The organism is Bradyrhizobium sp. SRL28 (genome assembly GCF_018596315.1).
Classification (GTDB): domain Bacteria; phylum Pseudomonadota; class Alphaproteobacteria; order Rhizobiales; family Xanthobacteraceae; genus Bradyrhizobium.
Window position 1 is genome coordinate 1 of sequence record NZ_JAHEAG010000010.1, and the last position, 115,343, is coordinate 115,343.

The following is a 115,343-nucleotide window of genomic DNA, read 5'->3' on the forward strand; positions in this document are numbered from 1 at the left end:
CGCCGCCAGAAACACCACCTGCGGGCGCCTGGCGGCGAACCAGCGGTTGACCGCGGCCTGATCGCGCAGATCGGCTTCGTCCCTTGTCGCCGTCAGCAGCTCAACGTCTTCTCGCGCCAGCCGGCGCACCAGCGCAGACCCGACCATGCCGCGATGCCCGGCGACGTAGACGGTCTTGCCCTTCAGCTCAAACGGAAGGCATGCCATTGGCGACCTCCCGCCTTGCGTCACCGAGGTCGCTCGCGACCATTTCCTTGACCAGTTGGGCGAACGACGTTTTGGGCTTCCAGCCGAGCTTCTCGCGCGCCTTGCTGGCATCGCCGATCAGAAGATCGACTTCGGTCGGCCGGAAGTAGACCGGATCGATCCGGACCATGGTCTTGCCGGATTGTTTGTCGACGCCGGTTTCATCAACGCCCTTGCCGCGCCACTCGATGGTGCGGCCGACTTCGGCGAATGCCAGTTCGACGAATTCGCGCACCGAACGGGTCTCACCGGTCGCCAGCACGAAGTCGTCGGGCGCATCCGCCTGCAATATCCTGTGCATGCCCTCGACATAATCCCGCGCATGGCCCCAGTCGCGCTTGGCTTCGAGGTTGCCGAGATAGAGCACCTGTTCCAGGCCGGTCTCGATCCGCGCGACGCTGCGCGTGATCTTGCGCGTCACAAAGGTCTCGCCGCGGATCGGGCTCTCGTGGTTGAACAGGATACCGTTCGAGGCATAGATGCCGTAGGCCTCGCGGTAATTGACCGTGATCCAGTAGCCGTAGAGCTTGGCGACGCCGTAGGGCGAGCGCGGGTAGAACGGCGTGGATTCCTTCTGCGGCACCTCCTGGACCAGGCCGTAGAGTTCCGAGGTCGAGGCCTGATAGAACCGCGTCTCCTTCTCCATGCCGAGAATGCGGATCGCCTCCAGCAGCCGCAGCACGCCGATGGCGTCGGCATTGGCGGTATATTCCGGGCTCTCAAAACTGACGCCGACATGGCTCTGGGCGGCGAGGTTGTAGATCTCGCTCGGCCTGATCTGCTGCATCAGCCGGATCAAATTGGTCGAATCCGTCATGTCGCCGTAATGCAGCAGGAACGGCACATTGCCGGTGTGCCGGTCTTCATAGAGATGATCGATGCGCGCGGTGTTGAACGAGGACGAGCGCCGCTTGATGCCGTGGACCTCATAGCCGAGGCCGAGCAGGTATTCGGCGAGATAGGCGCCGTCCTGGCCTGTAACTCCGGTGATCAGCGCCACGCGCCGCTGTGAATGTTCATTCGTCATGGCAGCTTCAACCCTTCTTTCAACGTGTCATCGCTAATCCCGTGATTTGCCTCAATGTGCGGGCGATCAATCGGCAGAGCCAAAGAGGGGCGACTAGAGCTGCAAATGGGCAGGTAAGAAGGCCGCAATTTCCGAGGCCGGTACAAAGTATTTGGCGATATCACGCGTTTCTGTCTTTCTGCTACCAGGGCGAGAATACGTTTGCGATATTTTTCGGCTCATTATTCCGAGCAGGCATTTGCGCTTGACGTCAAACACCCCTGATCCGGAATTGCCGGTACGCGCCACGTCGGCGATGACCGTGCTGAACCTGCTGCGGGTTCCGACCGGCAGCCGATCGGGTGCCAGGATGTGTGAGCGCACGGCAGATCCCGGCACGATGGTCACAACCTCTTGTCCGGGGCTGGGCGGGTCGGTGCAGATCGAGTTTCGCCGAAGTCGCAAGCGTGCCGGAAGAAGCTCTTCCTCGACCGATAGCAGCGTGAGATCTGTTCCCTCGAGACTGCCTTCCTTGATAACGCGGGTAGGATATTCCAACCCGGCGATTGCTATCTTGGGCCGCGTGCGCCAGGTTCGGCCTGCAACATGCGCGGCCGTGATGAACAGGCCTTTTCCAAGATAGATGCCGGATCCTGGTCCCCAGCTCTGCATCGGCGTCTGGTGAATGTGCACCGCGTACGGCAGCAGCGTTTCGTCGGCGCCTTGCGCGCGTGCTGGCTGCCACAGGACCACCAGAAGAAGTGCGCCCTGGAGAAATGGTGCGCACAGCGACTTCGCGGTAGGTCGATCGAACGCCAAAATTACCTGCCAGGTGCACGTCGTTTGTTAGCGGCGATCTTCAGCTCGCGCCGGTAAAGAACTTGAGTTCCTGAGGCGGAATTGCGGCAAGCAGATCGCGGATAAATTGGTCCTGCAGCTTGAATGATACATCCTTCGGCAGACCGATCGTGGAGACCCTGATCAGAGCGCCATCGGGAATGATGCCGCGCAGGCCATACTTCAATCGGCTGAGCTGATGACCGACGACGCCATTGGCGATGTCATTGCCGATCCGCAGCCAGTAGGTGACCGGCTCGAAGCGCGACTCCCTTGCCGCAATCAACCGGGCCATCTTGATGGGTTGCGCGCCGTCGCGATAGCTGATCACGGCGTCCGCTTTTTCCGAGATCCGGAAGCCATTGGCGGTATAGCAAATCTCCGGGCGATGGGACTTCAGCCGATAGTTCTGCACCGGACCATATGCGACCATCAGCATGACGATATTGCCATGCCCGTCGGTATAGCCTCGACCGACTTCCTGGCTGTAGATCTTTCCTGCGAGCGGGTCCGGCTGAACGAATGCGTCCGGATCCGCCGGGCGGACCGGGCTGATTTCCGGAACCAGCGTCCAGGTTCCGAACTGACGGGGGATGACGGTTTCAAGGCTGGGGGAGGCCGATGTACGGGCCATCAGTTGGCGGGGCGCCAGCACGGTCGCAAGCACGGCGCAGCCGACGATTGCGATACATGCCAATATGATCTGAATTCGAGGGTATTTCATTGAGGCCACGCAAAATCTTCAAGAGTTAATTGGATCAGCCGTTCTGGACGAGGATATACTCCAACAGGCTTATTTGCAGTCAAAAGAAAGAGATAATCGGCCCCCTTAACGAAATTAACATAAATAACCGAAACCGCAGTGAAAAGGCGTTATTGGCTCGACCCGGGACAGCGCGCTGTTTAGTCATACCGAGATTAGGGCACGGCCAGCCTATTGTATATGCTTCTCGGCCTATTTGGATACACGGAGTTCTGGATGAAGGGTATGTCCATCAAGATCGCGCGGCTTGCCGTCTTGCTTGCCTGTAGCGCGGTCGCCTTGGCCGGGTGCGGCAAGAAAAGCGATCAGCCCGCGGCTAGCAAAGGACAGGTCGTTGCGCGTGTCGGCGAGGAAGTCGTAACCGTTCAGGATCTCGAGAATGAGTTCCGCTGGGCGAACATAACTCCGGACAAGCAGAAGGAGCCCGAGATCGTCAAGCGCGTCCTGGGTGAACTGGTCGTGCGCAAATATTTGCTCCGCCAGGCCATGGCGGCAAAACTCGATCGCGAGCCGGGCGTGCTGCTGGACCTGCTGAGATCACGCGAGCAGATCCTCGAGAATGCGTATCTGCAGCGCACGGCGGCAGCCAAGGCGCCGGGCAAGGTAGATGTCGACAGGTACATCGCCAACAACCCGGCGAAATTTGCCGGCAGAAAATTGCTCAGCGTTGAACAGATCGCATTTCCAATAACGCCGACCACCCAGTCCTTCGTCGAAGCGAACAAGGGTGCCAAATCGCTCGACGAAATCGACCAGAAGCTTACCGCAGCCGGAATCCCCCACGGCCGGCAAATGGGCGCGCTGAACAGCGGCGATCTCCCACCGGAGTTTTACGGCTTGATCGAGGCCAAGAAGGCGGATGACGTGTTCTTTGTTCGCGCCGGCCAGAACGGAATGTTCTTCAAAGTCAAGGGCGAGGAGCCACGCCCGCTCGAAGGAGAGCCTGCGGCCAATCTGGCGCGGCAATTGATGCGCGCGGACGCGGTCAAGGCCGAGATGGGGATCGCGACCTACTCGGCGAACCTCGAAGCAAAATATGAAGGTGATTACGCGAAGATCATGCAGCCAGGCGATGGCAAGAAGAACTGAGCGCAGGATGTGAGCGCGCCGCCGTAAAAAAGTTCCTCAAGGCATATCGACGACATGACAACGTTTTTTGATGTATTGACCGTTACATGCTTCGTGGCGCTGGTGATCGCGTTTTTCCGATTCACCGAGCGCGACAATCGAACGTTGCTGCACTTCATGCTGGCCGGCATCGTATTCGCCGTCGCCAACCAGGTCGGAAATGCTGGTTCGTTCTACCTTGCGCTGGTCCTGATTCTTGCTGGCGCTGGTTACGCGGTTTTGATAGTGCGGCGATAAGCGGCTTGTTCCTTTTAATGCTATCAGTAAACTAGGTTTTGGAACCTGTTGGTATTTGAATGACATATTCGCAAGTAATGCCATCGGCTAAGGCAGGTTTTCTCGGCCCTTTTTTGTGGCCGGCGCTGCTTGGCGTCTCTGTGATCGCTGCCTATGCCCAGACCGTTCTCAGTTTGATTGATGGGCCTTGGCAAACGGAGCAGGAGGGACACGGTCCGCTTATCATTGCAGCCACGCTCTGGCTGATCTGGCAATCGCGCGAGAAGTTGAGGACCGTTGAAATTTCTCCGGCTCCCGTCACGGGGTGGATTGCGCTCCTCGGCGGCCTTGTCATCCTCTATCTGGCCCGAATCCAGCAGGGGTTGGTCACCTTCGAGACTTTTTCCTTGATTCCTGTCATCGTCGGCTGTGTCCTGATTTCGGCTGGATGGCCGGTAATGCGAGTACTCGCGTTTCCGATCGGCTTCCTGATCTTTGCAGTGCCGATGCCCGACTGGCTGGTCGATGCCGCCACGGTTCCGCTGAAGGTCTTTATTTCGAACGTCGTAACCAACGTGCTCTATGCGACGGGTTTTCCGGTTGCTCAGAACGGCGTCATGATCATGATCGGAACCTATCAGCTCCTGGTAAAGGACGCCTGTTCCGGAATGAATTCGATTTTTGCATTGTCCGCGATCGGCGTTTTTTACGCCTATGCGTTTCGCTGGCAGCAGAAAATTCGCAGCCTGTTCCTTCTCGCGGCGATCATACCCATTACCATCATCGCAAATTTCTTTCGCGTTTTCGCTCTTGTCCTGATCGCTTATTACCTGGGACCTGACATGCTCGAGGGAATTCTGCACGATCTCACCGGCATCGGCCTTTTCGTCGTCGCGGTTGTTCTGCTGTTCCTGTTCGATGCCTTTCTGGGCCTTTGTTATGCGATTGTGCGCCGGGTTCGCAACCGTGCCGAAACAGCGACACCCGCTTAGCTTCGAACATCTTCATTGCGCCTTGTGAAATCACTCGTTGAGGCGCTTTGCTCGTGCATGCGCTTTCTGCGGGGTGGCTCGTTCGCGGCGAGCTATGCTAAGCTCGTTCCACTTCAAGACCGGTCCTTGACGAAGGTTGCCGTGAGCCGAACGTACGCCATACCCGACCTTCATGGCCGGCTGGATCTCCTGGATCGCGCGATTGACGCGGTTGCCCGGCACGCTGCAGGGATGGCCTCCACGATCATAACCTTGGGCGACTATGTCGACCGCGGGCCGCAGAGCAGACAGGTCATCGAGCGTCTCATGAACTGGAGACCGGATGAATCGAAGGTCGTCAATCTGAAGGGCAACCACGAGGCCATGATGTGCGCGGTCTGTGAGAATAGGGCCGAACTCGACTGGTGGATTAGGAATGGGGGAGGTGAGACGCTGGGATCATATGACCAAAGTCCAACGCTCCCCGATTTGCGCGCAATCCCGACCGGCCATCTGAACTGGATCGCCAATCTTCCGCTGATGCATGTCGATCGGCACAGAATATTCGTTCACGCCGCGGTAGATCCAAAGGCTCCGCTCGATCAGCAGAACGAGGAAACGTTGCTCTGGAAGCGCTATTCCGGCGGCGCCGATGTCGGGCATGGGCATCGGCATGTCGTACACGGTCACCACGCCGATCCGCGCGCGCCACTTGCAGGCAGACACAAGACGAATCTCGACGGATTGGCCTGGAAGACGGGGCGGTTGGTCATCGGGGTATTTGACGACGACCGGCCCGGCGGTGCCTCCGAGTACCTGGAAGTATTCGGCCGCGAAATGTAGGACTGGCCCATCGTCGGCGTAGAGATGCTCTCCAGGCTGTCCCATCAGCGACAAGTCGCATAATTCCCGGCTCACCTTGCGGGCGACCGAGTAGAGCATTGAATTTTGAATAAAGTCCGTGCCGCGTTGGTCACGCCAATCCCGAATTAAAGTTTAATTCCTTTTCGGTGACGGCTTGTTTCCGCTAATATCTAGCCACGAATCAGTGCCGCGTTCGTTTTCACACAAAATTCAGGAACCTTGATGTTCATGAAGATGAACCCGGCTGCCTTTGGGGCGGCGCTGATGTTGTTTGCAGGCACGGTCAACGCAGACGCCGGCTTGGTCACCTACGGCGACTTTGCTTCGTGGAGCGCGGCCGTACCTGGCTACACCTCTCTTGCAATTCCCGATCCGACAGGTTCTGAGGGATATGACAATTTTGGAAGCGGCACGGCCTCCGTCAGCTATGGCGGTGTACTGTTTGCGACGAATGCCGCCTTGGGCAACGGAAGTTTTTACAACATTGGATCGACGTTCAGCGGGTCCAACGGTTTTTTTCCGGTTTTGTCCTCGCAGCAACAAAGTGATGGCGTCGCAAATATCCTGATCACGCTTGCCGCTCCCGTAAAGGCATTCGCGTTGAACTTCGATACGTTCTTCGGATCTGACGTTACGTTCACATTTTCCAATGGCGAAACGCGGACGCGGCCCAGCGCGGGATATGCTTACAATCTCAAGAGCTTTTTCGGCGTAACCGACGACAATCCGTTCAATACGATTTTGCTCACCTCGTCAGACCCCGTGTTAAATCTCAATGCGCTGAAATTTGACGCGGCGGTATCCGCCATTCCGGAGCCGGCTACCTGGGTCATGCTGCTGCTTGGCTTCGTCGGGATCGGTCTTTTTGGTGCCCGACTGCCCGCGCGCCAGAGCAGCTGATCAACAAGGCGCAGGCATAGCGCGAGCTGCACTGCGACGAAAATCGCGGATTGTGACCCAGTGAGGTTAGCGCAGGTCTAGTCTAGTATCGATCAGTTTGCTTGATGTGAATTTTCCGCCCGAGCGAAATTAGGTCCGGGCGCGGAACGGTGAAATGGGGATTTAAATGCTTTCGTTAAGAGTGAACACGCTCGCGGCTTGGATGCTTGCAGTCGGATTGTTGATTGGCCTCAGCCCGTTGAACCCGGCAAAGGCGGTTGTTGTTTCGGGTGCTGATTTTGCAGTCATCGAGACCGCCGGCCCAGGCAATACCGGCCATTACACCGTCATCAACAATTCGGTTTCCGAATATATCTACGGATTTTCGGTCACGAATCCGCTCGCCTCGAGCGTCAGCAGCTGGACGACGGAGCCGGGCTGGATCGCGGGCAAGACGCCCGTGCTTGGTTATCCCAAGACTGGCTTCGGCTATCTGACTGCCCCGGGGTTTTGGACATTTTCGAAGGGACGTCCGGTTTTCCACGTCAGTTCGCTGACCATCGGTCCGGACGAGAGCTCGAGCAATTTCTTTTTCGGAACGGCGGAACTGGCGAGCCTCGTGACGCTGCTTCTGGTCGACGCGAAGGGAAATTTCTCGACGGTCAGCTTCGATGCCACCCCGGCTGTACCTGAGGCTTCGAGTTGGGCGATGATGATTTTGGGCTTTGCCGGCATCGGCCTGCTGGCCTCTCGTCGGCGCCGGAATGGCTTTGCGGCGGCCTGAAACGGATCTAAGAAATTCGCTGACGCCAGGACCGCCTACGGCCGGTCTTTTGCTGTCTGCCAAACGCGATGAATGCACAGGGGGGCAGCACATTGTTCTAATAACAGCGCCGTCCCTGGCGGTCATGGAGCACATAATCCGTTCCGGGCGAGGGATAGTAAAGCTGCCCGCACGCGCCGGAATTGACCGGATAGCCAAAAATATCGAGCTTTCTGTCCAGCGCGTTTGGTGAGGCGGTCTGGTCGCTGCTCCCCCGCCCATAATACTGCCCGCTGTATTGTCCGCTAAATTGCCCGCCATACTGGCCGCTGTACTGTCCGCCATATCGGCCGCTGTACTGCATGTTGACCTGACCGATGGCCGGCTGCATCGAGCCGATCATCATTAAAACCGCCAATAGAGAAAGCTGTGTCCTCATCTCATTTCCCGGAAGCATGAGGAATAAGATAACCGGCGCCGCCGACAATTGTCGGCCCCAACAGCCGTCTAGGCTTCAATCAGCTTGATGAGCTTAGCCGCTTCCTTGTCGATATCGTGGCGTTGCAGGACCCGTTGACGGGCACTTTCTCCCATTCGCGTGATCGCTTCCGGCGCGGTGCCGAGACATTCCTCCATTGCTGCGGCTAAACTCTCAAGATCGCCGGCAGGAACCAGCCAGCCGTGCTCGCCATGCCTTATCAGTTCGGGGATGCCGGCGACGAACGTCGTGATGACCGGTCTGCGCAACGCCATGGCTTCCATGATGACGACCGGCAGGCCTTCGGCGAAGCTCGGCAACACCAGCGCCCGGGCTGCGAGAATTTCGGCCCGAACCTCGTCGCTGCTGATCCAGCCTGTTATCCGCACGGTATCCGTCAGCCTGTATTTTGCGGTGAGCGCCTCGATTTCGCCGCGCATTTCGCCATCGCCGGCGAGCACCAGTTCGAACTTGGTCCCGCGCTCCGCCAGCAGCCGCGCCGCCTCGATCAGGAGCAGCTGCCCCTTCTGTTCACACAGGCGGCCCACGCAAACCAATCGCCGTTGGCCGCCGGGCGGCGTGGCGGCATCGGCTTGATAGAAGGCCGGTTCAAGCCCGCAATGGACCACCTTGATCTTGGGCCAATAGGAGTGGGGGACATTGCGAAAGAGCTGGCTTCGCCCGAATGAACTGACCGCGACGACAAAGCGGGCCCGCCGGATTTTCTCAGGCAGCGCGATGAACTTCGGCTTGTCGAATTCTTCGGGGCCGTGGGCGGTAAAGCTCCAGGGCGGCCCTCCCAGCTCGCCGACCAGCATCGCGACTTCGGCAGAATTGGTTCCGAAATGAACGTGCAGGTGCTGCGCCTTTTCGCTGCGCAGCCACAGGGCCACCTGACACGCTTCGAGCAGATAAATCAGATGAACGGGCAGGGGGCGCTCCGCCCGCAGACCGACCTTCAATGTCAAACTGATCGCGCGAAACAGGCCGGCGGGATTGGTTGCCAGGATGCGCAGGAATGAAGCCAGCAGCGGCACGGCACCGCCGCGCAGGACGTAGCGCGTGCGAGCCTGCTCAAGCTGATCTTCGGCGCCGCGCTGCGCATCGGCCCAGCCCCGGATCGATATTCGCAGGACCTCGTGGCCCAGGCGTTCGAGCGCCAATATTTCGCGTCGAATGAAACTGTGGCTGATCGCCGGATAATGGTTAACCAGATAGGCGATCTTCATAAAGCGTGCTCTGCCCGACTTATCCGAAAGTAGGCCCGATAAAATACGGGTCCCGCGTCCCATTTATCTATTTGGGAAATATAGTAGTAATCGAGAAAGAAACAGGATATTTATACCCGGCTTCCATACTCACTTTTTTGCCTGACAAGACGTTAAGTCAAACGTTTCGAGATCGGTATTTATGAAATGTTGATCTTGGCCGCACTGGCTGGATTGCTCAGCGTTCCCGTGGCTGTCCTGCTGGTTGAAGTAATTGCAGCTCTCAAGGCGCCAAAGCTGGAGCCTTTCGAGGTCCAGGAATTAAATATCGAGAAGCGCGTTGCGGTCGTTGTTCCTGCGCACAATGAGAGCTTGGGACTTATTCCAACGCTGCAGGATATCAAGGCGCAGCTAGGCGTTGGAGATCGCCTTGTCGTCGTCGCCGATAATTGCACCGACGACACCGCGGCGGTTGCGGCCGCAGCGGGTGCCGAGGTCATTGTCCGCAACGACCCCGAAAGAATTGGCAAGGGTTTCGCGATGGGGTGGGGCATAACCCATCTTAGCCAGAACCCGCCCCATTTTGTTCTCTTTGTCGATGCCGATTGCCGGCTTGAGGCCGACCTGATCGAAGGGCTAAAGCGGACCTGTCACGGGGTTCAGCGGCCGGTACAAGCGCTGTTCATGATGCGAAGCGCAGAAAACTCACCCATCAATCACAGCTTCGCGGAGTTCGCCTGGATTCTCCGGAACTGGGTTCGTCCTCTTGGACTAAGAAACCTTCATGGCCCCGTTCAACTGATGGGGACAGGAATGATGTTTCCGTGGAGTGCGATCAGCTCCGTCCCACTGGCCAGCGGTCACCTGGTGGAGGATTTGAAGCTGGGGCTCGATCTGGCGGAAACAGGCAAAGCTTCGTACTTCTTTCCGTTCGTGAGGGTTACCAGCACGTTCCCCACAAGCGCCAAGGGGACCGAGAGTCAGCGTCAGCGCTGGGTACAGGGTCATCTCGCCACAATCGGGAAATTCGTTCCGCGACTTCTCGCTGTGGGTTTAATGCGCGGCGACTTGAACGTCCTTGCACTGGCGCTCGATCTTCTGGTGCCGCCGCTCTCTCTCCTTGCGCTATTGGTCGTCGGGACGACGGTCCTGACCTCGTCAGTTGCACTGCTTGGAGGGCCGTGGCTGCCCGCCCTGATCGCAGGCGGCAACCTCGTCGGATTTTTCTTATGTGTTGCTCTGGCTTGGTTTAAATTTGGGCGTCAGGTTTTTCCTGCGCATGAGGCATTATCGCTCGGCACTTTTGCATTGAAAAAAATCCGGCTCTACGGCCGGATGTTGATAGGCGGCACCGCGTCCCAATGGATACGGACCGACCGTTCAACGCCAAATTAGCCGAAGGCCCGCGGGTTTTTTCCGCGACTTCCCCCAAACGGGTCACGCAAGCGTTATCGAACTCCAATAAGAACGCGCCAGACAAAGATTAGTCCGGGGTTCTGGTCGCATCACCTAAATTTCACTGGCACATTGTTTGCTTGAGTTTTCAGGCAGGAGCAGGGGGTTACCCATGAAAGCGCACAGCCGCATGACCGTGGATGTTCTGCCGAAATCAAAGAAGCCGAAGAAGGCTTTGAAAAAGCCCACGGCTGTAAGCATTGCGGAGCGGTACCTGGAATTGCGACGCCTTCGCGAGCGCTTGTCCCAGGCGGAAGCATTGCGAAGTTCGCAATGAAAAAGTTCCGTCAGGGGTTGGCTCCGCCGCTGTATCTTGCATCGATCGGGATCGCCATGGTTGGCTGGCTGTGGGCCATATTTGCCAGCGTGGAATGGCTCTTGGGGGCTTAGCTGGCGCTCCTGGTATTTGTCATCGGCGTAGTGGATCGCCCCCCAAACTATGTCCTGGCTCTTTCACGGACAATCGTGGCAAGGCGATTTCTGGGCTATTCCGGCATAGATGCCCCTCCGCCACTTGGCTGGAAAAAGGGACGACAAGCCGGCTGGTTGGCTTGCGAATCACTGCGCTGTCGGGTTCCCCTCATGGATAGCGTCGGAGTGATGCACGCCTTGGGGTAGGTTGCATCGCCGTTCTTCTTCGGGCTTGTGGCCTCCGGGGTGGCTGCCGGATAGCGCAAGAGGATGGGACCCATGTCGGATAAGCTGACAAGCGCGCTGCTGGCCGCGCTGAATGAATCGACCGAGATCAAAGACAGCGATTGGCTGCAGCTCGAAAGAGCATTGCGCGGTCAATTGGATGGGGGTGATCGCGGGCCAGACATCGAACCGAAAGCGGGCCCGGAAAACAGGTTCGCCGCTACGGTATGTTCGGGGATGGCCAAGGTCCGAATGAATTCCTGAACCTTCCGCCCCATTGTGGCGATGCCGGGACCTACGTGATAGCTTTGCAGAACGTAGACCGTCGGGCCTTACGATGCTGTGACCGCAAGTCGGGAGCGGTGCTGCTGCAAGCTTGACCGAACATTTGGCCGCACGACGTGTGCCCGTTCAGGCGGCTGTGGAGATGGCCATCCGTTTCTCCGTGTCGGAAGCTATGTGGAAACCCTTCGTCGTCCCGGCCGCTTTACTGTTGAGCACAGCGGTGTCTGCGCAGGAGAGCGGCCGCATCAAGCGGCCGCCGCCCTCTGCCGCCGAGGCTGCGCGGATCGCTTCGGACATGGCCATGAACGATAGCCTGCTTCAGAAAGGCGACATCGTGGTCACGGACAGGGGCTTCTTCGTTTTTCTCGGGCCGGCTCCGGATGGCGTGACCAACGAGTTTGCAAGGGTGCCCAATCCTGGCCCTGTCGGCAAAACAGCCCGGTAGTCTCGCGGCAGGACACCGCCCCGGGCGGTCGGCGGCAGAACTAATCCGATCGTGCAAGGGGGGTTACTCGGGCGAAAGGCTCCCGAAAGTCAATTAAATGAAGGTTAATTAAATGGGAGAAGTCCGGATTGCCGAATCAGATCATGCAGATCGCCGGCTCGGAATCGCGTGCCGAAGGGGCAGGACCTCCATCGGCGGCTGGATAGTCCAGCGGGGCTCCAGCCGGCCATCGCAACGATATCGAGTACAGCCCGATGGCTCATGTGAGAGCGAAGCGCTCGGACTCATTTCGAGAGCCGTTGGAATCACCACTCGGCTTCGATTAAAGGGCCAGCCAGTGTTAACCAAAGCAGTTATCACGGCCTTGTGAGCATTGAATTCCCCGCCCGCCAAACCGAATAGAGCCGCGTTCAGACAAATGGAGGGGTAATCCAAGCGAAGCGCGCCTCCGGGGTGATCTTTTGCAACAACCTGCGCGTTCAGGCTGTTAACGATAAACGTTGCGGCGGAAGATGCGCCTTGCATCGGGTAAAGCCCGTGGTAATAGTTTGGTAACAATAAACGATGGTGTTCGATTTAATTGTTCACCTCTTGAGGAATTTAATATGTCGCTGCGGTCTGGTTTGCTCATTGCTCTATCGACTACCTTGCTGGGCTCTACGGCGGCATCGGCCGGCCCGGTCACCGTCACCAGTTACGAGATGAACAACGGCAATGGAACGGTTTCGCTGGGCACCTACAACTACTTGGACGGGGCGTACGTCGGAACTACGCCAGCCGTGAACTCGATTACGGAGGCGGCGCCCTTAAAGGGGGGCACTGGCATCCTCACCAATGGCATCGCTCCAACGACCGATTATACGCTCGGTCCTCAGCAATATGTCGGCTGGAAATACACCGACCCGGTTCTGAATTTTTTTCTGAAGCCCGGATCCCAGATCAGTCAGATATCGCTCTATTTCGCCAATCCGTTGCAAGCGGTGAACAGCCTTCAAGGCGGTCTCGTTGGCCTGCCCGGCCAGATTAACTTCAGCATTGATGGCGTCACGCAGGCACTGACACCCACCTTCTCAGCTCTTTCGTCAGTCGTCGAGAAAGCGACGTTCACCTTCGATACACCAATCAGTTATGATCAAGACACTGATTTTCAGTTCCAGCTTTTCCGTGGCGGTCTGTTGGCGGATTCGATTTTTTACCACAGCTTGTATCCTGGTGATGAGTTGTTCAACGCCAACTCTTTCAACGTAAACAAGCAGGCATGGATAATGCTCAGCGAGGTGGAATTCACTGCTGCCGTGCCTGAACCGTCCACCTGGATCATGATGCTTCTTGGATTTGCGGGGCTAGGTTTTGTGATGTATCGACGCAACGTCAGACCCGCGCCAGCCGTTGCATGATCTGACCTTTGCGCAACCGAAAAAGATGAAAGCCACCGAAAGGTGGCTTTTATTTTGGATAGCAGGGCTGATTGAATTGTTCGGTCTGATTCGAGCGCTTCACATCCACTAAGGAATAAGGACGCTCGGCCACCGCCATTTTTGATTGGCCGAAGCGGTAGCAATCAAGCGAGTGCAGATGTGCACCCGTTCAATAGTTTATCGACGTCTGCGCGAAGATGCCCTGGGCTCTCTGATCGCCCGCGAGGCGCCAGCGATACTGCAGCGTCAGCTCCCAGTACGAGGGTGGCGCCATGTATTTTGTCTCGCCGAACCAGTAGCGTAACGAACCACCTGCGCCGGCCGAATAGGCGGAACGGTTCGCGAATGAATCGTCGTAGTTTGCAGCCAGCACGGCGTGCGGGAAGAATACCAGTTTGCTGCTGATGGGATCGAGCCGGAAGCTTCGTCCGAAGCGGCCTTCCATGATCGCGACCAGCTGTCGCTTCTCGAGGAAGCGATCCACTTCCGCGTAGACGTACCAGGTCGGCCAGCTCGCATCCAAAACACGCAGATCTGTACCGACCGTGTAGGAGTAGAGCGCGCGCAACAGCGTGTCATCGCGTGCCGCATCGCCAAGCGCAAACAGCTTGTCGACTTCAAAAACCAGGTTGGCGTTCGAGAACGGTTTCCAGCGCGCGCCCACCATGCCCTGTGTCGTGCGTCCGCCCGTTGGCCCGCCGGACTGGTCGTAGAGGGTTTCGAAAAGGCGACCGAACAGCTCGAATATCGCGCCGTTCCTGTATCCAAACCCTTCCGGACGATAATAGAACTCGGTTCCCAATTGCGACGTATAACTGCTGGGCGCCGTTGTTATCAGGAACGGATTGGGCGCCGAACCGACTTTGCCGTATGAAACCGAAGTGTTGATTCCCCAAACGCGGGCCAGGTCTGAAACCGTCCGACGCGTCTCGAACAGCTTTTGATTGTCAAGATAGATCCGCCCGTCGGCCCTGGCGTCGATCCCTTCCATGAGATACGCGATCGCTTTTGGATTTTCGAACCGCCGCATGGCGGTGTATCCCGCATCGATTGCAGCCCGAGCCGGCAATTGTCCATGGGCGTGTGCGCGATCGAAGCGCGCCAACGCAATTTCGTCATTGCCGACCGCGGCGGCCAGGTAGCCAACATCAGCGTCCCGGATCGAAGTCAATTTGCCATGGGCTATCGCCTGATCGAACAGGACGCGGGGTTCTCGTTTGCGATCTAGCTCGACCAAGGTGTTGATCTGCGCCCGCAGCGCGCCGTCCCTCTGGACAGCCGTGGTTGCCAACCGTTCAGCTGTCCTGAACTCAGGGAGCGATTCTTCCTTCCGCCCAAGCGCCTGCAGTGCATAGGCCTTGCGGATCGCCGTGTCGTAGCTGACGGGCAATTTCTGCAACGCGCGCAACGCCCGCAGGGGTTCTTTTGAAGTCAAGGCGGCATCGGCGAGCGAAAGTCTGACGTTGCGGGCTTGACCGGAAGGAAGGCCTTGCTTCAGGGCGGTTTCCCAGTCCGACATCGCACCATTGAAATTCTTGAGCTTGCTCCTCGCATATCCGCGTTGCGCGTAGATTTCAGCGCTCGCACGCCCCGCATTGATTGCCTTGGTAGCCTCCGTCTCGGCCTCCGCGGAGCGGCCGGCAGACATGAGGATATTGACAAGCAGAAGCCGGCTCGCAACGGCATCGGGTTCAAGCTCCACGGCCTTGCGCGCCTCGGCGACGGCCAATTTGTAGTCCTTGTCTCGTTCGGCCCGATAAGCGCGCTCTTTCGCCTCATAGATTTCTGTTGCGGCTTTCTCTTCAGCAGATGCAACGGGAGTGAGAATACTCGAAACCAGAGGGGCCTCGAGTTCGCAGCGAACGCCACTGGCATTGGTTAAACAGGTCTGGATCGGCGCCAGCATACCATTGCCGTGGCTCTGGAGAACCCCAACGCGTTGGCGTGCGCCTTCGGCGTCGGTCAGTCGGGTGATGACCTTGGGATCGGTTCGCGAATAGCTGCCCAGCAACTCTATCGCGGCGTTGAAGTCTCCGGATGCAAGAGCTGCATCCGCGGCGATCAGGCGGATATTCTTTTGCTGTGGCTCGGTCAGGCCCGGTATCGCGAGAGCAGCGCGAAAGTCAGAAACGGCGTCGGCACGCTTTCCCAGACGCTGGTTGAGATAGCCACGCCATACCAGGGGGACATAGTCTGCCCGATCGAGCGCAACGGCTTCCGAGGCGGTCGTCAACGCGCCGGGCAGATCATTGTCGGCAAGCTGCGCGCTCAGCAACAACAGGCGGTATGGCGTCGAGGCCGGCGCATATTCGACCGCGCTGCGTGCCGCCCGCACCGCCGCCTTGGCATCGCCCTTTTCTAGCGCCTTGTAGCCTTCTCCGGCCGGCCGCTGGGCGAGGCGCTGCCGAATATCGGCTTGCCGCCCTTCGAGCTCCTGGTTGCCGGCAAACGCCGCCGATGCGGTCTTTGTTGCCTGCTCGGCCTGGGGCAGGTCACCCGCGGCGACCAGCGAATCAATCAGGAGAAGGTGCAGGCGCAGGAGATCAGGGCGGAGCGCCACAGCCTCTGCGGCGCTTGTTGCGGAAGCCTTGTAGTCGCCCTGGCCGAACGCCTTGTAAGCGGTTTCCGCCGCCGTATAGGCGTCCCCCTCCAGCGGAGGACCGCTATCAGCGACCTGGGCGCTGGCGCCGGCGCACAGAACCACGGCGAGCAAAAGCGCCCCCAGCGCCGCCCGAAATGCCGTCTGGTTCAGGTATTTTCCGCCCCAACCGCCCATGCAACCAGCGCTACGCCAATCCCGTTAAATTTTGACGCTGAACTTGTAACCGAGGGGGCGATTCAGCGGAACGGAGATTTGGCTCTTTAATGACTCGATAGGCCTTGATGTCATTCATTTTTCTCACTTTTTTGGAAGCTGTGATGTTTTTGCTGCGTAGTATCAGGCAAAGCCATCACGCAGCGCGCTTTAACCATTTTCTAGTGGCGCAGGGACTCCTGTACACGTGAGTTCCATTCGGCAGGACCGAGCGGCCCATTCCCCGACAGCGCCAGGCCCCATTTTGATGCTGGGGCTCATTAAATCGCCAGACCACGAAGTTGGGTGGATTGCCGGTGGATCCGTCAACTTAAGGCAAGGTTGCTCGGCGGGCGATCGCAACGAGTAGCGGCAGAAAATCGAAGCGCCCCTCCAATTCGCAGCATGCCTCGCAGCCCGGCATGAGATTGAAGAACGGCTAGGCTTTCAGATCGCTGGCATTGCCGTCCTGGCCTCATCGCATGGGTGGCCCATTAGGGTTAAATGCGCTCAGCCATTGCAGGACGCACCAGGAACCGGCTTTTGATCCGTGAGCGGCGCACGGGCCGGCTCTTGACAGGTTTTTAACTGGGCATTTTTCAACCGTGCAATCATGGCAGATTGCTGCAGTCCGAATGGATAAATTCGACATGGGTGTTGAAGCGACCGTCGCCCTGATGGGTGGCAAAGCATTCAAGCTGGTTTGCGAACAATGCGGCAGCCTGACGGTTGCGTTGCCGGTCGAGGCCCAGCCGGATCCATGTTCCATTCTGAAATGTGGGCGGTGCGGCTCTCCGCGAGGAACGCTTCAGTCGCTGCGTGAAACGTCAGTTCAGGCGGGCATCCGACATCCGGTGTAGCAGATGTGGCCGGCGACGGGTTCGACTTGCTTTCTGTTTTCAGCCGAGGGACCGGACTTGCCGGAAGCTTGATACCTCGAGGTGAATGTCGGCTGTTGGCGGCATCGCCGCTGAACTCGCGAATTCAAATTGCCGCGCAAACCCCGGATAATCGTGGAAAAAATACGCGTGGAAGGCCCTAGTCAGCATCCGGTCAAGCGGGGTAGGCTCGACCAGGCAGGCTCCGGTTTGGCCGGCGGTCAGCCGTCAGTCTTGTATTTTCGAGTCTCTGTATTTTCGAAGCAGCTAGTAATCGCGCGAGGAGAGAAAGAAACATGCGAACGATCTGTGCGTCCGTGCTGGGGGCCGGGCTCTTGATTGCTACCAATGCCAATGCGGCGCCGCTTCTAAGTCATAGTCAGCCTACCCCGGATTCGTTGATCACGGCCGCGAAGGTCATCTGCGACGAGGCGGGAAACTGCTATCGACCGAATGTGCGACGGCCCGTGGCGCGCTGGGTTTACGGCGACAAGAATTTCTATGGACCGTACGCCGGACCTGGCAACTACGGTAATCCGCGGTATCGTTACAGCTGGTGGCCCTGGGATTGATCTTGTCTGCCGGACGTCATCGCTGCATGGTGCCGTTAGCCTGCTGAAAGCCAATGAAAGAATGTGGCGCAGCCGCAAATGAGTTGCGATGCCAGCAGCAAAACGGCCCATGAAACGAACAGGATTCGCATAACCATCCGCGCGCTCTCGACCGGCTGCTGATCGCTGACTGGTCGGGCATAACGCACCAGATTCGAAATTGTTCATCACCGTGAAGGGTGAGGCGCGCGCAAATATCAAGCGACCACTCGAAGACAGCCTCGGTATTAAGAATAATAGCGGCTTAAATCATTATCGCGGGCCAAGTAGGCAGACCCCATCGGATCAGGGGCGAGTGCGGAGCCGGCCGGATTTCTACTAGAGGGTGCGGCTATTATCTCCACAGGCGGATTCATGTGGAACCCAAATTAAGCCTGCTTCGGCCTATAAACGGTATCAAATCGCTGTTATAGCATTTGCAGAAATGCCGCCGATACTGGTCCGCCACTAACTGCCGATGTTCGCCAAGGCGCAGGTTGGTTTTAAAGATAATCACGTTGTTCAATTATCATGGCTATTAAAATGAATTTCGATGGCATCGATTGGTCAGCAGCTGCACCAAGCTGGCGTTCGATGTTTACAGGGCTCTTTTTGCCGTTGCTTGCCCTCGCCTTGCTGGTTGTTTCCATCGATCTTGCTTTGGGCTGGTTCTTTGAAAGATGGGTCGGCCCTTCGAGCATGTCGCCTTTGCTGCTTGCCGCGATCATGCTTCCGCCGGCGCTATTAAGCGCGTTTGGTTGCTGCAAGCTTTTCCTGCATTTGAAAGACAGGCTGCGGTGAGGACGGCTGCTCGATCCCGCAACCGGGAGCGTTGTCCGAGTGGATTGATGGCCTGCTGCATCGTCTGACGGATTCGCAGCCGGCGCGAACGCGGGGTGGCTGTCAGGCGTGAACCGCAACCTTCAATGCCTCGCCACGGATCTCTTCGACGAGCCGTTCCTTCAGCCTGACGAATTCGGGCGCGGTCTTGATCTTGTAGGATCGCGGATGGGGCAGATCGACCACGATCTCGGCCTTGATGCGGCCCGGACGTGCGCTCATCACGACGACGCGGCTGCCGAGGAAGATAGCCTCTTCGATATCGTGCGTGACGAACAGTACGGTCTTCTGGTCGCGTTCCCAGATCCCGAGCAGCATTTCCTGCATCAGCGCGCGGGTTTGATTGTCCAGCGCCCCGAACGGCTCGTCGAGCAACAGGATCTTGGGATCGTTGGCGAGGGCACGTGCGATGGCCGTGCGCTGCTGCATGCCTCCGGACAGTTGCTTCGGCCAGTGATTTTCAAATCCCGATAAACCGACCCGCTGGATGAACCCATCGGCGATCTTGCCGCGCTCCGCCTCGGAAATTCCGCGCTCGCGCGGGCCGAATGCGATGTTTTCGCGCACGGTCAGCCATGGAAACAGCGTGTACGACTGAAACACCATGCCGCGATCCGCGCCAGGTCCGGTTACCTCGAGCCCGTCCAGGATGACGCGGCCGCTTGTCGGCCGGTCAAGGCCTGCGATGATGCGCAGCAGCGTGGATTTTCCGCAGCCCGACGGGCCGAGGATGGTGACGAAGTCATTGTTGCCGACGCTGAGGTCGGTCGGTTCCAGAGCCCGCGTGGGCGCGTTGCCCTGGCGCGCAGGGAAGATGCGAGTGACCTGATCGATCTTCAGCTTGGTCATGCCAGTTTCCACGGAAACAGCCAGGCGTTGAAAGCCTTGAACAGGAAGTCCGACACGAGGCCGATCAGCCCGATGACGATGATACCGAAGATGATCTGACCGGTATTGAGTAGAGCCTGGCTGTCAGTGATCATGTGGCCGATGCCCGACGATGAACCGATAAGCTCGGCGACGATGACGTAGGTCCAGGCCCAGCCCAGCACGAGCCGAAGGATTTCCGCGATCTCCGGGGCGGACGAGGGCAGCAGCACGCGGCCGATGATGCCGCGGTCGTTGGCGCCTAGCGTGTAGGCTGCTTCAACGAGGTCGCGCCGTGTGTTGCCGACGTTCACGGCGATCATCAAGATGATCTGGAACACCGAGCCGATAAAGATAACCAGCAGCTTCTGCAACTCGCCGATGCCCGCCCACAGGATCAACAGCGGGATAAAGGCTGACGCGGGCAGATAACGGGCAAACGAGACAAACGGCTCCAGGAACGCCTCGATCGGCTTGTAAGCGCCCATCAAAACGCCTGTAGGCACCGCGATGATGGCCGCCAGCACGAAGCCGCCGACAACCCGCCAGACCGTCATGCCGATGTCGAACAGGAAGCCGTGCTTGGTCAGGAGCTCCCAACCTTCCTGCAGCATGGTCAGCGGGTTGGCGAGAAACGTTTTCGAGACGTAGCCGCCAAATGTTGCCCATGCCCACAGGGCCACGAACAGAACAAAGAACGCAAAGCCATAGACCGCGCGCTGCTTCGATGTCACGGGATCAAGAGGACGTATCACAAGGCAAATTCCTCAAAGCGGTACGCTGATCATGAGAGGTCGCGCTTCCTCACCTGTGGGAAGCGGGACCGGAGTTGCGCCGACCGGACCTACTTGATGTAGCTCGTGTCAACGAGGTCATCGATTTTCGGAATCGATTTGATGATGCCGATCTCGAGCAACAGGTCTGCGGCTTCCTTGGTGAAGGCCTGGAACTCGCCCGCGAAGAATTTCTGGTTCGCGGCCTTGTCCTGCCAGCGAAGATATTTCGCCGAATTGCCGAACTGTTCACCGGACTGCTTCACGTCGGAACCCATGATCTCGTAGGACTTGGCCTGGTCCTTTTCGATCAGGGCGACGGCCTCGAAATAGCTGTCGGCCAGCGCCTTCGCGGCTTTCGGGTTGTCGGTCAGGAATTTCGGCGTGCAGCCGAACGTGTCCATGATCATCGGATAGTCGAGCGTGGTGGCGATGATCTTGCCTTTGTCCGGCGCAGCGCGCACCGTCGAGAGATAAGGCTCATACGTCATGGCTGCATCGTTCTGCCCGGCCACGAATGCCTGCGCGGCGGCGGCGGGCTCCAGGTTCACCACTGTCACGTCCTTGACCGAGAGGCCGTTCTTCTTGAGCATCCAGGCCAGTGTGAAATAGGGAGCGGTGCCGGGCGCGGATGCAGCGACCGTCTTGCCCTTTAGGTCCTTGATCGACGCGACATCGTTTCGCGTTGCCATGCCGTCGGCGCCGTAGCTCTTGTCGAGCTGGAAGATCTGCTTGGTTGCGACGCCATTGGCATTCCAGGAAATCCAGGTTTCGACCGTGGTCGCCGCGCACTGGATGTCGCCTGAGGCGATGGCCAGATGCCGGTCCTTCTGCGGGATCTTCTTGATCGTCACATCGAGGCCGTTCTTCTTGAAGATGCCTGCCTGGTTGGCGAGCGTGAGCGGCGCAAACCCGGTCCATCCGGAAATGCCGATGCCGACCTTCACGTCTTGCGCGATGGCCGGCGCGGACACCAGAAGAGCGGCGGTTGCGGCGAATATTCTAAAACTAAGCATGATTGTCTTCCTTTTGCCTGACGTATGGATTTGGTCCTGTTCGTCCTACTGCTGCATAAATTGTGCCGTACTTCACACGCATGGCTCTGCCTCTCAGCCGCCCTTGAAGCGGGCAATCAGTTTGTGAGTCTCGCCTGGATAGAGCAGGCGCACGGCAGTCAGAGGCCGCGCGCTTCGCCAGGTGTGCCGGTCGATCACGAGGCACGGTGCGCCGATCGCTATGTCCAGGGCCGCCGCGGCCTGTTGGTCGGCCACAATGGCGCAGATCGAATGTTCGGCTTCCGTCCAGGGGACATGGTGAAGCAGCCACGAGCCGGGCGGTTCGGTCGCAAAATCCGCCGCAGCCGCCTCGGGCACGGCGTCGAGATCGATCAGCCTGTCCTCGATGGCGAAGGGTACATCATCCGCGCTGTGCCGGCACGCGATCGCGATCACCTTGCCGGTCTGCCGTGCCCCGAGACGGGCGCGGTCGGCCGCGGTCGCGGCACGGCGCGAGCACTGGATCAATTCATAGCCATAGCTGCGGCCGAGCGCGGTGATCTCCGCGCGGATGTCGGCGATCTTGAGCACCGCTGACAGGAATGTGGGACGACGTACAAAGGTTCCGGCCTTGCGCCGTCGCTCGATCAGATCGGCTTGCGCCAGTTCCGACAGCGCCTTGCTGACAGTCATGCGCGAGCAGCCATAGCGCGCCATCAGCTCGTGCTCGAACGGGATGCGGTGACCCGGGGGCCATTCGCCGGTCAGGATCCTCCGTTCGATGTCGAGCCGAATCTGCTTGTACAGCGTCGGCTTGCCGACCGCCGGGAGTTTCTCGCGGTCCGTGGCGAGGCTCATGCCACCAGCCTCCGTACGGCCGCGTTGAATGCGTCGCGCGCCGGCTGGCGGAGGCGGTGACGTCCGTTCTCGACGAGCTTGTTTCCGCCCGCCCAGACACAGGCGACGGCAGGCGTGCCCGATGCAAAAATCCAACCGTCGAGGACGGCATCCCCGCGACGCCCGGCGAGCGAGGGATGCATGGTGTCGAGGGTCACGATGTCGGCGCGTGCACCGGCCTGGAGGCCGACGACCGGTTGCGCCAGCGCCTGGGCGCCGCCGGCGAGCGCTGCGTCGAATAGCGCGCGACCGGTTGAGACGCCGGGACCGCCGGACAACACATTGCGCTGGCGGTGTTTTAGCCGCTGGCCATATTCGAGCTGACGCAATTCGTCGGTGACGCCGACCAGCACGTTGGAATCGGTGCCGACACCGAACCGGCCGGCTGCGTCGCGGAATTCGCGGGCTGGAAAAATGCCGTCGCCGAGGCTCGCTTCAGTCACCGGGCAGAGGCCTGCAACCGCGCCGCTGCCAGCAAGTGCGGCGGTTTCCGCTGATGTCATGTGGGTTGCGTGAATGAGACACCAGCGCTGATCGACGGGCGCATGTTCGAGCAGCCACTCAACCGGCCGCCGCCCCGACCAGGCGATGCATTCATCGACTTCTTTTGTCTGTTCAGCGGCGTGAATATGCACCGGTCCACCTTCGGCCAGCGGTGCAATGGCCGCCAGTTCATCAGGCGTCACGGCCCGCAGGCTGTGCGGCGCGACGCCGACATTGGCACCCGGCAGCGTGCGGATGGCCGTGCGCGTGGCGGCCAAAAGCCTGGCAAACTGGTCGACCGAGCAGATGAAGCGGCGCTGGCCGGCATGCGGTGGCGCTCCACCGAACGATCCATGCGCGTAGAAACACGGCAGCAATGTGAGCCCGATGCCGGAGATTTCGGCGGCCCGTGCAATTCGCGTCGCCATCTCCGCAGGGGCGGCATAGGGCGCGCCATCGCGGTCGTGATGCAGATAATGGAATTCCCCGACACGGGTGTACCCCTGCTCGAGCATCTCGACATAGAGCAGCGTTGCGACGGCCTCAGTGTCTTCCGGCGTCATCTCCAGCGCGAAGCGATACATCGTCTCGCGCCATGTCCAGAACGTATCCGCGGAATTGCCGCGTGTTTCCGCGAGCCCTGCCATGCCGCGCTGGAACGCGTGACTATGCAGGCTGGCTATTCCCGGGATTGCCAACGGGTGGCGTTCGTCGTGCGGTCCCGGCGCCACGCCGCTCGTAACCTGCGTGATGGTTCCATCCGTCACCACCACCTGCACGTCATCAGCCCACCCCGAGGGGAGCAGCGCTGATCCGAAATGCAGAGTGGACATGTTTCCAAACCGGCTGGACAGAATACCAGCATGATTTTATGTATAGACATATAGATACGTCAAGCTCCTGCCGCTGAGGAGAGCTGCATGGCCGAGCGCTTCGATCGAATCTGGCTCAACGCCCGGCTGGCCACGGTCCGGGAGGATATGCCCGGGCTCGGTGTGATCGAGGACGGCCTGATCGCCGCGCGCGAGGGCCGCATTGCCTTCGCAGGCAGCCGTTCCGATTTTCCATCTGATGCCGATGCGGTCCAACGGATCGATTGCGACGGGCGGTGGATCACGCCCGGACTGGTAGATTGTCATACCCATCTGGTATTCGGCGGAAACCGCGCGCACGAATTCGAGCTGCGGCTGCAGGGCGCAAGCTACGAAGAGATCGCGCGGGCGGGCGGCGGCATTGTCTCGACGGTCGCCGCGACGCGAGCATCCAGCGAGGCTGAACTTGTCGCCGGGGCGCTGCCGAGGCTCGACGCCCTGATCGGCGAGGGCGTGACGATCCTGGAGATCAAATCCGGCTATGGGCTCAATACGGACACGGAGATGCGTCAGCTGTCGGCCGCACGTGCGCTGGGAGACAACCGGCCGGTCACCATCCGGACATCGTTCCTTGGCGCGCACGCGCTGCCGCCGGAAGCCGACGGCGACAAGGATCGATACATCGATCTTGTTTGCCGGGAGATGTTGCCGGCGGTGGCGAGTGCCGGGCTCGCCGACGCGGTTGATGGCTTCATGGAAGGCATCGCGTTTTCAGGCGAGCAAACGGCGCGCGTGTTCCGCGCGGCCAAGGTGCTGGGATTGCCGGTCAAGCTGCATGCGGATCAGTTGTCGAACCTCGGCGGCGCCGCGCTCGCCGCGGAATTCTCCGCTCTGTCCGCCGATCATCTGGAGCATACGGATGAGGCCGGCGTCGCGGCGATGGCGCGGGCAGGCACGGTAGCGGTGCTTTTGCCAGGTGCGTTCTACTTCATTCGCGAGACGAGGAAGCCGCCGATCGAACTGTTCCGCGCCCATGGCGTGAACATGGCGCTCGCGACCGATTGCAACCCCGGCAGCTCGCCGCTGACGTCGCTTCTGCTCGCCATGAATATGGGCGCGACGCTGTTCCGGATGACTGTTGCCGAATGCCTTGCCGGCGTGACGCGGGAAGGTGCGCGCGCGCTGGGTATTCTCGGTGAGACAGGCACGCTCGAGGCCGGCAAATACTGCGATCTCGCGATCTGGGATATCGACCGCCCCGCCGAGCTGATTTACCGGATGGGCTTCAACCCGCTGCACCGCCGGGTGTGGAGGGGACAATGAGCGAGCGGGCTGCAACCATTGTCGTCTCGCCCGGACGGGTCAGCCTCGACGATCTGGCGCAGGTGCTTGCCGGCGCTGCCGTCGTGCTCGATCCATCGTTCTGGCCACGCGTCGAGGCGGCATCGGCCATCGTTGCGAAGGCCGCGGGTGCGGAAGCGCCGGTTTACGGCATCAATACCGGGTTCGGAAAACTGGCGTCGAAGCGAATTCCTCCGGAACAGACCGCGCTGCTGCAGCGTAATCTCATCGTGTCGCATTGCTGCGGGGTAGGGGCCCCTACGCCCGAACCGATCGTGCGGTTGATGATGGCGCTGAAGATCATCTCGTTGGGACGAGGCGCCTCGGGCGTACGCCGCGAAATCATCGAGCAGCTCCAGGCCATGCTGGCGCATGGCGTTTATCCGCTGGTGCCGCAGCAGGGATCGGTGGGAGCGTCCGGCGATCTGGCGCCGCTCGCGCATATGACCGCCGTCATGATCGGCGAGGGGCAGGCGCTTGTCGATGGCAAGGTTTTGCCGGGCCTCGATGCGCTAGCCGTCGCCGATCTCACGCCGGTGACGCTGGGGCCGAAAGAAGGTCTTGCCCTGATCAACGGTACGCAGTTTTCAACGGCCTATGCCATTTCCGGTTTGTTGCGCGCCCATGGCCTCGCCTGCGCGGCGCTGGTGACGGGCGCGTTGTCGGTCGACGCCGCCATGGCGTCGACGGCCCCGTTCCGTCCGGAGATTCAGCAACTGCGGGGGCATGCCGGGCAGATTGCCGCCGGCGCAACGCTGACGGCGCTGCTTGAGGGCAGCGACATTCGCATGTCGCATCTGGAGGGCGACGAGCGCGTGCAGGATCCCTATTGCCTGCGCTGCCAGCCGCAGGTGGCGGGCGCCGCGCTTGATCTGCTGATGCAAGCCGCCCGCACGCTGACGATCGAGGCCAACGCCGTCACGGACAACCCGCTGGTATTGGTTGAGACCGGCGAAATCGTCTCCGGCGGCAATTTTCACGCCGAGCCGGTCGCATTCGCTGCCGACCAGATCGCATTGGCGTTGTCCGAGATCGGAGCGATCAGCGAGCGGCGCATCGCGACGCTCGTCGACCCCGCGCTGAACTTCGGCTTGCCGCCGTTCCTGACCCCCGATCCCGGTCTCAACTCCGGCTTCATGATCGCCGAAGTCACGGCGGCTGCGCTCTACGCCGAGAACAAGCAACGCGCCACAGCCTGTTCGATCGATTCGACGCCGACCAGCGCCAATCAGGAAGATCACGTGTCGATGGCCGCGCACGCGGCCCGCCGGCTGTCCGATATGGCTGATAATCTTGCCGCCATTCTCGGCATCGAACTGCTGGTTGCGGCGCAGGGCATCGGGCTGCGCGCTCCGCATACGACCAGCCCTGCGCTTGCGGCAGTTATCGCGGTATTGCGCGAGCAGGTGCCGGCGCTGGGTGGCGATCGCTACATGGCCGCCGATCTCGCGAACGCAACAGCGCTGGTTGAAGCCAGCAACTTGCCGGCCGCCGCGATTTCGGTGCTTGAGAGCAACCCGTTTCCAAACCTTGCCGAGAGAGGTCATTTGTCATGAACCGCCGACTGGACAACGACCGCGTGATCCGGGCGCCCCACGGGCCTGAGATCAGCGCCAAGAGCTGGCTGACGGAAGCGCCGCTCCGAATGCTGATGAACAATCTCGATCCCGATGTTGCCGAACGGCCGAGCGAACTCGTCGTCTACGGCGGAATCGGCCGTGCCGCCCGCGATTGGGAAAGTTTCGACCGCATCGTTACCTCGCTGCGCAAGCTCGAGAGCGACCAGACGTTGGTGGTCCAGTCAGGCAAGCCGGTCGGAATTTTCCGCACCCACGCCGATGCGCCGCGCGTCCTGATCGCCAACTCGAACCTGGTGCCGCATTGGGCGACGCTCGATCACTTCAACGCCCTCGACAAGCAGGGGCTGATGATGTTCGGGCAGATGACGGCCGGATCGTGGATCTATATCGGCAGCCAGGGCATCGTGCAGGGAACGTACGAAACATTTGTCGAGGTGGGGCGGCGTCATTACGGCGGCAGCCTCGCGGGCAAGTGGATCCTGACCGCGGGTCTCGGCGGTATGGGCGGCGCCCAGCCACTTGCCGCGACGATGGCCGGGGCATCGATGCTCGCGATCGAATGCCAGCCGAGCCGCATCGAGATGCGGTTGCGCACGGGCTACCTTGACCGGCAGGCAAGCACGCTCGATGAGGCGCTCGCGATCATGGCAGAGGCGGCGCAGAGCAAGAAGCCAGTCTCCGTCGGCCTGCTTGGCAACGCCGCCGATATTTTTCCCGAGCTGGTCCGCCGTGGCGTGAGGCCGGACATCGTCACCGACCAGACCAGCGCGCACGACCCGATCAATGGCTACTTGCCGAAGGGGTGGACGCTCGCTGAATGGGAATCGAAACGCCAGGGCGATCCGAAAGCGGTTGAAGCGGCCGCCAAGACCTCGATGGTCGGCCACGTCCAGGCCATGCTGGATTTCCACGCGCAGGGCATTCCCACGCTCGACTATGGCAACAACATCCGCCAGATGGCGAAGGACATGGGATTGAAGAACGCATTCGATTTTCCCGGCTTCGTGCCGGCCTACATCCGTCCGCTTTTCTGCCGCGGCGTCGGGCCGTTCCGATGGGCAGCGCTATCGGGCGATCCCGAAGATATTTTCCGGACCGATGCCAAGGTGAAGGAGCTGATGCCGCACGATAAACATCTTCACAACTGGCTCGACATGGCGAAGGCACGGATCAAGTTTCAGGGGCTGCCGGCGCGGATCTGCTGGGTCGGCCTCGGCGACCGCCACCGGCTGGGCCTGGCGTTCAATGAAATGGTAGCGAGCGGCGAACTGAAGGCACCGATCGTCATCGGCCGCGATCATCTCGACAGCGGCTCGGTTGCGAGCCCGAACCGCGAAACCGAAGCGATGCGCGATGGTTCGGACGCGGTGTCCGACTGGCCGCTTCTCAATGCGCTGCTCAACTGTGCCAGTGGGGCCACGTGGGTCTCGCTGCATCACGGTGGCGGTGTCGGCATCGGCTATTCGCAGCATGCCGGCATGGTGATTGTCGCCGACGGAACCCCGGAGGCTGCGCGCCGCATCGAGCGCGTGCTTTGGAACGATCCTGCGACGGGTGTCATGCGTCATGCCGACGCGGGCTATGAAAGCGCGATTGCATGTGCCCGTGCCAACGGGCTCGATCTGCCCAGTCTGGCGGTGTAGCGCACCGGGGAGTTTATGCCGCACGATGGTGCGTGCCAGGCTCGATGTTCCCTCAAGACAGCGAGAGAAGCCATGGTGAAACCATTTCCGTCGAAGACCCACATCGGCAACCACGTGCTGCATCCCGAAACGCTGATGCTGAACTACGGCTACGATCCGCAACTGTCGGAAGGAGCCGTCAAACCACCGGTCTTCCTGACCTCGACCTTCGTCTTCAAGACCGCCGAAGACGGACAGGACTTCTTCGATTATGTCTCGGGCCGGCGCGAGCCTCCGGCCGGGATGGGCGCAGGCCTGGTCTATTCGCGGTTCAATCATCCCAACAGCGAGATCGTCGAAGACAGGCTCGCCGTCTACGAGCGAGCAGAGTCCTGTGCGCTATTCTCGTCCGGGATGTCGGCGATTGCGACCACGATTCTCGCGTTCGCACGGCCGGGCGACGTGATCCTGCATTCGCAGCCGCTCTATGGCGGCACCGAAACGCTGCTTGCGAAAACGCTTGCCGGCTTCTCGATCAGCGCGGTGGGCTTTGCCGACGGAATCGACGAAGCCGCTGTCGAGCTGGCGGGGGACGACGCCATGCAAAAGGGGCGGGTCGCGATAATTCTCATTGAAACCCCGGCAAATCCCACCAACGGCCTCGTCGATATCGCGATGGTCCGCCGCATCGCCGACAACATCGGCGAGGCGCAGGACTACATGCCGATCGTCGCGTGTGACAATACGTTGCTCGGGCCGGTGTTCCAGCGGCCGATCGAACATGGCGCGGATCTGTCGTTGTACTCGCTGACCAAATATGTCGGCGGACATTCCGACCTGATCGCCGGCGCTGCGCTCGGCTCAAAGGCCCTCATGAAAGACATCAAGGCGTTGCGAGGCGCGATCGGCACCCAACTGGATCCTCATTCCTGCTGGATGCTCGGCCGCTCGCTCGAAACGCTGAGCCTGCGGATGGAAAGGGCCAACCAGAATGCGCGGCTCGTGGCGGATTATTTGCGCGACCACGACAAGGTAGAGAGGGTTCACTACCTCGCTCATCACGACGAAGCCTCCCCCGCCGGCCGTGTGTTCGCGAGGCAATGCCTTGGCGCGGGATCGACGTTTTCGTTCGATATTGTCGGAGGCCAGGCCGCCGCATTCAAATTTTTGAACGCGCTGCAGATCTTCAAGCTGGCGGTGAGTCTGGGCGGCACGGAGTCGCTTGCCAGCCTGCCGGCAAGCATGACCCACTCCGGCGTTCCGGTTGAAATCCGTCAAAAGATCGGCGTTCTCGACTCCACGATCCGACTGTCGATCGGCATCGAGCACCCGTCTGATCTGATCGCAGACATTACGCAGGCTTTGAGAGAGGCATAGCTGCATGGACGCGCCGTAGTTTCCGGCCTGGTCGACCTGCAGCACGCCGCTGTCATGCTTCATGGCGTCCTGCATACAACCGCACAGCGGGCCCACGCTCGGGCAGTTGCAAAAGTTCTGTGCGGCAAAAGCCCCCTATCGTGAGGGCAGTGTCCATCCACAACGTTGTGTGTCCTGAGGCGGATATCATGCGCCAGGACACAGAGGTTCATGCCCGCGGCGCTGCCGGTCCCATGACCAATGTATCTAACTTTATCGGCGCTGGGTTTCGCCGCTGGAGGAGAGGCAGTCCACGAGCTATTGGCGGAAGTATTGGCGACCAAATTGACCCGGGTGCAAGCTCGCTGCCCAATACCTGGCGTAATGCTGCGTAAACATTGCCGTGCAATAGCATTGGTCGCATTGTCTCGGGCCCGATCTCTTGCTTTGGCCTTTATATTTGAAGAATGCCTTCCGGCGCAGGCATTTTCATCCCCCCGTCGCTCGGCCCTGCGGTTGAATTCACTGGCAGTGAGTTCGACGCAAAAGTCGGTCGCGAATGCAGACGCAATCCCGTGGCTGACAGCGGGCGCGCAAAGCGCAACAACAGCGAGCGCGAGCGATCCAACTTTCATGGCTTTCCGCGAGATTGGCCGGCAATGAACCGACAGACGGCTCATCTGGTCGGCGGCGATGCCGCTTCTTTAGACGGCTGGGCACGAACGCGCCGACTGCCATAGTGCGGATGCCTTCCACCGCTATGACGCCAGTAGCGATGCTTGCGCGGGGTCATATTCGTATTCGGTGTTGCACTTTTTTGCGCAGAGGCCTTTTGGTCACTCGATTGGGCCACCGACAGATTTTGCGGCGGCGTGACTGCCGTCAATGCGCCTATAATCAGGGCGCTGCATACAAGTCGGATATTCATGCTCGCCTCCGTGTGTTGCGGCGATCTGCCAAAGTGGCGATAGCCTCTATTGTCAAAACGACCCGAACACCGTGCCCAGGACCAGGACAGCGCCAAGTGCGATGATGCAGGTGACGATCACGGTCATCACCATATCGAAATAGCTCTCGCGATGAGTAAGCCCACTGATCTGAAGCAGTAACAAGACTGTGCCGTTGTGTGGAAGAGCATCGAGCGTGCCAGCGCCAATCGTGGTAACGCGATGCATCAGCGCGGGATCGATTCCGTGCTCAGCGGCGAGCCCCAGGAAGGTGTCGCCAAGTATATTGAGCACGATCGCCATCCCTCCGGAGGCTGTACCGGTAAGCGCAGCGAGCGCGTTCACGGCGATCGTGAGAGAGATAAGGGGGCCTCCGCCAACCGCGAGTAGCGCGTCACGTACTTCCGCGAACGCGGGCAGCGCCGCAACGACAGCGCCAAAACCGACGAGACTACCGATCATCAGGATTGGCATGACGGAGGAAGCGGCGCCAGCATCCAGGCTTTCTCGCAACGCCGGGAAACGCCGATAGTTGAAGATGACGACACTAAGGGTCGCAGCCGCGAGCGCAATGAGAACCGACCAGACGCCCGCCACTGCTCCGATCGTGGTTCCGCCCCACACCTCTTTGGCCAAGAACGAAAAATCCAGCCGTGGGAGGACGACCAGCGACAGTAGGAAGTTCGTACAGATGACTACAACCAGCGGCAATGCAGCAATCGCAATGGGGGGTAGGCTGGCACTGTGCTTGCCATGCTGAAATTCAGCTGGATCAAAATCGCCGGCAGCTGTCGCCTGCATACGAACGGTCTCGTTGATACCGGAAGACACCTCCGAATTGCGATCATAGCCCTCGCCGGCCCTGCGCGCGGCCGCTTCTGCGCGGCGGAGCCACCACATGCCCATAACAAAAATGATGATCGAAGCGATGATGCCCAGACCGGGCGCCGCGAAGGTTGTCGTGCCGAAGTACGGCATCGGAATGGCATTGTTGACAGACGGCGTTCCTGGCATTGCGGACATCGTGAACGTAAACGCCCCAAGACCGATGGTAGCCGGCATCAAGCGGCGTGGGATGTTCGCAGCCTGGAACATCTCTTTCGCCATGGGGACCAACACGAAAAAGGCAACAAAGACGCTGACGCCGCCGTAGGTGACGGCGGCTGAAGCCAGTACCACTGAGAGTATCGTGCGGCGTGTTCCCAATCGCTCGGTCAGAAAACGCGCGATAGAGGTGATCGAACCGCTGTCGTCCATCAGCTTGCCGAACAACCCGCCAAGCAGAAACATCGGAAACCACTGCGTAACAAATCGACCAGCACCGGGCATAAAGGTCTGCGTCCAATGAGCGAGAAGCGGCTCACCCGAAATCGCGGCGGCAAGGAGCGCAGCCACCGGGGCCACCATGAGTACGCTCCACCCTCGATAAGCAAGCCACATCAGCAGAGCGAGTCCGAGTAGTATCCCGACGAGTCCCATGGTTCAGGCCTCCAGCAGCAACAACTTGAAATTTACGATTTGGTGACGTCCAAGCTCGTCCAGGAGCACTGCGCAACTCAGGCGGGACATGCGAGTCTCCCAAAATGGAAACCTATCTTGCGCGCGCCGTTGCGGCATCGTCTGTGGCGGCTGGCTCGAAGCATTGGCGCGGAAGAAGGAAGATCCATGTGACGAGCACAAAAGGCGCGGTAAGCGCAGGGATGGCGAGGGGCGTCAAGGCGACGTTCAGTGCTGCTTGTGCGATGACCGTAAACAGCGTGCCCAGCATGGCGTAGATCGCGACCCGCCAACTCGGTCGGTAGAACACGGCACCCAGCGCGATCGCCGTCAGAACCGGGCTGAAACCGAGAAGACCGCCAGTGATCAGCTCGCTTTCGGCACCGAAAAGATGGGCCGTCAAAACCGCAAGTATCGCACCAGCGAGAGCGAATACGGCGGCAGCCCATGAGTTCACAGCCAGGCCAACGAGAAACAGAAGGGCGGCCACACCGTTCGCCTTCAGGAACACCTGCGAGATGCTTTGAAGCACACCCTGGAGGAGGTCGATCAGCTTGAGTGGGCTGGCTTCGTAGCGTTGAAACGCAACGACAACGTCGCCAGCCGGTAGTGCAGCCCCTGTGAGGCCGGAAAATCCATACGTGGCCAGCAGAAGGAGCCACGTCGTGAGCACGAACGGAAACGTGAGGCTGGAGACACCCCAGGGCTTAAGGGCGTTGACAGTCCCAAGCATCGTGATGACCGAAACTGACGCCCCCAACACCACATAAACCCACATGAGTGCGTTCGGAGCCAGGAATGTCGCCAACGCAAGTCCGACAAGGACGCCGTTGTATCCATAGAGCCCGGCATGAAGCGACTCGTTATCAGCGTTAAGCCATTGGGCCGTCAAGTTCGCCACGACGACAGCGAGGACGCCGGCAATTGCCACTCGGGGGACGCCAGCCGCGTATGAAGCCCAGGCGATCGCGGCCAGAAAGAGAAGCCCGGTTATTGGATTGTTCTGAAACATAACTTGCCCGATGCTGCGCAAATTGATGTCCAGGAACCGCACTATACCCGACGACGCGGAGAGGCTTTCCCACTTTGCCAATATCTTTTCCACTGCTGCCTCCTCGAACGTGCCGACGTCAGCCGTTGGAGATCAATTGTTGGCACCGCTGATCCGCTAGCGCCATAGATAGGGTGGAGGTAGCGCGGCGCCGATGATCTCCTGACGTACCACGCTCCAGAACTCGCGCACCTTGGCTTTCACTTGCGCGGTTTCGCGGCCCAACACCTTGAAGATCAGGCCGGCATCATTGGGCAAACGACAAGCGCCGAACGCAATACCGTCCGCAAGGTTGATAGCGGCCCCCGCACGTTCGTGGATACGATCCGCCTTGTCCTTGGGGGCGCACAGGATCACATTGGCGAGCACATCAAAGGAATCCATCACGCCGGTCTGCCGCATCGCATATCGCCGCGGCTCGATGACCAGCTTCTCTGCGAACAAGGAGCGACCATCGGGCCGCACCGCTGCCGTTGATATCGACAACACGGTTGATCCGAAGCACTCGTCGGGATGATGGTGCTTTCGACCCGGTTGAATAATTTCCGAGAGCAGCAATGTGGCTGACGGAGCGACGGAGATTTGCGTGTCGCTGATAAACCGTGAGTGCCGGTGCGGGATCACGGGTTCGGGAAGAAACTCCAGGTATGCGTCATCGGCAAGCGCAATAGTTTGGCTTTGCGCCGCATAATTGGCGTCCATCGCATGGATCTTGGTTGCCGATTGGGAGGTGAGGTGAGCTTGCGCGCGTGGACGAAGGGTGATGTCCAGAGCGAGCCTGTCACCCTGCAGCAGGCAGCCCGTGGTGGTGATCAAGAACACGTAGGCCAAACCCGGCATTTGTTCGTCGCAATGCAACGCGCGCTGCACCATGTAGGGAACGCGGCGTTCCAGGTCTGCCAGGATCGTTTTGCCAGAGCGGCGCTCGAAACCCAGACGGAGGAAACCCGTCTTTCCCACAGTGCCGCTGCTCATCTGCGGCGGCTCATCCTGGAACGAGGCGAATTCCGGCATCGATGCGCCGAGGGCTTCGGCGCGAGCCCAAGGAGGGAAGGGCGCCGGTATCATGCTGAACGCCGTGCGCGCGGATTGATGTCGAACAGAAACTCCCGCTCGATCAGCGCGACCAACTCCGGAATACCTTCCCCCGTCTTGCAGTTCGTGAACAGGAACGGCTTGATACCGCGCATCATCTGTGAGTCCTGCTTCATCACGTCAAGGCTGGCCCCGACATGGGGAGCAAGATCTGTTTTGTTGATCACCAGGATGTCGGAATACGTGATCCCGGGTCCGTTCTTGCGAGGGATCTTATCGCCCGCGGCGACGTCGATTACATAAATGAAATAGTCCACCAGCGCCGGCGAGAAAGTTAGCGTCAGATTATCGCCCCCGCTTTCGATCAGCACGACGTCGGTGTCCGGAAAGCGCCGTTCCATATCCTCGACCGCAGCGAGGTTCATGCTTGGGTCTTCGCGCACCGCGGTATGAGGGCAGGCACCTGTCTCCACTCCGAGAATGCGTTCCTGGAGCAGAACACCCTTGAGGGTGCGCTGAACGTGCTTGGCGTCTTCGGTCGTCACCACGTCGTTGGTGATGATGAGCACCTTGATGCCGAGGTCGAGAAAGCGCGGCGTAATGGCTTCCACGATTGCGGTCTTGCCTGACCCGACCGGGCCGCCGATGCCGATGCGCGTGATATTCTTCGACATCCGAAGCTCCCTTCAATATCAGCTCATGAACAGGCGCACATGGGCCCTGGTGTGGATAGCCGCCAGAATTTCCGTCAACGGCGCAAAACCCGCCATGTCCGACAGCCGCGCCGCCGCGGCGGCCTCGTACGCCCCTGCGGCTTGCCCGTTCAGCTCGTAGAGAATCTTCTGCGTCTCGATGTGACTGACCTTCATCAGCCGTAAGGCCGCACCAAGGATCGTTGTCGCAACGCCGTACTGATGCACGACAAATGCCTGGCTGGCGGGCAGATCCTGTACGGCAAAATTGATGGCCAGGGCTATCGGATAGCAGCCGGGGGTAACAGACTTTTCAATGCATTCGCGCCAGGTACGAAGCAGCGGCGCGCCCACCACCTCCACACCCATCTCCGTGAACTTCTTGCCCATGCGAACCGACATCGTCCGCGCTTCGTCTGAAAGCTTGCGCGCGTATACCTGCGCATCGATTCGGGCCAGGGTATCGACGTCGCCGGCAGTTGCCGCGCGATGCGCTGTTATCAGCGCGATGCAGTCACCGCGCGCCGCCTGCTCCAACGCGGTGCGCGCGAACGCCCGAAGCGTTGCCGCGTCGGTGACGACGCCTTCCTGAATGGCGGATTCCAGGCCAGAGGAAAACGCGAACGCGCCAATGGGAAACATCGAGTCACCAAACTGCAGCATCCGCGAGAGAAATGCGGTGCTGCTCGTCCCCCCGACGCCATCATTCTCGATGATCATGCGCAGAACCGGCCGCTGCCGGCGATGTTTGTCCCTGACTGGCGGCTGCCGGATGGGCGTGGACGTGCGTCGGTGGATGTCCGTACATGCGTCCCGTCTCGGCCTCGACGCCGGCATAGCTTTCATGCGTGTGTGAATGTACCGGCCCCTCCGCGCCACCGAAAAGCCGACGTGATTCATGCGGAGCGAGGTAGGGAACGACCTCTCGGCCGGATACGAATTCGTAGCGGATTCCTTCAAAACGGTGCGTATTCATGACGGACGCCATCACCTTGCGATCGACGGTGAGCGGGACATAGACGTGGTTGTCCTTGACCAATGCCGGCCAGTGCTGATTACCCATCGCGTGGCCCAGCTCGACGCATGTGCGCATTGCCACTTCGGGCACGAGGCTCGTTAGCTCGTCCAGATGCACGATCATGACGTCACGCAGCTCGATCCTCGCGATCAGTGCCGAGCGGACCTGAGCATCCCAGAGCAGCACGTCACCATCACGGATGTGGGTACCGCGGTCGATTGAGACCGCGATCTCCGCACCCTTTGCAGTCGTCTTGCGGAAGCGGCTCTTCTGCGCTTCCCACTGGTCGATCTCCAGCAAGTCGATGCTCGCGGCAGACAAGCGCTGGGCCCATTCACGATCGCCGATGTTGCCCAGAACGGTCTTGATGAGCATCATGGCGGGCTCCTCAACTGAAGAAATACTTCTGGTTTAACGAGATTGTCGTCAAGGGCTTCACGGTCGCGTGCTTGCCGTCAACCGTCACGGCGAAAGTTTCGGGACTTACTTCGATTTTTGGCGTCCCGGTATTTCGGAGCATATCGCGCTTGCCGATGTTGCGTACGTTTCGGACCGGCATCACCTGCCGGCGAAGCCCCAGCCGCTCCTTGATCCCGGCAGCATGAGCGACGCCGGAGACGAATGTGATGCAGTTGGCCGCCAACGCATCACCGTAGGCACCGAACATGGGCCGATAATAGGTGGGCTGCGGCGTCGGCAGCGAGGCGTTTGGATCGCCCATCACCGCCCAGCTTATAAAACCGTTCTTGATGATGAGCTTGGGCTTGGCGCCGAAGAACGCCGGTTCCCACAGCACGAGGTCGGCGATCTTGCCGACCTCGACCGAGCCCAGCACGTCGGCAATACCATGCGAGATCGCCGGGTTGATCGTGATCTTCGCCACGTAGCGCAGCACCCGGAAATTGTCGTTGCCGGGCGCGTCCTCCGGCAGCTTGCCGCGCCCGGTCTTCATCGCATCGGCGGTCTGGATGCAACGCAGCCAGCATTCCCCGATACGTCCCATGGCCTGCGAATCGCTTGAGAACATCGAGATCACGCCGAGATCCTGAAGGACGTTTTCCGCGGCGATGGTTTCAGCGCGAATGCGGCTCTCGGTGAATGCAACATCCGACGGGATGTCGGGGCTGAGGTGGTGACACACCATGATCATGTCATAGAGCTCCGCCTGCGAATTGATGCCGTAGGGGAGGGTGGGGTTTGTCGAAGATGGCAAGACGTTGGGAAGGCCTGCGATCTTGATGATGTCAGGCGCGTGGCCGCCGCCGGACCCTTCGGTATGAAACGAATGGACCGTGCGGCCTTCAAACGCCTCGATCGAATCGTCGACGAAGCCGGATTCGTTCAGCGTGTCGGTATGGATGCATACTTGGGTGTCCGTCTCGTCGGCGACGGTTAACGCGGACCGAAGCACCGCCGGCGTGGTGCCCCAGTCTTCGTGACATTTCACGCCAACTGCGCCCGCCTCGATCTGTTCAACCAGAGCCGCTTTGCCATGCCCGTGCCCCTTGCCGAGAATGCCGACGTTGAGCGGCCAGTTTTCGAACGCGCGTAACATCATGCTGATGTTTCCGGGACCTGACGTCACCGTCGTGGCGTAGGAGCCGTCCGAAGGACCGGTGCCGCCGCCGATCAATGTCGTGGTGCCGTTTGAGAGCGCCGCCTGCGCCTGCTGCGGAGAAATGAAGTGAATGTGTGTGTCGATCCCGGCAGCCGTCAGGATCAGATGTGAGCCCGAGATGGCATCGGTCGCCAGGCCAATCTCCAGGCCAGGCGTAACGCGATCCATCGTCTGCGGATTGCCGGCCTTGCCGATCGCACTGATGCGGCCGTCCCTGATCCCCACATCCGCTTTCACTACGCCCAGCACCGCGTCGATCACGGTCACGTTGGTGATCACGAGGTCAGGAGCACCGCCCGCCCGCGTCACCTGATTGTCCATGCCCATGCCTTCACGCATGCTCTTGCCGCCACCGAAGACGAGCTCGTCGCCGTAGCCGCCGCGCAAATCGCGCTCAATCTCGACGAACAGGCCCGTATCGCCCAATCGGATGCGATCACCCGTCGTCGGTCCGAAGAGGCCGACATATTCTTTCCGAGACATGGTAGGCATACTGGCCCTCGTTCAAGATTTGCCGTTCGACGCGACCTCACGTCCTATATCGAGCGGAAGCCTCGCTTCGCCGCCTGTGCCACTGCCCTGGATTTGACCGTGGCGGCGTCCTGGCCCGCGGTCGGACCGTCGACGAGATTGTTGAAACCATAGACCGCGCGTTTGCCGCCGTAGGGAACGAGTTGAACATCGCGTTCGTCACCGGGCTCGAACCGCGTTGCCGTCGATGACGGAATGTTCAGGCGCAGCCCGAAGGCGGCTGCGCGATCGAATTCCAGCGCACGATTGACTTCGAAAAAATGGAAGTGCGATCCGACCTGTACCGGGCGGTCACCCGCATTGCGCACCTTAAGCGTCGTCACCGGACGATCGGCATCGAATGCGATCGCCGTTGAACTGCACACATAACCGCCGACCGGCACGTCCTCTGTCGCTGGGTCGACATTTGCGGCAACAGCGGGGCCCACTTTTGGTCCAGCCATGTTAGCCTCCTGTCATGCACTCACTGGACGGGCGTGTGCACCGTCACCAGGCGGCTGCCGTCGGTGAACACCGCCTCGATCTGCACCATTGGAATAAGATCGGCGACGCCATCCATCACATCAGCCTTGGTTAGGACGGTGCGCGCCTCCTTGGTTACGTCTTCGATTGTTTTCCCGGCACGTGCGCCATCAAGGGCGACCGCTGAGATGACAGCGACGGCTTCGGGATAATTGAGCTTGAGGCCCTTGGCCCTTCGCTTTAACGCGACATCTGCCATCATGTAGACGAGCAGCTTGTCGAACTCTCTCGGAGTGAGCTGCATGCAATCCTCCGGACCCTTGCTTTGCTTAGGAAAAGCAGGAGCACGATTGAGCTGATTGGCTGTTGGTTCCATTGCACGGTCGTCTGAATCTCCGTGCAATGACAGCCACTCGACATTAGGTGGATCACAACTGGGACGTGTCAATCAGGGTTCTCCCCCGGTCTTCTATCGGAAAAGCCCTGATGGACCAGCTGGCGGGGGGTCGTATCGTCCTGGGTTATCGGCGCGAAAGTGCCTTGGCTTCGATGCCATTTTGAAACCTGCGCAATGACCGAAGCCGCCCTGAACGTCGTGTCCTTCCTGTTTCTCGGCTTCTTCCTCGGGATGCGGCATGCCACCGACGCCGACCACGTGGTCGCCATTGCGACGATCGTCAGTCGCGAGCGCAGTTTGGCGGGTTCGGCGCTGATCGGCGCCGCATGGGGCGTCGGGCACACCGTGACGGTCATGGCGGTCGGCGCGGCAATCATCGTGTTCGGGGTCGCCATCCCGCCGCGGCTCGGCATGTCGATGGAATTTGCCGTCGGCATCATGCTCGTCCTGCTCGGTGTTCTCACCTTGACAGGCATGGGCCGCACGGGCGGCGTGGGCCACGCGCATGCGGGCGCTTCCGGCACACATGAACTCGACGGCCACGATCATCTCCATTCGCACGGCGACTACTTGCACCGCCACCCGCATGGTCACGGCCCAGGCGCGCACGGGCACGCCGACGAGCACACGCCGCTGGCGCGGCTCGACCGCAGCGGGCTCGGTCGGATCGCGTTCTATGGCTGGCTGCGACCCTTCGTGGTCGGCCTCGTGCACGGCCTGGCAGGATCTGCCGCCGTCGCCCTGATGATCCTGTCTATCATCCGCGAACCGATGGCCGCGCTCGGGTATCTGCTGCTGTTCGGGCTCGGGACTATCGTCGGAATGATGCTGATCACGCTGATCCTGTCGGCGCCGTTTGCGTTCACGGCTGTCAATCTGCCCAAATTCAACTGGCGGCTCCGCGTGGCATCGGGCTTGGTCAGCTTCTGCTTCGGGGCGGTCCTGATCTACGGCATCGGTTTTGCCGAGGGCGGCCTGTTCACCGATGCGCCGATCTGGGAACCCCACTGACCGGGCGCGCAGCTGCAAGCCATGAGTGCGTAGGTCTACTTCGTTGCCCACACCGGCCGACCGGGAAACGGACGTCGGCAGCACTTTTCTTTCGGGGTATTCCCGGTCTTCACTAAGGTGATCATCCGATGTCGCGCGATGCGGCAGTGGCGCAGTCTCGCGGAAACATCGTCGGTGCGGCGTGGAGACACGCGTGCAGGTCTACGACAGCGATAAATCTCTCGTTGGCAAGAACGCCGACGCCATCGCGCGCCAGCTGAGTGAATAACTAATCTCAGTTGCATCTCCGGCGCAAATCGGCGGAGCTGGAACATGTTGAAGGGCGGGATAGCCGCAGACAGGCAGATACCGCAATTGCATTGCTCATGACTGAACTTGATGCGTCGTCAGGTCATAATACTGAGGATCATAGCGCCAGTAAGATCAGCCTGGTTCGCCGACAGCTGCCTTTCCTCGCCATACTCGCGCTGGCCATCGGGGGCGTGGCTTACACCAACATTTCGCAGCGGCCTCTGGTCGGTTATTGGGAGTTTTTGGCCATCGCGATGGGCCTCGTATGCGTCGTTACCCAATGGTCGGGGCTCGAGGACAAGCAGGCTCGCTTTCGACTGATGTGGACTCAGGCGCTGCATTGGCTGGCTGTTCTCGTGACAATGAACATCATGCTGTTTTCGGGCGTGCAGCAGGTGCTACCTACGCTGGCCACCGGTCTCGTCCTTCTCATACTGCTGGCGTTAGGTACGTTCCTCGCCGGTGTCCACCTGCTGTCGCTTCAGATCGGCTTTCTCGGCGTTGCATTGGCGCTGGCGGTTCCGGCGATTTCGTGGGTCAAGCAATCCGCACTGTTTTTGATTCTGGCTGTAGTGTTCCTTGTCGGGCTCGCCATGGCGTTCTGGTCCTATTGGGGCGATACGCATCCAGCGAAGCCCGAGCGCCGGACGGCCGCATTTCCCGATCAGGCCAAGGCTATGACGGGAAGGGAGCCGAATGATTAATCGGTAGATCAAGCTTATGGGCTTCGGCGAAGAGGTGCCTCGGCGGGTCGTCGGGGATCAGGGAGGAACAAGACCATGTCGGATTACGATCGAAATGCCGGCGCGCCCGGGCTTCCCGCCGACGGTGCCGTCGCGATAGACGCCGGCCTGCGCGCTTACATGCTGCGCGTGTACAACTACATGGCCGCAGGCGTTGGCCTCACCGGCGTTGTCGCGTTTTTGACCTATCAGTTCACCGGCCCTGAATTACTTCAGAGCCCGCTGATGTGGGTGTTCATCCTGGCGCCGCTGGGGCTGGTGTTTTTTATCAGCGCCCGGATCAACAAATTGTCAGCGGAAGCTGCGCGAGGATTGTTCTTCCTCTATGCGGCCCTGGTCGGGGTTTCATTGTCGACCATTTTTCACATCTACACGCAATCCTCGATCACGCGGGTATTCTTTATCTCGGCGGCGACCTTCGGCGCGCTCAGTATCTGGGGTTACACCACCCAACGAAACCTGTCGGGATTCGGGACGTTCCTGTTCATGGGTCTGATCGGCATCATTATCGCGAGCCTGGTCAATCTGTTCCTGAGATCGAGCGGGCTGGACTGGATCATTTCCATCATCGGCGTCGGCGTCTTTGCGGGCCTCACGGCCTACGATACCCAGCGGATCAAGGGGATGTACGACCGCGGCGATGACGCCACTTCGGCGGGCCGCAAGGCCGTGATGGGTGCGCTTTCGCTCTACCTCAACTTCATCAACCTTTTCATGATGCTGCTGCGGCTGATGGGCGGGCGACGCTAAAGAATGACCATTCAGAAGCGCGGAGCGAATGGAGACGGGAGAGCAATGGGGATCAATGAAAACAGGGAAGGAGAACTCTTATGTGCGATTCTTGTTCGCAAGCAGATCCCAGCCGTCGGTCGCTGTTGCTAGGGGGCGCTGCACTCGCAACTATTTCTCTCGTCGGGCGTGTCGCTCAAGCTCAGCCCGTGTCGGCCGCCGACACGCCGGATGCAGCGTTGAAACTGATGACCGAAGGCAATGAGCGTTACGTGGCGAACCAGCCGCGCGAACGGGATTTCTCTGCTGGACGCGCGAACCGCGCACTTGGTCAAGCTCCCTTTGCGGCGATTTTAAGCTGCGCAGATTCTCGGGTCGCACCCGAGCTGGCTTTCGATCAAGGGCCAGGAGATTTGTTTGTGGTTCGCGTTGCAGGCAATTTCGTAACGACCGAGGGTCTTGCGAGTTTGGAGTTTGGCGCTGCAGTGCTCGGCACCAAGTTGATCATGGTGCTCGGCCACAGCAGTTGTGGCGCGGTCAATGCTACCGTAGCGGCACTTCAGAAAGGCAACGATTTGCCCGGGCACATCGCGGATCTGGTGCGGGCCATGAAACCGGGTATTGAAGGGGAGCTGAAGCAAGCCGGGCCGGATCTTGAGCAGCGCGCGGTTGTTGCGAATGTACGCCATAATGTGAAGCGACTGGAACAGGCAACTCCGATTCTGGCGGAGATGGTGGCCAACAAGAAGCTCCGCGTGGTCGGTGCGGTATATGATCTTCCCACAGGGAAGGTTGCCTTGGTCTAGTTTCGGATATGGAACGAGTTGAATGAAGTGCCCGCACTCGTTGCTAGGCATCGAACTCGAAAAAAGCGGGAGTTTTTCAACTGACATAGATACATTTGATTCTTACCTACTTGTCACTGGACACCCGCGCCGTCTGAATTATTGCAAGGCGATGCGATACTTCTTCCATATCTTTCACGGTGCGAAAGTGTTCCCCGATGAGGCCGGGAACAGGCTTTCGAGCCCTGAACTTGCGATACGTCAGGCCAAGGTCCTTGCTGTCGAATTGAGCAAGGCTGGCGAGTTCTGTCGGTCGAATCTGGTGCTCGTGTTGGATGAGAATGGCAAAGACATTTTCGGATGCCGGGCCGCATGACAAGAGGGCCGGAAGGCGCAGATACCTTACGCACGTGATCCACGGTCATGATTAGCTGGCGAGAGCTAAGGGTAAAACCCGATGGCGATGAGGGTTTATTCCGCTAGGTTCTAGCACCCGAGCAATCCACGAGGGTGTAATGGCAACAGCTCCTTCCAATCCTTCGGCGAGTTCTGGCCGTGAGACCGTTCTGGTCGATCTCGCGCTGCAGGGCGGCGGCTCGCACGGCGCCTTTACGTGGGGCGTGCTCGATCGGCTCCTCGAGGAATCATGGCTGCGGATCGATGGCATCTCGGGCACGTCAGCTGGTGCGATGAATGCCGTGGTGTTGGTCGATGGCTATGAAAAGGGCGGGCCTGAGGGAGCGCGGGCTGCGCTTGAAGAGTTCTGGCGGCGCGTCTCGCATTCCGCCCGGTTCAGCCCGATCCGGCGGAGCCCAATGGATGTTCTCCTGGGCCGGTGGACGTTGGACAACTCGCCGTTCTTCGTTGCCTTCGACCTGGCAGCGCGTTTGTTCTCGCCTTACGATCTGAACCCGCGAGGCGCCAATCCGTTACGCGATATACTTGCCGACTGCGTCGACTTTGAGCGGGCGGCGAAATCTTCAATCCGTTTGTTTGTGACTGCCACCAACGTTCGCACTGGCCGCGGGCGCGTATTCCGCAACAATGAGCTCACGCCGGATGTGCTGCTGGCGTCCGCCTGCCTGCCGACGCTGTTTCAAGCCATCGAGATCGACGGCGAGGCCTATTGGGATGGCGGCTACTCGGGCAATCCGACGATCACCCCATTGGTACGCGAATGCACATCGCGCGATACATTGCTCGTTGCGGTCAATCCTGTCGAACGTCAGGGCACGCCGCGTTCGGCGCGCGAGATCCTCGATCGTTTGAACGAGGTTTCCTTCAACGCCACGCTGCTGAAGGAGTTACGCATGATTGCACTGTTGCGCCAGGTCGCTGATGCCGGCACCGGCGAGGGGGCCCTATGGGCAGGCATGCGCATTCATCTCGTCTCCAGTTCCACCATCGACGAGCTTGGAGCTTCGTCCAAGTTCAATGCGGAGTGGGACTTTCTAACCATGCTGAAGGTCGAGGGCCGTAGCTGCGCGGAATCCTTCCTGACGAAGCATGCTGCGAATATTGGTAAACAGTCCACTCTCAACCTGGACGTTCTTCTGGAACAGGTTTGATGCCATGGACCTTCCGGGCATTCATCGAAGAATGAGATTCGCTACGCCCAACGCCAGATTAAGTCCGATCTGACCTTCGACCGACAACGGCTGCAACGTTATCGTGCGGCGGGATCCGCCGATCAGTACCTTGGCGCCTAGACCCAGGCCTAAGGCCACGTTGCCGCTGGCACCTACGTAATTTCCTCTTAGCGTGCCTCGGCCGATCTGGCTGTTTCGTGCAAAAACAGCCCAGAATAGCGTTCCCCCTCTTGTCACGCCAATGTCGACGCCAAGGCGCCTGATCGTGCCTGTGTAGACGTATTGTTGTCCCGTTGCGCTCGCAACGAAAATGCATCGCATATCCTGCCGCGAGCCAAGGACCAGTCCGACCCTCGGACCGGTGCTGCATGTCAAGCCGCCGACTCGAAATGGCGGCCGAGCTTGCGCGGTTGCCGCGCCGAAAAGGACGGTCAGGAATACGCATACAATCGTCCGCACGCGAATGCTGGACATTGCCGCCCCCGCCAAGAAAATCAGACGCGTGATTATAGAGATGAACTGGAAAGTGAAACCGCGCGCGGTGTGCCGTCGTCTTGCGCAATCAATCCGCATGATCTGTACTCACGGGAACGAAATCGGGAACTGCCGAAGGCGGCCTGCCGTATAATGCAGAGGTCTTGCGCGCGAGTTGATAGGAAAAAACCCTGACCTCTCCGGATGAATACCCCGATTGATCGACATGGCGATTTGAATTCAGATGAGTGTAGGTTTGACGCGCCTCGAGACAAAAGGTGTTGGATAACTTGAAGCGTTGCAAAGAGCGAAGCGACTTCACCTGACAAATGTTGTGGCTTCTGCAGCGCTCGAAAAAAAGCATTCGGACAAGGGAGAAAACTCATGAATGCAATGAGTCGCCGCGCGATGCTCACGAATGTTTTGCCTGGTGCCGTCGTTGCTATTGCCGGCGTCGGGACGATCGGTTGGGCTGTCGCGCCGGAAGTCGCGGATGCAATGCCATTAGCCCTCGCCAAGGGAAATCACGTCAAGGTCGATGATCTGGTGGTGAAGGCTCAAGTCGTTGTTGTTAATCCGGGCCGTCGTCGCCGTCGCCGGCGTTGGGTTTGCTGGTGGCACAGGGGACGTCGCCGCTGCGGCTGGCGGTGGGTGTAGTCGCCGTCTTCTTCGCGGTAGTTTCCGTCGCGTCGGGTATCTCAGATCACCGGCAGGGTGGCGAAGCGGCGCGTCTGCTCGTTGCCGATAGCCGGGATGAGGTCCGTGTCCGGCGATGCTGCGTGCCATTTACCGCGCGAATACCGCTGCACCCAGCGCGATGGTCACCATTAGCAACGACACGCCGGCTGCCGGCCACTGACGAAGAAATCTGTCCATTTGTCCCAGCGCCTTGCCCCACGTGACAGCGATCTGCATTCCGCCATCCAGTGCCACAATGATGTCTCCCTTGGGAATGCGTGGCAACGAACGCCACCAGCGCCACAGCGCAATCGCCAGGACGGCACCTAGCAGAACGGGCCAAAGCGCTTTCCATAGCACTGCGGGAGAAAGCGGGTCAGGCAGCGTTCCGCTCGGGACCGTCAGATACAGCGTCCACGGCACGACGAGCGAAACCACAGCGGTCGCGAGCCATGGCCAGACAAGTCCTGCGGCTGCCGTCGCTTGCGGATCCTGCGATGCCGACTTCGCGAGGCTGCGCAAGAACTGCAACATCAGCAGCGTCGTACCAACCGAAGACAGCGTTGCGATCGTGCTCGCGGGGCCGTCTCCCAGCAGCTCGTCGGCAACGAATTTCGCCAGTGCGCCGCCTGTGAGCGGGAGTCCGCCGAGGCCCACTGCAATGATTGCCGCGGGCAGCAGCATCGGCCATAGGCGTCGGCTGCCGGTCGCGGCGATCACGCCCACGGACAGGAACAGCGCGCCTTTCACCAGGACGTGGTGCGCGGCGTAGAAGGCCGCGGCCAGTGCAGCGCGGCCATCGCCTGCGAGCATTCCCATGCCAATGACCGCGACGATGAATCCCATCTGGCTCACGCTTGAATACGCCAACACGACCCTGGGATTGCGTTGCGTGATTCCAATCACGACGCCGTAGAGCGCGGCAAAAAGTCCAGCGGCTGCGAGTGCCGTGCCCCAATCGGGCAGAGCGGTTTCGAGCGGCAAAAACCGGATCATTCCAAGAATGCTTGCCTTGACGACTGCACCGCTCAGCACAGCGGAAGCCGGCGTCGGCGCGGCCGAATATGCCAGTGGCATCCAGAAGTGAAATGGTACGAGGCCCGCCTTCATGCCGAAGCCAGCCATCAGCAGGGCGAGTATCAGATCGCGCTGAGGCGAGGTCGGCAGCGCCGCCGCGGCATCGCGGATCAACAGGCTATCACCCGGGATTTGCGCGGCCAGCAGCACGAAGGCCATTAGCAGGAGGCTTTCGGCCAGCAAAGCGAGCCCGATATAGACCGCGCCGGCGCGCCATGCGCTGGGCGTTTCGTGGTAGATGACGAGGCCGCAGGCTCCGAGCGTGAGCAGCGCGAGAAGAAAATAGAAGCCGACCATGTCGGCGGCCAGAAATACGCCGAGGCAACCAGTCAGCGTCATCAGCCAGCACACCACGAATCGCCCGCGGTTGGGCCGACCCTGCAGATACTGCGAAGCGTAAGCACCTGATGCGATCCATAACAGCGCCGCAACGCCCAGCAGCATGGCTCCAGGGCGGTCCAGGGCGAAAGTCAAACGGAAGCGTGCCGAACCGATTGCGAGCGAGGAATCGGAGGCGACAAGCAACACCGCGAGCAGCGCCGGGATCGGGGCGAACGCCAGCAGCGAAGGCATCCGGTTCAGCGCCGGCGGCCAGAGGCATGCCAGGAGCATGCCGAGCGGCACGACGAAGGCGCTGGCCAGCAATGTAGTTTCCCCAATCATCGCGGCCCAACCATCATTGAATCCGGGCGGCCAACCAGGAGGATATCGACAGGGCCGAGCGCGACCAGACCCAGCAACAGCGACGTCAGCGCCAACGCCAGCGCCGCTGCTTCCTGATATCTCGGCACAGCGACGCGGAGCTTGAGGGGCTCGCTCGACGGCGCAACTGCGCTCGACAGTACGATGAACATATAGCCGCTTGTGAAGAGGCCTCCCGCGAGCATCACAATCGCCCACCACCATTGACCGGTCGCGACCGCCGCCTCGAGCAGCAGCCATTTCGCCAGAAAGCCGCCACTTGGCGGCAATCCAATCAGGGACACTCCACCGAGTGCGAATGCGAAGATCGTCATCGGGAGCGCCCGTGCGGCCCCTCCGAGTTCGGCGATGCGATCATGTCCGAGCGTGGCATAGATAAGCCCAGCGGCCATGAACATGGCTGCCTTCGCTGTCGCGTGCGATATCGCCTGAAGCATGCCGCCGGTCAAAGCGCCGCCGCCCTGGAGCTGCGCTGCCGTGTCGAGGGCGAGCGGAAACATCAGGAACAGATAGCCGATCTGCGCGACCGTCGAATAGGCGATCAGCAGCTTGAGTCGCTGCTGTTGCAGTGCGACGACGCTGCCGAATACAATTGCCGCCGCCCCCAGCGCACCGAACAGTTGTGCGCCGGCTGCACCGAGCATTCCTGGCATCACGTCGAACCAGAGCCGCACGACGATGAAGAACGACCCCTTCACCACCACCGCCGACAGAACAGCGCTGGCGGCCGCCGGCGCACCGGCATGGGCTGGCGGAAGCCATAGATGCAGCGGAAAGAGAGCGGTCTTGGCGAAGAGTCCGATGGTCATCAGCGTGGCGGCAACAAGTGTCGCGGGTTCCATACGAACCTGCCGGGAGAGCAGGACGATGTCGAGCGTTGCATAGCTGCCGTAGAGCAGGGCCGTTCCGACCAGGTAGAGAATCGAGCCGAGCAGGGCGAACAGCAGGTATCGCAGCGCAGCCTGCAATGTCTCCGCCCGGCCATCGAGACAGACCAGCGGTACCGCGGCGAAGGTGAGAAGCTCGATCGCGACGTATAACGTGAACAGGTCTCCGCCCAGGAAGACCATATTCATTGCGCCCCAGATCGCCATCAGCAGGATCCAGAACGCGAACGGTGCGCGGGCTTCGACGGACCCTGGACGCGTGCCGAAGTCCGCGTGTGCAAAGATCGCGACCGCGCAGATCACGATCGCCATTGCTACCATCATCGCCGCCGAAAGTCCGTCGGCGCGCAACGCAATACCGAGCGGAGGTTTCCAATCCCCGACGATGTAGATCAGCGGGTGGCCGCTTTGCCACACGTCGGCGAAAATGATCGTTGCAAGGAAGAGACCGGAGGGCAGCAGGACGGAGGCAATCCTTTCAGCGTACCGCCCGCCGAGGACGAACGACAACAGAACGCCCGCGGCCGGCAATACGATTGCCAGAACAAGAAGAGCTCCATCTGTCGTTGTCGCATCGGGCAAGACATTTGCGTCCGGCATCAGGAGTTGCCTCTGTCCGTGTCTGTGCCTCCGGGATTATCGGCGCTGAGCGTGGATCGGCCGGTTTCCTGCAAAAGCCGCAGCACCAGGGCGATAGCCATGGCGGTTGCCGCGAAGGCAACAACGATCGCGGTAATGACCATCGCCTGAGGGACCGGATCACCTCCGAGACCGGAAGCTGCGGCTCTCCTGGACACGACGCCGAACACCAGAAACACGCCGCTCCCCAGCAGGTTGAACGCCAGTATCTTGCGTAGCGGCTCGGGATTTGTGACGAGCCCGTACAATCCGAAGCCCACCAGCGCTGCGCCACATAACCCGAACAATGTTGCAGCGGTCATTGCTGTTGCACCCGTTCCGGCGGGCCTGCGGCAAGCAAACCCAGTGCCACACCGATCGAAAGTGTCAGGGCGACTTCCACCGCGACAATCAACGGTTTGGCGTAGCCCGATGGATAAGCAAGAAAGGCATTCGCCAGCACCATCCCGGCAAGTCCGATGGCAAGGAAAATTACCGGTCCGACGACGACCAGCACGCGTAACCAAGTCTGGCTGATCGAAGGTACACTCGTCAGGCCTGCGATCATGACAAGGAGCCACATTGCGGCCAGGACCGTGCCGCCTTGGAAGGCACCGCCCGGTTCTTTCGCTCCGACCCAGCACATGTAGATTGCCACCACGATTCCCACCGGTGGCAGAAGCTGGGCAAGAAACGTCAGCGTGCTGTCTGGTCGTGCATAGACACGCAGCCCCGGTATTCCGCCCCACACATTATCCGGCGCCAACGACCAGACGCCGAGCAAAGCGAGTATCAAGACCACTTTCTCGAGTAGCGTGTCGAGCGCGCGGTAAACGAACAGAACGCCGGCGACGGGATTGCCGAGGCCACTCTGCGCCAGATTCTCCATCACCATAGGTGCGAGTGTGGGAATAGCTTCGGGCGGGGACAGGATGGCGATTGCAAGGCCTGCCGCGACAATCGCGCTCAATACTCCCGCCGCAACACGCGCCGGCAGGCTGGCTCGGGTGTCGCTGCCTTTGGCAACGCGCAGGCGCGCTACCGCACCGAGCATCAACATGCCGGTCATTCCACCGCCGATCGCCGCCTCCGTCAGCGCGACATCGACCGCAGAGAGCCTAACCCAGGCGATGGATAACAGCAATCCGTAGACGACGAAGCCGATAACGGCTGCGAACGCTTCGCGCGCAGCGATCGTCGAAGCTCCGATCCCCAGGAGCAGGACGACAAGACCGATATCGAAAACAGACAAAATGGTCATCCATGTGGTCCCCGTTGTCGAACCGCGCCTGCAATGAGCTGCGCGACAATCGCGCCTGACAATTGGACCAGCAGCCAGATGCTCACCAACTTCAGCGCGCCGAACGGTCCGTCCGCCTGTGGCAGCAGGCCCAGAACCACAAGGCCAAGGCCAAGATTGTCTACCTTGGTCAGGGCATGCAGACGCGTCAGCGGGTCCGGGAAGCGGAGCAAACCGACCGTCCCCGCCAAAAGGAAGAGCGCGCCCGCCGAGACGGCGGAAACGGTGAAGATATCAAGCACGAGGTTCATCCGCCGCCCGTTGCCTTCTAGACTTCGTTCTCCTGGCCGGACGCGCTTCTAACAAACGCGACGGCGGCGAACGCAGCAAACAGCGCCAACAGCAATGCAACGTCGACGATCGACGGTGTCTCGGTCGCCGCGGCCAGCAAGAGAAGTATGGCGACGCCACCCGTGCCCAGCAGCTGCGCTGCCATCATGTGGTCTACCTCGGCTGGGCGCCGAAGAATCACGACCAGACCGAGTGCTACCATCGTCAGCACGAAGCCCGCGGCTCCGAACAGGAAGCTAGCCATGGCGTTGCGCTCCTCCGAGTGCCTGCACGCACAGGGCTTCCTCCGCAGCCAGCTGCTCGACCACCGGCTGCGTCACATCGAGACAATGAATAGTCAGGCCATTGCCTTCCGCGGGCCCGCACGGAAGCGTGCCTGGCAGCAAGCTCATGATTGCGCAGAACGTATCTCTCTTTGTGCCAGGTGGGAGGTGCGCTTGATAGACCACGAAGCCCGGCCGCAATGGCAGCCGAGGATCAAGCGCGCGCATCGCGACGTCTGTTCCGGCGACAATCGATTGACGCAAAAAGTGCAGCACGAATTTGGCGAGCTTGATCGGATGCAAGTTCCATTCTTGCGCCGGCATCAGGCGCAGACTTGCCCAGGTTGCCGCAACGGCTGCAAATAACCCGGCCGCAAGATCGCCAGTATCGGCGCCGGTTAGCACCAGCCAGAAGCCAAAAAATCCGGCAGCACGGGAAATCGCACTCCCAAGAGTGCCTGGACTGTTCGCGGGCCTGCTTTGCGTCTCCGATGAATTCATGACCCTGCTGACCTCCATACTGCTCGATCCGGCAACGGTGCTTCGCGCACCCATTGACGTATCGACGCCAACTCACTCGGAGAGGCTCAGGAGCCAGCCCTCAATTGCAGTTGCCTTCTTATGAAGAGGCATGCAGCCGAGCGCTGACAAAAAAACCAGGATAGTTGCCGAACTCGGCCTTGGCGTAGGCGTCAGCCAGTGAAAAACGTTTGTCATTCGGCTATGGCCCGGAGCAAAGCCAGATGGGTTGCAGCGTATCGGCACAATGCACGGTTGGAGTGCACCACGATATCGGGTGATCACCTAGGTGAAGATGAGGAATCACCCTCACTAGAAAGCGATGGATGAAAGCGTGAGCCTGCGCGAAATTTACAACTATACGGGTTTCGAAGAAGCCTCGGGCGATTCCGTTCCCCTGAACCAGGTCACATACAATGTAGGCAGAAAGATCAGCGTTAGAATGGTTGCGACCAGCAAGCCGCCCATGATCGCAAAGGCCATCGGCCCCCAGAAAACTGTCGGAGCGATCGGGATCATGCCAAGGACGGTCGATACGGCGGTCAGCATGATTGGACGGAAACGGGAGCTGCTGGCATCGATGGCGGCGTCCCAGACATTTTTTCCCTGAGAACGTTCCGCCTCGATCTGGCCGATCAGGATCACCGCGTTCTTGGTGATCATGCCCAGCAGCGCCAGGATGCCGAGAATAGCAACGAAGCCCAGCGGCCTGCCAGACAGCAGGAGCGCGGCGACGACGCCGATCAGGCCGAGCGGCGCTACGCTAAGGACCAGGAACAACCGTTGGAAGCTCTGTAGCTGCACCATGAGGACGGTGAGCATGATAAGCAACATGACCGGCACGACGGCGATGACGGAAGCCTGTGATTTCTGGCTTTCTTCGACAGTCCCGCCGACAGCGATATGATACGCTGCAGGGAGGTTCTTTGTCAGGGCCTCCACATCGGGCGAAAGTGAACTCACCACCGTCTCCGGCAGGGCTCCCGCGACGATGTCGGCTTGTACCGTCAGGGTTGGAACGCGGTCGCGCCGCCAGATCAGAGGATATTCCTGCCCGTATTCGAAGGTCGCGAACTGACTCAGCGGAACCGTTCGCCCGCCCGGCAGCGGCACTTGCACGGTGCGCAGGGTAGCAAGCGAGACGCGCTGTTCATCCGTCGCACGTGCGATGACATCGACCAAATAGATATCGTCGCGCACCTGGGTAACGGAGGTGCCGGATACTACGGTATTCAGAACACTGGCTAGTGCCTGCGAGCTGAGGCCCAGCAGGCGCGCCTCATCCTGATCGACACGAATGCGCACCTGGCGGGCGGGCTCGAACCAGTCGAAATTGACTTTTTCGGCTTTGGGATTGGTTGCGATGATCTGGGCGAGCTTGAGAGCGATTTCGCGCACCTGACCTACGTCGGGTCCGCTGACTCGATATTGCACAGGCCATCCGACCGGAGGCCCAAGTTCAAGCGGGTAGACCCGCGAAATTGCGCTTGGAAATTCATCTGCCAGGATCTTTTCCAGCTTCAGACGAAGACGTTCGCGTGCCGCAACGTCCTTTGCAACAATTACCGCCTGGGTGAAGAAGTTGTTCGGTAACTGAACATTGAGCGGCAGATAGAAGCGAATAGCACCGCGACCTACATAAGTGCTCCAGCGGGCAACATCCGGATCGCCTTTCAGCGCAGCATCGAGACGTTGCGCTGCGGTTTCGCTGGCATGGATCGACGCATTCTGCGGCAGACTGAGGTCAACGAGCAACTCCGGACGATCCGAGGATGGAAAGAATTGCCGAGGAATGAGCGGAAGCGCGAGAAAGGATGCTGCGAAGAGTGCCAGCGAAACGAAAATTGTCAGCCATTTCGCTCGCATGGCGAAGGTGAGGAAATTTCGATACCATCGGAAAATCCTGCCGGGATCGGCGGTCGCCGCGGCCCTTGGTGGCTTAAGAATGATGACACCCAGCAGCGGCGCAAAGATCACCGCAACGAACCAGGACACGATCAGCGCGATGCTGACTACCGCGAACAGCGAGAATGTATATTCTCCCGCCGAACTGGCCGCAAAGCCGACGGGAACGAAGCCGGCGATCGTCACCAGCGTTCCTGCGAGCATGGCAAATGCGTAGGTCCGGAACGCGTAGGTCGCGGCCTCGACCTTGTCGTCACCTTCCGCCAGTCGATTGAGCGTGGCGTCGGTCGTCGTCATCGCGTCGTCGACGAGCAATGCAAGGGCGATGATCAGCGCGCCGAGGGATATGCGCTGCATGTCGATACCGGCCATCTGCATGATCGGAAAGACGATGGCCAACGTCAACGGAATGGAAAGCGCGATGATCAAGCCGGGTCGGACGCCGAGGCTGATGAAGCTCACGACGAGAATAATGGCGATCGCCTGTAGCAGGGACGTCATGAATTCCGAGATGGCGCCGTCGACGGTGACGGCTTGGTCCGCAATGAGTTTCGGCTCGATGCCGACGGGCAAGTCTGCGGTGACCCGCGCCATCAGTTGCTTGATATTTGCGCCGAGCGCAAGAATATCACCACCGTCCCGCATCGCGATTGCAAGTCCGATGGCCGGCTCGCCATTGACACGAAACTGCGGCTGCGGCGGGTCGGAATAATCGCGGCGTATTTGCGCGATATCGCTGAGGCGTAGCACACGGCCGCCAGCGACGAAATTGGTGTTCGCGACATCCTGTTCCGATGCAAATGCGCCTGAAACCCGCAGCGAAAGGCTCTCATAACCGGTTTGAATCGTGCCGGCCGGCAGTACGATGTTCTGCGCTTGCAGCGCAGCGATCAGTGCAGATCGATCAATCCCCAGGCTGGCGAGTTCCTTCATCGAGAATTCGACGAAGATCCTCTCGTCTTGTGCCCCCAACAATTCGATCTTTGATACGTCAGGCACCAGGAGCAGCTTCGAGCGGATATCCTCGACACGATCCCGCAATTCGCGATGCGTGAATCCGTCGCTCGTAAAGCCATAGATAATCCCGAACGTATCACCGAAATCGTCATTGAAGCCGGGTCCGACAATTCCCGCCGGAAGCGTGTGGCGGATATCACCGACATTCTTGCGAACCTGATACCAGGTGTCGAGAACCTGTTTTTCGTTCGCGCTGCCCTTCAGGTTGACAAAGATTGTCGTAACGCCGGCACGCGTGAAGCTGCGCAGAAAATCCAGGTGAGGCGTTTCCTGCAATTTGCGCTCAAGCCGCTCGGTTACCTGCTTGAGGGTCTCTTCGATGGTCGCTCCCGGCCAAGCGGCCTGTACGACCATGGTCTTGATGATGAACGTTGGATCTTCGCTACGGCCAAGTCGGAAATAGGAAAAGACGCCGGCAATAACGGCAACAATCATGATGTAGGCGACGAGCGAGCGGTGTTTGAGCGCCCATTCGGACAGGTTGATCATGGCTCTGACCCGAGCAGGCGAATCTTCTGGCCCGGGTGAAGGGCCTGCACGCCCGCTGTGACCACGACTTCGCCGGTGTCCAGCCCCTGGGAAACGACTACCCGCGCCTGGTCAAAGCGCAAGACGTCGACGTTTCGGATTGAAACCGTTTTGGTCGATGGATCGACGATCCATACCGCTGGTCGCTGATTGATCTTCGTCAATGCCGTTGCCGGGATGTCGATGATCGGCACGGCATCGGTTCGCAGGCGGCCGACGACGGTTGCCCCAAGCCGCATGGCTGGTGGAGGGTCAGTCAAGCCGACTTTGACCTCGAAGGTTCGGGTTACAGGATTGGCTTGAGCGGCGACCTCGCGGATTCGCCCCTGCGCAGTCACTGCCGGATCGTCCGTCAGGCTGACGGTAATCTGGGGATCGCTGGGTGCTGATCGAAGCAACTGGGACGGAACGTCGAAAACCGCGTCGCGGCCGTCTTTCCGTGCAAGCCTGGCGATCATTTGCCCCGCCTGAACAACTTCCCCCGCGCCGGGGCCTGTCGCGGTTATTGTGCCCGGCGCATCGGCCTTGAGTTCCGTGAAGCTCACCAAATCGTGTGCGGTACGGAGCTGGGCCTCGGCGGCATCGACTTGCGATTGAGCGGTTTGTTGCGCTTGCGTCGCAACCTCGAAATTGGCCCGCGTGGTCCATCCCTGCGCAAGGAGCGTCTCCTGGCGTTCGTAATGATTGCGTGCCTGCGTCAATTGCCCCTGGGCGGCCGCCAGACCTGCCTGCGCCTGCCGCAATGTGTTCAACTCGTTCTGTGGTTCAAGTCGCGCCATTATTTGCCCGGCTTGCACCCGGTCCCCGAGCTTGCCGCTGTTTTCCAGCAGCCGCCCGGAGATCCGAAACGCCACGCTCACTTCATCTTCAGCCTCGATGCGGCCGGTAAATGTCAGCGCCTCGCCAGCCTCGCGCTTCTCAACGGTTGTGGTTCTAACTGGGCGGGCTGCCGGAGCTGCGGCGTCTGTCTCTCTCTGGCAGGCCGCGAGCGACAATGCCGGTGCGATCGCAACAAGCGCCATCATTAGCAATCGATACGATTTCGTCCTGCCGGAGCGTGAAGGCATAGCAAGACCTATGAGCTGCAGATCGACCCCGATAAGTATTTTCGATCGGGCGAAGACCCTCCGCCATCAGCAAATATACTGAGCGCTCCTGCCGATTGCCCCGGCCTTGAGTAGGGGTGCCGCGCGTATGACGGCTCGCGCCTCGCCGCGAAACAGGAATGCAAAGCCGCTTCGCTATCGAAAGCAACATCTGTCGAAGAAAGTCGGCGGAACAGCTTTCTGCGGCGGCTCACTCGTAAAGATGTCGGATGAGCGCGTCGCAGTTCTTCATCACATTCCCGTCGAGGGCTTTGGCTGACGGATAGTTGTCCGCTATCGGAAAATGTACTGGGGCGTGCGTAGTACTTGTTGGGAGTTCTTCCCGGACTTCGACCGCAGCAGTTCAAGAATACGTGGTGCGTCGACCACGGCAGGTATTGTGGCTTCGGGCAGTGTCTACGATATGGTCGTTAAGTAACTGAAATCGCGTTCAATCTTTAATTGTGGCAGCGTTGAACTGGAGGACTCGAATAAAAATGAAACTGCGAAATGTGTCAAATGGGCTCACGTTATTCGGATATGAAAACAGATTGCTTGACGAGTGTTTTCCGGAGGGTATTTACTTAAGTAGACCTAACGTTGCCTTAGGAAATCGAGCAGTTCGATAGACCGTGCGATCTGGGAAGCATCAAGGGGCAAGACTGTCATGAGTCCCCGACCAGCGTACCACAAGCTCCACTGGATACATGCTCCGGAATATCTCTTCGGAATGCAGATTTCGGATACTGGGCAATTTTTCTACGAGAGCATGAACCCGGCCTTCGAACGCTCGCTCGGAATTTCAATCGGCAGCGGGCGAGCAATTCATGACTGCATGAGCGAAGAGGACGCGAAGTCCATTTGCGCTTGCTGCGACGCATGTCTGGCCGAGGGAAGGTCGGTTCGCTACCGGCACCGCCTTACCCTCGGCGGACGCCGGCGCGAGTTTGATACGACGATCAATCCCGTCCGTGATTCCGAAAGCGGGAGCATAGTCAAGCTAGTCGGTAGCCACCGGGCGATCGAAGAGCGGGCGATCGTCGATGCCGTCGACAGGACGGCCAAAAGACGGGCTGCAGCAAAACTCGAGCTCCGGCTGCTATCGCTTCAGGAAGAGGTGCAGCAGCGGATTGCATCCGATCTACATGATTCGACTTGCCAGCATTTGATTGCCGCCAGCTTGAACATGATGCGGTTGAGGCGCGCGATCGGCGATACCGGTAGCGCAGAGAAACTCATCGATGATATCGATGCGTCGATCGATCAGGCGCAGAGCGAAATCCGCGCCTTTACCTACCTGCTGCATCCCCAGAATCTGCTGACCGATGGTCTGAAGATTACGATTGAACAATTCGTAAACGGATTTTCGGCGCGCACTTCACTGAAGACCGGTCTCGAGATCGCTCCCGAAGTTGATAAACTATCCTACGAGCGGCAGCGCGCTGTGCTGAGAGTTATTCAAGAAGCCCTTGCGAACGTCTTCCGTCATGCCAAAGCGACGCAGGTGAAGGTCGCAATGAAAGCGACGGATACGCATTTCAAGCTTCGGGTTACCGACAATGGCCGCGGCATGCCAATCAATCAGGCGCGATCGGGCCCCAAGGCGATTTCATTTGGTGTCGGAATTCCGGCAATGAGAGCCAGATTGCGGCAACTGGGCGGTACTCTCGAAATCCATTCTTCATCAGCGACGGGGGGTCGAGGTACTACGTTGTGTGCAGAACTCCCGCACTCTCTTCCGCTCAAGAGAGCGCGACGGCCGGTACTGCGTCATAGCCATCTGGGACATCACAGATCCATTGCAGAGCGGCATTAAACGCGCCAGCTGCTCGAAATGTTGGAGAATGTAGAGAATCCAAGGAAGGTTAGAGGCGAACGATGGGATGTCGATGCTCGACGCGATGCGGCATTGGAGCTTTGTTCGATCATGAAAAGGATTCTTATAGCTGACGATCATGAAACGGTGCGATCCGGACTACGTGCCGTGTTGGAAGGGCGCGCCGGCTGGGAGGTTGTTGTTGAGGCACGCGATGGCAAGGAGGCGGTCGCTGGGGCCGTGGAAAAAAGGCCTGACGTTGCCATTGTTGACTACGCGATGCCCTTTTTGACCGGGATAGAAGTTGCACGGCGCATCAGGGAACATCAGCAAATAACGGAAATACTCATTTTCACAATGCATGACTCAGATGTGCTTGCGTTGCAGGCGTTCCAGGCAGGTGCACGTGCATTTTTGCTGAAGTCTGATGCGAATAAAATGCTCTTGGCGGCCGTCGAGTCATTGATAACTCACAAGCCGTTCTATGCGGGGTCTTTCCCGAGCGAGCTAAAGGGGATGGTGACTGGAAAGAGTGAGCCGAATCAGGTGCTTTCGCCTCGAGAGAAGACGATCGTTAAATTGGTTGCGGAAGGGCATAGCAATAAGGGCGTGAGCGCGATCTTGAATCTCAGCATAAAGACGACGGAGACGCATCGAGCAGCCGCGATGCGCAAGCTCAACATAAATTCGACAGCGGGCCTGGTTCGATACGCGGTTCGTAGCAAGCTCGTGGAGGCATGAGAACACGGGTTCGTTCATCTGAAGAAAAGCGAGTTCGCGCCAGAATCTGCAATTTCGAACGCTTTGGTCCGGACCATACATAAAGTCCTGGTTTTTCCAATCGTCTCGTGAGACCGCGCTGCATCCATTACGGAGTCCGGAGAGCTGACCAACCAGATGGTGAGTGGCGGCGCCTCCAGGGCGTCGAAGAGTGCTCAATCGAGAAATCCGAATACTCATCCACCGAGTTTCAGGGTTTTGTGGGATTAACGCCAGGCAAGCCGATCAGTATGATGAGTCGGTCCTACTGTCGTATTGCTAGCGCCGATCGCCCTAGCCGGAGGTTCCAACCGACAGGAACGAGACTGTGAAGCAGATCCTGATTGCGGACGACCATGAAGTCGTTCGGTCCGGTCTTCGCGCGATCATCGAAACTCGCGCTGACTGGACCGTGGTCGGGGAAGCGATCGATGGCAGGGACGCCATTGCGTTAGCTTTGAAATTGAAGCCGGATGTAGCAATCGTCGACTACTCAATGCCCGTCATGAATGGGTTGGAGGTCAGCCGTCGAATTAAGCTGCATCATCTACACACAGAAGTGCTCATTCTCACAATGCATGAAAGCGAAGAGATTCTTACGGAAGTTCTTCTGGCAGGCGTGCGGGGAGTCCTGCTGAAATCAGATGCGAGGAGTCACCTTATTACGGCTATTGAAGCACTACTTGAGCACCGACCTTACTTCACCAGTGTTTTGTTGGAGAAGTTGCTTCATGAGTATCAGTCAAATAAGAAGGGCAAATCGGAGATCTTGCTATCTTCACGAGAACAGAGCGTTGTTCAATTGATTGCGGAAGGACACACCAACAAGTCCGTGGGCGCGGTTTTGAATCTCAGCGTGAAGACGGTCGAGACCCATCGCGCATCGGCAATGCGTAAACTCAATATTTCATCGACCGCCGAGTTGGTCCGGTACGCAATTCGTACGAAATTGATCGGACTTTGAAAGGAAGATTTTCTTTTGGCCAGTGGCTTTAGGCGATCACCCTGAAGCGCCATGAAGATCATGAGATACGGCTTTTCCAGACGTCTGGATAACACGTTGAAATCGCTGGATTCACCGACATCCCTTGATATCGGTCTCGCGTGCGACGATGATTTCCATCTGTGAAATCCGTCCCGGCAGCTCCGGCTGGGCTTTGAGAAGGGTCCTTCATGAGCGCTGAAATCAAGCCCTATCGCATTTCGATTGGCGACGACGTGCTCGACGATCTCAAATCGCGGCTGCGCAACACGCGCTGGCCGGAAGCCGAACTGGTCGAGGACTGGAGCCAGGGCGCACCACTGAAATGGATCAAGGACATCTGCCGCTATTGGGCGGAAGAGTATGATTGGCGCGGGCGCGAGGCGCGGCTCAACCGCTTTACGCAGTTCACCACCGAAATCGACGGGCTCGACATTCATTTCCTGCACGTCCGTTCGCCGCACCCGGAAGCGATGCCGCTGGTCATCACGCATGGCTGGCCGGGTTCGGTGGTCGAGTTTCACAAGGTGATCGAGCCTTTGACCGATCCGACCGCGCATGGCGGCAACGCTGCCGACGCGTTTCACGTGGTTTGTCCCTCACTGCCGGGCTTCGGCTTCTCTGCGAAGCCGAAGACGACCGGCTGGGGCGTCGGTCGCATCGCTTCGAGTTGGGCGGTGTTGATGGATCGCCTCGGATACCAGCGCTATGGCGCGCAGGGCGGAGACTGGGGATCGGCCATCACGACCGCGATCGGCGCGCAGGACGCCGAACATTGCGCTGGCATTCACATCACGCTGGCGATGTCGACGCGACCCAACGTGGAAGGGCAGCCGACTTCAGAGGAAGCGCGGGCGCTGAACGGCATTCAGCATTACGCCGATTGGGATTCCGGTTACTCCAAGCAGCAATCGACCCGGCCGCAGACACTCGGTTACGGCTTGACGGATTCGCCGAGTGGGCAAGCCGCGTGGATTCTGGAAAAGTTCTGGGCCTGGACCGATTGCGACGGCCACCCCGAGAACATCCTTGGCCGCGATGAACTGCTCGACAACGTCATGCTTTATTGGGCGACGGCGACCGCCGCCTCGTCAGCCCGCCTGTACTGGGAGAGTTTCGGGCCCAAGCGTCGTGCGCCGTTCAAGGTGACGGTACCGACGGGCGTCGCCGTGTTTCCCAAGGAGATCGTCACGCCGGTGCGAAAATGGATGGAAGCGAGCTACACGAATATCCAGCACTGGAGCGAAATGCCGAAGGGCGGCCACTTCGCGGCTTTCGAGCAGCCGGACCTGTTCGTGCGGGAGGTGCGGAACTATTTCAGGACGCTGCGGGAGCCGCCTGTTTCCTGATCAGTTGCGGGGCCCCTATCAGAGATACCAGGCGAGCACGGCCTTGAGCAGGGCATTCTCGATCACCGGAAGAACGACGATCTGGTTCATGCCGGCGGCGCGGGCGACCTGCGCCGCGATGGATTCATCGACCTTCAGGTGTTCGTTGATGGCCGGCATGCCCGTCGCCCAGGCGCCGCCGATGCTGCCTTCGCCCTTGCGGATCGTCTTTGACGCATAAAGCGAAGTCAGATCGGCACTCTTGCTGCAATCGCCGGACTGAAACACCAGTTCCGTTCGCGACGGGTTCGGCGTCCAGATCTCAAAGCGCCTGGCGATCGGCGTTGCCTGCGCGGACAGGAAGGTCATGACCCAGGTCTGATCCGGCGCTGTCGTGTAGGGAATGCCGACGCCGCAATTGATTCCGATTTCGCTCGCTTCCTCCCAGCGCAGGAAGCTCTTGGCGTTGTGCAGATCCTTGATGATGAGCGGCGTGCCGGCTTTCCAGGCGCGGCCGGGCAGGCCGAACCCGCGTGGGAACTTGGTGTGCCGCGAATTGAATTCGAACATGTCGGCGGTGCCGTAATAGCCGTCGACCAGGCCCATCTCGTGCGACTTCTCCGGATCGTTGTGCCAGAGCTCGATGGCGCCGACGTGCTTTTCGTCGTCGCCGCAGAACAGCACCATTACGGCCATCAGGAATTCGCCGGCAAAGACCGGCAGTGCCACACCGCAGGTCAAGCCGGCTTCAATCGCCTCGTCCGTGCGTTTGAAGTAGGAGTTTGCGAACTCCGTCAGAATGACGGGGTGCCCCGCGGCCCAGGCCTTGCCGGGCAGGCCTTCGTCATAAGCGAAAAGCGCGTTCTCGCTGACGGCCTTGAACTCCGAATACTCTTCGCTGCAAAGACAGCCACCAAATTCCAGGCGGGTACGGGTGCGGTCGGGCACCCATAGTTCAACCACGCGAATGAATGTCTTCATTGGACGAACCCGTCGCTACGCTGGTATCAGCATCGGCGATTTAGCGATGGGATGTGCGATCAAATTACAGGCAGGCTCCGCCCAAAGCGGAGGCGGCGCGCCTGACGAATGGATGAACTCTCAGTTTCGATAAGACGGATCAGTCCGATCGAGCTTGCGCAGCAACGCCGGCCAGGCGAGGTTGCCGTTGCGGGTGCTGCGACCGGGCTTCGGCTGCATCCGCTCATAGGTGTCTTCGAGGATGTTTTGCGGCGGGTAGATCAGCTTGGTGTTGCAGGACAACGCCATCACCTGCACCTGGCAGGCGCGCTCGAGTCGGAACAGCACATTGAAGGCTGCGGGCACGGTGCGGCCGACGACGAGCAGGCCGTGGTTGCGCAGGATCATGGCTTCGTTGTCGCCGAGGTCCCTCACCAGCCGCTCGCGCTCGTCGACATTGTCGGCGATGCCTTCGAAATCGTGATAGGCGATATGGAGAAACCGCATCGAGGTCTGCGCCAGCGGCAGCAATCCGCATTCCATCGCCGAGACGGCCATGCCGGCCGGCGTGTGCGTATGCGCCACGCAGTCCATGTCGTGCTTGGCCATGTGGATGGCGCTGTGAATCACAAAGCCGGCGACATTGATGTCATAGTCGGATGCATTGAACAGCGTGTTGCCCTCGACATCGACCTTGATCAGGCTCGAAGCGTCGATTTCCTCGTAAAGCATGCCGTAGGGGTTGATCAGGAACTGGTCGGTTGTCCCCGGCACGCGGCAGGAGATGTGGTTGGCCACCATCTCGGTCATTCCGTACATCGCGGTGAGACGGTAGCAGGCCGCGAGATCAATCCGCGCCTGCCATTCCTCCGCGCTCACTTGTTCGCGAACCGATTTTACGACCTTGACGGCGGGCGAACTGACGGGAGGATTCATGGCGTTTCTCCACGGTTGAATTATTGGGCCGGGGCAGGGCCGGATCATTGGCCCGCAGGATAGCTGTAAAATTCGCTGCGCTGCAAGGCAGGCACCGCAGGCGTTATTGCAGGTCTGGCGGGTAAAATTCGAATGCGCTATGGCACGGGTTGAGGTGAATGCCATGACTGAAGGACGCTACCGGCTGATCGGTTCGACCGCATCGCCTTATGCCATCAAGCTTCGCGCCTTGCTGCGATACCGAAGAATCCCGTTCGATTGGGTCATCATGACCAAGGCGCTGCGCAAGGCGACCGAGCATTTGCGGCCCAATCTGATTCCGGTGCTGCAGTATCCCGACGGGACCTATCACGGTGAGACCACGACGCTGGCTTATAATCTAGAGAACCGCCACAAGGAACGCTCCGTCATTCCCGATGACAAGGCGGTCGCCTTTATCTGCGATCTCCTGGAAGACCTCGCCGACGAATGGGCAGTGAAGCCGCTGTTTCTCTATCGCTGGTGGGATCCGGAAGACCAGGCCTATGTCTCGCGCTGGGCCGGCGAGGAGTGGTCGGTATCGGAGGCGACGACTGGCAGTGCGGAGGAGATCGAGCAGTTCCGGCAGCGGCAGATTTCGCGCATGGTCATTCTCGGCGCGACGGCGGAGAACAAGCCGCTGCTGGAAGAGAGCTATCTGCGGATGCTGGCCGCGTTCGAGCCGCATGTCGGCATGACCAGCTATCTGTTCGGAAGCCGGCCATCGCTCGCCGATTTCGCCTGGTTCGGTCAGCTCAGCGAGATGGCGACCGACCCGACGCCGATGCGGATCATGCGCGCGAAGGCGCCGTTTACCGATCACTGGGTGCGGCGGCTCGATGATGCATCGGGGGTGGAAGGGGAGTGGTGTCCGCGTGAACAAGCGCTTGGTGGCATGGCCGAGGCGCTATTGAGAATTGCCGGCGAACTATATCTGCCGTTCCTGGTCGCCAATGCCGAAGCCTTTGCCAAAGGCCTTGAGCGGCTGGAGATGAATGTCTGGGGCCTGCCTTATGCGCTGGCGCCGTTCAAATATCAGGTCAGGTGCCTGCAGCAGCTTCGCGACAAGTTTTCAGCGCTCGACGAGGGCGGCCGCGCTGCGTTGCGGCCGGTGCTGGAGCGCACCCGGTGCTGGCAGCATTTGGCGAGTAGCCAGGCGTTTTAATCGGACATCAACCCGCCAAGGCGGCTGTCGCCACGATATTACCCATCTTTTCATTGGGCTGATCTCATAGCTGCTTTTGCCGGCGCCTCATCTCGGCGGCAATCATCGACTCATCCTGGCGTAAAGAAAACCGCCGGGCATTGGCAAGCGCCTCATTCCAAGCGACCAGGGCCTGGTCTTGTTGACCATCTAGCCAGTGTGCCACGCCGGTCCACAGCCCGTATTGCGCCGCTCCCAAAGGAAAAACGCGGTGATAGCGGTAGAGTTCTTTGAGCGCTTGGCGCTCCCAGTATGGCCATTGATCGTATTCGCGGGAGAGCCCAGCTTCGCGACCGCGCAAAAGTACCTCAGCTACACCACAGATCCCAACCAATGTGCTATGCGAAGTCGGTCTGCGCTGCTCGCGCAGCAGCCGTAGGGTCTCAGTCGCAGCCTCAACGCTTTCGACGTGAAGGCCAACACGAGCGAGAGCCAGCGCGAGCGCTCCCCTCGCGGAGATCTGCGCCGCAAGATCAACAGATCCCAGCATCGCGGACGTAATCAATCGAAGGATGTCCACTGCCTCGCGAGGACGATCTGTATGAAGCACGCATAACGCCTTGCATCGAAGAGCCCAGATCTCTTGCTGGATATTCCCCGCGTTCTGCGCGCGTGACAGCAGCGCGAGTGCCGTTTGCTCCAGGGCGCTTAGATCGCCGCGGTAGTAGAGCGACCAGAAACGCATACCTTGTGCATTACACCAACCCAGCTGGTCTCCAGCCTTTGCAGACAATTCCTGGGACTTGTTCAGAAGATGGTCGACCATCAACCAATCGCAGCGCCCAATGCGCCAGAGTGCGTCCAGAATACACACGTGAGAATGAACTGCGGGGTCAGCTAAAGCGATAGCGACCCGTTCTGCCCTCGCAATGAAATAGTCGCAGGCACCCTGCCAACCCAAGAAAGAAAGACCGCATCCCAACTGGGAAGACGCGACCGCCAGTTCGACCGAAGATCCAATACGTTCGGAATGCACTACGGCCCCAATAAGATTGCACATACCGCGGGAGTAGCGCAGCTCGAAATAGTCGACAGTCGCTGCCTGGTTGAGGCAACGAGCAATCTCTTTTTCCCAGGCGCGCAGATCCGTTCGCTGCCACTTCGTGGATGGAGGAAAAGCCTGCTGCAGGGCTAACCGCAATGCACGTCCTATAAGGCGGATTATAGTCGTTGTCGGTGAACGGGGAACCGGTTGGCCCGCCACGTTGAGCGCACGTCTCACGGCAACGCCCTGAGCGTGAATGTCTCCGCGCCCGTAATGCGCCTCCGCGAGCTGTCTGTGCCAGCGCACCGCTTGAAGCCTTTGCTCGGCTGACCTGGGTTGCTGGCGCGACTCATGACTAAAGCAGATCCCTAAAAACGCTTCGACCTCTCGAAATGCTCCGACCTGGAGGGCGCGGGTGGCAGCTAGATCAGCGTATTTGACAGCTTTTTTAATATCTCCAGCAGCCTCAAAGTGCTGAACAAGAGCTGCGGTTTCCAATGCTGCGGTTGCTGATTGATTCGACTCGATCCAGTTAGCCAATCGTCCATGAAGGCGTTGCTGAGCGTCGACCGAGATTAAGCTATACACGACGTCGCGAATTTGGTCGTGGCGAAACTCGTATTCCCCTGGACCAGCTCCATGTCTCACGAGATGCATGGCCAGCAGTGTTTCGATAGCATTCGCGATCGTATCGTGATGCAGTTCCTCATTGAGCAATACTTGAAGATCGGTGATGCCGAACGAACGTCCTACTACCGCGGCGGCCTTCAGAATGTTAAATGGTGCGGTATCCAGGAGATCGACGCGCTCGCGGATGACTCGTTCCACGCCTTCGAAGTAACGAAGTTCGTCGAGCGGGCGGATGGGGCGCCAGAAACCGTCACGCACCGCGACAAGGCCCTCGCTCTTGAGAGCTATTGAAATCTCCTCAGCGAAGAATGGATTGCCTCCGGCCAAAGCTGAGATGCGGCCGGCAAGTTCTTGATGCGGCGGCGCGCCCCGCAGAGTGCGAGCGACTATTTCGCGGATGGATGCTTCACCGAGTTCTTCCAGGTCCAGTATCTGACAAAATCGGGCTGGATCGTCGGCTTCCCGTCTGGTGGCATTCAGTCGAGCTGCCTCGGCACGCCGTCGCAAACTTTTAAGTTCTTCCGGAATCTCTTCAAGGCGCACGCACACGATCAATAGTAACGATGAAAGGGATCCAAGGATCCATTCGATGAGACGCCACGACGCAGAATCGAGCCACTGGCTGTCTTCTAATACTAACACAAAAGGACGCGGCGCCAGGACACCTACCAAGTCGCCGAGAAGACGCATTGTGGCGTCGCCACGGTGTGGCCCCTCCAGATGTCGCGTACCTTCGTTTTCAGAGATCGCAATGCCTAACACGCCGCCAAGCAACGGCAGTCGCTTGACAACATCTGGAAGCTCTTGGACGCGTGCTCTGACCGTTTCAAGCACGGTGAATCCATTGCAGTCAGGAGGTAAACCAAGGAGGGACGCAAGCACTCTCCGCCAGGGCAGGAGAGACGTTCGACGATCCTCGCGTTCAGCTCGCGCGATCGAGACTGGTGTCCCGATCACTTGCAGTTCGTCCGTGAAAGCCGTGACCAATGCGGTTTTCCCAATGCCCGGCTCGCCTAGAACAGCGAGCAAGCGTGTACCTCCATTGCGTGTTTCTTCGAATGTCCGCTTCAAAACCGCTAGTTCACTTTCCCGGCCAATTAGCGTGGAAGGGCCGGCGACGGCGGGTCGGGGTTCCAATGGACGAAATACGGCGGCCATATCGCCGAGCCCGTCGAGCTGCAACGTGCCTTGTTGCTCGAAGTCAAAAGTTGTTCGATTAGCGCGTTCTGTCGGTGCGTCGCAAATGACGCCTGCAGCTAATGCCGTCATTAGCCGCGCTGCCCGATTCACGGGGGCACCATGGACCATCAGTTGACGCCGGCGCTCGCTTCCGACAACGCAAAAAAGCGCGTGACCAGTTGCTACGCCAATAGATGCGGAGAGTTCCAGCCTCTTGATAGTCTGATCCATTGCGCGACCGGTATCGATGGCACGAAAAGGATCGTCGCGATGGAAGCTTCCGCGCGAACCAAATACGCCGCTGAAAATCAGACCCTTCTCGTCATGGTACAATTCCCCCGGCGGCCCACCTCGTGCTCGCAAGTTCTCTTGGAGCGACACGCAGAGGGCTTGCAGCCGAGCGAGTGCGATTGGAGTGCGAAGATCTAAACCGGTAATTCGTGCAAAAACGGCCGAAACTGGTCGTATCTCGTGGATCGCACCTAGCAGGCTGTCAATTTCATAACCTTCGAGGCCGATTGAAAGTTCGCGAGATACAGCTGTGGAATCGTGGCCTAGTAACGCCGCTCGGAGTTGCGGTGGCAGGAACGAGGTCAACCAATCCAAGGGCGGACGCGTCGAAGGGAATTCAGGGTGCTTCTCCAGCACGTCGCCAGAACTGCGCACCTGAGCATGCGCCAATGCTTGCGCCGCGGCGTCGGATAGTACGTACTCGCGAGGACGAGCAAGCGCTTGGGACGTTGCCGCTTGAATGAGGGCATCGCCACCCGCGACCAGATTCCAGACAGGCTGACCTCCAAGAGCTGCAGCCCAGAGGCTCCCAGCGCCTACACCGACGTGCAGGGCGGGGTCGGTTTCAGCGGTCGAAGCGTCTCCAATATTGTCACGGCAGATCGCCTCGGCGCAGGCGGCTGCGGCGCGAACTGCGTTTTCGAGATCGTCGCCGTCCGCCGCCCAATAAGCAACCAAAGAGTCTCCCTCAAAGTACAGCACTTCACCGCCCCGATCGCAGATTTGATCCGCGCACCGTCCGTAGGAGAGGCTCAGCAGTCTCGAAATTTTCTCCAGCCCTGCTTGCCCGCGTCGAGCAAGCTGTTCAACCAAGGCCGTATACCTGGACACGTCAACAAATAGGACGGCAGCGGCGAACTCAACGGCCGCGGGCCGGTCACCGCTAGCGCCGTGAATTCTACCGAGGAGCTTCAACGGCAAGAAGCTCTCAAGTAGATCGGTCTCTTTCATCGCTTCTCCCCTCATCGCAGAAGCAGAAAGTGCCAGGTAGTGGCAACTTCACCGATTGCTCGTGCCCTCGATAGGAATGAGGGATAGCCGCGTGAGAGAGTAGCTGCCAACAGCCTTACGATATCATCGACATTCGCGAGTTCGTAAATTGATTAGATCCGCGCTTACCAACATTAACGCCCGGCGTAAGCCTACGGTAGAATCTTCGCAGGTCAACGTTGTGGGGGTGCCCTGAGATATTCGCGCTCGATTTCGTTGGGAGTAGAATGACTTACCCGCTTTTGCGAACTCTCCCGCAAGTCGTAGGTGGCTCATTGGAAATCAGGAGGTGGTTACTGCAAAAGTCGACAAAATCCGCTAAAGTGATCCCATCTGCAACTGGACCGCGCGGCCCCTCGAAGAAGCGTTATGCCGGGTCGTGAGAACAGAGCGGTCCCCCTTGATCTATGAAGATACCGGCGGTTGTCGGATGGAGTTCGCTTGCTTGTTGCTTCTCTGGTTTGTTAGCCGAGGAGGAAGAAGATGTCGGCAGGCCTAGACACGGACTCGAGAACGGCCTGGATTTCGCAGGGTTTCGAGCGCCTCATTGATCGAGTGCGCAAGGCGCCCACCGCGATCCATTTCGAGATACTCATCATCGGCAGCGGTTATGGCGGCGCGATCGCGGCGGACACATTTGCCCGCTGCGGAGCAGCGGTCACCGTTGGCGTGCTTGAACGCGGCAAGGAATACCTTCCGGGCTCATTTCCGACCGGCCTGGGCGAGTTGCCAGGGCACATACGCCAAAACAATAATAAGGAAGGTCTCTTCGATATCAGGCTCGGGGAAGAGGTCACCACGGTCGTTGCAAACGGCGTCGGCGGTGGCTCGCTGATCAACGCAGGGGTTATGGAAGCGCCCACGCCGAGCGTGTTTCAGACCGGATGGCCAAGTTCTCTCCAGAATTTATCGACCTGGGAATCGCATTTCGATGAGGCACGCGATCTTCTCGGGGCACGCATCAACGGCCTTCGCAACACAATCGAGGATCATATTGACGGCGTACCGCAAAAATTCCAGGCATTGAGCGCTATCGCGCCTACCGGCACATTTCGCCCAGCAGCAATTACGATAGCGATGAAGGGTTCGAAAAGCTCGGGCAACGTTAACCTCAATAAATGCGTGCGTTGCGGCGATTGCGCTACCGGGTGCAACTTCGGAGCCAAGAACTCGCTGGACGTCAATTTGCTCGTGCGCGCGCAGCAATCCAAAGCCGAAATCTTCAGCGGAGCGACCGTCCTTAGTATTGAGAAGGAGGGCAGCGGTTGGATCGTCAACACTGTCCATACCAACGCCGCGCTCCGTAAGCGCGACGGAGAAGTGCGGAGGATACGCGCGCGGAAGGTCGTGCTGGCAGCCGGGACTCTTGGTTCAACCGAGATCCTGCTACGCTCGCGCGATCTAGGGCTGCACGTGTCCGATATGCTCGGCAAGCGCTGCTCGACGAACGGAGATATGTTGATCGCCGACTACGCGACCGCTGCTGCGGTGCACACGGTGGCGGACGAAACGGTTCAGCCTTCGACTCGCGCGATCGGTCCGACGATCACCGGTGTCGTCGACCTTCGCGCCACCGACGGCGTCGTGATCGAGGAAATGTCAGTTCCGGCGGGGTTGCGCATAGCGTTCTCTGAAGTCTTCGCCACGGTCAATACGTTGCACGGCCTAGCCGAGGCGGATACGTCGAAACACGTTCGCGGGTTTCCGAACGATGATCTATATGTCGCCTCCGCCGCACGGGTGGAACATTCCGCGCTTTACGCAGTCATGGGTGACGACGGCGCGGCCGGCACCATCGAGATCAATGACGATTCTGGGATGGCGTATCCCGACGGCACCGCCGAGCTCCGTTGGGACAAGCTGCAAGATTTGCCCTTGTTCGACGCACAGGTAAAGAGGCTCGCAGACCTCACCGAAAGCACGGGCGGTCGGGTGATTCCCAATCCCGTCTGGAAGTTGCTTCCGGCGGAACTCACCTGGTTGCTTAAAGATAAGCGCGGGCCCCTCACAACTGTGCATCCGCTTGGCGGTTGCGCCATGGGCGACACCAGCGCCACCGGCGTGGTCGACAACATCGGCCGCGTGTTCTCAAAGAACGCCTCCAGCGATGTGCATGACGGGCTCGTTGTGCTCGACGGTTCGATCATTCCGACCGCGCTCGGCACGAACCCTGCGCTCACGATCTCGGCAGTAGCGCTGCGCGCGGCGAAAGCGCTCGCGACCGATTGGGGTTACGCCGTCGGGCCGTCCCCCGCAGCCGGCGCGCCGCTCACCCGGCCCTTCTTCCGTTCGACCGATGTGGCCGCTCAGCTACCGTCAACCGAAGTGGAAATCATAGAGCGACTCGCTGGACCAGTGAATTTCGCACCGAATGGAGGGCCGGCGCAGACGCGCATCGTCGAACTGACGCTCCGTTTCAGCCCGAAGGTGCTCGCGCAACTCACGTCTGGCAATAGTGGCAGTCCTAGCTTGCTGGTCGCAACTGACACAGCAGATTTCAAGGTCCGAAGCAGTATCCGGATCTTTCCAGTGATCGAGTGGGAGCAGCTTCGGAAGAATTGGACTCCGCCACGCTTGCTGGAACAGAAGCTGGACGCGATCGCGGACTTCAGCGCTCCGCTGACAGGTACCCTGCGAATCTTCGAACGTCAGAACAGTTGCGGTCTTGGACGCATTTGGCGTGCGGGCAAAGCGTGGATACTGAATCGCGGCCTGCGCGACACTTATCAAGCGATCATCGACGGTGACGGCGGACCTGGACTATGGTCGCGTATCAAGTCGGGAATCGCCATCGCGAGCCGCTCAGGCGAGATACGGGCGTTTGTTTACGACCTCACCGTCGGCCCGCCGGATGCCGGCGCCAAGATTGCGCTCGCAGGCAACAGCATAGTCGGCACCAAGACCTTCACCTATGAGCGGCGCTGCAACCCGTGGCGTCAGCTCATGAACGTTGCGGTTGAAACGTTCCCCGGCGCAAGCGGCACCGATAAGGGGGTGTTGAAGTTGGATCTGCATTACTTGGCGCGGATCGGCGTGCCGCTGTTTCGAATAACGCACCAGCGAAATGGCGTAAGCGCGCTTGGCGACCTCGTAACGTTCCTCGGTTACGTCGTCCGGCTGCTGCTCGGCCTGCATATCTGGAGCTTCCGCGCCCCCGATAAGGATACGGACCCGGCGAATGACGTCTTGAATCTACTTCCGCCACGCACGCTTGCCCTTCCGGGGGGTGGCTCCGTCGATGCGGAGATCCGCCCCCCCATCTCGATTGCTCCGGAAGCGCCCGAGGGTGGGGATGGAAAGAAAAAAGTTGCTGGCGACGTGCTGCTCACGCGTTACCCATATCCCAACACCTCCAAACGGCCTCTCGTGATGTTCCATGGCTACAGCGCCGGCGGCACAACGTTCGCGCATCACGCGGTTAATCCGAACTTCGCGAGCCATTTCTGGAAGACCGGCCGCGATATTTGGATCGCCGATCTTCGAACCAGCTCCGGTCAGCCGACGACGGCCAAGGAGCCGTGGAGCTTCGACCAAATCGGATCTGCGGACGTGCCGGCGGTGCTGAGAGCCGCGGCGGCCGAGTCGATCGATGGCAAAGTTGACGTGATTGCGCATTGCATGGGCACAGTCGTCTTCAGCATCGCGGTCCTCGGAGGCCACGTGGACCATCTTCTTATTGACCGCGCGGCGTTCACGCAGGTCGGGCCGCTCGTTGTGTTCTCGCCCGCAAATATCTTTCGCGCTTACGCAATGCGGTATCTCATCGATTTCCTGCCGGACAGCTACAGCTTCAACCCCGTGAATCCGACGCTCGCCGATGATCTTTGGGACCGGCTGCTGTCGACGCTGCCCTACCCTGTCGAAGAGTTCGATGTGGAGAACCCGATTTGGCCTTGCAAACGAACGCCTTGGACGCGTACGCGACATCGAATGGACGCGCTGTATGGCCGGGACTTCAATGTGCTGAATATGGAGCCGGAAATGCTTCGTTTTATTAACGAGCATTTTGGCACGCTGAGCCTGAAGACAGTGTCATCAACGGTGCATTTTGCACGGTACTCGCTGATGACGAATTTTCGCGGATATAACAATCTCGTCTCACGGGCGAACTTCCTCACCCGCTGGAAATTTCCGACACTCAGCGTGCATGGCAGCGCTAACGGACTTTCGGATGCTTTGACTGTGGATCGCATGCGGCAAATACTGAACGATGCCGGCCGTGACTATGAGGCGTTTATCAATCCGGGCGCCGGTCACCAGGATGCGCTGGTCGGAACAACCAGATACAGCACGCTTGCAAAGATTGAACAGTTCCTGGATGCCACTATCGCGTCGAATCCGACGGGGCCGAATCCAGAGAAAGTCGCTCATCCACCGTGGATAGGTCCGATCATCACGGAGGAGCGACCAGACACAGCGGCACTTGTGGTCCGACTGGGAGCATTGCCCTCACTCCGGGCGGCTGAGGCCGTGCTGATGCTGCGTGTTACGTCGGTCGGCAATCAGATTTTGCGGCCGGATGACCCGGCAAAGAAATGGGATATCCAATACATCGTCGATCATATGGCGGTTTACATGTCGAATGAACTTTCAGATCAGCGTTGGGACGCGTTCGAAGCGCCGCTGCCGACGTCGATGCCGAACTATGATCCTGCCCATCCGGGTAACGCGCTGCTCGTGCTGCTCGTCTATGACGAGTCCTCGGTGTTGGAAATGCCCGTGTTTCGCTATTTTTTTTCGCGCAATGAAAGGGTCTATAAGTTGAATCCTGTCGAGCCTCCTGATGATCCGCCGGTGGAAGCAAAAGACTTCAAGTTCGATCGATTCAAAAAGATGGCGGAGGCAGCGGGGCGCGCGCTCGAGCCTTACAATGTGACGCAGCCAGATGGCGTGCAGAGCACACCTCGTCGCCTCGTCTATCGAGGATTGGAGCGGATCCCGAACTCCACACGCAACGTCACGATGCAGCCCGATATCTCAGACGGGACCGCGGCCTTGATGATGTTCGGCTATGGGCCAGACGGCGAGGCCGTCCTCGATCGCCTTATCGAGCAGGATCGAGATTTGGCCGACGGAGTCATCCCGTATGATCCGCAGCCAACGGCAGTCCCACCGCCGAGCGCCACGAGCTTCACGCTCGCGTCGTGCCAGTACCCCGCCGGGTTCATCGATGAGCCTGTCGCCTATCGCTCCTACCACCGAATAGTCGAGCGACTGGAGGCAAGCGCGGGAACCAAGCCGCGCTTTTCCGTGTTCGTCGGCGACCAGGTGTATGTCGACCCCACCGCCGGGCTCTACGATCCAGCCGCGAAAGTCGATCAATACCGGCTGCCTTACGAAGCATGGCTGCGTCAGCGAAGCGTTCGCGGCGTGTTGCGCCGCATTCCATCGTTCATGCTGCTCGATGACCACGAGATCGACGACAATTGGGAGCCGATCGCGTATCCGGACGAACAAACGAATGCCGATAAGAAGCGGGATGGCGTTAAGGCGTACGGGAAGTACCAGCGTGGCAGAAACGGCGGGCTCGAGACGTTCGACTTTGACGGCTTCCATTTCTTCATGCTCGACACGCGCACCGAAAGGAAGCATCGCAGGGTTGATAGCAACCTGGCGACCGCCACTTTGTTCGATTCGGATCAGGCGGACCCTTCGAAGACAATGGGCAGGCTCAAGAAGTGGCTGCTGGAAAAGCCGGCACCGAAATTCGTGGTGTCGCCCGCGATGCTGTTGCCGCGCCATCGCCGAGCGGTACAACGCGATGCGCGTCTGGACCCCTCGAACCTCAGCGCACTGCATTCCGACGGCTGGGACGGATATCCGAATACGTTGAGCGAGCTTCTGGGCTATATCGCTCACGAAAAGATAACGGGTGTGGTATTTCTGTCGGGGGACGAGCATCGAGGTTGTGTAGCGATGGTGGAGCTCCGCGATACGGCCGGCACCCCAATTACCCGAATGCATTCCCTTCACACCGCAGCAGCCCACTCGCCATTTCCATTCGCAAACAGCTTAGATGAGGACATCGTCCCGAACGAGACGATCGATATCGCATCGAGCTACGGAAATTACCAGTGCGTCGTGGCAGCGACGCGGCCACCTCCGGGAGACGGTATGACATTCTTGTCTGTACGCCAGGATGGCGCAGCCTGGAAGCTCGACTATGAATTTGCCGATGGAATGGTGCAGACGGTCGTCCTCTGACGCTTGCGTCAATCGCGGCGCGATAGGGCACCTCCCCGAGGTGCCGGATGCCCGTGAGCACTTCATGGCGTTGCATGTGCGCTCTTGGCCCATCGCGCTATTTCGCTGCTGCGCAGCAACCGTGTTAGAGGCAAAGCGGACATCAGCGCCGGTGCGTCACGCCACGAGTTTATGAGTACGTGGCCCAATCAAATAGGATAAACAGTTTCAAGACGCCGGCCCGCTGGCTCACGTCCGGTGGCGGCTGCCCAGCGCCATCGCGATCGATTCCGGATTCCTGATGCGCTCGATCAGCATGTCGATGCGATCGCCGCCCCAGAACAATTCGCCGTTGAAGACCATGGTCGGCACGCCGAACACACCGAGCGCTTCCGCTTCATCGATGATGCGGTCGTGCTCGGCCCGCGCCGGGCCGTGGACGTAGGCCTCGAACGCCTCGGCCGAGCCGCCGATCGACTCGATCACGCCCGAAATGTCCGACAGCTCGTCGATTTCGAGGTCATGACTCCAGAAGCGACAGAATACCGTGTCGTGATAAGGCCGGAACAGGCCATGGCGCTGTGCGAACAGCATGCCGGCGCTGGAATAGAAGGCGTCGTAGATGCGCCGCGGACCCTTCATGGTGAGGCCCTGCGCATTGGCATAGCGGCGTGCGTCCATGTAGGCGTAACGCACCTTGCGCCAGAAATGCGGCGTGCGCTCTTCCACCGTGCCCATGAATTCGGGAATGCGCAGCGTGTAGGGCAGCCATTCGAGCTCGACGCCATGAGCGTCCTCGAGTTCGAACAGCCGCTTGTTGGCGACGAACGCATAGGGGCTTTTGTAGTCGGTGTAGATTCGTACGCGCGGTCTAGCCATGGCGTATCCTTGTTCGATCGGATCAGTATCTTCGATCTGAACAGGGCATGGAACCATGCGGCGCAGTTTTGATGTTCCAAACGAATGGGCCCCGGTGCATGAAAGCATCGCGGGGCCCGACATCTTCGTTATAGACGAAGGATTTCTGGTAGACACCAGTATGTTTCTCAGGATCCAGCAGCGCGTGGCCTTTGCGCTCCAGTCCCGCGGATATGTTCGTTTTGTTGAAGGCGCAACGAGGCTGGCAGCTGCTTATGACCTCGACCGCACCCTGACCTTGCGATGAGCAAGGTCACCAGTCTGATCCGGTGGCGTCATGCTCCTCCTCAAGAGTTGGCCGACGGACTTTCGTCCGCACCCGCTGCGTGCCGCCTTGATCATCTGACCGGGGGCGCCAATGCCTGCGAAGTGGGGAGCCACCCGCTCCGTGACTTCAACAGGTGCAGCATCGAAATGCTGCGGCAGATACGAGCGGGTGTCAAGCTATCCCATTGGCATTTCATGCACCGGTTCCCGGGAACAAACGTCAGACTTTGGTATGCCGGTAATCGCGTAAATCGGGATCGTGGGTCATCGCCCAGTAATCCACGAACCGCCATGGCATCGCCGAAAAAACCCGGCCCTGGTTGTTGCGGTAATAGGTGGTCATGCCCGGGTGAGTCCAAATCAACTGCTCATGCTCGGCATCCACTTTCCTGATGTACTGATCGTGCGCCTCGGGGCGAACATCGATCGCAGCGATCTCTTGCTCGATCATTTCGACGAGGCAAGCCGAGATGTAGCGGCTCTGGCATTCCGACTGGAAGATTACGCTGCCGCCGTGCGCGGGACCTGAATTGGGGCCGAGCATCACGAAGAGATTCGGAAAGTCTGGGACGGTGAGCCCGAGATAGGCGGTCGGGTTATCGTTGGCCCAGGCCGCTTTGAGATTCTTGCCGTCGCGGCCGGTGATGTTGAGGCGGGCGGCCATCTCCGTAACCTTGAAGCCGGTGGAAATCACGATGACATCGGCCGGGCGTAATTTGCCGTCTGAGGCGACGATGCCGTCGCGCGCGAAATGATCGATCTTGTCGGTGACCAGCTCTATGTTCGGCTTGGTCAGCGTCTTGAACCAGTTATTGTCGAGCAGGATGCGCTTGCCATAGGGGGGATAGGTCGGGACGCATTTTTCGATCAGATCGGGACGATCCTTCAGTTCGGACAGGATGAAATCCGTCAGCTCCTCGCGATGCCGGTCGTTGCCCTTGTTCACGGCACGCTCGGGGTGCGGCCAGTCCGGATCCTTGCGCAGGAACGGCAACAGGCCGTCGCCGTAGCGCCAGAACATGTTGAAACGATACCACTGCACGTAAAACGGAAGGTGTGCGAGCAGCCATCGTGCGCCTTCGGTGATGGGATCGGAATAGCCTGCCACGGGGCGGGCCCATTGCGCGGTGCGTTGGTAGACGGTGACCGACGCGACGCGGTCAGCGATCGACGGCACCAGCTGCATCGCCGTTGCGCCAGTGCCGATGACGGCGACATGTTTGCCCTCGAGCTTGACGTCGTCGGTCCACAAGGCTGAGTGCAGCATCTCACCCTTGAAATCTCCCTCGCCCTTGAAGTGGGCAGGGTGCGGGTCGTTGAGCTGGCCGATGGCGCTGACCAGCGTGGTCGACTCAAAGATCTCCTCGCCATTGGTGGTCTTCAATGTGGAGATCCAGCGCCGCTTGCTCTCGTCCCAGCGCGAGGATGTCAATTCCGTGTTGAGACGGAGATGCTTTCGAATGTCGTGTTCGAGCGCGACCTTCTTGAGATAGTCGAGCAATTCCTGGCGCTGGGCGAAATAGCGCGTCCATGGATTACGCTTGCCGAATGAGAACGAGTACGAATGGTTGGGCGTGTCGACGCCGCAGCCGGGATAGCGGTTGACGTACCAGGTGCCGCCGAGCTCGTCGTTCTTCTCGACGATGGTGTAGGGGATGCCGAGGCGGCCGAGCGCAACACCCAGCGCGATGGCGCAGACGCCGGCGCCGACGATCAGCACATGCTGCTGCGCCAGCTTCTCGTTCGATGGCGGCTTGGTCCAGCGCGCCTCCCGGGGAATGAAACCCATTTCTTCGCGCATCAACGGCGCATATTCCGGCGTGACGCTTTCGCCAAGCGTGGCGCGCATCATCCTCAGCATCAATTCGTCACCGGGGTCGGTGACGACGGGCTTCGGTTCGCCGTTTGCGAACAGTTTCAGAACGGCGGCGCGGATTTCGGCCTGGATTTCCTGGGGCATGCCGGCTTGCGGATCTGGAATCAGGCGCACGTCACGCTTCGGCTTGTAGGGCGGCTCCAGCCAGCGCTCGTCGCCGGTCAGGTGCACCAGCACCATCAGCAACACGCGGATATCGCCCTCGGCGATGGCCGACGACAGATCGAGTTTCTTGCGCGGCAGCTCGATATTCATGCTGGTGTCCTCGTTTACGCGCCTGGTGCTTCCGGCAGGCCGCCATAGGCGGCCCAGGTGGTGCCTGCGATGTATCCCGCGTCGACGGGTAAGTTGATTCCGGTGACGCCACTGCTCAGTGGCGAAAGCAGCCAGGCGATTGCTTGCGCGACCTCGACCGGCTCGACCAGCCGGTTCATCGCGGTCGGACTTTCGAGCCATTTCTTGTTCAGCGCGCCCGAAGCGATGCCGGCTTCCAGCGCGACGGTGCGGGTGAATCCGGGCGAGACCGCATTGACGCGCACGCCGCTGCGGCCCCATTCGGCGGCCAGTGTCTGCGTGATCTGAATGACGCCGGCTTTTGCGGCGGTGTAGGCATGAATCGGACCTGACGTCATGCCGGCAACGGAGGCGACATTGACGATCGCGCCATGCCGCCGCTCGGCCATCTTCACACCCACGCTACGGGCGACCAGAAACGTGCCGCGGAGATCGATATTGACCTCGCGGTCCCATTGTTCCATCCGCACGCGTTCGATCCGGTGCATCTTGCCGAATACGCCGGCGGCGTTGACGAGTCCCGTGATCGGGCCGTGCGTGGCCTCGATGGCCGCGATGCCGCTAACGACGGCGCTTTCGCTCGCGACATCGAATGGTGCCGGCCACAGGATCACTGGCGTCTCTGTCAGCGGCTCCGGCGCGATGTCTGATATCACCACGCGCCGGCCCTGTTCGGCCAGCAGCGTCGCAGTGGCGGCGCCAATGCCGCGGCTGCCGCCGGTGACGAGGACGATACCCTCAGCGGTCATGGCTATTGCCTTTTTCCGGTGTGAACAGGCCGCGCGTAACCAGCTTTCGGTAAGCGGAGATGACGTGCTCAGGCGCTGCCGTGACGTTGCCGCCAACGTAGGAGTAGCGACGGCTTAGGTACCCACGCGCGCCCATCAACATGTGAACGATGGCTTCGAACTCCTCGTCGCTATAGTCGATGATTGCCCCAGCGTGGCGGGCGCGCCGGAGGATACGGACATAGGCGGTGGCGATGTTATCGAGATGCTTCTGGTAGCCGATCGGCGCGAAATATTCGGCTTCGTTGAGGATGCGCAGAAATTCCGGCACCTCGCGGATGAAGTCGAAGAAGGCGCTGAACCGTTCGATTTCCTGCCTTGCGGCGTGCGCAGTCCCGGTGCGCTCGCGGATGAAGTAAACCATGTCGGTGCCGATCTTCGGCAGCAATTGGTCGAGCAGCTCCTGGCGATTTTCAAAGTGATTGTAGAACGTACCCTGCGCGACGCCGGCTTCCTCTGTGATGCGGGCGACGGAAGCCTCAGCGTAACCGTGTTTGCCTACAACCTTGGTGGCGGCGTCGAATATCCTGCGCTTGGTCCAGGCGTTGCGCTCGACACGGTTGAGTTTTGTCGCTTTGCCGGATGCGGCTTGCGATGATTGCGTCATGCGTGGGATTCCAGTTCGGCGCGCAGCACGCGCTTGAGGACTTTTCCGGAAGGGTTGCGCGGCAGGCTGTCGCGGATGATAAGTTGCTTCGGCACCTTGAATCCGGCGAGGCGTGCGCGGCAGTGATCGGCGAGATCGGGCAAGTCGAGCGTGACGCCATCGGCCAGCACCACGACGGCCACCGGCTTTTCGCCCCAGCGCTCGTCTGATATGCCGACGACGGCGACTTCGCGCACCTGCGGCAGTTCGTAGATGACGCGCTCGACTTCGGAGGAGGCGATATTCTCACCACCGGAAATGATCATGTCCTTCTTGCGGTCGGTCAGGTAGAGAAAGCCGTCCTTATCGAGATAGCCGACGTCGCCGGTGCGGAACCAGTCGCCAAAGAATGCGGCCGCAGTCTTCTCGGGATCCTTCCAGTAGCCTTGCGTGATCTTCGGCCCGCGCAGGCAGATTTCGCCGTTCTCGCCTGATGGCAGTCGGTTGCCGGCATCGTCACGGATTTCGATTTCGACATGGGCGATGGCGCGGCCGGTCGAGCCGATCTTCTCGATCTCGCGGCCGGCTTCCATGAAGGTGTCGCCGCCGCAGGTTTCGGTCAGGCCATAGGCGTCGATGTAGCGGGCGTTTTTGAAGTAGTCGGAGAAGGCGCGGATGCGTGCTTCCGGGGTTTTCTCTCCGCCGCCGATCGCCCAGCGCAGGCTGGAGACAACATAGCGGTCGCGGGTAGGGCAGGTGAGGATCGCGGTCGTCATCACGGGCGCGAACCATGCGGCGTTGAGCTTCTCCGCTTCGATTGCGGCGAGCGCCTGCTCGGGCTCGAAGTTGCGGTGGATGGAAAGCATGCCGCCGTGCCAGAGCACGGCAATGCCCGGCAGATCGAGCGCGCCGACATGATAGAGCGGACCGACCACCAGCAATCGCGTATCGGCGTTCAATCCCAGCACCAGCGTCTGATCGGCCGACTTCCAGTACAGGTTCTCGTAAGTCAGCATCACGCCCTTCGGGCGGTCTGTCGTGCCCGACGTGTACATCAGCCGCATCAGGTCGCGCGGTTGCCTGACATGCATTGGGGCGGGCGCGATATCAGGCGCAAGGCGCGTCGCTTTGGCTTGGGTGGCTTCATCGAGCAGCACCACCGGCGCGCCGCCTGTGGCGATACCCGCGAGTTCTTCATCCGCAATCAGGATGCGCGCGCCGGAATTGCCGACGATGTAGCCGACTTCATCGGCGGAGAGCCGATAGTTGATCGGCAGAAACACCGCGCCGATGTGGCTGGTTGCAAATACCAGTTCGAGAAAGGCAGTGCTGTTCTTCATCAGCACCGCGACGACGTCGCCGGGACCGACTCCGCGCCCGGCCAGCCATCCGCCAACCCGGCGGATACGGACGTCGAACTCGGCATAGGAGACATCCTCGCCGCGGTATTTCAGCGCACAACGATCCGGCGCCCGCCGGGCATGAAACGCGATAAAGCTGGATAGATTGATCATTATCCGCCCAAAAAGCCCGTGTCCGGCCTCGTCTGTCCCTAGATGAATTATGACTCGTAATTCATCTTTTGCTTGACGTCACCCCCCTTGCTCTGAAATTCTCAGGCCGCACGGAGGCGACACGACCTCCGGCAGGGATTTGGGAAAGCCAATCCCACAGGGAGGAAGCAATGACGAGAACCCGCAAACCGGGCGTAAGCCGACGTGCGACGTTGGCGATGATGGGCGCCGGGGCCGTAACATTTGCGACGCCCTGGATGGCGCGCGCGCAAGCCAAGACCATCAAGGTCGGCATGCCGACCATTCTCTCGGGGCGCGTGGCGCAACTCGGCACCTCGTCGCGCAACGCCGTGATGCTGGAAATCGAAAAGGTCAATGCTGCCGGCGGGTTGGCCGGACGCCAGATCGAGATGGTGATCCGCGATTCCAAGGGGCAGCCGCAGGAAGCTGCCCGCGTCGCCCGCGAACTCGTCAATACCGATGGATGCGAAATCCTGATTGATGCGGAAGCGTCGTCGGGCGCGTTCGCCGTGCACGAGGTGGCGCGCGATCTCGGTGTGCTCTGCATTCACACCAACTCGGAGACGTCGGCGCTGACCGCCGACCCCAAGCAGCACATTCCCAACGCGTTCCGCACCGCACGCCAGGGCGTGCACGACTCGATCGTCGGCGGCAGCTACGCAGCAGCGATCGCCAAGGCCAAGGGCCTGAAGAAATGGGCGACCTGTTCGCCCGACTACGCCTATGGCCGCGATACCACCGGTGAATATGTCACGTATCTCAAGCGCTTCGCGCCTGACGTTGAGATCATTAGCGAGTCCTGGCCCAAGCTTTTCCAGCCTGACTACACCGAGGTTGTGACAAAGATCCTGCAGGCCAAGCCGCAGGCGCTGTATTCCTGCCTCTGGGGCGGCGACCTCACGTCCTATATCGATCAGGCCAATATCTACGCGCTGTTCAGCCAGATGGAGGTGTTTGCGGTCAATATGGCCGACTACACCGCGCTGACCGTCGTGAAGAACCTGCCGAAGGGCATTCACTCCGGCAACCGCTACATCAAGACCTATCCCGCAACCCCTGAGAACGCCGCTTGGGGTGACGCTTACAAGGCGAAGTACAACGAATATCCCACCAACTGGTCATGGGAAAATGCAACTGCAATCATGCTGTTGGCCGAAGCTTCGAAGAAGGCGAATTCAGCCGACGGCAAGAAGATTGCGGAGGCGTTGCGCGGCCTGAAGATCAAGTCGCCGTTTGGCGCCGATGGCACCGTCACCATGCGCGCGGAAGACCAGACGCTGGTCGGCTATGCGATCGGCTGGGGCACCACGATCCCGCAGGAGCCCTACGTGCCGCAAGTTCAGGCGGGCGACTGGAAGACGATCTTCGAACTCGAAGCCGAGTGGAAGAAGAGCAAGGGCTACACCTGATCGACCGTGAGGCGGAGGCGGCTTACGCCGCCTCCATTCGCCGCCGAATGTTTCTCGCGCGCCGCTCATGCTGGCACGCTGCAATGGATGCTTCTCTTGGATATCGACGCGCTTACCGGCTGTCTCGCCAGTTCCGCCTGTCTGGTGACGCAGACCACCAGCGGCTTCATCATCGGCATGTTGCTGTTTCTCGTCGCGGTTGGGCTGACGCTGATCTTTGGTGTGCTCAAGGTCGTGAACTTCAGCCACGGCGCCTTCTACATGTTCGGCGCCTATTTCGCGATGACGGCCTATCAGGTCACCGGCAGTTTTGCGCTGGCGATGCTGTGCGGGGCGGCCGGCACGGCCTTGCTTGGCCTGGTCTTCGAGCGCGTGTTCATGAGCCGGGTCTATGGCTCCGACGTGCTGATGCAGCTGCTGGTCTGCTACGCCTTCGTGCTGATCTTCGATGACGTGGTGCGGATGATCTGGGGGCCGGAATTCAAGTCGATGGGCATGCCGGCGGCGTTCCAGGTGGCGCCTCTGTTCATCGCCGGCGGCGTGGTACCGCCGTATTACCTGCTCCTGATCGGTGTCGCGCTAGTGGCAGCCGTGATCCTCGGGCTCGGCCTGGCGCGGACGAGGATCGGCAAGGTGATTCGCGCGGCCGCGCATAATCCGGGCATGGTGTCTGCACTCGGCATCAACACCGGATTGATTTATGGTGGGGTGTTCGCGCTCGGCGGCATGCTGGCGGGTCTTGCGGGTGCACTCGCGGCTCCGGTGCGTTCGCTGACGCCGGGCATGGGATTTTCGGTCCTGATCGAATCCTTCATCGTCACGGTGATCGGCGGCATGGGCTCGATCCTCGGCGCGCTCATCGGTGCAATCCTGATCGGCATGATCCGTTCGTTCGGATCGCTCGGCTTTCCCTTGTTCACGGAAGGGCTGATGTACCTGTTCATGGTGATCGTGCTGGTGTCCCGGCCCACCGGTCTGTTCGGCAAGGAGGTCGCATGACCGAGCTGCAGGCCGAACAGGCTGCCGTGGTGCCGCGGATCGAGTCCCAATCGCAGCGCTCGCGCTATATCGACGTGCTGATCGCGTTGGCGGCCTTTGCCGTGCTGGCGATCCTGCCGATGCTCACCGGCAGCAAGGCATTGCTCGATTTTGTCATCCGTTGCTCGGCATTCGGCCTGTTCGCGACCTCGCTCAACCTGCTGGTAGGTTTTACCGGCTTGGTCTCATTCGGCCACGGCATGTTCTTTGGCCTCGGCGCCTATGGCTTTGGCCTGATCATGCAGCGCACCGGCCTGCCCGTGCCGGTCGCGTTTGTCGCAACGCTCGTCATCACCACCCTTATCGCCGCCGTCATCGGCGCGATCTGTGTGCGGCTTAAGGAGATCTATTTCGCCTTCGTGACGCTGGCGTTCCAGATGCTGATCCACAGTACGATTCTGTCCTGGGTGTCGCTGACCGGCGGCGATCAGGGCCTGCGCGGCGGCATTCCGCGTCCGGCCTTTTTCGGCATCGATTTGTCGAACCATGTGCATCTGTACATCACGAGTTGCGCGCTGCTGGTGATCGGGCTTCTCCTGATGCGCCAGATCGCGCAATCGCCGTTTGGCTATACCTTGCGCATGATCCGCGACAACGCCACCCGCGCCAGCTTCATCGGCATCGATGTCTGGCGCGCAAAACTCACGATCTTCGTGCTGGCGGCACTGTTTGCCTCCACCGGTGGCATCATCATGGCGCTGTTCGTATCCGGCGCCTATCCCGAGTTTGCCTACTGGACGATCTCGGGTGAGGGCATCTTCATCAACATGCTGGGTGGCGTCACGACGTTCCTCGGTCCGATGGTCGGCACCGTGCTGCTGCTGATCCTCAACGATACCGTGACGCGGCTGACCGAATATTACGGCATCGTGCTCGGCATCGTGATCCTGTTCTTTGCCATCGGCCTGCGGAAAGGCCTGATGGATTTTGTCGTCGAGTGGTATGCGCGACGCCGCGATGGTTCCGGGAAGTAGCCATGCTGGAGATACGCTCCCTTTCCAAATCGTTCGGCGGCGTCAAGGCGACCGACAATGTCACGCTTGATTTTGCCGACGGCTCGCTCACCGCCGTGATCGGCCCCAATGGCGCTGGCAAGAGCACGTTCTTCAACCTGATCACCGGTGCGCTGCGGCCGGACTCCGGCCAGATACTGCTCAACGGCGTCGACATGGCCGGGCGGTCGCCGCCCGAGATCGTGCGTCACGGCATCGGCCGGGCGTTTCAGGTGGCAAGCATTTTTCCATCGTTGACGGTGCAGGAGACCATGCTCGCCGCCGTCTGCGCCGATCAGCGCCGCGCCAGCGTGCTTCACCGTCGTTTCCCGCTGGCCGAGACGCGTGACCGCGCCGAGCATGCAATGGAATTGCTGGGGCTGGCGAGCAAACGGAATCGCATCGCGGCGACGCTGTCGCATGGCGATCAGAAGCTGCTCGATATCGCGCTGGCGCTGGTGCTCGATCCCAAGGTGCTGCTGCTCGACGAGCCGACCGCCGGCATGGGCACCGAGGAGCGCTGGCGGATGATCGACAAGGTGAGGGAGCTCTGGGAGACGCAGAAGATCACGGTGGTGTTCATCGAGCACGACATGGATATCGTGTTCAAGATCGCGCCCGAGATCGTCGTGCTCTGCTACGGCCGTATTCTTGCAACCGGTACGCCGGATGCGATCCGCCGCAACGAGGCCGTGATCGATGCCTATCTCGGTACCGAACATCACGCCGGGGCTGCGGTATGAGTGCGCAGCCGGTCGTTCAGGTCGAAGATCTCGACGTCTATTACGGCACCAGCCAGATCCTGTTCGGCGTCGGCCTGTCGGTCCGGCAGGGCGAGACCATGGCGCTGCTCGGCCGCAACGGCGCCGGCAAGTCGACCACCATGAAAGCGATCATGGGCCTGGCCCCCGCACGCCGCGGCAAAGTCACTTTGCGCGGCAAAGTAGTGTCCGGGCTGAAGCCCCATCACATCGCGCGCGCCGGTCTCGGCTTCGTGCCGGAGGATCGCCAGATATTTCCGGAGCACACGGTCGAGGACAATCTGGTCATCGGCGCCAAAAAGGGACCGAATGGCGAGGACGAATGGTCGATCCGGCGCGTTTATGATGTGTTTCCGCTGCTGGAGCCGCTGCGTAACCGGATCGCAGGAAGGCTGTCGGGTGGCGAACAGCAGATGCTGGCGATTGCGCGCACCCTGATGGGCAACCCCGCGCTGCTACTGCTGGACGAGCCGAGCGAGGGGCTTGCGCCGATCATCGTGCAACGGATCGGCGAACTGCTGCGGCAGCTCCGCGGCACCGGCGCCACGGTGCTGATCGCCGAACAGAACATGCATTTTTGCCTTGGCCTTGCGAGCCACGCGACGGTTATCGACAAGGGCCAGATCGTCTACACATCCGGGATCGAAGAGCTGAAAGCCAACGATAACATTCGTCAGCGCTACCTCGCGCTGTAGCTTTCGGCCCGACCGGGGGCGGAATGACCATCGAACGCAAGCTATCGCCGACGCATGAGGCGCCGTATCGCGGCCTGCGCGTGCTGGATTTCGGGCAGGGCATCGCCTCGCCCTATTGCGCGATGCTGCTGGGCGTTTATGGCGCCGATGTCATCAAGGTCGAACCGCCTGAGGGGGATTGGTCGCGTTTCCTCGGCACGACCTATGGGAGCCACACCACGCTGTCGGCGGTCTATAACCGCGGCAAGCGCAGCCTCAGCCTTGACATGAAGCACAAGGACGGGATCGAAATTGCGCGGCGGCTCGCCAAGGATTGCGACGTTCTGATCGAAGGCTTTCGGCCGGGCGTCGCCACGCGGCTGGGGATTGGCTACGAGCAATTGTCTCGCGACAATCCCGGCCTGATCTATCTGTCGGTCAGCGCGTTCGGGCAGAGCGGCCCATATTCGAAACGGCCGGGCTCGGATTCGGTGGCACAGGCGTTTTCCGGCCTGGTGTCGATCAATGTCGGCAATGACGGGACCCCGCACCGGGTCGGCACTACGATCTCCGATGTTGTTACCGGTGTCTACGCCTTCCAGGCGATCGCGACGACATTGTTCTCGCGCGCATCCGTCGGCACCGGGCGCTGGATCGACGTCAACCTCTGCCAGTCGACTTCCGCCTTGCTTGGCCACAAGGTGGCCGAACATATTCTGGAGGGCGGCGCGCCGCGCGCGCTCAACGTTCCGGCGGGCTCCTATCAGACGGCCGACGGCTGGATGATGGTCACGCTGGTGAACGAGCCGCAATACAAGCGGCTGTGCGCGGCGATCGGCCGTGACGACCTCGCCAGCGATCCGCGCTTTGCCGATTTTGCGCGGCGTGCTGATGCCGTTGATGCGTTGATCCCGCAGTTGCGGGAGGTGTTCGCGACACAGCCGACGGATGCCTGGCTTGCGCGCCTGCATGCGGCCGATCTCATTGCCGAACGGATCCTCAATCCCGGAGAATGGCTGCGCAACGTCCATGTCGAGGCGACACGGGCGGCGGTCTGCCAGCAGACGCCGGGCGTGGGGCCCGTGTACTCACCGCGGACGCCGGGCATTGCGAGCTTCTCGGAGGATGACTTGCGCGCCGCACCTGATATAGGCCAGGACAGTTACGAGGTGCTGCTGGAAGCGGGTTTCGAGCGCGGTGCCATCGACGATCTGGTCAAGGCCGGCGCGGTGCGTCAGGCCAAGGGAGGCACGACATGAGTACCGATCTCGTTCGTTATTCCGTCTCGGGCAATATTGCCGAGATCATGCTGGATCGTGGGCCGGTCAATGCGCTCAGCATGGACCTGATTGATGCGCTGCTGGCGGCGCTTGCGAAGGCGCGGGACGACGAAGCGGTGCGCTGCGTCATCATCGGCAGCGCACACAAGGTGTTTTGCGCCGGGCTTGATCTGGATATTGTTCGCGGCAAGCCGGGGATCGAGACCAAGAAATTCCTCGAACGGCTGTACTTTGCGCTTAACGATACCCAGTACCGCATGGGCAAACCGACCATCGCCGCCATCGACGGCGCAGTGCGCGCCGGCGGCATGACGATTGCGATCTCCTGCGACATGATCATTGCCGGTGACGCCTGTACCTTCGGCTATCCCGAAATCGATGTCGGGCTGATCCCGGCCATCCACTTCGTGCAACTGCCGCGGTTGGTCGGCAAGCACCAGGCTTTCGGGCCGTTGTTTCTGGGCGAGCCCTTTGATGCCGCGACAGCTTTTCGCATGGGGCTGCTGAGCGAAGTGGTGCCGAAGGGCACCGTGCTGGACCGCGCACGGGAGATCGCGCGCAAGCTCGCAGCCAAGTCACCCATCGTCATGAAGATCGGACGCGATGCCTTCATGCGGGCGGTCGACGCCGATTTCCGCCGCTCGGTCGAGAACGCCGCCGAGAGCTTTGCGCTCGTCGCAACCACGGAGGACTGTCAGGAAGGGTTGAATGCGTTCGTCGAAAAGCGGACGCCGAACTACAGGGGGCGCTGATGGCCGGATTGTATTTCGAGGAGTTCGAGGTCGGCCGGGAGTTTCACCATGAGTTCTCCAGGACCGTCACCGAGATGGACAACACGATGTTCAGCCTGCTGACCATGAACCCGCAACCGCTGCATATCGATGCGCACTTCTCCGAAAACACCGAATTCGGCCAGCGGCTGTTCAACAGCATCTATACGCTCGGCATCATGATCGGGATGAGCGTCTACGATACGACGCTGGGCACCACGATCGGCAACCTCGGCATGACTGACGTCAAGTTTCCAAAACCCGTGTTTCACGGCGATACGCTCAAGGCGCACACCAAGATCATCTCCAAGCGTGAAAGCAAGCCGCGGCCGAACCAGGGCATCGTCGAATTCGAACACACCATGACCAATCAGCGCGGCGAGGTCGTGGCAAGCTGTCGCCGGACCGGCCTGATGCATTGAAAGCCGAAAGCGTAAGCCGATGCGATCATTCCTGTTCGTTCCCGGCGACAGCCTGCGCAAATTCGAGAGCGCCAAGAAGACAGCGGCCGATGCGCTGATCCTCGATCTGGAGGATTCGATTGCGCCGGACGAGAAATTCGGCGCGCGGCGAACGGTGCGTGAGATGCTCGACGCCCGGAACCCGAACCAGAAGGCATATGTCCGCGTCAATGCGCTCGACACGGACATGACGCTTGGCGACTTGGCCGCCGTCATGCCGGGCCGGCCCGACGGTATCGTGCTGCCGAAATGCGCAGGCGCTACCGCCGTCAACCGCCTCTCGCTCTATCTCGATGCCTTTGAAGCCGCCGCCGGGATCGAGCATGGTTCTACGAGAATAGTCACGGTGGCGACGGAAACGGCGAGGGCCGTCCTCAAGCTGCTCGACTTCGAGAACATGAGCCCACGGCTATGGGGCATGATGTGGGGTGCCGAGGACCTCGCGGCCTCGCTCGGCGCGTCGCGAAACCGAACGGAAGGCCGCTTCCACGGGCCGTTCCTGCTGGCGCGCGATCTCTGCCTGATCAGCGCGGCCGCGGCCGGCGTCGTCGCCATCGATACCATTTGCGACCGATATCAACGATCTGGACGCGCTGAGGGAAGAGTCCATCGCTGCGCGGCAGGACGGTTTCCTCGCCAAGGCTGTCATCCATCCGAAGCATGTCGACGTCGTCAATGGAGCCTTCATGCCGACGGACGAGGAAATCGCCTGGTCGGAGAAGATCGTGAAGGCGTTCAACGACAATCCCACATCAGGTGTCGTGAAGATTGATGGCAAGATGATCGACAAGCCGCATTTGCGTGCGGCGGAAAAAATCCTTGCGTTGCGGGTGCGGTAGAGGGGTAGAGAAAGGCCGAGGACAAGCGAATTGACTTTATAGATCGATCGGCAGCAAATGCGGCCAATCAATAAACTTAAGGAAAACACCATGGTTGACGCGCTGATCATCGACGCATGCAGGACGCCGCGAGGTATCGGCAAGGCCGGCAAGGGCGCCTTGTCGGGCATCCATCCGCAGCAGCTCGGCGCAACGGTATTGCGCGCGCTGGCCGATCGCACCGGCATCAATACCGCTGATGTCGACGACATTATCTGGGGTACCAGTTCGCAACGCGGCCAGCAGAGCGGCGATCTCGGGCGGATGTCGGCGCTCGATGCCGGCTATGACGTGCGCGCCAGCGCGGTGACGCTGGACCGGTTCTGCGGTTCCGGCATTACCAGCGTCAACATGGCTGCCAGTTCAATCATGTCGGGCTCGGAGGATCTCGTGATCGCCGGCGGTACCGAGATGATGTCGATGGAAGGCCGTCGCAGCGAGGGGCCGTTCATGATGGACAACGGCAATCTTCGCCTGCGCGCCCGGCATCCGCAGTCGCATCAGGGCGTCTGCGCCGACGCGGTGGCGACGCTGGAAGGCATCACGCGGCAGGACGTCGATGAGCTCGGTCTCGAAAGCCAGAAGCGGGCGGCGGCAGCCATCAAGGGCGGCCATTTCGACAAGAGCCTTGTGCCGGTCCGCCGCGAAGACGGCAGCCTTGCGCTCGACCGCGAGGAATATCCGCGGCCACAGACCACGCTCGAAGGGCTGGCCGGCCTGAAGGCGGCCTTCCCGGCCATCGCGGATTATGCGCTCGATGACAAGGGCACGACCTACCGCAAACTTATTCTCGACAAATATCCCGACCTCGACATCAACTTCGTGCATCACGCCGGCAATTCTTCCGGCGTCGTGGACGGTTCGGCGGCCATCTTGCTGGCATCGCCAGGTTACGCAAAAGCCCATGGCCTGAAGCCGCGTGCCCGCGTCGTCGCGATGGCGAATATGGGGGACTCGCCAACCCTGATGCTGAACGCGCCGGTGCCGGCTGCCCGCAAGGTGCTGGCCAAGGCAGGCCTCACGCTCGACGACATCGATCTGTTCGAGATCAACGAGGCCTTTGCGGTCGTCGCCGAAAAGTTCATCCGTGACCTCAAGCTCGACCGCGAGAAGGTCAACGTCAATGGCGGCTCGATTGCGCTCGGCCATCCCATCGGTGCAACCGGCTCGATCCTGATCGGCACGGTCCTCGACGAACTGGAACGACGCGATCTCAAGCGGGGTTTGGTGACAATGTGCGCGGCTGGCGGCATGGCGCCGGCCATCATTATCGAGCGGGTCTGAGGCGACTGCTCAATCCAGAGCGTTTTCCAGCGAAGTGGCGACCGGTTCGCGTCAAGAAAACGCGTCAAATCAAAAATATCGAGCCCCGTTCCGATTCCATCGGAACGGAAAAGGCTCTAGGCAGCCGGGAACAAGAGCTCAAACGCAACGCCTTGATCGGACGGCAGTAGCCGGATCGATCCGGCGTGGCTGGTCATAACGGCCTGGACGATGGCCAGCCCCATTCCCGTGCCGCCTGTGTCGCGGCGTGTGGTGAAGAAGGCATCGAAGATCTTCTCCCGATTGGCTTCGGATATCGGATCGCCATCATTACTGACCGTCATCCTGACGGATCCATCTTCCTCGGTCGCTTCCAGCCGCACCGTCTTCGCGTTGTGACGGATGGCATTGTCGGTCAGATGCGACAACACGATCAGCGCTTTTTCGCTGGACATGCCGATTGGGCGCTCGAGGCTTCCGGTTGCCTCGATCGCTCGCGTCGGGAATCGGCTCTTCAATCCTCCGACAACCTGTGACAATTCGGTTTGCTCGTTCTGCGGCGCGGTTTCCGCGCGGGCCAGTTCGCGCAGCCGCTGCGTCATGGCTTCCAGGCGCCCTGCGTCGCCCAGAATGTTCGATATGAAGTTCTTCTGTTCCATCCGGGTAAGATTATCGGATTTGCTTTGTAGCGAATCCAGCAGCAGTTCAGCGGCGCCCTTGATCGATGTCAGCGGCGACTTCAATTCATGGGTGAGGTGCGACGAAAACGTCGCGATGTAGTCCGACCGTCGCGCCAATTGTTCGGCCATGTCGAGAAAGCTGTGCGACAATTGGGCGAATTCGCGCGTTCCGTAGTGGGCGAGCGGTTGAAATGCATCGCGATCGCCGCGGCTGATGCGCGCGGCGCGATCGACCAGCTCGCGCATCGGGCGGGTGATGGTTCGGGAGAACACCAGGCCAATGACGATGGTCGCGAAAATGACCGCAAGTCCCGCCAGGATAAACTTGCCGCGCTCCTGATAGAGATGGTCGAAGATGTTGCTCGGCGTCCTCGACGTGTAGATGACGCCCGCGACGCGGTTGTTGACGAGGACAGGCATTGCCGAAAACACATGGACGCCGACGCCGCGGCTGATCGAGTAGATCGGAGGAGGCGGCTTGTCGGGTTTGCGAATCCGCAAGGCCGCCCGGTACTGTCCCCCGAGCGCTGTGGCTACTTCCTCGATATGGGCGAGCGATTGGCCGACCTCGTCGCGGCCGGCAATCACGACACCGCGGGGATCGAGAATCCGGAAACCGGCGAGCGTGACTTTCTGGGTTTCCCGGATGATCGGCATCAGCCGCGCACCAATCTCGACATAGGGTTGCGATGCAGGAACGCTTGCCGGGAGCGCATCTGGCCGCCGCCGAAGCAGGTCGGCGCCGGCGGCGAGATCGAGTGCAGGCCGGATCGGCGTCAACTGGTCTTCGCGATCGGATCGTGCCTCGGACGGAATTTCAGCTCCGAGAGTAATCCCGGCACCGAGGCGCGTTTCCACTTCCCGCGCATAGACCGCGGCGAGCACCCGGCTTTGAGCGATCAGTTCGGCCTGGGTTTGGTGAATGAGCTGGTTGTCATAGAGGCGGAAGAAGAACAGCCCGACCAGAGGCAGTGTCGCCGCGGCGGCGAGCGCGGCAAAAATGACCTGCCCCACCGACGGTCGCCATTTTTCACCCGTGCGGGACATCATGCCTGCGGCTCGCATCGTCCGAGCTTGAAGCCGACGCCATGAATGGTTTCGATGACATTGTCGCAGTTCACGGCAGATAGCTTGGCGCGGATATTGCGAATGTGGCTGTCGATGGTGCGGTCCGATACCTGGATGTTGAGCTGGTAGGCGGCGGTCATGATCTGGTCGCGGCTGAAGACGAGCGTCGGCCGCGTCAAAAATGCCCTGAGGATTCCGAACTCGATGGCCGTGAGCCGAAGCGGGGTGCCGGCAAACTCGGCGAGATGCTGTTCGGGGTCGACGGAGAGCTTACCTTGCGACAGTGCGGCCATGGACGCCTTCGCATCCTGTCCACGCGAAGCCATGCGGCGCAGGATGACGTTCACCCTTGCTACGAGTTCGCGCGGGCTGAAAGGCTTGGTGACATAATCGTCACCGCCGATCTCCAGGCCCAGTACGCGATCGATTTCGTCGTCGCGGGCGGAGAGAAAAAGGATCGGAACGTCCGAGGACTTTCTGATTTCGCGGCAGACGTCCAGGCCGTCGAACTCCGGCATGCCGATATCCAGAATGATCAGATCCGGCCTGTCGGCGGCAAAGCGGGTCAACGCTTCCTTGCCGTCGCGCGCCTCGAAGACAGTCATTCCGGCCTTCTTGAGTGCAACACGGATGACCTCGCGGATGTGCAGGTCGTCGTCAACGATGAGAATGCGGTGCGTCAAAGGTCTCTCCGGGAAGTCGTATTAGCCTGTGGTCGAACTCTTCTATTGGGCGTCCAGGGTGCGCTGCAGCCGCCAACTCCGAAATCCCCAGCTGCGCCAGGATACCACCTCTCTTCGTTGCTGTTCTACAAGGCTACCACGGCGGGAAACAAGGGTGGGATCGAGCCCGCGAAGGGCAATGGCCCGGTCGATGGCCGGCAATGCCTGCGGTCCGAGGGAAAACAGATAGTTCATGTCGATCCACACGCCCTTGCCGGCGGCTTCGCGGCTGTGGCTGACATTGTAGTCGGCGATGATGGCGGCGAAATTGATCAGCGAGCAGATGTAGAGCGTTGCCGTTAGGGTGATGAGATTGGCGCGGACCAGCCAGGCATTCGAGCGGTTCAGAACAATGCGGGCGACGATGAGCACGAGCCCGAACGCGACCAGCGCCATCCAGATGAAAGCCGCGACGCGCCACCAGGTCAGCAGGTAAATCTGAACATAGAGATCGAGGCGCAGGATCGATGAAAGAACCAGCAGGACATTCTGCGCCACCCACAGATAGACCAGCGGCCGGATCACCCTTGATTGCTCAGCCGGTCCACCGGGCCGCATGGCGGCCAGAACGAAGCCCGCCGCCAGTAGCGCCGTGACGATGAGGGGATAAGCGCCGCGGTGCGCATATGAAGCGTAGCTGATATCGGCGGGCAGGGTCGCATTGCCCCAGAGATAGGCCACGTCCAGAACGGTTTGAACGGCGAACAGCAGATTGAACAGGATCAGCGAACGCAGGATCGTGGCAACTCCGAAGAAGTCGTTTTGGCCCGATGGCATTCCCTGCGCCAGTGCCGCCGCTTCGGCTAACCTTGCCGACATCTCCCGCTTGCCGCTCCACCGGACGTGGATAAAGGGCCATACGATCGACAGCGCCACAGTCCAGAACAGTACGCGTCCGAGACTCACGTAAGAAGCCGTGTTACCCGGGTTCAGCAGGCTGATCCACTTCTCGAGCAATGGATTGGCCGAGACCAGCAGAAACACGAAGATGCCGCTGAGAACGATCGGAATGAACCACACCACAAACCCGGTCTTCAGTGCAGGCAGATTGAACGCAGCGATGGCATCGCGGAAAAATCTGAACGGGCCGACCAGATAAAGATCGCACAACGCCACGGCTCGCTCGCCGAGACCATGCCGATCGCGATTGGTCGTCAACAGCAGGCCTACGCCGAGCGCCAGCAGCATGAAGGTCAGAGAGGCGATGTTGAATTCCTCGATGGCTGGGACCAGGGCAACCAGGAGGAGAGCGCCGGCCAGCAGCACCTGCTTTCGGTTGAAGGTTGCGAGGTTGGCGAGCAGCGAGCCGCAGGCTACGGCGACCGCAAAGATGGCGGCCGATATTCCAATGCCGTGCCCGTAGAACAACCAGTCGGCCAGCGCAGCCAGCGCGAGAACAATGGCTGCTTTGAGGGGAAAGGTGCCTTCCTGAACGGCGCCGGCATTGGATGCCGGCGCGGTGAAATCAGCCATTATTGCACTACCTGTCTGGAGAGGAAAATTGCAAACCAGATTCGTGGAGGCAGGCTGGCATAGCCACCAACCGTCGTTGGCTAGTCTCGTGGGAACAGGCATTCGATCAGTCGCCTCGGGTTTGCAAACCGAATATCCGACGCCGTTGTGCAATTGCTTGGAGTGCCGTCTGCAAGAGTTCAGGATTCTTATGCAGTTTCCGTGCAGGTGCGGTTATGCGCTCGCTTCGGTGAGGCAAGTTTGATACGGGCAATTGTCTCGTTCGATCTCCTCACGCAAGCCGCCATCCATTTTCATGCAAATCCTCAAGCGTATCGGCCTCGTCCTGGTCTGGCTCGCCGGAGCGGTCTTCGTTTTCGTTGCGGCCAACAAGAACGACCCCTATCTGATTTCGCTGCGGGGCCTGGGAAACATCGTTCTGGCCGCAGCGAGCATCATCGTCATCGTGGTCCTCATCCGCCGCGGCTATTGGAGGCGAGGCATCGCTGGACGGTTGCTCGTTCTGCTATGGTGTTTGCCATCGCTGTCGATGCTCGGCGCGCATGCTTCGTTTGAATGGCGCAAGCAGAGCGTCCTGAAGACCGACGCCACACAGACGCGAAATCTCGGGCGGCACTTCATTGTTGGGTACTCGTCATTTTCAGAGGTGGCTGTTCTCGCCGAGAAGGGCCTGATCGCCGGCGTCTACATCACCAGGCACAATGTCGCGGGATCGACGGCGGCGCGTCTGAAAGAAGAGGTCTCGGCGCTGCAGGAAAAACGGCGCGCCGCGAGCCTGCCACCCCTGATCGTCGCGGCCGACCAGGAAGGCGGCATCGTATCGCATCTGGCGCCGCCCTTGACCAAGTTGCCGGCGCTATCGACGCTTGCGAGTCTGGCGCCGGATGTTCGCGCCGAGAAAGCGGAAGCGTTCGGGCGTACGCACGGGCAGGAGCTGGCGGCGCTCGGCGTCAACCTGAATCTAGCGCCGGTGCTGGATTTGCGCCCCGAGCCGAAGCGCAACCGATTCGACTTCAACACGCTGATCGGCCAACGCGCGATTTCCGATGATCCGGCCGTCGTCGCCGACATCGCGCGAGCTTATGTGAGCGGGCTGGAAGCGTCAGGCGTCGGTGCGACGGTCAAGCATTTTCCCGGCCTCGGACGCGTACGAACCGATACCCATCATTTCAGCGCCGATCTGGATACGCCTGTGGACGAACTCGAAGCGTCCGACTGGATTCCCTTCAGGAAGGTGCTGGCTGGCTCGAAAGCGCAACTGATGGTCGGACATGTGACGGTGACTTCGGTTGATCCGGACCGTCCGGCGTCGCATTCCAAACGGGTTGTCGACGGCATCCTTCGCAAGAAATGGAACTATCAAGGCGTCGTCATGACCGATGACCTCGTGATGGGGGCGATCTATCAACGCAACGTTTGTACGGCCGTGGTCGAGGCGCTCAATGCCGGTGTCGATCTGCTGCTGGTCGCTTTCGACGGGACGCAGTTCTATCGCATCTTTAACTGCGCTGTGGCGGCGTCGGCCGGGGGAAGGCTCGACGCCGCCATGCTGGGTGATAGCGAGATGCGGTTGAAGGGCGCATTCCCGGTGGATTGAGAAGCAGCAGCGAGGTGTGCGCGCCCCGAGGGAAAACGGCGGGAACTACTTCGCGAACCGGCCTTCCTCCGGAAGCCCCGTCATTGCCGGTGTCCGGAATGCCGGCTTGTGATCCTGCCGCTTGGACCACGACACGTAATAGGCCACGCCCGTCATGATCAAAATCCCGGCAAAGCTGACCAGGACGTGCATGAGAAGCGAATCCGGGCCTGTGATCAGGACAAGGTGTCCGGCAAACGAAAGAAACACGCCGGCACAAAAGACCGCCAGCCATTCCTGGCCGCATATGATGATCGGCTGCAACGCCGGCCACCGGAATCCGGACCAGTCTCGCGGCATCATGTAGGCAAACAGAAAAGCCAGCGCGAGAAAATGCAGCACCCTGTGAGCGGCGAGGTTTTCCTTGTCGTTGGGAAGAAAGGCATCGCGCAGGACATCCGGGACGATGCCGGCTTGGGGAAATTTCCCTGCCACCGTCACCACAAGAGCAAAGAGCAGATACAGCCACGCCGCAGCGCGCAGGACCGGGAGCTCCTGAAGTGTACGTACGGCGCGCATTTGAGTTGCGGGGCTCAAGGCAAACCATGCGCCGAGCACAAACAGCAGTTGCCAGCAGAACGGGTTGAGATACCACCGTCCATCTGGAAATGCTGACAAATTCCAGTCGAATTGATGGGCCGCAAGGTAGAGACCGATCGACCCCGCCATCGTGACATTCGGCCGGCGGACCATGCTGAACAGAACGAACGGGAAGACCGCCATCAATACGATGAACAGTTGCAGCACATCAAGGTTCAGCGGCTTGGCTCGAAGCAGCAGACCGTGAATCAGCGTCCGGATCGTGTGATCGACGATTCCGGTGACGTTGAATTCGCCGATAAGTGCGGGCGCGGCGGATTGGCGCGCGACATTTCCGATCAGATCGATATAGATCACGAATAAGACGATATAGGCGGCGTAAAGCTGCCACAGCCGCTTGAAGATACGGGTTGCCGTCACGACGAAACCGCGCTCCAGCATCATCCTTCCATAGAGGATGGCGGCGGTGTAACCGCCGACGAACACGAACAGGTCGATGGCGCCGCTGAACCCGAAATTGCGCATGGTCAGCTGGCTGACCACATTGTGCGGGACGTGATCCAGAAAGAGAAACCAGGCCGCGATACCAAGCAGGAGACAGAGTCGGAGATCGCCGTCGCGCGCAGCGAGCTCAGCCTTCATTGACGTATACATTGTGGATTAAGAACTTTGCAGGTCGGAGGAATCGAATCGCGAATCTAGCGCGACTGTCCACTCAGCCGGAATAGACTTTACGTGAAGAATAATTAAGCAAGTTGTCGGCGATTAAAGCCCGCCCAACAATCACAATGTTTTGAGGGAATAGAGCGACGGAATGGGATCACGCCCGCTCGTGCTTGCGCAGATCGCGGATGTGGTCGAAATGGCTGGCCTGCAGGTCGGCGCCCGTCGTGCCGATGTCGGGCAGGGCCGCCTCGCTGAGGATCTCGGCGGTGATATCCTCGACTGAGCAATCCGCGATTTCATGGATGAAGCTGATATTCCTGTATTCACCCGACGCGATCCGGGAGATGACCTCGCGCCTTGTGATTTCCGGGTCGACGATGGCCTCGCGACCGCGGCGGCCGTAGTCGATCATCACGACGAAATACTGCATGCTGGCGATCTGACCTCATCCCGTGCGCCGGTATCGACGAAGGCAGCATTTCTGAAAAACGGAAATAAGTCAAGTAAAAATTCTGAAAAACAGAAATTGCCATCGTGAGGATGGTGCGGCTGTCGCGGCATCGATAGAATCAGTCGATTCGGAGATCTCGACGGCGATTGCTATTTATCCGGCGTACGGCCACCCGTCGTCTTGGTCGCCTTGCGCGCCCGGGCTGCCGCCTTGTTACGCAATCGTTCGATCTGGCCCCTGGGCAGGGTGACGCAGATCTCGCCGATCCATTCCAGCTTGACGCCGGTGATCGGTTTGGCGTTGAAGCTCGTCAGGTTGACCGACGTCGGCGATTTGCCTCGCTCGATCGTCTTCAGGTAGCGCTCGCCCGTCTTCAGGCGGACGGCGGCTTCTTCGCCGTAGAAGCTCGATAGCGGATGCTGCTGTTCGCGATAGACCACGATAATATCGCCATTCTCGTACTTCGGCAGCATGGAATCGCCGGCCACCTCGAAGGCGATGGTCTCTTCGGCGATCGGGAACGGCAGCTCGACCTCGCCGAGGCCTTCCGGCGGCACCTGCTCGTGCTCCGGTTCGATCGAGGCGCCGGCGCCGACGCGGCCCATGATCGGCACCGAGTTCAGTTCGAGATAGTCGATGATCGGTGCGATTTCAGATGCCTTGATCAGGCGTATCCCGGACAGGATCTCGGAAACCGCGCCCGGGCGAACGCCCATCGCGGTGGCCAATCCGCCCTTGGTCTTGCCCGGCTTCTCCAGCCCCCGTTCGATCAACCTGATGTCCAGCATGGTTAGACCTTTCCGAATTTCAGAAATCATAGCAATTCCGATTATCCGAAATCAAGCTTGACTTTCATTTCGGAATATCAGAAATTGAGTGCCGACGTCGGGCGGCGTTGACAAAGCAAGGACAACAAATGGAACTGTCGAACTGGGCGCCCGAGCACTCGGACGCGCTGCGGGAACTTATTGCCAAAGGCATGTCGTTTTCGGAGGCCGCGCGAGCGATCAATTTGCGATTCAATACGTCCTACACTCGTAGTGCTGCGCTCGGACGCGCCCGGCGCCTGGGACTGGGACCTGATGATCGCCTGCAACCGTCGATGCCCACCAAGCCTGCAGAGCTGCACGAGATCGCCGAGCCCCATCCCGGCGATTTCAGGACGCTTGCGTTACCCTGGCCGACGCCGGTGTTCAAAGAGATCAAGCCGGTCAAGCTGCGCTGCGTGGCGATCGAACCGCGGCATCTCTCCCTGATCGAGCTGGAGCGCGGCGATTGCCACTATCCCTACGGCGGCGATGAAGAGGGCGAGGCCATCACTTTCTGCGGTCATCCGCGGAGGCCGGGTTCGAGCTATTGCACGCCGCATTTTCGTCTGAGCCGCAATCCGCTCGAGCCGCCCGAACGCGCGGTGAGCACCGTTTCGTTGCGCGTGGCCGGAGGTGGCATGAAGAACGATGCTGTCACGTGCGTGGCCGACAGGCTGAAACTTCTGCCGCGCCGCCATCGGATCGCTCATCTGCGTGCGCTGATTGGACTTCAGCCGGCGGGCTGCGGCCGCCGGGACGAATTGTCGGAACTGCTGCACGAGGAGATAGCGGACGCATCAATCGAATAGATTTTCCGGTCGCAACCGAATTCCTCTGTTTTCAAGGAGTCCACCAGATGCCGAAAGCCAAACGACGAAAGCCGTACAACCCCGCCAAGGCACATGACCGAAGGTCCCGCGACTTGTTACGCAATGCCGAAGTCGCAACCGTCGAGGTCGATAACCCCCTGGCGATGGAGCCGGGCGAGAAGATCGTTGCCCTGCGTTCGATCCGCAACGATCCGCTCGCCCGCCTGCATTCCCATCGCCAGATCGACGAGGCGCAGTATCAGGCCGGGCGTGCGTTCCAGAGCGACTGGGAGAAGGCCGAGCGCGGGCCGCGCGCAGTCGATCCGACCCGGGAGTATGTCGATGGCGGGCAGAGCCGCGAACCGATCACCGAGGGCCAGCGCAAGGCAGTGCTGCGGTTGAACCGGGCCGAACGCGAGCTTGGCGCGGATGGCTCGGCGCTGGTGCATGACGTGCTGGTCCAGGGTCTGACCATGGACCAGATCGGCCAACGGAGGGGTCTGTGTACCAAACGCTGGAACGACTATTTTTCAAGGCGATTCCGTGAATGCCTCGACCGGCTGGCGCTGTTGTATGGATTCGCGACGGAGCATCCTGTCCCCGTCAAAACCCTCCCGCGCTGAACCGCAAAGGTTGCACCACGTCATAGGCAGCCTTGCTTAGCGGTACGGCGTAGTCGACGGTCAATGCGCCGAACGGCGAGGCCCAGGTCAGGCCTGCGCCGACCGACGAGCGCACGACATTCTTGTTGGCGACCTGAAGCGATGCCGTCGATCCGCTGTAGCGGAATACGCTGCCGGCATCGACGAAGGCCGTGGCTCTGAGGCCGTATTCATTGGGTATGCCGGGGATCGCGCTCTGCAGTTCGGCGGTCGTTGCCCAATAGGCGCTGCCGCCGACATTATCCATCGTGGTGCCCGGCGTCAGGTCGCGTGGGCCGAATCCATTAGGGGCAAATCCACGCACCATGGTCGGACCGCCGAAGAAATTGTTCATCAGCGGCACCTGCTGGCCGCCCCAACCGGTGACGTAGCCGCCCTGGGCGCGAACCATGCCGACCAGATCGCTGTTGATCGATTTGTAGTAGCGCACGTCTTCCGTCGTCTTCAGGAATTTTACGTCGCCGCCAAGTCCCGCAAGATCCTGGCTGAGCTGCGACCTGATTCCGCTGGTCGGGCTCTTTGTATTGTCCAGCGTGCTGTAGGTCGTCGTGCTGCCGGGGGCGGAGACCCAGGTCGGACCGGCGGCGGCCGCCTGCCGGACGGCCAGCGAAGGCGTCAGGCCCGAACTGTTCGGCGAAAGCGTGATGTTCTGATTATAGATCGAGTATCGCCATTGCACGCCAATTTCCTCGGTAATCGGCGTACCGAGCTGTAGTCTCGCACCATAGGTGGTGCTGCCATAGGATTGGTAGCTGTTGGCGTCGTATTGACGGCCGAAGAGTTCGATTCCGGCAGCAACCTTGGTGCCGAGGAAATAAGGTTCGGACGCAGCCAGGTTGATGCCGCGCGCATACTGACCGAGGGTAAAGGTCGACTGGAGAGTCTTGCCCGTGCCATAGAAATTGCGCTCGCCCACTTTGACCTCGACGAGCGCACCGTCGACGGTCGAGTAACCGCCGGCGACGTTGAAATCGCCGGTCGCCTGGTCAACCGCCTCGACATCGAGGATGACGTGATCCGGTGCCGAGCCGGGCCTGTTCGATATCTTCACCGTCTTGAAGTAGTTCAAGTTCTTCAAGCGTCGTTCGGCGCGGTCGATCAGCGTTTTGTTGTAGGCATCGCCTTCTGCGATGTCGAATTCGCGCCGGATCACGTAATCGCGGGTGCGCGTGTTGCCATGAATCTCGATCCGTTCGACATAGGCGCGAGGCCCCTGTTCGATGACGAAGGCGACGTCGATGCGTTGCGTGGCGGTATCGCGGGTGAGGCGAGGGGTCGCCTGGGCAAAGGGATAGCCGAGCTTTGCCATTTCGATGGCCAGAAGCTCGGTGGTCTTGTCCAGGGCGTTGCCGTCGAAAACCGCACCTGGGTGGGCGGTGGGAAGGGCGCGGAGCTTGTCGCAATCCATGCCCGGTACGTTGCAGGCGATGCTGACTTCCCGGAAGCGATAGAGCGGGCCCTCGTCGATTGCGAAGTTAAGCGCAAAACCCTTCGCCGCCGGATCGTACTCGGCCTTTGCCAATGGGATGCTGACATCGGCGTAACCCTTGCTGCGGTAATAAAGCCGTAGCTGTTCCTGGTCTTGCGCGACGCGGTCGGGATCGTAGACGTTACCGCCGGTCAGAAAACTCAGCATATGGGTGGCGGAGGTCTTGATCACGGCGCTGAGCTGCCGTTTGCCGAAGGCCTTGTTGCCGGTAAAGTCGATCTGCCGAACCGGAGTTTTTGCTCCCTCCGTTATGGCGTAGATGAGGTCAACCCGGCCATTGCCGCGGTCGATGATTTGCGGATCGACCCGGACTTCGGAGCGGCCGGCACGCCGGTATGCCTCGATGATGCGGCCGACGTCAGCCTGCACGGTGGCGCGTTGCAGCGAGCCGCGTGGCTTCGCTTCGACGGCGGCGGCAAGGTCGGTGTCCTTGACCTTCTTGTTGCCTTCGAATGCGACGCGGTCGAGCACAGGCGCTTCGGACAGATGCACCACAAGCCGCTCGCCGGCTCGTTCGATAGAAACGTTTTCGAACAGGCCCGTCGCGATCAGCGCTTTCAGCGCCGCGTCACGCGCGGCAGCGTCGAAATGTCCATCAGGTGACGCACGAAAATAGGAGCGGACCGTCTCGGCGTCGACGCGGCGGTTCCCTTCGACGACGATCGATCCCTGCGATGGCAGTGCAGTTTCGGCAACGGCAGGTGTCGCGAAAATCAAGCCAAGGAAACCGGCAAGCTGACAAGCAGCCAGCGCCGATCGGTACGATCGGTTGTGTTGCGTGTTGCGTCTAATCTCTCTGATCCCCACGTCCCGCGGGGCTCCTATTGATCGGTTAAGATCGAATTGCCCGCGCGGGGCAAAAAAATGTCTTGGATAAGGTGAGTTGCGGGCGATGCGCCACAATTTGGACGTCTTTTCTTAATGCGGACTTTCTCAGAATTGTCGCAATGCGCGCTTCATGCTTCGCCATCTAGGGAGCCTAGGACGAGCGCACGGAACCGCGCATGCGCCTAGGCTCGCAGGAGCATCACATGCGTTATGCAGCTTTCCTTGCCGCCGCGCTCATGCTGGTTCAGCCCGCACATGCAGAGAAGACGCCGGAGGTCGATCCGCGCGCCTCGCTCGGCGTGGTGCAGCAATGGATCTATAACTATCGGGCCAAGCCAGACTACGCCCATGTCCCGGCGGCCGTGCGTGTGCTGTTTCATTCGCAGACGTTCAAGGAGCCAGAGAATGCCGGTATCTATCTCGGCTTTGTCGCCGGTGCGATCGGCTCGAACCCGGCGAAGGCCGAGCAGCTCATCGCCAGTTTCTTTCCCGTCCGGCCGGAAGATGAATGGGTGATCGTCCGCGCCATCGCTTATTCGGGCCTGCCCGACTGGAGAAACGTTCTGCGCCGGGTCGCGCCGCGAATGCCGGGCCGGCGGGTCATGATCGACAGTTACCTGGCAGGCAAGCTGCCGACCTTGACCGACATCCCGCTGGAAGAAGTAAAGCCCGGCATGATGGACAAGCTGCGCGGCGCCTTCACCAAGAATCCCTTCGCCAAGGACGAGCGGAAGCTGAACACGACGCTCACATTTGCGAGCAACCAGGATTTGCTGGATACGCTGTGGGGCTATTATTTTGCGACCGGCTCGCACGCGCCCATCCAACGCATCATCCAGATGCTGCCGTGGAGCAAGAGCCGCGACACGATCGACAAGCTGACGGTTGGAAGCATGGCGCGCTATACGCTGGCAAGTTACGCGATCCGCGATGCCGGCTTGCGCGAATATCTCCGCGGCGAACTTGCCAGACAGCCGGCGGCGGTCAAGGCGCCGCTTGCCGAAGTGGTCGAGGCGGCGGACACGGTGCAGATCGCAGCTCTCCGCAAGGATGCGCTGGCCGCCGTGGATGAACTAAAAATCAAGGGCTCCGATAGCCGCCGCGACCTCAGCTTCTGGGGTCAGGTCGGCGTCGGCGCGGTCGCGCTCGGTTGCGTCTCTGCGGCTGCGCTGGGGCAGGTCGCGGTCGGCATTCCCTGTGTGATCGGCGGTTCGGCCTCGCAGGGATTGCTGTCGTTCTGGGAAAAGCAGCAGTAATCTACGGCCGGTCGCCGCAGCTCATTCCAGTCCGGCGCGGCGAAAGCCTTCGAGATAATGTTCGCGATCGGCGTCGAGCTTCCAGGGTAGCTGCGTCGCGATCCAGGCGAGCGAAATATTGGGCTGGGTCCGGCGCAATTCTTGAAGCGCAGTCCGGGCGAGCTCGATCTGGCCGGTCATGCCGGCCGCGACCGTCAGCACCCGATAGGCGCCGGTGAGGTCGCCGCGCTGGCGGGTCGCCTCGCGCGCCAGTGCAATCGCTTCCTGATAGTTCCTTCCGACGAACTGGGCGTAGGCGGCAACGCCGTAATAGATCGCGGAAGAGGGATCCCTCGGGCTCTGTCGAATAGCGCGTTGCGTTGCCGCATAGGCATCCGTCCACCGTCCGGTGTAGGAGAGCGCCAGCGCGTAGTACCCCTGTGCCAGCGAAAAATTCGGGTTGAGCTGGAGTGCCTGTTCGAACTCGGCCAGCGAGTGCTCCAGCCGGCGCGTGGAGAAATATACGCTGCCGAGGGCCGTATGCGCCCAGGCATCCTCGCTATCGGCGGCAATCGCCGCCAACGCCGCTTTCTCGGCGGTGGGCGCTGCGGTTGCAAGGTCAGTCCAACCCAGATGCACGCCGAACATATGGTTGGTTGCGAACAGGGCTAACGCCTGGCCGTAGTTCGGATCGATCGCAATCGCGCGTTCCAGCAGCGCCTGCGCGGCGAGGCTATCGGGCCGCGTCACCCGCCAGTGATGTGACAGCGCCCGCATCACCAGGTCCCATGCGTCCACGCTGTTGGGCGGCTTACGCCGGCTGCGAAAGTTCTCGGCCGCGTAAATCTGCGGCTCGATCGCGGCGACGATGGCGTCGGTGATCTCGTCCTGCACGGCGAATACGTCGGTCAGCTCGCGGTCGTAATGCTCCGCCCAGATGTGGCTGCCGGTCGCGGTGTCATTGAGCTGCGCCGTGATGCGGACGCGATCGCCGCTCCTTCTTACACTGCCTTCGACCACGTAGCGCACACCGAGTTCGGCAGCGACCTGCCGCATGTGCACCGCCTTGCCCTTGTAGGTAAACGACGAGTTGCGCGCGATCACGAAGAACCAGCGCAATTTCGACAGCGCAGTGATGATGTCCTCGCTGATCCCGTCGGAGAAGTACTCCTGCTCTCGGTCGCCGCTCATATTGTCGAACGGCAGTACGGCAATCGCCGGCCGGTCGGGTAGCGCTAACGCCGAACGCGGTTGTTCTGCTTCTACGCGCGAAGCGGCCTGTGCCTCGCGCGGCCCATTCACGGCGCCGACGAAGCGAATACCCTTGCGAGAAATGGTGCGGATGAGTCGCTGTTCCTTGCCGTTGTCGCCGATCGCGTTTCGAGCGGCGTTGATCCGGCTGTCCAGCGTCGAATCCGAGACGATCCGTCCGCCCCACACCAGCGCAATGAGATCGTCCCGTGTGACCACGCGATCGCGATGTTTCAACAGGTGAACCAGCAAGTCGAATACTTGTGGTTGCATCGCCACCAGATCGCCGCCACGGCGTAGCTCGCGACGATCGGTATCCAGGATGTGATTATCGAAGTTGAATTTCACGTGAGCTTTCTCAAGAAACAATCAAGTCCGTCTAAAGCGGAAGGCAAAGTTCTGGCGCCGTTCTCCGTGCATCCTGCCAAAACAGGGAGTTGCAATCCCATTTCCCTTAGCGGAGTCAATTTTCATGACGGAAACCCAAGCCATCCACCCGGCGATACCGGGCAATCGGGTGCTAAGATTCACTGCATTTCTGTTTGGAGGTGTGGCCTATCTCACATTTCTGTTCACGATTCTGTACGCCATCGGGTTCGTATCGGGGCTCGCCGTGCCGAAGACGATCGATACCGGTGCTAAATCGGGTATAATAGAGGCAATTGTCGTCAATCTCACACTGATGTCGTTATTTGCCGTCCAACATAGCGTCATGGCGCGTAACTGGTTCAAACACTGGTGGACGCGGTTTATTCCCACGGCTGTCGAGCGCAGCACCTATGTGCTGTGTGCAAGCCTGACGCTTCTGTTGCTGTTCTGGCAATGGCGTCCGATGCCGGCCATCATCTGGGATGTCCAGGAGCCCGAAATGGCTATGGTGATCGCTACGGTGTCGTTCGTTGGCTGGGTAATCGTGTTCACGAGCACCTTTCTCATCAATCATTTCGAACTGTTCGGGTTACATCAGGTCGCCAACAATCTGGTAGGCCGCGAGATGCCGGCGCCAGTCTTCCGGACGCCGTTCTTCTACCGCTTTGTCAGACATCCGATCTATCTCGGTTTCATCATCGCCTTCTGGGCGGCCCCGACGATGAGCGCCGGGCATTTGCTGTTCGCGGCGGTGACCACGGCCTACATCTTCGTCGGCATTATGCTGGAGGAGCGTGATCTCGTCGGCATGTTCGGCGATGAATATCGCTATTACCGGGAGCGGGTTTCGATGCTGTTTCCCTGGCGCAGATCTGCCTGACTCACTTCTCAATTGTCGGTAAGGAGAGGGAAGAATGATGAAACATACTGGAAGCTGTTTTTGCGGCGCGGTCGAGGTTCAGGTCACGGGTGCGCCGGAAGGAATGGGTTATTGCCATTGCCGTTCGTGCCGTTCGTGGTCCGGCGGACCGGTGAACGCGTTCACCCTGTGGAAGCCGGAAGCGGTACGGATCACGGCGGGCGCGCAACACGTTGCGACGTTCGAGAAGACACCGACGAGCCAGCGCAAGTACTGCGCGGAGTGCGGCGGTCATTTGATGACCAATCATCCGACGCTCGGGCTGGTCGATGTCTTCGCTGCCACCCTCCCGACATTCCCCTTCACGCCCGGCGTGCACGTCAATTACGCCGAGACGGTGCTGCCGATGCGGGACGGGCTACCCAAGCTGAAGGATTTTCCCGCCGAGCTTGGCGGCTCTGGTGAGGCGATCCCCGAGTAGGAAAGACGGGCTTCCACAGCAGTAACGGGCGCTGCGAACGCTGTTCGCGGCACCTGCGCATCGATAAGAGGCCGCTCGACTCCCCGATCTGACCGGGGACGGGCGGCGTCTTTCTGGGGTAGCGTCATGCCGCGACCCCGCGTGCCGTCTCAAGAGCTATGTGAGCGGCAGGTCCCGCCCTGCAAAATCGGGGTTTGGCGTTACCCGTCTGGTTCCGGTAAGAAAGCCTTGAAGTCGCGGCGAAAAACCTTTGTTTCGCCAAGCAGAATAACAAGAGGAAATGCCGGAAATGACCGCCAGACCGCAATTGCCGGAGCGAACGCCGCGCGTAAAGGGCGAACCCACTGCGCTGGATGGTCTGCTGGTCGTCGACTTCACCCGCGTCGTTGCCGGCCCGGCCTGCACGCAAACGCTGGCCGATTTCGGCGCTGAAGTGATCAAGATCGAAAACCCTGACGGGGGTGACGATACCCGCCATTATGAACACGCGGAAATCGGTGGCGAGAGCGCGGCCTTCCTCAGCCTCAATCGCAACAAGCGCGGCATCGCGCTCGATTTCAACAACCCTGCGGCGCTCGAAGTCGCCCGCGAACTAATCGCGAAAGCCGATGTCGTCGTGGAAAATTTCTCCGGCGGCATAATGAAGAAGTTCGGGCTCGACTATGCTTCCGTCGCGCCGGCCAATCCGAAGCTGATCTATTGCTCGATCTCGGCCTATGGCCGCAAAGGCGAGTTCGCCTTGCGTCCGGGGTTCGATCCGATCACACAGGCCGAAAGCGGCTTCATGTCGTTGAACGGATTTCCGGATGGGGAGCCGGTGCGGACCGGTCCGCCGATCGTCGACATGGCGACGGGTATGTCGGCATGCAATGCGATCCTGCTGGCGCTGATCGCCCGGGACCGGCTCGGCCGCGGCCAGCAGGTCGAGGTCGCGCTGATCGACACCGCCGTGACGATGACCGGTTTCTACGGCATGGCCTATCTGATCAGTGGCGCGAACCCGGGCCGCTTTGGAAATTCGCCGAACGGCTCACCCACCGTCGGCGTTTACCAGGCATCCGATGGGCCGCTTTACATGGCCTGCGCCAACGACCGCCTGTACCGTCGGCTCGTGGTGGACGTCCTCGACCGGCCGGACCTCGTCACCGATCCCGAGTTCGCGCACAGGAAGAACCGAACCGCCAACAAGGAAAAGCTGCGCGCCATCATCGCCGGTGTCTTCGCCAGCGACAGCCTCGAGCATTGGATGGCGAAGATGAAGAAAGCCAACATACCGGTAGGCTATTTGCGTACCGTAGAGGAAGGCTTCAACGCGCCGGAAGTGCGCGACCGCCATCGTCTCAGCCAGATTGCGCATCCGACCGCGGGCGCCGTCCCCAATATTGAAACGCCGCTGCAGATGAGCCTGACGCCAACCGTCGATCCCGTGGCGGCACCGCTGCTCGGCGAGCATACCAGGGACGTGCTCCGAAAGACCCTCGGCTACGATGACCGACGTATCGCTGATCTGGCCGAGGCGGGGGCTTTCGGGAAGCCGGGCAATACGGCCTGAGCGGCGGCGATCGGGTTTGAGTATCTGCAGCGGGGGCAGTCGGCCAGGAAATGTATTTGAGCCCGGGGGGCCGCAGCGCGAAAATGCCTGCGGTCTTTTCATTCCAGGATTCGTCTGCGTTGCTGCAAAATGCAAAGAGCAAGAACGGTGAGCGTTGTGCTTACTTGATCATTGAAGGTCGTTGTCAGCTGTCGTGATGGCGTTGCAAGTGTAACGCATGATGGCGCGGCTCGCGCGAGGCTGTCCGCTCGGACGGGTCGCGGCCAAGCGTGGGCTTCAAATCCACGAGGTCGATGAAGGCGTCGGCCTGACGCCGAAGTTCATCGGCGATCATCGGAGGATGGCTGGCAATCGTTGAGACGACGGTGACGCGAACTCCTCGACGTTGTATCGCCTCCACCAGCGGGCGGAAGTCGCCGTCACCTGAGAACAGAATCATCTGATCGATATGCTCGGCAAGCTCCATGGCATCAACAGCGAGTTTGATGTCCATGCTGCCCCTCATCTTGCGATGACCGCTGGCGTCGATGAATTCCCTGGTCGCCTTGGTGACCACGGTATAGCCGTTATAGTCGAGCCAGTCGATCAAGGGACGGATCGACGAATATTCCTGATCCTCGATGATCGCGGTGTAGTAGAACGCGCGAACCAGCGTCCCGCGACTTTGGAATTCCTTGAGCAGTCGCTTGTAATCCACATCGAAACCAAGCGTCTTGCTGGCCGCATGAAGATTGGCGCCATCGATAAGGAGTGCGATCTTGGTACAGCCAGATGACATTTGGGTAATGGCTCCCAAATCGGACAGCAAGGCATTGGAGACATCAGTTCACGTTATTTGTACAAGAGCCAGGAAGCCATCAAACGCCGCCAGGTTCAGGTTGTCAAGGAATGGCGCGGCAACAAGGACGTGTGCTTTGCGCCGCCACGAAAAGCGGGCCGCAGCGGCATCGCGAGTGGAATTGCCCACTAAACCATAGAGTGGGGCAGGGTCTTGTTGTGGCGCGGAGAGACGCCCGCCGGGTACGAAGACCATCCGCTTGAGCTTGTTGATGGCGCGAACGGCGTAACCGAGTCCGAACGGAAGGGTCTGGCGGAAGAAGGCGATCTTCTTCACATGGCTCTCGACATGCCATTTGACGTGCGCTCCGTCGCGAAACAATATCACGTCACCGACGCCATAGCGCCTCGGCGGCATGCCCTCGCTCTCGAGCACGATCGATCCTTCGAGGATCATGATGGTTTCGTCGACGTCATAGTACCAGTTGAACTTGCCCTCGGTGCAGGACCAGATCACAGTCTTGGTAGTGCCGCACGCGCTGGTTGACAGCTCGCGCGAGCGGGCTTCCGGATTGCCCTCAAGGATCCAGGATGGCTCGATCGGCGACGGCTTGAGATCCACGTTGCAATGGGCGGTTTCAACAAGCGCAAGCGACATCGATGATCTCCACGGATTGAATGAGGATGCACGGCTTCAAAAGCGTCCCGGTGGCGCTAGCAGCGGCTATTATTCTTCCGGCAGCCACACGATGAGATTATCGCAAAAAGAAGGAAGAATCTACTTAGCCAGCAAGTAGATGTGCGATGTGCCCAACGGAACGCGAGTTACCTCCAAAGAGGCACCTACAGGTCGCGTGTCAAACTTGAGATGAAGATACAATGCGAGCTACCCTTTGATCCCTGCTGACCGTGTTGAGGGTAGGGCGTTCTTGAGATCAGGTTTGAGGAAGGGTGCTTCACTCCTAGAAACTCAGACTGTCAGAGCACTCAGCCAGACGCCGCAACAAGGGATCGATCGATTGTTTGGCGTACGTCAGATCGAACTTCGATCACGACGGGGCCGTTCGCCGACATTGCTTCCGCGACGACCTCGGCTGCCTGCGCTGCGTTCGTGATCATAAAGCCCTGCGCGCCGAATGCGCGGGCAAGGGCGACAAAATCGGGGTTGGACAGATCCGTACCCCAGGGGCGTTTCGGAAATGCTCTCTCCTGATGCGAACGGATGGTTCCGTACGACTGGTTGTTGGAGATCACGATCTTCATATTGAGCCCGCGAGCAACGGCAGTTGCCAACTCGTTCCCGGTCATCAGGAAGCCGCCGTCGCCGCAAAACGCGATCACCTGACGATTCGGATGACGAAGGCTCGCGCTCAATGCAGAAGGAACGCCGCTGCCCATCGCACCGCAGGCGGAGCCGAGCAGTCGAGCTGACGGCCTGAAGCGGAATATCCGGTGTACCCAGGCGGCGAAGTCACCGGAGTCGGTCGTCACGATACCATCTGCTCTGAAAAGCTTTGCGAAGGCCGCAACCGCATGGCCCAGCACATCAGCGCTGGGGATACGCTGCTCGGGCCATGTGTGCACCGCTTCCCGAGCCTTCGCCACGGCTTCGATCCACTCACCGCGCTCGCGTGCGACGACCGGCAAGTCGAGCCAGGATCTCAGAAAGGGATGCGCCGACGAGACGATCGCAACATTCGTATGGAAGTGGGTCCCGATCGCATTCGGATCGGGGTAGACGTGAACCAGAGGCTGAGGCGTCGGCGATTGTCGCGGAAACCGGAATCCCAGGGAAGACAAGTCGCCGAGCCGCGTTCCGATCGCAACGATCAGATCGGCTCGCTCAAAGAGCTTGACATGAGCTGGCGACGTGAAGAAGCCAAGGTGCCCGATCCAGAGCCGGTGATCGTTCGGGAATTGATCCTGCATCTTGGTGGTGACTGCGACTGGAGCATTCCAGCGCTCGCTCAGCGCGATCAGATCCTTGCGAAATCCCGCAGTTCGACACTCTCCGCCGACCAGCAGAATCGGCCTCTCCGCCTCGCCGACCAAAGCGGCCGCCTGCTCGACGGCGGCTCGACTGGGCTCGGCCCGCGCAACGCCGTGAACCCTGGCGGAGAGCAGGCCGGCCTCCATCTCAAGAACATCTTGAGGAAGCTCGATCACAACCGGCCCCGGCGTGCCGCCAAGCGCCACGGAAAATGCGCGCGCCATCATCTCGGGCGCCTGGGCCGCTGAATCGATTCTCGTGGACCATTTAATAAGGCCACTGAACGCCCGCCCGGTGTCGATCTCCTGCACTGCGTTACGATTGAGGTCTGGCGTCTCGACCTGACCAACCAGCACTACGAGGGGTATGGCCTCCTGGGAAGCGACATGGAGGCCAATCGCCGCGTTGGATGCGCCCGGTCCCCGGCTTGCCATCACCACGCCGGCGCGGCCGGTGAGCTTGGCGTCGGCGACTGCGGCAAGACTGGCGCTTCCCTCGTGGCGGCAAGTCACGAGATCGATCTCGTCGCGTTCGTACAGAGCGTCAAGGAGCGCAAGAAAGCTTTCGCCGGGTACGCCAAATGCCCGGTCGACGCCATGCGCGATCAGGGAATCCACGATCAGATCGGCAACCCGAAAAGCCATGCCACACCATCTCAGTTAGAAGGCCATCACCAGCCTGATCGGTTGGATAACGCACCGACCCGTCTCACGCCGCAAGCTTTACCGCGTGCGCGAAATCCCAATACAGCTTACGCGCACGCGCATAGAAGGGGCCGGGCGCGAGCTGCCGGTCGTCGATCCGGATCACCGGTGCGACCTTGGCGAAATTGCCGGTCGAAAAGATCTCGTCCGCTGCGAGAAAATCGGCATAGCGCAGCGTGGCCTCTATCACGGTGACGCCTTCGCCGCGCAGGAGTTCGATCACCCGCCGCCGGGTGATGCCGTTCAGGAAGGTGCCGTTCGGCGCTGGCGTGTAGACGGCACCATCTTTCGCCATGAACACGTTGGCATTGCCGAACTCCGCCACGTTGCCGAGCATGTCCAGCATCAGGCAGTTCTGGAAGCCGCGTGAGGCGGCCTCGATCAGCGCACGCGAACAGTTCGGGTAGAGACAGGCGGCCTTGACATCGACCGGCGCGCATTCGGCGGTCGGTCTGCGGAATGGAGACAGCGTGATCGCGCTGCCGACAGGCTTCGGGATCGGCGCTTCGTAGATGCAAAGGCACCAGTCGGTCGTTTCCGGATCGTAGAGCACGCCGCCGCCGACGCCATTCTGCGGCCAATACATCGGCCGGATGTAGAGCTCGGCATTGGCCGGGAAGCGGGCGATGCCTTCGTGCGCCAGACCTAGCCACGTGTCGAGATCGACGATGGCCTTGAGTCCGAACTTGACCGCGGATTGATTGACGCGGGCGCAATGGAGGTCCAGGTCAGGCGTAACGCCTTCGAAAGCGCGTGCACCATCGAACACGGTCGAGCCGAGCCAGAGCCCGTGGGTGCGTGGTCCCATGATCGGGACATTGCCCTCGTGCCACTCTCCTTGGAAGAACGTCCATGTCCGGGAATGGCTGACGGGCTTGCTGTTCGGAATCATGACGGTCCTCCGTATAGGCGACTGAGTTACGGTCCATAGATCACCAGCTCGGTATCCGACAGATCGGCAAGCCGGGGGCACTGCGGACCCTTGAAGTATCTGCGGCCGCGCGGCTCGCGATAGAAGCCGACCAGGTCTTTCATGCGGCCATTGGCATCGAGAGCGACCGAGATCCGGCCGCGCCGGAGCAGGAAGCGGCCGATCGCGCCGGCGCAGGCGACATAGTCGGCCACATCGTGGCAATAGATCAGCTGCATAGCCAGCCGCGCGATCCGGCGGGTACGCATCGGCTGCAGGACGAAGGGAAAGACGCGGCCGTCAGCCGCACGGCACACCAGGCTGAGGCAGCCGTAGGCCGCGTGCCGTGCCAGCAGCATGACGTCGGCTTTGGACAAGCCGTCGATCGCCTGCGCGTTCGGCAGCACGACTTCGACGCGCATGCCCTTCGCGGAACGCGACAGCGCGGGAAAGGAAAAGAACGAGCCACCGCAATACGAGCGGAATCCCTGGGCTTCGATGGTCGGCCAGGTCCACTGCGCCGGGCTGATGTTGAGGTAAGTGACGTGCTCGTGGCGCTGCGCGACCTTGGTCAGCATCGGCGCGTAGTTGCGGAAGGCGGGTTCTACATACCAGCTGGAAACATTGCAGCGGATGCAGGTCCCGCCGCCGTCGTCCCGCCCGGCGTAGATCAGCAGCAGAACACCAACGGGCGTCCCCTCATAGTCGAGCATGTAGCCAAAGCGCGGGAAACCTTCGGGCACCTCGCGCATGGACGCGCGCCGGAGCCCTTCCATCCAGTAGTCGCGCGAGCGGATCTCAAAGCCGCGCGTCAAGAGGTCGGCGACGGCGGCAAGATCAGCTCTTCCTATCTCGCGACACCGGATCATGGTCCGAACTCCGTCATACGATCCGATCCCGCTTCTTCGTCAGCAGGTCGGCGAGCGAGAGCCCGGCGAGCGGATCGCGGCCGTCGTCCGGCGCTGGAATCTCCGGATCGCGCGGTGCCCAGCTTGCGTCTATGGCGACGAGCCGGAATTCCGGTTACGGAGCGGGCCTCCTTCTTGCGCCTCCTGCCGTTAGCCATGGTGCCCGAATACACGGTCTCTGCCGCGGCCCGAGTCCGACCGCGTTCGACTGCTGCCGTTAAGGGCCAGCGGCCTTGAAAGTGTGGCTCGCTGCGACGCCATGTACAGCAGCCAGTTGCGGTAAATGCGCCTGGCCGGCCGATGCCAGACGTTTCTCAGATTCCTCGCCAGGCGATCGGCCGGGAAGTCGGCGAAGAACTCCGGACATCTGTCCGAAAGGGCTTTTTGCCGGAAGGTGGTCAGTATCTCTTCCGCCTTCGTGCCAAAATAACCTCGCGGTATCGTCGGACAGACTTCGTTCTCTCCCCGAAGGAACCGACCCATGTCCCGTCTGTATTCGCCCAACAGGCACGGGGTATCGTATTCCGGATGGCCCTGGAAATGGACGAAGAGGCTCTTCTTCTGCTGCTTGACGAAGCAGTCGACCCCGGCCTCCGCCGACTTTGTGAGAACGGAATATCCGCAACTCGCGATAGCTTCCTCCTGCACCTCGTTCCACCGGGCATGCGGTATTCTGAAGGTCGCTGGAATATCGTGCATCAAGGGATGATCTGTCGCCTTCGTTTGAGCGAAGACACCGATGCATTTGGCAGGCAGCTTGTGGCGCTCCACGCCGTCCATATGCAGGACGGCCGCATGGACAGCGAGACAGGAATACACCGACGAGATCGTATTCTCCTTGGCCCAGTCCATGACCTGGACGAGGCTGGTCCAATAGGGCTCTTCCGGCAGGCGGGCAGCTCTCGGTTCGGCGCCGGTCACGATTATTCCGTCCAGGCTGCCGATCACCAGATCGTCGGTGCTGCGATAGTATCGACTCACGTAATCGCGCCCCCATTCTGAACGGGGCGTCGTCGCCATCGTGTATAAGTGCAGCCTGACAACGAGCTTTCCGGCCGCCGCGCCGAGCAGGTCGAACAGCTGGCGCTCGGTGGACATCAAGGCGGCATCCGGCATGTTGTTGATCAGCCCGATGTCGAGGCACTCCGCCCGGTTTCCCAGTGACGCCTTTGCGGTGGCGCTTCCGCTCGGTGCTCTCGAGAGGAGGTGGTGGTCGTAAGAGTCTGTGTCGACTAGGACAGGCATCGGAATGCCTTCATGGCTGTGTGGATTTCAATCCGCGGCATGGAGCGCCTGATCGAGGTCGGCGATGATGTCGTCGGCGTGCTCGATTCCTACGCTCAGCCTGATCATCTCGGGCCGTACGCCGGCCTTTTTCTGCTCTTCCGGCGACATTTGCCGGTGCGTGGTCGATGCGGGATGGCAGGCGAGCGATTTCGCGTCGCCAATATTGACCAGCCGCTTGAACAGTTTGAGCGCATCGTAGAACCGCTTGCCGGCCTCGAACCCTCCAGCTACGCCGAAGGTCAGCAACGAACATGCCCGGCCGCCCAAATATTTCTGCGTCAGCGCATGATAGGGGCTGTCGTGGAAGCCCGCGTAGTTCACCCATCCGACGCGGCGGTCGTTGCGCAGAAACCATGCGACCTTTTCGGCATTCTCGACGTGGCGCTCGATCCGCAGCGCGACGCTCTCGATGCCCTGGAGCAACAGGAAGGCGTTCATCGGCGCCAGGATGGAGCCGGTGTTCCTCAAGGAGACAGCGCGGCAGCGCGCGATATAGGCGGCGGGCCCGTAGCGTTCGGTGAAGACCAGCCCATGGTACGATTTCTCCGGCTCATTCATCATCGCAAAGCGCTGGCCTTGCTCCGCCCACGGGAATTTGCCGCCGTCGACGATGATTCCGCCGAGTGTGGTGCCGTGCCCACCCATGAACTTCGTCAGCGACTCCACCACGACATCAGCGCCGTATTCGATCGGTCTGAGCAGGATCGGGGTAGCCACCGTGTTGTCGACGATCAGCGGCACGCCGTGCCTGTGGGCGACCTCGGCCATCGCTTCGATGTCGCAGACGTTTCCGGCCGGATTTCCGACGCTCTCGCAGAACACCGCCCGCGTCTCGTCGTCGATCAATCTTTCAATGCTCGCCGGACTGTCGTCTTCCGAAAACCGGACCGTGATGCCCTGCCGCGGCAGGATATGCGCGAACAGCGTATGCGTGGTGCCGTAGAGTTGCGGGACCGAGACGATGTTGGTGCCCATCTCCGCGATGTTGGTCACCGCATAGTTCACCGCGGCCTGGCCGCATGCCACGCTGAGCGCTTCGATGCCTCCTTCCATGGCGGCAACGCGCTTCTCCAGCACCGCGTTGGTCGGATTGCCGATCCGGGTGTAGCGGAAGCCGTCTACCTCGAGGTTGAAGAGCGCGGCGCCATGGTCGGCGCTGTCGAAGGCGTAGGAGGCCGTCTGGTAGATCGGCACGGCGACGGCCTTGGTGGCCGGATCGTTGTCGAAGCCACCGTGGACGGCGATGGTCTCTCTTTTCATGGAGGTTGGCCCTTCGGCTCTGCGGGCGCGGGCTACCTCGGGATTTCGTTGGAGCATTGCATTTCCTCGAATGCCGAAAATCGTCTAGCGATCGTTCCGCGGGAAGCCGAGCAGGTCCCGCACAGCGGTCGGCCATTTGGCGACGTTGGTGCCGTGCGTGTGGAACATGGCGACGGCGAGACGGTCCATTCCGAAGGCCACGCAGGCGGTATGGGCCGGCTCCCCGGTGGCATCCGCGATGTTCCAGGTGACGCCGAAATGATCGCGGTGGTAATTGAAGCTCATGCAGGCGGTCGGTTGCTCATCGGAGCGCAGAGGCACCAGCAGCTCGAACTTCAGCGCCTGCTGTTGCTGGCTCACCGCCTTCATCCGTCCGACCCGGCCGAAGAACGGATCGCTGGCGTAGTCGACCCTGAAGGTCAGCCCGAGATCGCTGGCGATCTCCTGCGCAAGCGTCATCCAGCGCTCCCGGAATTCGGAGACGTGGTCGGGGCTGCCGATGCAGACGTATTCGCGCATCCTGAAGGACTGCAACCGGTCGAGATGGCGCGAGGGCTCGCGACGGAAGCAATCGGCGGCCACGTCGAAGAGCCAGCCCTCCGCCGGTACCGGACCGCGGCTCGCCGCGATCGGATAGACGGGATAGCAGGCGGCCGGCGACAGCACCAGGTCGGCCGGCGACAGCGCCGCGGTCCAGTCTCCCCCGGCAT

The 115,343-nt window shown here is 60.3% G+C and carries 101 protein-coding genes and 3 pseudogenes (1 of these 104 running past the window's edge); 49 read left to right on the forward strand and 55 right to left on the reverse strand.

All coding sequences use genetic code 11. The features are described 5' to 3' along the window. The 4 genes from KIP88_RS20860 to epsI all read right to left on the reverse strand — a co-directional run. Window positions 1-207 (reverse strand): NAD-dependent epimerase/dehydratase family protein (locus KIP88_RS20860; RefSeq protein WP_214489839.1); only part of this gene is annotated, 207 nt, incomplete at its 3' end. Then, complete coding sequence (gene gmd / locus KIP88_RS20865) at window positions 188-1,273, reverse strand: GDP-mannose 4,6-dehydratase (protein ID WP_214489840.1); 1,086 nt, start codon at window positions 1,271-1,273, stop codon at window positions 188-190. The genes KIP88_RS20860 and gmd, both read right to left, overlap by 20 nt. A gap of 93 nt (window positions 1,274-1,366) precedes the next feature. Continuing rightward, entirely contained in the window at window positions 1,367-2,071 is a 705-nt protein-coding gene (locus KIP88_RS20870) for a serine protease (RefSeq protein ID WP_214489841.1), read from the reverse strand. A gap of 40 nt (window positions 2,072-2,111) precedes the next feature. Then, window positions 2,112-2,813: an exosortase-associated protein EpsI, V-type gene (epsI, locus tag KIP88_RS20875; RefSeq protein ID WP_214489842.1), complete on the reverse strand. Its 702-nt coding sequence runs from the start codon at window positions 2,811-2,813 to the stop codon at window positions 2,112-2,114. A gap of 255 nt (window positions 2,814-3,068) precedes the next feature. Between epsI and KIP88_RS20880 the strand changes: the two genes are divergently transcribed. The 6 genes and pseudogenes from KIP88_RS20880 to KIP88_RS48520 form a co-directional block, all read left to right on the forward strand. Continuing rightward, window positions 3,069-3,941: a hypothetical protein gene (locus KIP88_RS20880; protein ID WP_214489843.1), complete on the forward strand. Its 873-nt coding sequence runs from the start codon at window positions 3,069-3,071 to the stop codon at window positions 3,939-3,941. Window positions 3,942-3,995: 54 nt separating this feature from the next. Further along, entirely contained in the window at window positions 3,996-4,217 is a 222-nt protein-coding gene (locus KIP88_RS48515; protein WP_374226490.1) for an XrtV sorting system accessory protein, read from the forward strand. Window positions 4,218-4,276: 59 nt separating this feature from the next. Next, on the forward strand, window positions 4,277-5,188 hold the full coding sequence (xrtV, locus tag KIP88_RS20890; RefSeq protein WP_214489845.1) for an exosortase V: 912 nt from the start codon (window positions 4,277-4,279) through the stop codon (window positions 5,186-5,188). Between the two features lie 141 nt (window positions 5,189-5,329). Then, complete coding sequence (locus KIP88_RS20895) at window positions 5,330-6,010, forward strand: metallophosphoesterase (RefSeq protein WP_214489846.1); 681 nt, start codon at window positions 5,330-5,332, stop codon at window positions 6,008-6,010. Window positions 6,011-6,253: 243 nt separating this feature from the next. After that, window positions 6,254-6,931, forward strand: coding sequence for a PEP-CTERM sorting domain-containing protein (locus KIP88_RS20900; protein WP_214489847.1), 678 nt, complete (start codon window positions 6,254-6,256; stop codon window positions 6,929-6,931). 652 nt (window positions 6,932-7,583) lie between these two features. Beyond that, window positions 7,584-7,694, forward strand: a pseudogene (locus KIP88_RS48520) (PEPxxWA-CTERM sorting domain-containing protein); the annotation flags it as partial. A gap of 97 nt (window positions 7,695-7,791) precedes the next feature. Here the strand turns inward: KIP88_RS48520 and KIP88_RS20910 are convergent. Together KIP88_RS20910 and KIP88_RS20915 are read right to left on the reverse strand one after the other, a co-directional pair. Beyond that, on the reverse strand, window positions 7,792-8,112 hold the full coding sequence (locus KIP88_RS20910; protein ID WP_214489849.1) for a hypothetical protein: 321 nt from the start codon (window positions 8,110-8,112) through the stop codon (window positions 7,792-7,794). 68 nt (window positions 8,113-8,180) lie between these two features. Continuing rightward, the gene (locus tag KIP88_RS20915; RefSeq protein WP_214489850.1) at window positions 8,181-9,380 is read right to left on the reverse strand and encodes a glycosyltransferase; all 1,200 of its coding nucleotides are present in this window, start codon (window positions 9,378-9,380) and stop codon (window positions 8,181-8,183) included. 186 nt (window positions 9,381-9,566) lie between these two features. On the opposite strand from KIP88_RS20915, the gene KIP88_RS20920 reads away from it, so the two are divergent. From KIP88_RS20920 to KIP88_RS20940, 5 genes are all read left to right on the forward strand, one after another. Beyond that, entirely contained in the window at window positions 9,567-10,754 is a 1,188-nt protein-coding gene (locus tag KIP88_RS20920; protein WP_214489851.1) for a glycosyltransferase family 2 protein, read from the forward strand. Between the two features lie 172 nt (window positions 10,755-10,926). Next, window positions 10,927-11,091, forward strand: a complete 165-nt coding sequence (locus KIP88_RS20925) for a hypothetical protein (RefSeq protein ID WP_214489852.1) — start codon at window positions 10,927-10,929, stop codon at window positions 11,089-11,091. A 413-nt stretch (window positions 11,092-11,504) separates the two neighbouring features. After that, on the forward strand, window positions 11,505-11,714 hold the full coding sequence (locus tag KIP88_RS20930) for a hypothetical protein (RefSeq protein ID WP_214489853.1): 210 nt from the start codon (window positions 11,505-11,507) through the stop codon (window positions 11,712-11,714). A gap of 163 nt (window positions 11,715-11,877) precedes the next feature. Further along, on the forward strand, window positions 11,878-12,180 hold the full coding sequence (locus tag KIP88_RS20935; protein WP_214489854.1) for a hypothetical protein: 303 nt from the start codon (window positions 11,878-11,880) through the stop codon (window positions 12,178-12,180). A 605-nt stretch (window positions 12,181-12,785) separates the two neighbouring features. Continuing rightward, entirely contained in the window at window positions 12,786-13,577 is a 792-nt protein-coding gene (locus tag KIP88_RS20940; protein ID WP_214489856.1) for a PEP-CTERM sorting domain-containing protein, read from the forward strand. Between the two features lie 190 nt (window positions 13,578-13,767). Here KIP88_RS20940 and KIP88_RS20945 read toward each other — a convergent pair whose 3' ends face one another. After that, a complete protein-coding gene (locus KIP88_RS20945) occupies window positions 13,768-15,876 on the reverse strand; it encodes a bacteriophage N4 adsorption protein A (protein ID WP_214489858.1) in 2,109 nt (702 codons plus the stop codon). Between the two features lie 1,151 nt (window positions 15,877-17,027). On the opposite strand from KIP88_RS20945, the gene KIP88_RS20950 reads away from it, so the two are divergent. Continuing rightward, a complete protein-coding gene (locus KIP88_RS20950) occupies window positions 17,028-17,252 on the forward strand; it encodes a hypothetical protein (protein ID WP_214489860.1) in 225 nt (74 codons plus the stop codon). A 1,151-nt stretch (window positions 17,253-18,403) separates the two neighbouring features. Then, window positions 18,404-18,661, forward strand: a complete 258-nt coding sequence (locus KIP88_RS20955) for a hypothetical protein (RefSeq protein ID WP_214489861.1) — start codon at window positions 18,404-18,406, stop codon at window positions 18,659-18,661. Between the two features lie 102 nt (window positions 18,662-18,763). On the opposite strand, the gene KIP88_RS20960 is transcribed toward KIP88_RS20955, so the two are convergent. The 5 genes from KIP88_RS20960 to KIP88_RS20980 form a co-directional block, all read right to left on the reverse strand. Further along, window positions 18,764-19,549, reverse strand: a complete 786-nt coding sequence (locus KIP88_RS20960; RefSeq protein WP_214489863.1) for an ABC transporter ATP-binding protein — start codon at window positions 19,547-19,549, stop codon at window positions 18,764-18,766. Beyond that, window positions 19,546-20,319 (reverse strand): ABC transporter permease, encoded by a 774-nt coding sequence (locus KIP88_RS20965; protein ID WP_214490049.1) that lies wholly within the window; start codon window positions 20,317-20,319, stop codon window positions 19,546-19,548. Before KIP88_RS20965 ends, KIP88_RS20960 begins: the two co-directional genes overlap by 4 nt. Window positions 20,320-20,411: 92 nt before the next feature. Continuing rightward, the gene (locus tag KIP88_RS20970) at window positions 20,412-21,356 is read right to left on the reverse strand and encodes an ABC transporter substrate-binding protein (RefSeq protein ID WP_214489864.1); all 945 of its coding nucleotides are present in this window, start codon (window positions 21,354-21,356) and stop codon (window positions 20,412-20,414) included. 93 nt (window positions 21,357-21,449) lie between these two features. Continuing rightward, the gene (gene hutC / locus KIP88_RS20975; protein ID WP_214489866.1) at window positions 21,450-22,193 is read right to left on the reverse strand and encodes a histidine utilization repressor; all 744 of its coding nucleotides are present in this window, start codon (window positions 22,191-22,193) and stop codon (window positions 21,450-21,452) included. Continuing rightward, the gene (locus KIP88_RS20980) at window positions 22,190-23,548 is read right to left on the reverse strand and encodes a formimidoylglutamate deiminase (RefSeq protein WP_214489868.1); all 1,359 of its coding nucleotides are present in this window, start codon (window positions 23,546-23,548) and stop codon (window positions 22,190-22,192) included. The genes hutC and KIP88_RS20980 overlap by 4 nt, the downstream gene beginning before the upstream one ends. Before the next feature lie 87 nt (window positions 23,549-23,635). On the opposite strand from KIP88_RS20980, the gene hutI reads away from it, so the two are divergent. The 4 genes from hutI (at window position 23,636) to KIP88_RS21000 (ending at window position 29,447) form a co-directional block, all read left to right on the forward strand. Further along, entirely contained in the window at window positions 23,636-24,850 is a 1,215-nt protein-coding gene (gene hutI, locus KIP88_RS20985; protein WP_214489870.1) for an imidazolonepropionase, read from the forward strand. Then, a complete protein-coding gene (hutH, locus tag KIP88_RS20990; RefSeq protein ID WP_214489872.1) occupies window positions 24,847-26,424 on the forward strand; it encodes a histidine ammonia-lyase in 1,578 nt (525 codons plus the stop codon). Before hutI ends, hutH begins: the two co-directional genes overlap by 4 nt. Beyond that, window positions 26,421-28,091 (forward strand): urocanate hydratase, encoded by a 1,671-nt coding sequence (gene hutU, locus KIP88_RS20995; RefSeq protein ID WP_214489874.1) that lies wholly within the window; start codon window positions 26,421-26,423, stop codon window positions 28,089-28,091. Before hutH ends, hutU begins: the two co-directional genes overlap by 4 nt. Before the next feature lie 72 nt (window positions 28,092-28,163). Beyond that, on the forward strand, window positions 28,164-29,447 hold the full coding sequence (locus KIP88_RS21000) for a cystathionine gamma-synthase family protein (RefSeq protein WP_214489875.1): 1,284 nt from the start codon (window positions 28,164-28,166) through the stop codon (window positions 29,445-29,447). Between the two features lie 959 nt (window positions 29,448-30,406). On the opposite strand, the gene KIP88_RS21005 is transcribed toward KIP88_RS21000, so the two are convergent. The 9 genes from KIP88_RS21005 to KIP88_RS21045 form a co-directional block, all read right to left on the reverse strand. After that, window positions 30,407-31,852 carry a GntP family permease gene (locus KIP88_RS21005; protein WP_214489876.1) on the reverse strand — a complete coding sequence of 482 codons (1,446 nt, stop codon included), beginning with the start codon at window positions 31,850-31,852 and terminating at the stop codon, window positions 30,407-30,409. 112 nt (window positions 31,853-31,964) lie between these two features. Beyond that, a complete protein-coding gene (gene yut, locus KIP88_RS21010; protein WP_214489877.1) occupies window positions 31,965-32,975 on the reverse strand; it encodes an urea transporter in 1,011 nt (336 codons plus the stop codon). 63 nt (window positions 32,976-33,038) lie between these two features. Next, window positions 33,039-33,935, reverse strand: a complete 897-nt coding sequence (locus tag KIP88_RS21015; protein WP_374226491.1) for an urease accessory protein UreD — start codon at window positions 33,933-33,935, stop codon at window positions 33,039-33,041. Window positions 33,936-33,985: 50 nt separating this feature from the next. Then, window positions 33,986-34,630 (reverse strand): urease accessory protein UreG, encoded by a 645-nt coding sequence (gene ureG / locus KIP88_RS21020; protein ID WP_214489879.1) that lies wholly within the window; start codon window positions 34,628-34,630, stop codon window positions 33,986-33,988. Window positions 34,631-34,648: 18 nt separating this feature from the next. Beyond that, the gene (locus KIP88_RS21025) at window positions 34,649-35,368 is read right to left on the reverse strand and encodes an urease accessory protein UreF (RefSeq protein ID WP_214489880.1); all 720 of its coding nucleotides are present in this window, start codon (window positions 35,366-35,368) and stop codon (window positions 34,649-34,651) included. Then, window positions 35,352-36,044, reverse strand: a complete 693-nt coding sequence (gene ureE, locus KIP88_RS21030; RefSeq protein WP_214489881.1) for an urease accessory protein UreE — start codon at window positions 36,042-36,044, stop codon at window positions 35,352-35,354. Before ureE ends, KIP88_RS21025 begins: the two co-directional genes overlap by 17 nt. A 10-nt stretch (window positions 36,045-36,054) precedes the next feature. After that, on the reverse strand, window positions 36,055-37,776 hold the full coding sequence (locus KIP88_RS21035; RefSeq protein WP_214489882.1) for an urease subunit alpha: 1,722 nt from the start codon (window positions 37,774-37,776) through the stop codon (window positions 36,055-36,057). A gap of 44 nt (window positions 37,777-37,820) precedes the next feature. Next, entirely contained in the window at window positions 37,821-38,258 is a 438-nt protein-coding gene (locus tag KIP88_RS21040) for an urease subunit beta (protein ID WP_214489883.1), read from the reverse strand. Window positions 38,259-38,278: 20 nt separating this feature from the next. After that, the gene (locus tag KIP88_RS21045; RefSeq protein WP_212485508.1) at window positions 38,279-38,581 is read right to left on the reverse strand and encodes an urease subunit gamma; all 303 of its coding nucleotides are present in this window, start codon (window positions 38,579-38,581) and stop codon (window positions 38,279-38,281) included. A 267-nt stretch (window positions 38,582-38,848) separates the two neighbouring features. On the opposite strand from KIP88_RS21045, the gene KIP88_RS21050 reads away from it, so the two are divergent. The 6 genes from KIP88_RS21050 to KIP88_RS21075 all read left to right on the forward strand — a co-directional run bounded on the left by KIP88_RS21050 (window position 38,849) and on the right by KIP88_RS21075 (window position 43,801). Then, window positions 38,849-39,685, forward strand: a complete 837-nt coding sequence (locus KIP88_RS21050; RefSeq protein WP_214489884.1) for a hypothetical protein — start codon at window positions 38,849-38,851, stop codon at window positions 39,683-39,685. Between the two features lie 365 nt (window positions 39,686-40,050). Further along, window positions 40,051-40,680: a hypothetical protein gene (locus tag KIP88_RS21055; RefSeq protein ID WP_214489885.1), complete on the forward strand. Its 630-nt coding sequence runs from the start codon at window positions 40,051-40,053 to the stop codon at window positions 40,678-40,680. A gap of 75 nt (window positions 40,681-40,755) precedes the next feature. After that, window positions 40,756-41,469, forward strand: coding sequence for a Bax inhibitor-1/YccA family protein (locus KIP88_RS21060; RefSeq protein WP_214489886.1), 714 nt, complete (start codon window positions 40,756-40,758; stop codon window positions 41,467-41,469). 80 nt (window positions 41,470-41,549) lie between these two features. Further along, a complete protein-coding gene (locus tag KIP88_RS21065) occupies window positions 41,550-42,254 on the forward strand; it encodes a carbonic anhydrase (RefSeq protein WP_214489887.1) in 705 nt (234 codons plus the stop codon). 22 nt (window positions 42,255-42,276) lie between these two features. Beyond that, window positions 42,277-42,609 carry a hypothetical protein gene (locus KIP88_RS46610; RefSeq protein ID WP_249790917.1) on the forward strand — a complete coding sequence of 111 codons (333 nt, stop codon included), beginning with the start codon at window positions 42,277-42,279 and terminating at the stop codon, window positions 42,607-42,609. A 139-nt stretch (window positions 42,610-42,748) separates the two neighbouring features. Then, window positions 42,749-43,801, forward strand: a complete 1,053-nt coding sequence (locus KIP88_RS21075) for a patatin-like phospholipase family protein (protein WP_214489888.1) — start codon at window positions 42,749-42,751, stop codon at window positions 43,799-43,801. Window positions 43,802-43,822: 21 nt separating this feature from the next. Here KIP88_RS21075 and KIP88_RS21080 read toward each other — a convergent pair whose 3' ends face one another. Then, the gene (locus KIP88_RS21080; protein WP_308163620.1) at window positions 43,823-44,395 is read right to left on the reverse strand and encodes a DUF992 domain-containing protein; all 573 of its coding nucleotides are present in this window, start codon (window positions 44,393-44,395) and stop codon (window positions 43,823-43,825) included. 285 nt (window positions 44,396-44,680) lie between these two features. Here KIP88_RS21080 and KIP88_RS21085 point away from each other — a divergent pair, with 285 nt between their 5' ends. Next, window positions 44,681-44,953 (forward strand): hypothetical protein, encoded by a 273-nt coding sequence (locus KIP88_RS21085; RefSeq protein ID WP_214489890.1) that lies wholly within the window; start codon window positions 44,681-44,683, stop codon window positions 44,951-44,953. A 129-nt stretch (window positions 44,954-45,082) separates the two neighbouring features. Here KIP88_RS21085 and KIP88_RS21090 read toward each other — a convergent pair whose 3' ends face one another. The 9 genes from KIP88_RS21090 to KIP88_RS21130 all read right to left on the reverse strand — a co-directional run bounded on the left by KIP88_RS21090 (window position 45,083) and on the right by KIP88_RS21130 (window position 55,106). Next, window positions 45,083-46,696 (reverse strand): complex I subunit 5 family protein, encoded by a 1,614-nt coding sequence (locus KIP88_RS21090; protein ID WP_214489891.1) that lies wholly within the window; start codon window positions 46,694-46,696, stop codon window positions 45,083-45,085. A 14-nt stretch (window positions 46,697-46,710) separates the two neighbouring features. Beyond that, window positions 46,711-48,240, reverse strand: a complete 1,530-nt coding sequence (locus KIP88_RS21095; protein ID WP_214489892.1) for a complex I subunit 5 family protein — start codon at window positions 48,238-48,240, stop codon at window positions 46,711-46,713. Next, the gene (locus KIP88_RS21100; protein ID WP_214489893.1) at window positions 48,240-48,581 is read right to left on the reverse strand and encodes an NADH-quinone oxidoreductase subunit K; all 342 of its coding nucleotides are present in this window, start codon (window positions 48,579-48,581) and stop codon (window positions 48,240-48,242) included. The genes KIP88_RS21095 and KIP88_RS21100 overlap by 1 nt, the downstream gene beginning before the upstream one ends. Next, entirely contained in the window at window positions 48,578-49,519 is a 942-nt protein-coding gene (locus tag KIP88_RS21105; protein ID WP_214489894.1) for a hydrogenase subunit MbhD domain-containing protein, read from the reverse strand. Before KIP88_RS21105 ends, KIP88_RS21100 begins: the two co-directional genes overlap by 4 nt. After that, window positions 49,516-49,809 (reverse strand): monovalent cation/H(+) antiporter subunit G, encoded by a 294-nt coding sequence (locus KIP88_RS21110; RefSeq protein ID WP_214489895.1) that lies wholly within the window; start codon window positions 49,807-49,809, stop codon window positions 49,516-49,518. Before KIP88_RS21110 ends, KIP88_RS21105 begins: the two co-directional genes overlap by 4 nt. A 17-nt stretch (window positions 49,810-49,826) precedes the next feature. Further along, a complete protein-coding gene (locus tag KIP88_RS21115; protein ID WP_214489896.1) occupies window positions 49,827-50,093 on the reverse strand; it encodes a monovalent cation/H+ antiporter complex subunit F in 267 nt (88 codons plus the stop codon). Further along, window positions 50,086-50,613: a Na+/H+ antiporter subunit E gene (locus KIP88_RS21120; protein ID WP_214489897.1), complete on the reverse strand. Its 528-nt coding sequence runs from the start codon at window positions 50,611-50,613 to the stop codon at window positions 50,086-50,088. The genes KIP88_RS21115 and KIP88_RS21120 overlap by 8 nt, the downstream gene beginning before the upstream one ends. 375 nt (window positions 50,614-50,988) lie before the next feature. Continuing rightward, window positions 50,989-54,042, reverse strand: a complete 3,054-nt coding sequence (locus tag KIP88_RS21125) for an efflux RND transporter permease subunit (protein ID WP_214489898.1) — start codon at window positions 54,040-54,042, stop codon at window positions 50,989-50,991. Then, window positions 54,039-55,106 carry an efflux RND transporter periplasmic adaptor subunit gene (locus tag KIP88_RS21130; RefSeq protein WP_374226492.1) on the reverse strand — a complete coding sequence of 356 codons (1,068 nt, stop codon included), beginning with the start codon at window positions 55,104-55,106 and terminating at the stop codon, window positions 54,039-54,041. The genes KIP88_RS21125 and KIP88_RS21130 overlap by 4 nt, the downstream gene beginning before the upstream one ends. Before the next feature lie 790 nt (window positions 55,107-55,896). On the opposite strand from KIP88_RS21130, the gene KIP88_RS21135 reads away from it, so the two are divergent. The 4 genes from KIP88_RS21135 to KIP88_RS21150 all read left to right on the forward strand — a co-directional run bounded on the left by KIP88_RS21135 (window position 55,897) and on the right by KIP88_RS21150 (window position 60,072). Next, complete coding sequence (locus KIP88_RS21135; protein WP_214489900.1) at window positions 55,897-56,982, forward strand: ATP-binding protein; 1,086 nt, start codon at window positions 55,897-55,899, stop codon at window positions 56,980-56,982. A 111-nt stretch (window positions 56,983-57,093) separates the two neighbouring features. Then, a complete protein-coding gene (locus KIP88_RS21140; RefSeq protein WP_214489901.1) occupies window positions 57,094-57,723 on the forward strand; it encodes a response regulator transcription factor in 630 nt (209 codons plus the stop codon). A gap of 346 nt (window positions 57,724-58,069) precedes the next feature. Next, window positions 58,070-58,705 carry a response regulator transcription factor gene (locus KIP88_RS21145; protein ID WP_214489902.1) on the forward strand — a complete coding sequence of 212 codons (636 nt, stop codon included), beginning with the start codon at window positions 58,070-58,072 and terminating at the stop codon, window positions 58,703-58,705. 209 nt (window positions 58,706-58,914) lie between these two features. After that, window positions 58,915-60,072: an epoxide hydrolase family protein gene (locus tag KIP88_RS21150; RefSeq protein ID WP_214489903.1), complete on the forward strand. Its 1,158-nt coding sequence runs from the start codon at window positions 58,915-58,917 to the stop codon at window positions 60,070-60,072. 18 nt (window positions 60,073-60,090) lie between these two features. On the opposite strand, the gene KIP88_RS21155 is transcribed toward KIP88_RS21150, so the two are convergent. Next, window positions 60,091-61,032, reverse strand: a complete 942-nt coding sequence (locus KIP88_RS21155; protein WP_214489904.1) for a GAF domain-containing protein — start codon at window positions 61,030-61,032, stop codon at window positions 60,091-60,093. Between the two features lie 120 nt (window positions 61,033-61,152). Further along, window positions 61,153-61,947: a class II aldolase/adducin family protein gene (locus KIP88_RS21160; protein WP_214489905.1), complete on the reverse strand. Its 795-nt coding sequence runs from the start codon at window positions 61,945-61,947 to the stop codon at window positions 61,153-61,155. 163 nt (window positions 61,948-62,110) lie between these two features. Between KIP88_RS21160 and KIP88_RS21165 the strand changes: the two genes are divergently transcribed. Further along, window positions 62,111-63,130, forward strand: coding sequence for a glutathione S-transferase N-terminal domain-containing protein (locus tag KIP88_RS21165; RefSeq protein ID WP_214489906.1), 1,020 nt, complete (start codon window positions 62,111-62,113; stop codon window positions 63,128-63,130). Between the two features lie 64 nt (window positions 63,131-63,194). On the opposite strand, the gene KIP88_RS21170 is transcribed toward KIP88_RS21165, so the two are convergent. Next, window positions 63,195-67,205 carry an AAA family ATPase gene (locus tag KIP88_RS21170; RefSeq protein WP_214489907.1) on the reverse strand — a complete coding sequence of 1,337 codons (4,011 nt, stop codon included), beginning with the start codon at window positions 67,203-67,205 and terminating at the stop codon, window positions 63,195-63,197. A 522-nt stretch (window positions 67,206-67,727) separates the two neighbouring features. Here KIP88_RS21170 and KIP88_RS21175 point away from each other — a divergent pair. Then, a complete protein-coding gene (locus KIP88_RS21175; protein ID WP_214489908.1) occupies window positions 67,728-73,448 on the forward strand; it encodes an alkaline phosphatase D family protein in 5,721 nt (1,906 codons plus the stop codon). A 228-nt stretch (window positions 73,449-73,676) separates the two neighbouring features. Here KIP88_RS21175 and KIP88_RS21180 read toward each other — a convergent pair whose 3' ends face one another. Beyond that, window positions 73,677-74,306, reverse strand: coding sequence for a 2-hydroxychromene-2-carboxylate isomerase (locus KIP88_RS21180; protein ID WP_214489909.1), 630 nt, complete (start codon window positions 74,304-74,306; stop codon window positions 73,677-73,679). A gap of 55 nt (window positions 74,307-74,361) precedes the next feature. Between KIP88_RS21180 and KIP88_RS21185 the strand changes: the two genes are divergently transcribed. Continuing rightward, window positions 74,362-74,592 carry a hypothetical protein gene (locus KIP88_RS21185; protein WP_214489910.1) on the forward strand — a complete coding sequence of 77 codons (231 nt, stop codon included), beginning with the start codon at window positions 74,362-74,364 and terminating at the stop codon, window positions 74,590-74,592. A gap of 240 nt (window positions 74,593-74,832) precedes the next feature. On the opposite strand, the gene KIP88_RS21190 is transcribed toward KIP88_RS21185, so the two are convergent. From KIP88_RS21190 to KIP88_RS21205, 4 genes are read right to left on the reverse strand one after another with little or no spacing between them, the layout of a single operon-like run. Continuing rightward, window positions 74,833-76,743 (reverse strand): NAD(P)/FAD-dependent oxidoreductase, encoded by a 1,911-nt coding sequence (locus tag KIP88_RS21190; protein WP_214489911.1) that lies wholly within the window; start codon window positions 76,741-76,743, stop codon window positions 74,833-74,835. A 14-nt stretch (window positions 76,744-76,757) separates the two neighbouring features. Continuing rightward, a complete protein-coding gene (locus tag KIP88_RS21195) occupies window positions 76,758-77,531 on the reverse strand; it encodes an SDR family NAD(P)-dependent oxidoreductase (protein WP_214489912.1) in 774 nt (257 codons plus the stop codon). After that, window positions 77,521-78,177: a TetR/AcrR family transcriptional regulator gene (locus KIP88_RS21200; RefSeq protein ID WP_214489913.1), complete on the reverse strand. Its 657-nt coding sequence runs from the start codon at window positions 78,175-78,177 to the stop codon at window positions 77,521-77,523. Before KIP88_RS21200 ends, KIP88_RS21195 begins: the two co-directional genes overlap by 11 nt. Then, a complete protein-coding gene (locus KIP88_RS21205) occupies window positions 78,174-79,670 on the reverse strand; it encodes an AMP-binding protein (RefSeq protein ID WP_214489914.1) in 1,497 nt (498 codons plus the stop codon). Before KIP88_RS21205 ends, KIP88_RS21200 begins: the two co-directional genes overlap by 4 nt. A gap of 170 nt (window positions 79,671-79,840) precedes the next feature. Here KIP88_RS21205 and KIP88_RS21210 point away from each other — a divergent pair, with 170 nt between their 5' ends. The 11 genes and pseudogenes from KIP88_RS21210 (at window position 79,841) to KIP88_RS21255 (ending at window position 89,238) form a co-directional block, all read left to right on the forward strand. Continuing rightward, window positions 79,841-81,100 (forward strand): ABC transporter substrate-binding protein, encoded by a 1,260-nt coding sequence (locus KIP88_RS21210; protein WP_214489915.1) that lies wholly within the window; start codon window positions 79,841-79,843, stop codon window positions 81,098-81,100. Window positions 81,101-81,196: 96 nt separating this feature from the next. Beyond that, entirely contained in the window at window positions 81,197-82,099 is a 903-nt protein-coding gene (locus tag KIP88_RS21215; RefSeq protein WP_214489916.1) for a branched-chain amino acid ABC transporter permease, read from the forward strand. After that, window positions 82,096-83,112 carry a branched-chain amino acid ABC transporter permease gene (locus KIP88_RS21220; RefSeq protein ID WP_214489917.1) on the forward strand — a complete coding sequence of 339 codons (1,017 nt, stop codon included), beginning with the start codon at window positions 82,096-82,098 and terminating at the stop codon, window positions 83,110-83,112. Before KIP88_RS21215 ends, KIP88_RS21220 begins: the two co-directional genes overlap by 4 nt. 2 nt (window positions 83,113-83,114) lie before the next feature. Further along, on the forward strand, window positions 83,115-83,873 hold the full coding sequence (locus KIP88_RS21225; protein ID WP_214489918.1) for an ABC transporter ATP-binding protein: 759 nt from the start codon (window positions 83,115-83,117) through the stop codon (window positions 83,871-83,873). Then, window positions 83,870-84,586 (forward strand): ABC transporter ATP-binding protein, encoded by a 717-nt coding sequence (locus KIP88_RS21230; RefSeq protein ID WP_214489919.1) that lies wholly within the window; start codon window positions 83,870-83,872, stop codon window positions 84,584-84,586. Before KIP88_RS21225 ends, KIP88_RS21230 begins: the two co-directional genes overlap by 4 nt. 23 nt (window positions 84,587-84,609) lie before the next feature. Then, window positions 84,610-85,824, forward strand: coding sequence for a CaiB/BaiF CoA-transferase family protein (locus tag KIP88_RS21235; protein WP_214489920.1), 1,215 nt, complete (start codon window positions 84,610-84,612; stop codon window positions 85,822-85,824). After that, window positions 85,821-86,597, forward strand: a complete 777-nt coding sequence (locus KIP88_RS21240) for an enoyl-CoA hydratase/isomerase family protein (protein WP_214489921.1) — start codon at window positions 85,821-85,823, stop codon at window positions 86,595-86,597. Before KIP88_RS21235 ends, KIP88_RS21240 begins: the two co-directional genes overlap by 4 nt. After that, entirely contained in the window at window positions 86,597-87,037 is a 441-nt protein-coding gene (locus KIP88_RS21245; RefSeq protein ID WP_214489922.1) for a MaoC family dehydratase, read from the forward strand. Before KIP88_RS21240 ends, KIP88_RS21245 begins: the two co-directional genes overlap by 1 nt. A gap of 19 nt (window positions 87,038-87,056) precedes the next feature. Beyond that, window positions 87,057-87,602 (forward strand): annotated as a pseudogene (locus tag KIP88_RS48225) (CoA ester lyase); the annotation flags it as partial. An 82-nt stretch (window positions 87,603-87,684) separates the two neighbouring features. Continuing rightward, entirely contained in the window at window positions 87,685-87,915 is a 231-nt protein-coding gene (locus KIP88_RS48230) for an HpcH/HpaI aldolase/citrate lyase family protein (protein ID WP_308163621.1), read from the forward strand. A gap of 90 nt (window positions 87,916-88,005) precedes the next feature. Continuing rightward, entirely contained in the window at window positions 88,006-89,238 is a 1,233-nt protein-coding gene (locus KIP88_RS21255) for an acetyl-CoA C-acetyltransferase (protein WP_214489923.1), read from the forward strand. Window positions 89,239-89,354: 116 nt separating this feature from the next. Here the strand turns inward: KIP88_RS21255 and KIP88_RS21260 are convergent, their stop codons facing one another. The 3 genes from KIP88_RS21260 to KIP88_RS21270 are packed head-to-tail and all read right to left on the reverse strand — an operon-like array spanning window position 89,355 to window position 93,160. Continuing rightward, complete coding sequence (locus tag KIP88_RS21260) at window positions 89,355-90,944, reverse strand: ATP-binding protein (protein WP_214490051.1); 1,590 nt, start codon at window positions 90,942-90,944, stop codon at window positions 89,355-89,357. After that, window positions 90,944-91,648: a response regulator transcription factor gene (locus KIP88_RS21265; RefSeq protein ID WP_214489924.1), complete on the reverse strand. Its 705-nt coding sequence runs from the start codon at window positions 91,646-91,648 to the stop codon at window positions 90,944-90,946. Before KIP88_RS21265 ends, KIP88_RS21260 begins: the two co-directional genes overlap by 1 nt. A 42-nt stretch (window positions 91,649-91,690) precedes the next feature. Beyond that, the gene (locus KIP88_RS21270) at window positions 91,691-93,160 is read right to left on the reverse strand and encodes a DUF4173 domain-containing protein (protein WP_214489925.1); all 1,470 of its coding nucleotides are present in this window, start codon (window positions 93,158-93,160) and stop codon (window positions 91,691-91,693) included. A 295-nt stretch (window positions 93,161-93,455) separates the two neighbouring features. Here KIP88_RS21270 and KIP88_RS21275 point away from each other — a divergent pair, with 295 nt between their 5' ends. Further along, entirely contained in the window at window positions 93,456-94,757 is a 1,302-nt protein-coding gene (locus KIP88_RS21275; RefSeq protein WP_214489926.1) for a glycoside hydrolase family 3 N-terminal domain-containing protein, read from the forward strand. Window positions 94,758-94,802: 45 nt separating this feature from the next. Here KIP88_RS21275 and KIP88_RS21280 read toward each other — a convergent pair whose 3' ends face one another. The 3 genes from KIP88_RS21280 to KIP88_RS21290 all read right to left on the reverse strand — a co-directional run bounded on the left by KIP88_RS21280 (window position 94,803) and on the right by KIP88_RS21290 (window position 97,241). Continuing rightward, on the reverse strand, window positions 94,803-95,990 hold the full coding sequence (locus tag KIP88_RS21280) for an OpgC domain-containing protein (RefSeq protein WP_214489927.1): 1,188 nt from the start codon (window positions 95,988-95,990) through the stop codon (window positions 94,803-94,805). A 166-nt stretch (window positions 95,991-96,156) separates the two neighbouring features. Beyond that, the gene (locus KIP88_RS21285; RefSeq protein ID WP_214489928.1) at window positions 96,157-96,432 is read right to left on the reverse strand and encodes a hypothetical protein; all 276 of its coding nucleotides are present in this window, start codon (window positions 96,430-96,432) and stop codon (window positions 96,157-96,159) included. A gap of 170 nt (window positions 96,433-96,602) precedes the next feature. Beyond that, a complete protein-coding gene (locus KIP88_RS21290; protein WP_214489929.1) occupies window positions 96,603-97,241 on the reverse strand; it encodes a S24 family peptidase in 639 nt (212 codons plus the stop codon). 128 nt (window positions 97,242-97,369) lie between these two features. Between KIP88_RS21290 and KIP88_RS21295 the strand changes: the two genes are divergently transcribed. Beyond that, the gene (locus tag KIP88_RS21295; protein WP_214489930.1) at window positions 97,370-98,071 is read left to right on the forward strand and encodes a GcrA family cell cycle regulator; all 702 of its coding nucleotides are present in this window, start codon (window positions 97,370-97,372) and stop codon (window positions 98,069-98,071) included. A 47-nt stretch (window positions 98,072-98,118) separates the two neighbouring features. Beyond that, a complete protein-coding gene (locus KIP88_RS21300) occupies window positions 98,119-98,694 on the forward strand; it encodes a DUF6456 domain-containing protein (protein WP_214489931.1) in 576 nt (191 codons plus the stop codon). Here KIP88_RS21300 and bamA read toward each other — a convergent pair. Beyond that, window positions 98,675-100,939 carry an outer membrane protein assembly factor BamA gene (bamA, locus tag KIP88_RS21305; RefSeq protein ID WP_249790919.1) on the reverse strand — a complete coding sequence of 755 codons (2,265 nt, stop codon included), beginning with the start codon at window positions 100,937-100,939 and terminating at the stop codon, window positions 98,675-98,677. The two genes, KIP88_RS21300 and bamA, sit on opposite strands and share 20 nt — an antisense overlap. A 314-nt stretch (window positions 100,940-101,253) precedes the next feature. On the opposite strand from bamA, the gene KIP88_RS21310 reads away from it, so the two are divergent. Further along, complete coding sequence (locus KIP88_RS21310) at window positions 101,254-102,306, forward strand: hypothetical protein (RefSeq protein ID WP_214489932.1); 1,053 nt, start codon at window positions 101,254-101,256, stop codon at window positions 102,304-102,306. A gap of 21 nt (window positions 102,307-102,327) precedes the next feature. On the opposite strand, the gene KIP88_RS21315 is transcribed toward KIP88_RS21310, so the two are convergent. Continuing rightward, the gene (locus KIP88_RS21315) at window positions 102,328-103,884 is read right to left on the reverse strand and encodes a winged helix-turn-helix domain-containing tetratricopeptide repeat protein (RefSeq protein ID WP_214489933.1); all 1,557 of its coding nucleotides are present in this window, start codon (window positions 103,882-103,884) and stop codon (window positions 102,328-102,330) included. Between the two features lie 124 nt (window positions 103,885-104,008). On the opposite strand from KIP88_RS21315, the gene mddA reads away from it, so the two are divergent. The 3 genes from mddA (at window position 104,009) to KIP88_RS21330 (ending at window position 106,797) form a co-directional block, all read left to right on the forward strand. After that, complete coding sequence (mddA, locus tag KIP88_RS21320; RefSeq protein WP_214489934.1) at window positions 104,009-104,785, forward strand: methanethiol S-methyltransferase; 777 nt, start codon at window positions 104,009-104,011, stop codon at window positions 104,783-104,785. 37 nt (window positions 104,786-104,822) lie between these two features. Further along, entirely contained in the window at window positions 104,823-105,245 is a 423-nt protein-coding gene (locus tag KIP88_RS21325; RefSeq protein ID WP_214490053.1) for a GFA family protein, read from the forward strand. 289 nt (window positions 105,246-105,534) lie between these two features. Further along, the gene (locus KIP88_RS21330; protein ID WP_214489935.1) at window positions 105,535-106,797 is read left to right on the forward strand and encodes a CaiB/BaiF CoA-transferase family protein; all 1,263 of its coding nucleotides are present in this window, start codon (window positions 105,535-105,537) and stop codon (window positions 106,795-106,797) included. Window positions 106,798-106,981: 184 nt separating this feature from the next. Here the strand turns inward: KIP88_RS21330 and KIP88_RS21335 are convergent, their stop codons facing one another. The 8 genes and pseudogenes from KIP88_RS21335 to KIP88_RS21370 form a co-directional block, all read right to left on the reverse strand. After that, window positions 106,982-107,575, reverse strand: a complete 594-nt coding sequence (locus KIP88_RS21335; protein ID WP_214489936.1) for an NYN domain-containing protein — start codon at window positions 107,573-107,575, stop codon at window positions 106,982-106,984. Window positions 107,576-107,797: 222 nt separating this feature from the next. After that, a pseudogene (locus KIP88_RS21340) lies at window positions 107,798-108,232 on the reverse strand (cupin domain-containing protein); the annotation flags it as partial. A 329-nt stretch (window positions 108,233-108,561) separates the two neighbouring features. Continuing rightward, window positions 108,562-110,208, reverse strand: coding sequence for a thiamine pyrophosphate-dependent enzyme (locus KIP88_RS21345; protein WP_214489938.1), 1,647 nt, complete (start codon window positions 110,206-110,208; stop codon window positions 108,562-108,564). Window positions 110,209-110,272: 64 nt separating this feature from the next. Continuing rightward, on the reverse strand, window positions 110,273-111,160 hold the full coding sequence (locus KIP88_RS21350; RefSeq protein ID WP_214489939.1) for a branched-chain amino acid aminotransferase: 888 nt from the start codon (window positions 111,158-111,160) through the stop codon (window positions 110,273-110,275). A gap of 26 nt (window positions 111,161-111,186) precedes the next feature. Continuing rightward, window positions 111,187-112,047, reverse strand: coding sequence for an acyl-CoA acyltransferase (locus KIP88_RS21355; protein ID WP_214489940.1), 861 nt, complete (start codon window positions 112,045-112,047; stop codon window positions 111,187-111,189). Window positions 112,048-112,236: 189 nt separating this feature from the next. After that, window positions 112,237-113,331 (reverse strand): homoserine O-succinyltransferase, encoded by a 1,095-nt coding sequence (locus tag KIP88_RS21360; protein ID WP_214489941.1) that lies wholly within the window; start codon window positions 113,329-113,331, stop codon window positions 112,237-112,239. 27 nt (window positions 113,332-113,358) lie between these two features. Then, window positions 113,359-114,633 (reverse strand): O-acetylhomoserine aminocarboxypropyltransferase/cysteine synthase family protein, encoded by a 1,275-nt coding sequence (locus tag KIP88_RS21365; protein WP_214489942.1) that lies wholly within the window; start codon window positions 114,631-114,633, stop codon window positions 113,359-113,361. An 84-nt stretch (window positions 114,634-114,717) separates the two neighbouring features. Continuing rightward, window positions 114,718-115,343: the 3' portion of an amino acid--[acyl-carrier-protein] ligase gene (locus KIP88_RS21370; RefSeq protein ID WP_214489943.1), read on the reverse strand. 319 nt of this gene lie beyond the right edge of the window; 626 of the gene's 945 nt are visible here — the last part of the coding sequence; the start codon falls outside the window, past its right edge; it ends in the stop codon at window positions 114,718-114,720.

Excerpts from the sequence above, each read along its gene's own strand:
- gmd (WP_214489840.1), bottom strand. The coding sequence starts at position 1,273 with ATGACGAATGAACATTCACAGCGGCGCGTGGCGCTGATCACCGGAGTT.
- epsI (WP_214489842.1), bottom strand. The coding sequence starts at position 2,813 with ATGAAATACCCTCGAATTCAGATCATATTGGCATGTATCGCAATCGTC.
- KIP88_RS20880 (WP_214489843.1), top strand. The coding sequence starts at position 3,069 with ATGAAGGGTATGTCCATCAAGATCGCGCGGCTTGCCGTCTTGCTTGCC.
- KIP88_RS48515 (WP_374226490.1), top strand. The coding sequence starts at position 3,996 with ATGACAACGTTTTTTGATGTATTGACCGTTACATGCTTCGTGGCGCTG.
- xrtV (WP_214489845.1), top strand. The coding sequence starts at position 4,277 with ATGACATATTCGCAAGTAATGCCATCGGCTAAGGCAGGTTTTCTCGGC.
- KIP88_RS20900 (WP_214489847.1), top strand. The coding sequence starts at position 6,254 with ATGTTCATGAAGATGAACCCGGCTGCCTTTGGGGCGGCGCTGATGTTG.
- KIP88_RS20910 (WP_214489849.1), bottom strand. The coding sequence starts at position 8,112 with ATGAGGACACAGCTTTCTCTATTGGCGGTTTTAATGATGATCGGCTCG.
- KIP88_RS20915 (WP_214489850.1), bottom strand. The coding sequence starts at position 9,380 with ATGAAGATCGCCTATCTGGTTAACCATTATCCGGCGATCAGCCACAGT.
- KIP88_RS20920 (WP_214489851.1), top strand. The coding sequence starts at position 9,567 with ATGTTGATCTTGGCCGCACTGGCTGGATTGCTCAGCGTTCCCGTGGCT.
- KIP88_RS20925 (WP_214489852.1), top strand. The coding sequence starts at position 10,927 with ATGAAAGCGCACAGCCGCATGACCGTGGATGTTCTGCCGAAATCAAAG.
- KIP88_RS20930 (WP_214489853.1), top strand. The coding sequence starts at position 11,505 with ATGTCGGATAAGCTGACAAGCGCGCTGCTGGCCGCGCTGAATGAATCG.
- KIP88_RS20935 (WP_214489854.1), top strand. The coding sequence starts at position 11,878 with ATGGCCATCCGTTTCTCCGTGTCGGAAGCTATGTGGAAACCCTTCGTC.
- KIP88_RS20940 (WP_214489856.1), top strand. The coding sequence starts at position 12,786 with ATGTCGCTGCGGTCTGGTTTGCTCATTGCTCTATCGACTACCTTGCTG.
- KIP88_RS20950 (WP_214489860.1), top strand. The coding sequence starts at position 17,028 with ATGGATAAATTCGACATGGGTGTTGAAGCGACCGTCGCCCTGATGGGT.
- KIP88_RS20955 (WP_214489861.1), top strand. The coding sequence starts at position 18,404 with ATGAATTTCGATGGCATCGATTGGTCAGCAGCTGCACCAAGCTGGCGT.
- KIP88_RS20960 (WP_214489863.1), bottom strand. The coding sequence starts at position 19,549 with ATGACCAAGCTGAAGATCGATCAGGTCACTCGCATCTTCCCTGCGCGC.
- KIP88_RS20970 (WP_214489864.1), bottom strand. The coding sequence starts at position 21,356 with ATGCTTAGTTTTAGAATATTCGCCGCAACCGCCGCTCTTCTGGTGTCC.
- hutC (WP_214489866.1), bottom strand. The coding sequence starts at position 22,193 with ATGAGCCTCGCCACGGACCGCGAGAAACTCCCGGCGGTCGGCAAGCCG.
- KIP88_RS20980 (WP_214489868.1), bottom strand. The coding sequence starts at position 23,548 with ATGTCCACTCTGCATTTCGGATCAGCGCTGCTCCCCTCGGGGTGGGCT.
- hutI (WP_214489870.1), top strand. The coding sequence starts at position 23,636 with ATGGCCGAGCGCTTCGATCGAATCTGGCTCAACGCCCGGCTGGCCACG.
- hutH (WP_214489872.1), top strand. The coding sequence starts at position 24,847 with ATGAGCGAGCGGGCTGCAACCATTGTCGTCTCGCCCGGACGGGTCAGC.
- hutU (WP_214489874.1), top strand. The coding sequence starts at position 26,421 with ATGAACCGCCGACTGGACAACGACCGCGTGATCCGGGCGCCCCACGGG.
- KIP88_RS21000 (WP_214489875.1), top strand. The coding sequence starts at position 28,164 with ATGGTGAAACCATTTCCGTCGAAGACCCACATCGGCAACCACGTGCTG.
- KIP88_RS21005 (WP_214489876.1), bottom strand. The coding sequence starts at position 31,852 with ATGGGACTCGTCGGGATACTACTCGGACTCGCTCTGCTGATGTGGCTT.
- KIP88_RS21015 (WP_374226491.1), bottom strand. The coding sequence starts at position 33,935 with ATGCCGGAATTCGCCTCGTTCCAGGATGAGCCGCCGCAGATGAGCAGC.
- ureG (WP_214489879.1), bottom strand. The coding sequence starts at position 34,630 with ATGTCGAAGAATATCACGCGCATCGGCATCGGCGGCCCGGTCGGGTCA.
- KIP88_RS21025 (WP_214489880.1), bottom strand. The coding sequence starts at position 35,368 with ATGATCATCGAGAATGATGGCGTCGGGGGGACGAGCAGCACCGCATTT.
- ureE (WP_214489881.1), bottom strand. The coding sequence starts at position 36,044 with ATGATGCTCATCAAGACCGTTCTGGGCAACATCGGCGATCGTGAATGG.
- KIP88_RS21035 (WP_214489882.1), bottom strand. The coding sequence starts at position 37,776 with ATGCCTACCATGTCTCGGAAAGAATATGTCGGCCTCTTCGGACCGACG.
- KIP88_RS21040 (WP_214489883.1), bottom strand. The coding sequence starts at position 38,258 with ATGGCTGGACCAAAAGTGGGCCCCGCTGTTGCCGCAAATGTCGACCCA.
- KIP88_RS21045 (WP_212485508.1), bottom strand. The coding sequence starts at position 38,581 with ATGCAGCTCACTCCGAGAGAGTTCGACAAGCTGCTCGTCTACATGATG.
- KIP88_RS21050 (WP_214489884.1), top strand. The coding sequence starts at position 38,849 with ATGACCGAAGCCGCCCTGAACGTCGTGTCCTTCCTGTTTCTCGGCTTC.
- KIP88_RS21055 (WP_214489885.1), top strand. The coding sequence starts at position 40,051 with ATGACTGAACTTGATGCGTCGTCAGGTCATAATACTGAGGATCATAGC.
- KIP88_RS21060 (WP_214489886.1), top strand. The coding sequence starts at position 40,756 with ATGTCGGATTACGATCGAAATGCCGGCGCGCCCGGGCTTCCCGCCGAC.
- KIP88_RS21065 (WP_214489887.1), top strand. The coding sequence starts at position 41,550 with ATGTGCGATTCTTGTTCGCAAGCAGATCCCAGCCGTCGGTCGCTGTTG.
- KIP88_RS46610 (WP_249790917.1), top strand. The coding sequence starts at position 42,277 with ATGAAGTGCCCGCACTCGTTGCTAGGCATCGAACTCGAAAAAAGCGGG.
- KIP88_RS21075 (WP_214489888.1), top strand. The coding sequence starts at position 42,749 with ATGGCAACAGCTCCTTCCAATCCTTCGGCGAGTTCTGGCCGTGAGACC.
- KIP88_RS21080 (WP_308163620.1), bottom strand. The coding sequence starts at position 44,395 with ATGCGGATTGATTGCGCAAGACGACGGCACACCGCGCGCGGTTTCACT.
- KIP88_RS21085 (WP_214489890.1), top strand. The coding sequence starts at position 44,681 with ATGAATGCAATGAGTCGCCGCGCGATGCTCACGAATGTTTTGCCTGGT.
- KIP88_RS21095 (WP_214489892.1), bottom strand. The coding sequence starts at position 48,240 with ATGCCGGACGCAAATGTCTTGCCCGATGCGACAACGACAGATGGAGCT.
- KIP88_RS21100 (WP_214489893.1), bottom strand. The coding sequence starts at position 48,581 with ATGACCGCTGCAACATTGTTCGGGTTATGTGGCGCAGCGCTGGTGGGC.
- KIP88_RS21105 (WP_214489894.1), bottom strand. The coding sequence starts at position 49,519 with ATGACCATTTTGTCTGTTTTCGATATCGGTCTTGTCGTCCTGCTCCTG.
- KIP88_RS21110 (WP_214489895.1), bottom strand. The coding sequence starts at position 49,809 with ATGAACCTCGTGCTTGATATCTTCACCGTTTCCGCCGTCTCGGCGGGC.
- KIP88_RS21115 (WP_214489896.1), bottom strand. The coding sequence starts at position 50,093 with ATGGCTAGCTTCCTGTTCGGAGCCGCGGGCTTCGTGCTGACGATGGTA.
- KIP88_RS21120 (WP_214489897.1), bottom strand. The coding sequence starts at position 50,613 with ATGAATTCATCGGAGACGCAAAGCAGGCCCGCGAACAGTCCAGGCACT.
- KIP88_RS21125 (WP_214489898.1), bottom strand. The coding sequence starts at position 54,042 with ATGATCAACCTGTCCGAATGGGCGCTCAAACACCGCTCGCTCGTCGCC.
- KIP88_RS21130 (WP_374226492.1), bottom strand. The coding sequence starts at position 55,106 with ATGATGGCGCTTGTTGCGATCGCACCGGCATTGTCGCTCGCGGCCTGC.
- KIP88_RS21135 (WP_214489900.1), top strand. The coding sequence starts at position 55,897 with ATGCAGATTTCGGATACTGGGCAATTTTTCTACGAGAGCATGAACCCG.
- KIP88_RS21140 (WP_214489901.1), top strand. The coding sequence starts at position 57,094 with ATGAAAAGGATTCTTATAGCTGACGATCATGAAACGGTGCGATCCGGA.
- KIP88_RS21150 (WP_214489903.1), top strand. The coding sequence starts at position 58,915 with ATGAGCGCTGAAATCAAGCCCTATCGCATTTCGATTGGCGACGACGTG.
- KIP88_RS21155 (WP_214489904.1), bottom strand. The coding sequence starts at position 61,032 with ATGAAGACATTCATTCGCGTGGTTGAACTATGGGTGCCCGACCGCACC.
- KIP88_RS21160 (WP_214489905.1), bottom strand. The coding sequence starts at position 61,947 with ATGAATCCTCCCGTCAGTTCGCCCGCCGTCAAGGTCGTAAAATCGGTT.
- KIP88_RS21165 (WP_214489906.1), top strand. The coding sequence starts at position 62,111 with ATGACTGAAGGACGCTACCGGCTGATCGGTTCGACCGCATCGCCTTAT.
- KIP88_RS21170 (WP_214489907.1), bottom strand. The coding sequence starts at position 67,205 with ATGAAAGAGACCGATCTACTTGAGAGCTTCTTGCCGTTGAAGCTCCTC.
- KIP88_RS21175 (WP_214489908.1), top strand. The coding sequence starts at position 67,728 with ATGTCGGCAGGCCTAGACACGGACTCGAGAACGGCCTGGATTTCGCAG.
- KIP88_RS21180 (WP_214489909.1), bottom strand. The coding sequence starts at position 74,306 with ATGGCTAGACCGCGCGTACGAATCTACACCGACTACAAAAGCCCCTAT.
- KIP88_RS21185 (WP_214489910.1), top strand. The coding sequence starts at position 74,362 with ATGCGGCGCAGTTTTGATGTTCCAAACGAATGGGCCCCGGTGCATGAA.
- KIP88_RS21190 (WP_214489911.1), bottom strand. The coding sequence starts at position 76,743 with ATGAATATCGAGCTGCCGCGCAAGAAACTCGATCTGTCGTCGGCCATC.
- KIP88_RS21195 (WP_214489912.1), bottom strand. The coding sequence starts at position 77,531 with ATGACCGCTGAGGGTATCGTCCTCGTCACCGGCGGCAGCCGCGGCATT.
- KIP88_RS21200 (WP_214489913.1), bottom strand. The coding sequence starts at position 78,177 with ATGACGCAATCATCGCAAGCCGCATCCGGCAAAGCGACAAAACTCAAC.
- KIP88_RS21205 (WP_214489914.1), bottom strand. The coding sequence starts at position 79,670 with ATGATCAATCTATCCAGCTTTATCGCGTTTCATGCCCGGCGGGCGCCG.
- KIP88_RS21210 (WP_214489915.1), top strand. The coding sequence starts at position 79,841 with ATGACGAGAACCCGCAAACCGGGCGTAAGCCGACGTGCGACGTTGGCG.
- KIP88_RS21220 (WP_214489917.1), top strand. The coding sequence starts at position 82,096 with ATGACCGAGCTGCAGGCCGAACAGGCTGCCGTGGTGCCGCGGATCGAG.
- KIP88_RS21225 (WP_214489918.1), top strand. The coding sequence starts at position 83,115 with ATGCTGGAGATACGCTCCCTTTCCAAATCGTTCGGCGGCGTCAAGGCG.
- KIP88_RS21230 (WP_214489919.1), top strand. The coding sequence starts at position 83,870 with ATGAGTGCGCAGCCGGTCGTTCAGGTCGAAGATCTCGACGTCTATTAC.
- KIP88_RS21235 (WP_214489920.1), top strand. The coding sequence starts at position 84,610 with ATGACCATCGAACGCAAGCTATCGCCGACGCATGAGGCGCCGTATCGC.
- KIP88_RS21240 (WP_214489921.1), top strand. The coding sequence starts at position 85,821 with ATGAGTACCGATCTCGTTCGTTATTCCGTCTCGGGCAATATTGCCGAG.
- KIP88_RS21245 (WP_214489922.1), top strand. The coding sequence starts at position 86,597 with ATGGCCGGATTGTATTTCGAGGAGTTCGAGGTCGGCCGGGAGTTTCAC.
- KIP88_RS21255 (WP_214489923.1), top strand. The coding sequence starts at position 88,006 with ATGGTTGACGCGCTGATCATCGACGCATGCAGGACGCCGCGAGGTATC.
- KIP88_RS21260 (WP_214490051.1), bottom strand. The coding sequence starts at position 90,944 with ATGTCCCGCACGGGTGAAAAATGGCGACCGTCGGTGGGGCAGGTCATT.
- KIP88_RS21270 (WP_214489925.1), bottom strand. The coding sequence starts at position 93,160 with ATGGCTGATTTCACCGCGCCGGCATCCAATGCCGGCGCCGTTCAGGAA.
- KIP88_RS21275 (WP_214489926.1), top strand. The coding sequence starts at position 93,456 with ATGCAAATCCTCAAGCGTATCGGCCTCGTCCTGGTCTGGCTCGCCGGA.
- KIP88_RS21280 (WP_214489927.1), bottom strand. The coding sequence starts at position 95,990 with ATGTATACGTCAATGAAGGCTGAGCTCGCTGCGCGCGACGGCGATCTC.
- KIP88_RS21285 (WP_214489928.1), bottom strand. The coding sequence starts at position 96,432 with ATGCAGTATTTCGTCGTGATGATCGACTACGGCCGCCGCGGTCGCGAG.
- KIP88_RS21290 (WP_214489929.1), bottom strand. The coding sequence starts at position 97,241 with ATGCTGGACATCAGGTTGATCGAACGGGGGCTGGAGAAGCCGGGCAAG.
- KIP88_RS21295 (WP_214489930.1), top strand. The coding sequence starts at position 97,370 with ATGGAACTGTCGAACTGGGCGCCCGAGCACTCGGACGCGCTGCGGGAA.
- KIP88_RS21300 (WP_214489931.1), top strand. The coding sequence starts at position 98,119 with ATGCCGAAAGCCAAACGACGAAAGCCGTACAACCCCGCCAAGGCACAT.
- KIP88_RS21310 (WP_214489932.1), top strand. The coding sequence starts at position 101,254 with ATGCGTTATGCAGCTTTCCTTGCCGCCGCGCTCATGCTGGTTCAGCCC.
- mddA (WP_214489934.1), top strand. The coding sequence starts at position 104,009 with ATGACGGAAACCCAAGCCATCCACCCGGCGATACCGGGCAATCGGGTG.
- KIP88_RS21325 (WP_214490053.1), top strand. The coding sequence starts at position 104,823 with ATGAAACATACTGGAAGCTGTTTTTGCGGCGCGGTCGAGGTTCAGGTC.
- KIP88_RS21330 (WP_214489935.1), top strand. The coding sequence starts at position 105,535 with ATGACCGCCAGACCGCAATTGCCGGAGCGAACGCCGCGCGTAAAGGGC.
- KIP88_RS21335 (WP_214489936.1), bottom strand. The coding sequence starts at position 107,575 with ATGTCATCTGGCTGTACCAAGATCGCACTCCTTATCGATGGCGCCAAT.
- KIP88_RS21345 (WP_214489938.1), bottom strand. The coding sequence starts at position 110,208 with ATGGCTTTTCGGGTTGCCGATCTGATCGTGGATTCCCTGATCGCGCAT.
- KIP88_RS21350 (WP_214489939.1), bottom strand. The coding sequence starts at position 111,160 with ATGATTCCGAACAGCAAGCCCGTCAGCCATTCCCGGACATGGACGTTC.
- KIP88_RS21355 (WP_214489940.1), bottom strand. The coding sequence starts at position 112,047 with ATGATCCGGTGTCGCGAGATAGGAAGAGCTGATCTTGCCGCCGTCGCC.
- KIP88_RS21360 (WP_214489941.1), bottom strand. The coding sequence starts at position 113,331 with ATGCCTGTCCTAGTCGACACAGACTCTTACGACCACCACCTCCTCTCG.
- KIP88_RS21365 (WP_214489942.1), bottom strand. The coding sequence starts at position 114,633 with ATGAAAAGAGAGACCATCGCCGTCCACGGTGGCTTCGACAACGATCCG.